The following is a 115343-nucleotide window of genomic DNA, read 5'->3' as shown; positions in this document are numbered from 1 at the left end:
GTGAGTTTTTCTAAGCGGAAACTTGGCATTCCATCATCGTCATAAGCCCAATTAATCCCTTCTGGACGCAAGGCATAACAAGCTCGCACTAAATCTAACAAATCCCAGCGTGAATTCCCGTTTTTCCAGCTGTATTCGTAAGGATCAATAAAATTACGATAAAACGTATAACGCGTCATTTCATCATCGTAGCGAATATTGTTATAGCCCATGACACAAGTATTGGGTTGGGAAAATTCTGCTAAGATATTTGCGGCGAATTCAGGCTCAGAAAGCCCCTTTTCATTACATTCTTGTGGTGTAATTCCTGTTACCATTACCGCTTCAGGAGCAGGTAAATAATCGTTGGTTTGTTTACAATAAAACATTATTGGTTCACCAATGATATTAAAATCAGCATCTGTACGAATACCCGCAAATTGTGCAGGACGATCTGTTGCTGGATTTACACCAAAACTTTCATAATCGTAAATAAAAAAGCTGAAATCTTTTGCCATGGGCACTCTCTTTTACGCGATAATTTTATCTAAATAATATAGGCAGAAAATGGCTGATAAACTAAAAATAATACCTAGCCAATTTAGCTTACTGATTTTTTCTTTAAAAGCTAACGCGCCAGTTATTGTACCTAAACAAATCACGCCAATGTTCATTCCCGCAAAAACAAGCGTCGGATTTCCAGCAAAACTTTGATGTGCCTTTATATAGAATAAAATATTAAAGAAATTAAATACACCTAAAACGATGCCACCAATTACACTTGATGATGTCCATTGGGCACGTTTTAAGAATAAATAGATAAAGATAACACAAGCTGCAAGCGAGAAAGAAATAAACAATGTTGCAGGGAATGCGCCGCCGCTTTTCGCCACTTGTTTGAATAAAATATCAATGATGCCGTAACCAAACCAGACGCCGATTAATCCTAAAACACCTTTAAAATTAACCGCACTTTGCCCTTGAGTTGGCTTAGTTAATACACAAAATAAACCAATAAAGGCTAATACAACACCAATGATTTTAGATTGGCTTAGTGTTTCATGAAAAATTAAAAATGCCGATAAAATAGGAAGAAACAACGAAAGACGTTGTGCTGCATCTGAACGTACAATTCCAGCAAACTCTACCGCTTTTGACATAATAATAAATACGCTAGGTAGCAATAAGCCCAGAGCTAAAAAAATAGGTGAATTTTCGCTTTGTACGATGTAATCAGTAAATTCTAAGCCTTTAAAATCAGGTTTAAGTAAGAAATAACTGAAAGTGATGGCTGTGATGTAGTTGAATGCAATAGCTTGTTCAATAATGATATTTTTTTTACGGGCTATTTTAAGCAAAACTGAAACAGCTACGCTACAAAGAATGGCAAGAATAAGATTGTGCATTTATTAATCCTTAATAGCTTGTTTAATTAAACTCATAATGTATTCAAGATATTGGGGACTTTTAACGGTAATTTCATAATCTCCATTCCCCAGTGACCAGTATTTGATACATTTTTATTGTTTCTGCTGCGACAACAGCTCTTTTTTTGATGTGAAAATTTTCATTATTATTCCTAACTAGTAAGTTAATTCCCTTTCCATTTTTACATATCATTCTTCCCAAGGAAGCTTCCAAACAAATAATTGTGGCAGGAGCACCAATAAGTTTTATATCAAATTTCAAGCTTGGTTCAATAATAGTAGAAGCATTATGTATTCTAAAACTAAATTGCCATCCTTTATCTAAATATAATTCAACCGTATTTTTACTATTTGGCTTAAAATCTATATTAATGACTCTAGTTGATAAATTAGCTATAGGTATAAAAATATTTGCCTTTCTTTTTTAGAGGGTTTATTTAGTGTTCCTCGCAAGTTAAATGATTGAATAAATGTTAGTTTCTTATTATCTTGGCTTATGATTTTATAGAAATCAAAATACCCTAGTAAATATTCAACCATTTTCTGTGGGACAATAGAATCATATTTATGATACTTTTCTTTAATTTCCGCTATAAATGATTTTAGTATTGGATAATAAATATCATCTTCTTTATTAGATAACTCTCTCCATTTTATTTTGTTTCTTTTATAAATTTCTAATTTCTCAAAAATAGGGAGTATATTATCCCAATAATTTTGAGAAGAAGGTAATTGGAACCATTTTTCTGAAAAGTCAATTTTATGTGATAAACGACTATGTTTCACAGCAAAATGATTATGTTTTAAACTTAAACCAATTTCCCAATTAATATTTTCTCTTTGAATTAAAATATCTCTAACATCGCCTAATTCACCTTTATTATCAGCTTGTATTTTTAAGTTTAATATACCATCACCATCTTCTATTATTGGCTCTAAGTTTGTTATAAGATTGATACCAGCAATTGCACTTTTTGTATATTTTTCTTTTTCAAGATCAGATAATGTATTCCAAGATTTCTCAACTACATAATAGCTAGAATTCTTTTCTATATTTATATTCTGATTTTGAGTTGCAATTCGTCCTAATTCAGTTATAAATGCAAACTCATATGCTCTGCCATTATCATTACTTTTATTTGACATATTTAATTACCTTTACAAATTTCCAATGCGGATTTTATTGTTTTAGCTATTTCATATGCTAAATTTACAGGCACTGCGTTACCGATCATTTTATAACCATCATTCAAACTTTCGTAATGAAAAATAAAATCATCAGGGAACCCTTGCACTCTTGCACATTCTCTAACAGTTAGTCTGCGATATAAATGTTCTTTTCCTTCAACAAATTTATTTAAATTTTTACTAACTTTTAACATTACAGGAGCTTGGGGGTGTAATTGACATTGCCGTCCAGATGCTTGAACTGTAAATGCTGGTTCATTCCATTGTCTAACACGATTTCGGCTCATAAAAATTGTTGAATATGATCCTATAAAATATTCGTGATTAGGATAAATACATTTATTACCATTTGTTTTATTTTTATCTAAAGCTGGAATTGAATTATCTTTTAAATCCCAAATAACATCCTTAAATGTTGGCTTTATCAAATGTGGAATGGGTGGAATATAATTAATATTTAGCTCTTTTCTAAAACCAATATAAAAAACACGTTTTCTATCTTGAGCTACGCCATAATCATTCGCATTAAGCAAAACAATATGAACATCATATCCAGCATTATCAAATTCTTGGATAAATTCTTGAACTGCCTTATTATGACGCTGAGCCATCATTCCTTTGACATTTTCGGCAAGGAAAAATATTGGTTTTTTTTCTTTTAAAATCCGAATATATTCATAAAACAATTTTCCCCTAGGATCATCAATTCCTCTAAGAGATCCACCCTCACTCCAAGATTGACAAGGCGGTCCCCCAATAATTCCATCACACTTAGGAAATTCATCTGAAGAAATTTTAGATATATCGCCTTTAATTAATTTAGCTGAATGATTACTTTCATATGTTTTCCATATTGATTTATCATATTCATTTGCGCAAATAATACGAAATCCTGCTTTTTGGAAGCCAAGATCTAATCCCCCTGCACCTGAAAAAAGACTAATTAAATTCATAAAAATTTCTAAAACAAAATTGATTTATAATAAGCGCGGTCAAAAATCTTAAAATTTTAACCGCACTTCCCTTCTATTTTTTATTCTGTCGCACCGAATCCGCGTAAACCAACAACATGTACATGCTCTTGGTTGCCTGCGATTTTACGCACGAGTTTATAGGTTGTACCTTTTTCTGGGCTAATGTTCTCTGGCGCAGCGATAAGTAACTGCATATCCAAACGTTCGCAAAGTTCGAATAAGGTAGAAATAGATTTACCGTCTAAACGCGCTGCTTCATCTAAGAACAACAAGCGACAAGGCACAATATCTTTACCACGAATTCGACGGCTTTCTTCTTCCCAACTTTGAACAACCATTAAGAGAATTGACATACCTGTACCGATAGCTTCACCAGTAGAAAGTGCACCACTTTCTGCACGTAACCAACCATCTGCGCCACGGAATACTTCTACTTCAAGTTCAAGATAATTACGGTAATCTAACAATTCTTCACCAATTGTTTGTGCTGTGCGTTGCCCCATATCAATATGTGGATTGATGCGTTGATAGAGCTTCGCCATAGCTTCAGAGAAGGTGATGCGATTATCGTTGAATAAATCTTGATATTCATCTTGCTGACCAGAAAGCGCATCTAACAACATGGCATGGGTATCACGAATATTCACTACTAAACGGACAGATTTCACCTGACCGAACGCAATGTTTTGTAAGCCTTGGTTGAGCATACGAATACGATTTTGTTCACGCTGAATCGTTTTACGCATAATATTTGCAACACTTTCAGAACTGATTGCCAATTTTTTCTCACGGCCAGTTAATTCAGCTGTTAAACGAGAAAGCTCAATTTCCATTTGTTCAATGGCATCAATTGGATCATCCGTTTTAATAATATCTTGGCGAATACGTTCACGTAGATGCTGATACACCGCAATAAAGAACCGCACTTTATTTTCAGGTTTGCGACTATCTTCAGACACTCTTAGGCTATCACGTAGATATTCATTATCCGCCACTGCTGTACGCAACGCACCTAATGCTTTATCCGACATTGAACGTAACTCATCTGCAGATAAATAAGCGAGCTCTCGACGATTGAGGCGTTTTTCCATATCGGAATTGCGTGATAAACGTAAAACCACACACCAACTCACTTTCGCTGCTACAACTAATTCACGTTGAGTTTTATAATCACGTTCGGTTTTACGAATAAGGCGATTTAAGTTGTCCGCTTCGCTTTCAATTAATGTCAGTTGTTTTTCTACATAAGAACGACGCTGACGGCTCGTTGAAAGTTGTTGATGTAATTCATCACGACGGATACGGGCTCGTTCTTCAGCACCGTCATCAGCTCTCACGCCAAGATCGCTAATTTCACCAATCAATTCATTTAAAAGCTGATATTTACTATCGTAAGAACTTTGTAATTGAATCAATACGCGATTATATTCTGCAAATTGGCTTTGTTTTTGACGAACTTGCTCACGTTGCGTATCTCGCTGTACCTGCATTTGTTCTAAACGTTGGCGAAGTTTTTCGTTGAGTTCAGAAGTTTCAGCCTGCCCAGCATCTTCATAACCAAAATGCGGTTTACGTTGTACAACATCAGCTAAAGCAAATACACGTTGTTGAACTTGTTTTTGACGCTCAATCGCTTGAGTTAATTCATTTTTTAAGCCTTCGTAATTTTCTGGATCACTTTGTAAACTATTTGCAATCGGCTCTAATTGTGACAACGTTACACCATATTGACGAATAAAATATTCATCTTGCTTTGCAATATCTAATTGCTCACGACATTCTTCAATACGATCAATTAAATCCTCATCAGCTAATACATTTAGTTGTGGAATCAACTTGTTGAGTAATTGCAGTTTTTCTTTTGCATTATCTAATTGAATGCGTAATTGTTGTTCGCCGCTATTAAATAGGTTTAATTCACGATCAATTTCATTGCGTTCGCGATTAATTTCAGACATTAACTCTTCTGGATTTGGCTGGAACGCAAGCGCCAAATGCAACCCAACAAATTGGCTGAAATGTTCGTGTAAACGTTGGCATTTTTGTACATCAAACGCAATTTGGGCATGTTGTTCTGCCAGTTCATCACGTTCAATTTGTAATTCTTCTAAACGTTTTTCACGTGCTGCACGCCCAAATAACGGGATTTCAGGGAATCTTGAATAGCGTAATTCACGATCTGAAACTTGCACTACAACACCTAGCTCAAGTTCTTGTGCGGATAATACGCTGTCATCAAATGCGGTAGGATCACCCTCAATTAAATACAAATCGTCCAGGCAATCTTCTAATTGCGCAAGTTGTTCACGCACTGCATTGAGATCACGCACAACAATAGCATGACGCGCAGGCCCGTAAAGTGCGGAGAAATAAGGCGCATCTTCAATGGTAACATCATCATAAAGCTCTGAAAGCAACACCCCACCAAAACGTTCTGCCAACATATTTAAACGAGGATCTTCTGAACCATCTGGCTGACTTAAACGAGAAATTTGTTCATCTAATTGCAAACGTTTTTGTTCAAGTTGATCACGTTGCATCGTGAGTTCACGTTCTTTCACAAGTTGTGATTGCATAAAATTCATCACATCTTGACTATGTTCAAACGTCTCGCCACTTTGTTGCTCTAAACGTTCTAATGCAGCTTGAGCTGTCAGCCATGCTGGCGCTTTACGCGCATTTTCATCATAAAGTGCGGTTAAATTTTCACGCTTTTGACGAAGCGTAGAACGATTTTCCACTTGTTCTGAAAGTTCAGCAGAAATATCTTCAATTAACGCTTCTTGCTCTGCGTGATAGTCCTCTAATTCTTCAGCCGTTTGTAAACTTAAATTGGCACGTTGATTAAAATCATTAAGTAATTTGACTGCACTTTGTTGTTGTGCGTAACGTTGCTCAAGTTCATGTAATTTTGTGCGAAGTTGTGGCGTTTGTTGTGCCTGCAATTTTTGGCTTGGATATTCACGTAATAATTCTTTGGCACTTTCCCACGCCGCAGAACGAGGCATTTCCCCCGCAATTTTGCATACTAATTGGTACGCTTTATCAAACTGAGATTTTGCTACTTCAGAAATAGACATTTTGTGCTCAAGCTCAAGTACGGTTTCCGTTAAACTTTCAGCATGTGCTTCAAATTCTGCGTGATAATCTTCTACATTTTTAACACTTAAATCCGCTAAACCGCATAATGTTTTCGCTTTTTCAAGAGCTGCAATGGCTTGTTGATATTGAAGTGCGCGAGTTTGTTGGGCATCTAATGCTTGTTGATAGTCTGCTAATTGGGCACGCACCGCATCAATTTCAATTTCAGTTTGCTCAAATTGGGCTTGGCTTTCTTCTAATGTATCATTCGCATCTTCAACCACCAGTTTTTGTTCTTCTAAACGCTCTGTGAGTTCTGCAATATCTTCTTGATAACGCGTAATTTTTTCTTGGTGACGCAAAGCGTTTAACACCAAGTTAAGATGATCAACCGCACTTTGATGATCAACTTCTAAAGTACGTTCACTTTCTGCTAATTCAGCCGCTTCTCTACTTAAATCAACTAAACGATGTTGAGATAAATTCTGCTCTGCTTTTGCTTTATACCACTCACGACGAGATTCTAATGCAGCCTCAATATTGCCACGGCGTTCATTTGCATTACGCATATAGTCCGAAGCAACATAGTTGGTTGTTTCAGTAATTAAATGTTTGAATAAATCGCGATCTGATTGCGTGACCTTAATCGCTTCTAAAGTCATACGGTTTTCACGCAATGCACTTTCCATATCTTGGAAAGCTTTGCGCACACCTAAATTTTCTGGCAATAAATAGTCACGTAAAGAACGTGTGATTGCACTGGAAATACCACCGTATAAAGACGCTTCAATAAGTTTATAGAATTTGCTTCGGTCTGATGCTGAACGTAAACGTTTTGGAATAATACCTAAATCGAACATCATGCCGTGATAATCAGTGATGGAATGATATTGTTTAAATTGCGCACCGATATTTTCAATTTTATCTTTGAGTTCGTTTAAATTAAGGACGCGTGCTTGACGTTCGCCCACAGTTTCAATGAAAAGTGCGGTCGGATTTTGAGATAATTCAACACCTTGAATTGAAAACGTTTTTAAATCAACTTTTTTATCACGACCCGCAATTTGTTGCAGACGCACACCAACAAGAATACGTTGATGACATGAGTTAATGGTATCTAATACCGCGTAACAAACACCTGGACGCAATTTACCATGTAAACCTTTATCGCGAGAACCACCTGTAGAACCAGCCTCTGTTGTATTACGGAAATGTAAAAGGGTCAAATCAGGAATTAATGCTGTCACAAATCCAGCCATTGTGGTTGATTTCCCCGCACCGTTACCACCAGAAAGCGTGGTAACTAATTCATCTAAATCGAAAGTACGCGCAAAAAAACCATTCCAGTTAATTAAGGTTAAAGAACGGAATTTACCACGCTCTACACCATTGTTTGCCATCATGCTAAAAGGCATAGGTGCGTCAACGATTTCTTCGACGTTTTCATTTTCCATAATGACTTCATCGCTCTCTAATTCGATTTCATTTTCTAATTCAAAAACATCAGACATTATTCTTGTTCTCCGTCAAATTCTTCGTCAATTTCATCCGCACTTTCCGTATCACTTTCCATTAATTGCGCTTGTTTTTCCAACGCTAAGGATTCTGGTGTTGCCGCTTCCCCATCACGAATGAGTCGAGCTTGTGCCTCTAATGGATCATCTCCGCTACGTACTTCCGCACCAAAACGAAATACAGATTCAGAAATCGTAAATTTCCCACTATTTTGTTCGCCAACGGTTTGAATCATACCTAAACGACGTAAACGACCAATTGCAGCCCGCACTTTTTCTGCCAATTTTTGTTTATCTAAATCGGAACCACTTGAACGCTGATTAGCTGCTTTTAATAATTTTCCTTCATCAGCAAGATTTAATAATTCATCATACACTTCTTGCGTGCTAAAAATACCTTGTTGGGCTAAACGTTCTGGGCTTAAATAAAGATAACAAAGCACTTTACCAACAAGCATTTCCAACTCAGAAAGTACTGAACGCGCAATTAATGTCGTTGCTTTCGGACGAAGATAGAAGAATCCTTCTGGAGCACGAATTAGTTCCACGTTATAGCGGCGATAAAATCCGTCTAATTCATTTTGGAAATCCATTAAAAATGCGTGATTATCTAAGTGCTCCGTGCTGATATGGCGACCTGAGCGCAATAGACTATCCACCTCTGGAAATATTGGATTTGCAATCGCCACAGCGAGTTTTGGGGAAATTACATCTTGAAGGTTGTCTGTCATAGGTTATTTCTCTATTAAAACTTTATTCAGTTACTTTCTTCGTTAATCATTATTGCCAAATCTCCCCTAGTCCTTCTTTGCTAAAAAGGGTTTGGGCATATTTAACAGAAGTAATTCCGTCGAAATTAGCTTTTAAATTATCTTAAAATCAATACTTATCAATCACATGCGCTTGCACTTCTGAGCCACGTTTATTAATTGCTTGCCAATCTGGATAAATACCCGATAAATCATCATTCGCCATACCAAGGCGCACAGCTTGATCAACAATGATTCGAGCCACATCAAAATGACGAGAAAGTGGATAATTTTCCAGTTGTTCTTTTAACACTAAACTCAAATCAATCGGACGGTTATTTTCACGATAAGCAATCAGTAAGCCTTGCATATGCTCTACAATTTGATCGTGTAAATCAGAAAGGGATTCGTATTGCAATTCTTCTGGTAATTCACCTAAAGCATCATCTTCACGCAACACCATTTCTTCATCGCGCAGATCAACTAAACGCTCAGCTTGCGCTGTCCATAAGAACCAAGGATGATCAAAATAATGATGAATAGAATTACGTAAACGTTGTGAAAACACGCGATTTTTATCCATATCAATGGCGGTACGGATAAATTTATGCACGTGACGGTCATAACCAATCCATAAATCGATAGCTTGTTGTCCCCAGCTAATAATACGGTCAAGTTTGGATTGTAAATCGGTAATTAATTGTTCAATAAAATACAGCTCATCGTGACCAATTACACAATCTTGAATACGTAATAATTGAGCCTGTAACTTATCACCTGCGGCATTTAAAGTATCTTGTAACTCACGTAAATTGCCTGAGGTTTCATCTAATAAACGTTCACAGCTAGAAATTGCCGCCTGCCAATCTTTGGTAAGTAAATTGGCAATTTCTTCTTTAATGCTTTGTTGATTTTCATCCATCACGCGTTGTGATAAATCAATACTATCGAAAATCTCTGCCACCGAATATTTTAACGGAGCGAAAACATTTCTGCGCCAAAAGTGTTCATTTTCCCCTTTTGCAGCACCTTCTTCTGCAGCATCGGATGCTCGCTGAATTTCATCGGCCACAATAGAAAGTTGTACGGAAAGACGCAACGCGGAAAATTCACGTTGACGAATATAATAATCTGATACGCCAACACCTAATGGAGTGAGACGATAAATGGAAAGGCCTTCAGTAAATTCGCTACTAAAACGGTTTAACAAACGTTGTTTCACTAATTCATTAATTGCATTATTCGCTCGTGTTGCAATGGCATCCATGGATTGCTCAAAAGCATTCATCGTGTGGCGGAAAATATCCACAAGATCGGCTTCTAACATTTCGCCGTCTAAACGTTCGTTGTTATAAATTGCAATCGCTAGCAGGAAAACCAAGCGTTCGGTAGGTAAATTCAAAGAAAACTCGCGATCTTTTGCCCAAGAGACGAGTTCAGGAATAGTTTGGGATGTTTCAATCATTGAATTGCAAAGCGTTAAAATTGAACAAAAAATTGGAAAGATTATACAGGATTTTTTACGGATCTTAAAAATCTTCTTTTGAATTGACCGCACTTTTCCTATTTTTCACGTATAATGTGCGTCTTTCATGAATAACTAAAGATAACAAAATGAGCGATTTAACCCAGTTAGCCCAACAAGAAAAAAAACAAACCTATAATTTCAATAAATTACAGAAACGCCTTCGCCGTAACGTAGGCAACGCTATTGCAGATTTTGGTATGATCGAAGATGGCGATAAAGTCATGGTGTGTTTATCCGGAGGCAAAGACAGTTATACGCTTCTCGATATTTTGTTGAATTTACAGCAAAGCGCGCCGATTAAATTTGATATTGTGGCAGTAAACCTCGATCAAAAACAACCAGGTTTCCCTGAGCACGTATTGCCTGAATATTTGGAAAGTATTGGCGTCGATTATAAAATTGTACAAGAAAATACTTACGAAATTGTGAAAGAAAAAATTCCAGAAGGAAAAACCACTTGTTCGCTCTGCTCTCGCCTACGCCGTGGAATTTTATATCGCACAGCCACAGAACTTGGTGCAACCAAAATCGCTTTAGGACACCACCGAGACGATATGTTAGCGACACTATTTTTAAATATGTTTTATGGCGGCAAAATGAAATCCATGCCACCTAAATTGATTTCTGATGATGGCAAACAAATTGTGATTCGTCCGCTTGCTTACTGCAAAGAAAAAGATATTGAGAAATATGCCATTGCAAAAGAATTTCCGATTATTCCTTGTAACCTATGTGGCTCACAACCAAATCTTCAACGCCAAGTGGTAAAAGAAATGCTTAATACTTGGGATCGCCAATATCCGGGACGCTTAGAAACCATGTTTAGCGCAATGCAAAACATTACATTGTCACATATGTGTGATCCGAAATTATTTGATTTCAAAGGCATCAAACATGGGCAACTAATTGATGGCATTGAAGGCGATACCGCATTTGATGAAGAACGAATCACGCCAATGCAATTTGAAGATGAAGATCAAACCGATTTTTCAAACAACGAAATGATTAACTTTAAAGAAGTAAATTAATATGTTGAATATCAATGGAATGGAAGTTGAAACTGACAAAGATGGTTATTTGCTTAATAGTCAGCAATGGAACGAAGATGTCGCTTGTGCTATTGCTCAGGTAGAAAGTATTGAATTAACTGATGCACATTGGGAAGTGATTTACTTTGTGCGAGACTTTTATCAAGAATATAACACCTCTCCAGCCATCCGCATGTTGGTAAAAGCTATGGCTGAAAAGCTTGGTGAGAATAAAGGTAATAGTCGTTATTTGCAACGTTTATTTCCTGAAGGTCCCGCAAAACAAGCCACAAAATTAGCAGGCTTGCCGAAACCTGCCAAATGCCTATAAAAGTGCGGTCAATTTTTTGAAAATTTTAAACGCTGGGTTTATTTACGACTTGCTTCTTGTAAGATAAAATCTAGGCTCTTTTAAACCCTAACTAACAAGGAAATGTTATGAAAATTAGTGCAAGAAACCAATTAAAAGGTAAAGTTGTTTCAATCGAAAACGGTTCAGTAAATGCGATCGTTCACATTGATATCGGTGGCGGTAATGTGCTTTCTTCTACTGTATCTTTAGCAGCAGTTAAAGAATTAAACTTAGAAGTTGGTAAAGAAGCGTACGCAATCATCAAAGCAACTTCTGTAATGGTTGGCGTGGAATAGTTTCTTCCATAAAAACAGAATTGAATATAACCGCACTTTTAAAGTGTGGTTTTTTTATACTTTCTCTTTCACTAGCACCTATTTTGAAGTATATCTTGCATTTAATAATGCATGAAAATACAATTATAATAGTTATCATTTATATCTTTAGTAAGGGAGTATATTATGCATCAAAAGAAACCGTTAATGTTGTTATTCTGCTCAACATTTGTTAGCCCATTTATTATGGGGCAAACTGTTGAAACAACCAACAAAAATATATTGCCCGAAATTGTTGTGTATGGTGACAACAATAAATCGCTTTCTTCCATTAAAACGCTCTCTTCTGCTGAGATAAGTAAAACGCCCACATCAAACGGTAATATCACTGATTACCTTCGTTCTAACCCCCATATTCGTTATGAAAATAGCGACCAAAATGGTTTTCAACGTGGTGAAATCAAACCTGAAAATATTTCAATTAACGGTGCCGATCCAAATCAAACCGCCTATTTTGTTGATAATGTCAATATAAATAATGATCTTGCTATTGATAACAGTATTTTTGACGGTTCTATGCAAGTTGTTCCAGGAATTAGTCACACTCAAGCTTATTTTTTTGATGCGACTATGCTTTCTAAAGTGGAAGTACAAGATAGTAATATTTCTGCTAGCTTGGGGGACTTTATGGGGGGTGCCGTTATCGCTAAAACGAAACAATATAGTGGCACTGATAGCATAAAACTTAAATATCGCACTACGCGTTCATCTTGGGCAAAAATGAAAGCAGATAGCGCAGCGCAAAAAATACTAAAGTTGGTACGTCCAGATGATGTAGGAGTGGCAGAGTTACAACCTAAATATGATAAACAAACATTCAGTGTTGTAGCCGAAAAAAGTCTAGGTGACAATATGGGGATGGTTTTAGGCTATAGTCGTAGAATATCGTCTATTGAACAAAATCGTTTGATTGGTTACAAAACAGCAACCACAGAAGCACAACTAGATAAGCAAAATCATCAACGACTTTCCGATAATCTTTTATTAAATTTCAATTGGACACCGCAAGAAAAAGAGCGTATTGAACTCGGTTTACGTTATTCAAATTATAAAGAATTGAAATATTTCAAGGAAAATATAGATAACAATGTAAGCGATTATCATCAAGCATTGGGGGCAACGCTTGCTTGGGTGTATTCATTTGACTCTGGCGTTTGGACAAATACCTTAGCATACGATCGTTTTAAGGATAAGCGTAAATCATCTACAGATTATGTAGAAATTATATCTGTGTTAGATGAAAATTATAATCAACTTTATGATTATGAAAAAGGCGGATATGGAAACAGTCAATTAATTCAAGATAATTTACATTTTTCTACTGAATATGCAATGGAACCTTTTCATTTAGGTTCTACCGAGCATTCTATTTCTATTGGAAGCATTTATCAGGCAACAAAATATCAATTCTATCGTCCAAAAGATGTTCATTCAAAAGTGGGGCAGGTAATTTTAGATGCAAATAGAAATAATCCAAGAGAAATGATATTGTCGGAGAGCACAACATCAAAAGGTCGTGTAAAAACCACCTATCAGAATATCGTGGCTTATACTGAAGATCTAATAAAATGGAATAAATTTGAATTGCGTCCTGGTATTCGTATTGAACGTGATGATTATTTAAAAAATAATAATATCGCCCCGCGCTTTGTTGCACGTTATCACCCTTGGGACGATACAGGATTTACACTGGGTTTAAATCGTTATTACGGTCGTTCTTTTGCTTCTTTAAAATTAGCCAATAGAATCTTAAAGATTAATGATGATTCAACACGTCAGCATCAGAACTTTTCATCCCTTAAAACACCTTATGCAGATGAATTAAGCTTAAGTTTTGATCAGAATATGGGTAATTTGGCACTCAAACTTGGTTATATTCATCGTGATAATAAGAATCGCATTATGTTGAAGAAAGAAGCGACAAAAAGTTTTTATATTAATGGTCATAACTTTGGTGTTGATGTTTATACTTTCCAACTTAACAATATTGAACCCTGGAAATTGGGTAAAATTTATTGGACAACATCACTCGGTTTTGATTGGCTAAATACAAAACGAGCAGATGTAAGTAATGAATTTGATCCAAATGAACCCGTCTATTTAGACGGAAAATTAATGACTCGTAGTCAAATGCTACAACAAGTTAATAGCAGTACAGAAGATTGGATTGCTCGTTTAGGTATTGATATGGAGATGCCAGATTACAATATCACTTGGTCTAATAAAGTGTATATGAAAGCCCCAATTCGTAGCTATGAGGAACTTGATAGCGATGATAATGGCATTTCACGCTTCCGTAGCTATCACTATGGCAGACATACACAATGGGATAGTAGCATTCGTTGGCAACCGACAATTCTAGGTAAACATAATGTCTATTTGCAAGTAGATATTTTAAATGTGCTCAATAAAACACGTAAAAATAAAGTCACTGCTATTTCCACCAGTGATGAATATGGTGTCTATACGCCTGGGCGTGAATTTTGGCTAGAAGTTGGCTATCAATTCTAATTTTCTTCAATGTATAGGGCTTGTGGGCTTTGAAACATCCGCGAGCCCTACTCTACACTCGTTTTACTTAGCGTAGAGTTTTCTTTTTTCTAGGTAAAAATAATGAAAAAAACAACCGCACTTTTTTTACTCATCTTTTCATTAATTGCTTGTCAATCACTGAATCCATCGCCCAATAGTGATTTACCTTTTGATCCAAATATTCACCACGGTAAACTATCAAATGGTCTACAATACTTTGTATTAAAAAATACTGAACCCAAAGAACGCGTTTATATTCGATTAGTGATCAATGCAGGGTCAATGCATGAAGATGACGATCAAAAAGGCATTGCTCATTTAGTTGAACATATGGCATTTAATGGCTCAAAGAAATACCCAGAAAATCAAATTATTAATGTGTTAGAAAAACTTGGAATGAAGTTTGCACGAGATATTAACGCTTTCACTGATTTTGAAAATACAGTCTATACTTTAAATTTAGATAACAACAATCAGCAAAAATTAGAATTGGCTTTTGATGTCATCAATGAATGGATGAATAATATTACTTTTTTACCTAAAGATGTAGATGGCGAACGTGGTGTAGTACAAGAAGAATGGCGAAGACGTTTAAGCCCAATGTTACGTATTGGCAATAAGAAAAGTGCTATTGAAATGGCGGGTTCTCGTTATGTGTTGCGTGATCCTATTGGAGATATGGATATTATTAAAACAATTTCAGCTAAACGCGTAGCTGATTTTTACCATAAATGGTATCGACCAGATAATATGTCAATAATTATTGTAGGCGATATTGATACAAAACAAGTAGTAAAATTATTAAAACAAAGCCTATCCCAAGAAAATCCAATTACTAAAACAACATTGGAAAAAATTGATTTTAATATTCCTCTTATCAACAAATGGCGACTAGATTCTATTTCTGAACAAGGCACAACAATTCCGAGTATTGAATTAAGTTTTTTTGAAAATACAATTGAAACCAATACATTAGCGAGTTATAAACAAGAATTAATTCAGCAAATAACTACTCGATTACTTAATTTACGTTTACAGCAATGGGAAAAGGAAACAGAAAATGGCGTAGATTCTGCGAATTTTTATCGTACTCATTTAGGTAAAGAAACGTTACAAAGCATTTTTTCTCTCCAGCTTATAGATACACAATATTCAAAAACGATAGATAAATTATTTGCCTTTATCGCCAGTATAAAACAACAAGGTTTTACCCAAAGTGAATTAAGCGGCGAGATTAAACGCTTAACTCAACTCAATGAAAAACAATTAAATATTCGTTCTGGTAGTTTAAAAATTGCCGATGATCTCATTACTTCTGTAGCAAATAAGCAAGTGGTATTGAGCGTAAATGATCGTTATGAACTCAATAAACGTTTTTTATCCCAAATTACATTAGCTGATTTACAACGCACGTTAAATCAAACCTTAGCATTAAAAGCAAAATTATTATTAATCACTCAACCTTTGCCACAAAAAGCCTTGCCTTTTGATGTTGCAGAAATAGAAACTCGTTGGAATAATGCAATGGAAATGCAACAACACCAATGGGATGAAAAAAAACAAATCGAAAAATTACCGCACTTAACATTTAACACAGGCTCACTTTCTCAAGAAAAATACTGGGATCGCGGCGATATTTATGAATTTCGTTTAAGTAATGGAAGTAAATTGATCTACCACTATAGTGACAAAACTCCAAATCAAGTACATTTTCGTGCTGTTACTCAAGGTGGTTTACGTTCTATCCCAGATAAGGACTATCACTTATTGCGTGCAGCCGTTAGTGTAGTTGATGAAACAGGTGTTGGAGAACTTTCTCTTTCTGCGGTTAATCAAATTTTTTCGCGCGATCCATTGGTGATTGCAACTGTGATTGATGATGATAAACAAGGTTTTACTGGTGTATCTAAACCTAAAGATTTGGAAAATTTACTGACATTGTTTCGCTTAAAATTACGTTCTTCTCCTATATCCGATCTTGCCTTAGAAAAATATCGACGTGAAACCCGTGATTATTTCAAACAGATTGATTTAGAAACACAATTTATGAAAGCCGTTTCAAAATTACGTTTTCCAAATATTGAAACTGTTTATACTCAAAAACAAGCACAGCAATTAGCATTTGATAAAAACCAATTAAGTAACGCTTATCAACGTTATATTTTAGATAAAACAGATTTTACCTATTTTATTATTGGCGATATTGAACTTAATCAAGTAAAGAAATTGGCAGAACGTTATTTAGCTTCTGTTGAATCAAAAACTCAGATACGTCACTTTGTCCCGACTATTATTCATACACCAACTCAATCATTTATTATGAATGGCTTGAAAGAACCGAGAGCTGATGTAGAAATATACCTTACCGCAGATAATACTTGGCGAGCGGAACAAAAATATTTATTCAATATTCTTGCAGATATTGTGCAAGAAGAATTACGCTTAACTCTACGTGAAAAAGTTTCTGGTATTTATTCTGTAAATAGTTGGTTTATGCAAGATGTTCATGCACCACAAATTGAGGGAAAAATTGAATTTAGTTGCTCTCCCCTCCGAGTAGAGGAACTTACACATCTTACAAATCAGGTACTAGATGATATTGTGAAAAATGGCATTGATGAAAACTTATTACGTAAAAAACTATCGGAACAACATACTCAGATTCGACGTGAATTTGATTCTTTAGTTTCAATTGCTTCAATTATTGAAGAAAGTTACTGGCAAAAAGGTAGTCCAGATGTCATTTATACCTATCAACATTTAGATCAGTTAGCGATAAAAGCCACAATAGACTCATTGGCGCAAAAAGCCCTAAAAAAATCAGGCAGATTTGTCAGCGTATTAAAAGCAACTACTGATTAGAAAATAAATGAAATCTCAATAGATCTGAAAGAGATAAAAATAACGGTGATCGATTAAACGATCACCGTTAAATTGAAACTACTGTTTAACCAGTAGATTATATTGGTTACTTTCGAAAAATATTACTCTTCATTCAATAACTTTAATTCACGACTTCTTACTTGATTTTTCAAGATTTCCGCAAATTCTTCCACAGTAAATGTACCTAAATCAGCACCTTTACGGGTACGTACTGCCACTTTACCTTCAGCGATTTCTTTATCACCACAAACAAGCATATAAGGCACTCGACGTAAAGTATGTTCACGAATTTTGAAGCCCACTTTTTCGTTACGTAAATCAGTTTTCACGCGTAAACCTACATCAGAAAGCTGTTTCGCAACTTTTTGTACATAGTCAGCTTGGCTATCAGTGATATTCATAACAACCGCTTGGGTTGGAGCTAACCATGCAGGGAAGAAACCTGCATATTCTTCGGTAATGATACCAATAAAGCGCTCAATAGAACCTAAAATCGCACGGTGAATCATGACTGGCGTTTTACGGCTATTGTCTTCTGCCACATAGGTTGCATCTAAACGACCTGGTAATGCGAAGTCTAATTGCACGGTACCACATTGCCATTCACGGCCAATGCTATCACGTAATGCAAATTCAATTTTCGGACCATAAAATGCGCCTTCACCTTCTTGAATTTCATATTCAAGACCGTTGTGCGCTAATGCAGCTGCAAGACCTGCTTCCGCACGATCCCACATTTCATCTGAACCGATACGATTTTCCGGGCGAGTAGAAAGTTTCACTGCGATATTAGTGAAACCAAAGGTGCTATAAATGTCGTACACCATTTTGATACAGCTAGTTACTTCGCTCTCAATTTGATCTTCAGTACAGAAAATGTGTGCATCATCTTGAGTAAAGCCACGAACACGCATTAAACCGTGTAAAGAACCTGATGGCTCATTACGATGGCAAGAACCAAATTCAGCCATACGGATTGGTAAATCACGGTAAGATTTTAAACCTTGATTAAAAATTTGAACGTGTCCTGGACAGTTCATCGGTTTAATTGCGTATTCACGGTTTTCAGATTGGGTTGTGAACATTAAATCTGCATAATTTTGCCAGTGACCTGTTTTTTCCCACAATACGCGATCCATCATAAATGGACCTTTTACTTCTTGATAATCGTATTGTTTTAATTTAGTACGCACGAACGTTTCAAGTTCACGGAAAATTGTCCAACCATCATTGTGCCAGAACACCATACCTGGAGCTTCTTCTTGCATATGATATAAATCTAATGCTTTACCAATTTTACGGTGGTCACGTTTTGCCGCTTCTTCTAAGCGTGTTAAGTATTCAGCAAGTTGTTTTTTATCCGCCCAAGCCGTACCATAAATACGTTGTAACATTTTATTTTTGCTGTCACCACGCCAGTACGCACCAGCAACTTTTTGTAATTTGAAATGCTGACAGAAACGCATATTTGGCACGTGTGGGCCACGGCACATATCAATATATTCTAAATGATGATATAACGCAGGCGTTGCAGTACGTTCAATGTTTTCATCTAAAATTGCCATTTTGTATGGCTCGCCGCGTTTTTCAAACGTATCACGCGCTTCTTGCCAAGTAACACGTTTTTTCACGACGTCATAATTGGTTTTTGCCAATTCCAACATACGTTTTTCGATTGCATCTAAATCTTCTTGCGTTAAAGAGCGGTCTAAATCAATGTCATAGTAGAAACCGTTTTCAATAGTTGGACCGATTGCCATTTTTACATCTGGGAATAATTGTTTAATGGCATGACCAAACAAGTGTGCACATGAGTGGCGAATAATTTCTAAACCATCTTCATCTTTAGCGGTAATGATTTCAAGCGTTGCATCTTGGTCGATAACATCGCATGCATCACGACGCTCACCATTTACACGGCCTGCGATAGTGGCTTTAGCAAGACCCGCACCAATATCTTGTGCGACTTCAAGAACAGAAACAGAATGATCGAATTGACGTTGGGAACCGTCAGGTAAAGTAATAATTGGCATTGTTTTTTCCTTATACAGTGGTCACCCATACGAAAGGTGACGTGTTCGTTTAAAATTCTATAAAAATTAACCGCACTTTTTGCCCTAGTTAGCTTCATTCCTACCATTGAACGAGCGAAATTAGGCAAAAAATGCGTGGCGAATTCTATCACTTTCTTAAGGTATTGTTAAATAAATGCACATATTTTACAGAAAGGAAATAATGTTTTTCTGACTAGGGGCTTTATATCCTAAAAATAAAGGCTAGAATAACCACACTTTTAAATACACTGTTAAGGAATAAAAATGAGCAACGTATTAGTATTAAAATCTAGCATTTCAGGAAATAACTCTCAGACTAATCAATTAGTTGATTATGCTGTCGAAAAACTACAAGGTAATAACATTATCGTACGCGATTTATCTCAACAACCGCTTCCATATTTTGATACTGCAGCTACAATTGCTGTGCGTGGGGAACCTAAAAACGATGAAGAAAAACAACTTCTTGCACTTTCCGATGAATTAGTCTCCGAATTAAAAAATGCAAAGACTCTGGTTATTGGTGCGCCAATGTATAATCTTGGCATCCCAACACAATTAAAAACTTATTTTGATTTTATCGCACGCCCACGCGTCACTTTTCAATATACGGCAGGCCCTGAAGAGTTATTAAAAGGTAAAAAAGCGATTGTGTTATGTGCATTTGGTGGGTTGTATGATGAAGAAAATTTAGTGACACAATATATGAAATCAATTTTAGGTTTTATTGGTATCACAGATGTGCAATTTGTTTATGCACAAGGCATTGGATTCGGACCAGAAGCAATTGAAAAAGCCCAAGCTTCTGCAAAAAATAAAATTAATGAAATTGTAGCCGCCCTTTAATCCTCAATAACCTACAAAACATAAGAAGATTTATTACAAAAAAAGTGCGGTGATTTACCGCACTTTTCTTCTTATTTTTTTCGTTCAACCCATTTTCCATTGGTGAAATCAACAATCCATTTCGTCGCTTTCCCATCTTTTTCAGAAGTCACATATTGTTTCTTCTCTTTACGACTAAAACGAACAATCGCTTCATTCCCCTCTGGGTCTTTTTGTGGTGCATCCGCTAAATAAGCCAATTTCTCAGGTAAACGCTCGCGATATTGCACTAGTTCTGCGATTTTAACTGGGCGCGTTTCGCGGGATTTCGGGAAGTTATGGGCGGACATAAATACACCACTCGCACCGTCACGCAATACAAAATATGCATCAGATTTTTCGCATTTTAACTCAGGGAAATGTACAGGCTCTTCTTTTGGAGGGGCAACTTCGCCATTTTTCAAAATTTTGCGCGTGTTATCACAATTTGTACATCCCATATACTTGCCAAAACGACCAAGTTTTAAATGCATATCCGCACCGCATTTATCACACTCAACAACAGGGCCATCATAACCTTTAATTTTGAATGAGCCTTCTTCAATCAAATATCCATCACAATTTGGATTATTACCACAAATATGGATCTTACGATGAGCATCAATTACATAGCTGTCCATTGCCGTTCCACATTTTGTACAACGTTTACGATCCATTAATGCTTTGGTTTCTGAAGATTCATCTAAAACATTCAATAATTCCGCTTCAGGAATTAAATTAATCGTTGTTTTGCACCGCTCTTTTGGCAGCAATGCATAACCTGTACATCCTAAAAATACCCCTGTACTTGCCGTACGAATTGCCATATTTCTGCCACAGGTTGGGCATTTAATATCTGTTTCCACAAGGCTATTTGGGCGCATACCGCCTTCAAGTTCATCCAATTCAGCTTTAGAAAGCTGACTAAAAAAATCCTTAAAGAATTGATTCAATTCAGTTTTCCAATTCACCGAACCAGAAGCAATTTTATCTAAGGTATCTTCCATATTCGCGGTGAAATCGTAATTCATTAATTCACCAAAAGACTCATTGAGGCGATCAGTCACAATCTCGCCCATCTTTTCGGCATAGAAACGACGATTTTCAGTACGAACATAACCACGTTCTTGAATGGTGGAAATAATTGCCGCATAAGTGGAAGGTCGGCCAATACCACGTTTTTCCAATTCTTTTACTAAGGCCGCTTCAGTAAAACGAGCAGGTGGTTTAGTAAAGTGTTGAGTGGGCTGCACTTCTTTTAAAGCAAGTTTTTCTGAAACAGCAACTAAAGGCAATTCTTGATCTTCAGGGTTTTTGCCTATCTGTGGTAATACTTTTGTCCAACCATCAAAACGTAAAATTCGGCCTTTTGCTTTCAAGGTATAATCGCCTGCGGAAACAGTCAATGTACTGCTATCATATTGTGCAGGCGGCATTTGACATGCTAAGAATTGACGCCAAATTAAATCATAAAGGCGTACCGCATCTTTTTCCATTCCCTCTAAAGATTCAGGCAATGCTCGAATGTCAGATGGACGAATAGCCTCATGCGCCTCTTGCGCATTTTCTTTACTAGAATAGAAATTTGGTTTTTCTGGTAAATATTGTGCACCAAAATGATTTTCAATATAGCTACGCGCCATATTCAGCGCATCTTGACTCAAATTAGTTGAATCCGTACGCATATAAGTAATGTAACCCGCTTCATATAAACGTTGGGCTAACATCATTGTTTTTTTAACGCCAAATCCCAAGCGAGTACTTGCAGTTTGTTGAAGTGTTGATGTAATAAATGGCGCTCGAGGGCGAGAACTTGTTGGCTTAGTTTCTAAATCTGTGACAACGTAATCTGAAACATTCAGAAAATCTACCGCACTTTGTGCTTCTTTTTGATTTTTTGGATCAAATTTCTTGCCTTTATAATCCGTGACATCCAAGCGTATAGCTTGCTTATTCTGATTATTCGTAAGGACGGCAACTTCCCAATATTCTTCAGGCTGGAACGCTTTAATTTCACGCTCGCGTTCTACTAATAATTTAACCGCAACCGATTGAACTCGACCAGCAGAAAGCCCGCGAGCGACTTTTTTCCAAAGTAGCGGAGATACCATAAAGCCCACTACTCTATCTAAAAAGCGACGAGTTTGTTGAGCATTGACACGATCCATATTTAATTGTTCAGGCTTTTCAAAAGCCTGTTTAATTGCATTTTTAGTGATTTCATTAAACACTACACGGCTAAATCGCTCATCATCGCCACCAATCACCTCACGTAAATGCCATGCAATCGCTTCCCCTTCTCTATCCAAGTCGGTTGCGAGATAAATATGATCTGCTTTTTTAGCAAGCGATTTTAATTCGGAAACCACTTTTTCTTTACCAGGCAAAATCTGATAATTTGCTTTCCAATCGTGATAAGGATCAATCCCCATACGTTTAACTAAGGCGTTACGTTCCTTCTCAGCCTTAATTTTTGCTTTTTCTTCGGCATCCATACCTTTGGTTGAAATTGGTTTAGCTTTTTCACCTGTACTAGAACCAATCGTCGGCAAATCACGAATATGTCCAACACTCGATTTCACCACATATTGGCTACCTAAATATTTATTGATGGTCTTTGCTTTTGCCGGCGACTCCACAATCACCAAGGATTTACTCATTTGATTACCTAATATCACTAGAATTTTGTAAAATTGGGGGTATAGTGCAAAGTTATGTAGGCAAAATCAAGCATTTTTTCAAAAAAGGTCTATAAATGGATAAACTCAACGCGATTTCTATTTTCTGCAAAGTCATTGAAACCCAAAGTTTTACATTGGCAGCAAAGCAACAAAATATTTCTGTGGCGATGGCAAGCAAATTAGTTTCACAGTTAGAAGAACATTTAAAAACACGATTGTTACAACGTACCACCAGAAAAATTATGCCTACTGAAGCGGGAATGATGTATTACCAACGCTGCCAAGGAATTTTGCTTGATTTAGATGAAGCAGATTCTAGCATCACTCACCTTACCAGTTCATTACAAGGAAATTTACTTATTTCTGTTCCTCGTGATTTCGGTTTGCTTTTCATCGTACCGAATTTACCGCTATTTATTGCTGAACATCCCAATCTACATGTCGAAATTGAGTTTAATGACAAAAAAATTGACCTTGTGGCAGAAGGCTATGATCTTGCATTACGTATCGGCCATATGGCGGACAGTTCTCTTGTATCACGCAAAATCAGCACAAATACGCTACACTTTGTGGCATCACCAAGCTATCTTGAAGCGAATGGTATTCCACAAACACCTGATGATTTAGAACATCACAATGGCTTACTTTATAAAAATGTAATGAATCAAGTGAATTGGGTTGGCTCACGCATAAATCAAACACAACGTTTCAAAATCCAATCCAAAGTGGTAAGCAATAGTGGTTTAGCCTTATTAGAAATGGCAAAAGCAGGACTAGGCATTGTGAATTTACCTAGATTTATTATAGGTCAATCTCTCGAAAAAGGTGAACTGATTGAAATATTACCAGAATATAAACAACAAAAATTAGAAATTCATGTGGTCTATCCAAACAGAAGACATTTACCAATGAAAGTGCGGGCATTTATTGAATTTTTATCTGGCTTAGGCTTGTGTTCAGAAATTTTGGAAAATCCTGAAAATAGTCACTAAACGCCATAAAAAAATACCGCACTTAGGCAACCCCAAGTGCGGTTATTTTTATGCGTGTTTTTTATAATGCTTTTAAGATATCTTCAACACGATCTTTTGCATCACCAAAGAGCATTTGCGTATTCTCTTTGAAGAATAATGGGTTTTGTACGCCAGCGTAACCCACTGCCATTGAACGTTTGAACACAATCACATTTTGTGCTTTCCATACTTCCAACACAGGCATTCCCGCGATTGGGCTATTTGGATCTTCCATCGCAGCTGGGTTTACCGTATCGTTCGCACCAATAACCAATACCACATCAGTATCAGCGAAATCATCATTGATTTCATCCATTTCAAGTACAACGTCGTAAGGCACTTTCGCTTCAGCTAAAAGCACGTTCATATGGCCTGGTAAACGTCCTGCAACAGGGTGAATACCAAAACGAACGTTCACACCACGTTCACGCAATTTTGCCGTAATATCAGCGACTGGATATTGTGCTTGTGCAACAGCCATACCATATCCCGGAGTAATAATTACAGAACTTGCATTTTTCAACAATTCAGCCACTTCTTCTGCCGTAGTTTCACGGTGTTCGCCTTGTTCTTCGCTTGAAGAAACTTGAACATCGTTACCAAAACCACCTGCAATTACGCTCACAAATGAACGGTTCATTGCTTTACACATAATGTAAGAAAGGATTGCACCAGAAGAACCAACAAGCGCACCTGTTACGATGAGCAAGTCATTATTCAACATAAAACCTGCTGCGGCCGCTGCCCAACCTGAATAAGAGTTAAGCATTGATACCACAACTGGCATATCTGCCCCACCGATTGAAGCGACTAAATGCCATCCAAATGCAAGTGCGATCGCTGTCATTAATAACACAGGAAAAATGCTTTCTGGATTATTCAAGAATGCAACCATCAATAATGCAGATACCACAAGTGCGGCTAAATTTAATTTATGGCGATGCGGTAACATTAATGCTTTTGAATTAATTTTTCCGCTTAATTTACCAAATGCGACAACAGAACCAGTGAAAGTTACGGCACCGATAAAAATACCTAAAAATACTTCCACATTATGAATATTCGTTAATACCGATTGTTCAGCTACAAATGCGGCTTGTGCTGCTGCATCTAATCCTTCTGGCATTAATGCCTCATGGTGTAAACCATAGCTATTAAAGCCTACGAGTACAGCCGCTAAACCAACGAAACTGTGAAGAATCGCCACAAGTTCTGGCATTTCAGTCATTTCTACTTTTAATGCACGTTGAACACCGATTGCACCACCAATGATCATCGCAATAATGATCCAAAATGTTCCTTCAGAATGAGGTCCAAAAATGGTTGCGATAAGGGCAATTGTCATACCAACAATACCGAACCAACAACCCGCTTTAGCAGTTTCATGTTTAGAAAGTCCTGCCAAGCTCATAATGAAAAGTAATGCTGCTAAAATATACGCAGCCTGTACTAAACCTTCAGACATTGTGCGCTCCTTAACCTTTTCTAAACATTGCTAACATACGTTGTGTGACACGAAAACCACCAAAAATATTGATGCTTGCCACCAAAATCGCCACAAAAGCTAACGCATCGATAAATAGATTGCCTGTTGGCTGACGAATTTGTAATAACGCCCCTACAATAATAATGCCTGAAATTGCATTTGTTACCGCCATTAATGGTGTGTGAAGTGCATGGCTAACATTCCAAACCACGTAATAACCCACCACACAAGCTAAAACAAATACAGTGAAATGTGATAAAAATGCAGCTGGCGCAACAGAAGCTAACCAAAGAAATAACACACCAACACCAGCCATCACCCCGTATTTCACACGAGGATCTGTTGGTTTAGATTCTTTTTTCTCTGCCACTGGTGCAGCTTTGGTTTCTTGTTTTGGTTGTGCAGACACTTGAATTTGTGCTGGTGGAATTTCTTCCCCATCACGAACAACAGTCACACCACGAAGAACCACATCTTCAAAATCAATATTGATATTGCCATCTTTCTCTTTGCACAAAAGTTTTAATAAATTGACTAAGTTTGTGCCATAAAGTTGAGAAGATTGCGTTGGTAAACGGCTTGGGAAATCTGTATAACCAATCACTTTCACTTGGTTTTCAGTTGTAACAACTTTCCCTGCTTGTGTATATTCACAGTTACCACCAGTTGCAGCGGCTAAATCCACAATCACCGAACCAGGTTTCATTGAATCTACCATTTCTTTGGTGATTAAACGAGGCGCTGGTTTACCCGGAATGGCTGCCGTAGTAATAATAATATCGACTTCTTTAGCTTGTTCTGCATAAAGCTCCATCGCACGACGGTTAAATTCTTCCGACATTACTTTCGCATAACCATCACCACTGCCGCCTTCTTCTTTAAAATCAATTTCTAAGAAGCTTGCCCCCATACTTTGAACTTGCTCTTTCACTTCAGGACGAGAGTCAAAAGCACGAACTATCGCCCCAAGGCTATTTGCCGCACCAATTGCCGCCAAACCAGCTACACCAGCACCAATCACCAACACTTTTGCTGGTGGAACTTTACCTGCAGCAGTAATTTGCCCGGTAAAGAAGCTACCGAATTCATGCGCAGCTTCAATGACAGCACGATAACCAGAAATATTCGCCATAGAAGAAAGCGCATCCAATGCTTGCGCACGAGAAATACGAGGCACCGCATCCATTGCTAACACATTAATTTTCTTCGCTGTGAGTTTTTTCATTAACTCAGGATTTTGCATACGCCAAATAAAGCTCACAAGCGTTGCGCCTTCCTTCATTTGAGCGATTTCTTCATCTGTCGGTGCATTTACTTTGAAGATAATATCCGATTGCCAAATTTCAGCCGACGTACCGATCTTCGCGCCTGCCTCTAAAAATGCTTGATCTTCAAAACTAGCTTTAAAACCTGCATCGTGTTCCACGATCACGTCAAAGCCCAATTTCAATATTTGCTGAACCGTTTTCGGCGTTGCCGCCACACGGCTCTCATTCTCAAGCAGCTCTCTAGGTACACCAATTAACATACTGTTTCCCTCTGATTGATGATTGGGTTGATGAGATTAATGAACAAACCTTCGCCTATTCATCGTTAAAATGACAAAAAGTCAAACGGATATAACTGTATCATTGATTGAATAAAAATAGGTAACGTTTTTAAGTGGTTTTACAAGATATTGTGATAGGGATCACGAAAAATATCATATAAAAAACATCTCAAAAATTTACCGCTCTCCAGCGGAATAGTTACTCAACACCTCTTTATTAAAACGACTCTAATTTACCACTTTGACTTAGTGCAAGATCTGTTGTGATATCGGTTTTAATCGCCGCAATTTCTTCTTTTCCCCATCTTCTCATCAAAGCCCACTGAAAGTGCGGTGAGATTCACGTTATTTTTTGTTTGAACAAGTGTGCTGCCATTGCCGTCGTTAATAATATCTGCACCTTTAGCGTTCAGATTATTTGATGAGAGTTGTAACTGGCCCTCTTCTCCTTTCACATGGAAAACCGCTTTACGACCAAGCGTGGTTTGCTGGCGTTGAAAACCAGATAACGCTATATTTTCCAGCAAACTTTATTCGTGAGCTTGCCTCGGGATTTTGCTAACTCCGGAACTATAATAGATTGTAATGGTACAAGCGTAGACGCTTGCACCATCAGGGTGGGTTTCAATGGAATCTTTTGTATCACTGCCGATTTCGTTTGACTGCTTTCGCCTTCCTGCTTGTTGCTTAAGGTGCTGAATACCTATTCCATAAAACATTTTCTAAATGCTAACTGCCATTTCAACAACTAAATCTATTACATCCCCAGTTTTAAGCTCTTCAAGAATATAAAATATTGATACCTTTTTTCCTATTTTAAATAGTTTAAAGTCAGATTCATCATTTACATAAATACCAGATGACCATTTATTACCATTATCTAACATTAATTCAAATGAATTAAATCCTCTAATATCATCTTGACCAGCTTTATATAATCTAATTATCTCTCCGTTAATAATCCTATTTGGCACCCCCCCTTTTTAATATTCCCCCACCATTCATCAGAATTATATAAACCATATTTTCCTTTCAAACCAAATGGTTTATTGTTATCTAATGTTAATAATTGAACATTTCTTACATGTTCTTTATTTTTTAAATTATTCTGTTTTAAATCAAAAACAAGAATCATTGAACTATTTAACGATAAAAACATTACTTATCCTTATTTATTCTTTCAAAATTAATGATGCTATTATTAAATTTCTTCAAGGCTTCTGAAGATCCCAATCCTGTATTAACCACACCATTACCATTATTTATTCCCACTCTCCTTCCTTCTAACTTAAATTGAGCCTGATTATTATCAGCCCATCCTTAACTGAATAAGCTATTTTCCCATTCGTTGAATTTTTATAATTCTCAGGAGCATCAAGTTCGTTCTTGACAGTATAATACATCTCTTCATCACGAGAATGTTTTTCAGAACGCCAACCTAGCCAGTTCTTGCTCTCTTCTGGCAAGGTATTCACTGCTTGCGATCTTTGTACATCCGTACCTGCAAAAGGGAAATGACCATAATCTCGTTTTGGTACAGGATCATTAATTAAATATTCTGATTTAAAACGATTCTTAGCATTAACTGGCGATGTTGGCGATGCCAATTTATAACCAGATGAGGTATTACCCGTAACAGTTTCTATATAATAACGATCTACATAGCTTAAAAATGCCTCTCTTTCCTTGCTATTTAAGGAATTTGGATCTTTTCTAAATTTATCCAAGAGAACGTCACTACGTTGATCTGATTCAATTAAATCTCTAAACTCCAATTTTTCTTTGTTTGTTAATTTTTCTCCACGATGATATTTTGTTTTTAACGCATTTAATCTCGCTCTTGATGCATCACTCAAGAAATTATTCTCCACTGCCCTTTTAGCCGTCTCTGCCCCAGAAGTCGCCGCAAGGAAATTACCCCCTTGTTCCGCTGTGGTGCCATTCGCTTTCGCCGTCAATGCTGCAGCCAATCCGCCCGCCAATTGACTTAACGTGCTAATGTTTTCCTTCTCATTTGCCGTTAATTCACTCACAGGTTTGCCGTAAGCTCTCGCGATGATTTCAGCGGTTGCTTCACCCGTCACCCCTGCCACAGCGCCCGTCAATGGGTCTTTGCCTATCACTTGGAACTCTACCGCGGAAAGCAGCGCATGCGCCATCAGATTCGTCGCTTTGTCTTTTGCTGTATCGCCTGCCGTCATCTCGTGGATGGTTTTGTTGAGGTAAGGCGAAGCAAGGGCAACAAGACTGCCTGCGGTATCGTTTTGTGCCGCCGCTTGTAATGCTGCTGTCACGGCACGAATTGCCATGCCTTTTTCACTACCTATGCCGTAAGTGCGGTCGATTTCACCTTGCGTTTTCGTGATGTCGGCTTGAACATTTGTCAGTTGTTGCTTAATGGCGGCAAGCTGTTGTTCATTACCCGCTTGTTCCTTCAACGATTTTGCTTGCTCTTCCAGCTTAAACTTCTCAAGTCCTAGCTTGTTAATTTTCTCACGCTCATTATACGTGGCAATGCTTATCGCGTTGTTGCTGATGTCGCCTATCACCTTAGCCATTTCTTGGCGTTCTTGCACTTTTTGTAAATCTTGCTTTTCAACACGTTGATTCGCATTTTGGGTGTCCCGTGAAAGTACGGTCAGTTTTTCCGGTGTTTCGGTGTCTATCTGAATGTTGTCGCTGATAGCTGATTGGGTGGTGCTACGCGCGCTTTCATTGGTGTTACCTAATAAACTGAGGGTGGAGCTGATAGCTTGCATCGGGTTAATGCCTCCCGTGCCAGCCCCCATGCTCGCACTTTCGGTTTTAATCTCGCTTCGATTTTCAATATCGGTATGTGTGAGCGATTTTGTTTTAAAGCGGTTTTTACTTGCATCAGCATCGCTTTCGATGATGGCACCATTCAGTTGGGTATGGTTGTGGATGTTGGCATTCATGCCATCTTCACCCACACGAATACCCGCTTGTTCATTCACTTGCGCATAATCCACTTTCGCTTTGTTATAGGAGGCACTCACCGAGGCGCCACCGCCCGAACCATACGCTACCGAGCCACTTGCACTCGCACTCGTTTGTTTGGATTCGTATTTTTCCGTATCTTGGCGGCTCGTGACAGTGAGATTTTGAATCTCCGCTTCCCAACGTTTCGCTTTAAGATTTGCTGCATCAAGGCTGAGGTTTCCTGCTTCGCTATTGGTAATGAGCTTATCCGCTTGCAAGTGACTGTTTTGCCAACGTTCGCTATCCGAGTTAGATTTGCCCTTAGCACCATTTACCGAACCCTCAATACCAATTCCATAACTATTACCATTGGTTCCAACAAAAACGCCTACACTTCCCCCTACTGATTTATTTTTGGTATGTTGGTGCTCCTCGTCTTTTACACCTTTTATCTCAATCCCTTTTTTACCTGATAATGCCATCAATTTCGCATTCGCATCCACGCCTTCAAAGGTGAGTTTTTCATCGCGGGCTTTTACATTAAACGTACCTGTGCTCACCGTTGATTTTTGATGACTAATACTCTGGCTTTCGCTACTTTGCGTTTGTTTTTGGCTGCCATAACCAAGACTAATCTTCACACTTGGGCTGGATGTCGTCCCCGTATTCTGCATATTACCAGCACGTAAGGCATCTAAGGTTTCCGCTACCTTACCCACATTTTGAGCTGCCATTGTCGCTTCTTCCGCGGCTTTCACTGCATAAAGTGCCTTGAGTTTTCCATTGGTGACTTGTTGGCTGCGTTTTACACTGTTATAAGCAGCTTGTGCCATATCGGTTAATTTCAGTTTGTTTATTTTTAGTTAGATACAAGCACGCATCAGGAGATCTGAGCTATTGAGTGTCTCATTTAATAAACAATGTTATTTGAGAAAGCTCCTTTAACTCATTAAATTCAAAATGAACATACTTATTATTAATACTATACCTAATCCAATTATCAGAATAAGCTTCAGGCTTTCCAAATTTCACAATTAGATCATTTTGAGTAAATTTATTATCTAACTCCAAAAAAAGCTGTTCTAAAAAAGGGTACTCATAATACTCATTGTTATATTTATTTACATAAAAAAATATAGATTCCAAAAACTCACTATCATTATTTTTAGAAAAAACAAAATCAACTCCTCTTTTAAAAAAGTGAAAATAAGTATGTTGAATATTATCGCATTCAAAATACTCCACTTCAAAATCCATAGCCACAATAGAAATAGCTTTTAATATTAAGTTGCTACCTTGTTTTTCACCCAAAGCATTTAAAAAAATATTTATATCACCCACAAATTTTTTCATTTAATTCCTCTACTTTTATTTCTTATAATAATTTCATTTATTGCCTCTTCAACCGCTAAAGAATCATAACCTTTATCTATTAAAGATTTTCTCATATGATTAATATCACACTCTTGTGCGTAGCATAAATTACTAGCATCATTAACTATTTGAGCTTTTGTATTTTTTCCTCCATATGTTCTACTATTAATATGTGTATCTTTCGGTACAGCTATTGCTGTAGCCTCATCTCTTAATGTTTTTTCCTCAATAGGTGATAATTTTCGCCCCAACTTATTCTCTTTTTCCTTCTTCAAAGCAGCAAATGATGGAATGTGATCTAAATCAAGATTATCTCCAACAATTGAGCGTTGCTTTAAATTTTTATAGCTATTAACATCAAGAGCTTTAACATTTTCAAATTGTTTAATAGCCTCTTTTTGATACTTAAGAACATCCGTCGCATTTCCTGCTTTTTCTGCAGCCCTAGCCATCTGGTTGACTTTCTTAAAAGATTTTAGTGGAGGAAACACCGCTCCCACTGTAGCTAAAGCATAATCTATAGCATCCTCTGCTTCAGCAAATGATTTCGCATCACCTAAAACAGGGGTAAAATCAGCTAGAAAAGAGACAACATCTCCCGTTGCTTTCAAGTTATTAATCAATTTAGGATGACTTTTTGCAAATTGTTCAATTGCTCTTTTTTCTGCTTCACTAATTTTTTCTTGTGCTTTCGCACTAGCTCCCCAATCCTCCTGTGGATTATTTATTACTGATTCTAAAGAAAAATTATTCTCCACCGCCCTTTTAGCCGTCTCTGCCCCAGAAGTCGCCGCAAGGAAATTACCCCCTTGCTCCGTTAGGGTGCCATTCGCTTTCGCCGTCAATGCTGCAGCCAATCCGCCCGCCAATTGACTTAACGTGCTAATGTTTTCCTTCTCATTTGCTGTAAGTTGATTTGGCGTTTTATTATAGATTGCCTGCGTAAGGATTTGTGCAGTCACTTCTCCTGTCACCCCAGCCACTGCACCCGTCAATGGGTCTTTGCCTGTTACTTGAAACTCTACCGCGGAAAGCAGCGCATGCGCCATAAGGTTAGTCGCTTTGTCTTTTGCGGTGTCACCTGCCGTCATCTCGTGGATGGTTTTGTTGAGATAAGGCGAAGCCAGTGCAACAAGACTGCCTGCGGTATCATTTTGTGCCGCCGCTTGCAATGCTGCTGTCACGGCGCGAATCGCCATGCCTTTTTCACTACCTATGCCGTAAGTGCGGTCGATTTCACCTTGCGTTTTCGTGATGTCGGCTTGAACATTTGTCAGTTGTTGCTTAATGGCGGCAAGCTGTTGTTCATTACCCGCTTGTCCCTTCAAGGCTTTTTCTTGCTCTTCCAGCTTAAACTTCTCAAGCCCTAGCTTGTTGATTTTCTCACGCTCATTATACGTGGCGATGCTTATCGCGTTGTTGCTGATATCACCTATCACCTTCGCCATTTCTTGGCGCTCTTGCACTTTTTGTAAATCTTGCTTTTCAACACGTTGATTCGCATTTTGGGTGTCACGTGAAAGTGCGGTCAGATTTTCCGGTGTTTCGGTGTCTATCTGAATGTTGTCGCTGATAGCTGATTGGGTGGTGCTGCGCGCGCTTTCATTGGTGTTACCTAATAAACTGAGGGTGGAGCTGATAGCTTGCATCGGGTTAATGCCTCCCGTGCCTGCCCCCATGCTCGCACTTTCGGTTTTAATCTCGCTTTTATTTTCAATATCGGTATGCGTGAGCGATTTTGTTTTGAAATGGTTTTTACTTGCCTCAGCATCGCTTTCAATGATGGCACCATTCAGTTGGGTATGGTTGTGGATGTTAGCATTCATGCCATCCTCACCCACACGAATACCCGCTTGTTCATTCACTTGCGCATAATCTACCTTAGCTTTGTTATAGGAGGCACTGACTGAAGCGCCACCTCCTGAACCCTGTGCCACCGAGCCACTTGTGCCTGCGCTCGTTTGTTTGGATTCGTATTTTTCCGTATCTTGACGGCTCGTGACAGTGAGATTTTGAATCTCCGCTTCCCAACGTTTCGCTTTAAGATTTGCTGCATCAAGGCTGAGGTTTCCTGCTTCGCTATTTGTGATGAGCTTATCCGCTTGCAAGTGACTGTTTTGCCAACGTTCGCTATCCGAGTTAGATTTGCCCTTAGCACCATTTACCGAACCCTCAATACCAATTCCATAACTATTACCATTGGTTCCAACAAAAACGCCTACACTTCCCCCTACTGATTTATTTTTGGTATGTTGGTGCTCCTCGTCTTTTACACCTTTTATCTCAATCCCTTTTTTACCTGATAATGCCATCAATTTCGCATTCGCATCCACGCCTTCAAAGGTGAGTTTTTCATCGCGGGCTTTTACATTAAACGTACCTGTGCTCACCGTTGATTTTTGATGACTAATACTCTGGCTTTCGCTACTTTGCGTTTGTTTTTGGCTGCCATAACCAAGACTAATCTTCACACTTGGGCTGGATGTCGTCCCCGTATTCTGCATATTACCAGCACGTAAGGCATCTAAGGTTTCCGCTACCTTACCCACATTTTGAGCTGCCATTGTCGCTTCTTCCGCTGCTTTCACTGCATAAAGTGCCTTGAGTTTTCCATTGGTGACTTGTTGGCTGCGTTTTACACTGTTATAAGCCGCTTGCGCCATATCGGTCACTGGGGTACTCAAAGCAATCGTCACGCCAGATTGTTTATACTCATGCCCCTCTTTACGTTCAATAATATCTTTTCCCGCTTCCACCTTAACACTTGCGCCTTCAATATCAATCTGATTTGTGCGTGGTGTTATCATATCCGTACCAAGAACATTTGTATGATTACCCACACTCACCCTGATATTGCCATTCATTGAACCCAGCGTGCTACGTGCATCTGATTGTGTCCAACCTTCTGTTTCATAATCATGTTTTTCTGATTTCGAGCCAAAGGTAATGCCAATACCACCGCCCGTGAATACCCCTGACGTTTTCTTGGTTTCCACGCGCTTATTTTTGAAATGATTGGTATCTGCTGCAATATCAACATCATGTCCAGCCTGAATATGGAGATTATCATCTGCAATAGCCTGAATGCCTTTCGCCTTTACATCATGACCTGCTGAAAGCACGACGTTTTTACCGCTCACCTGTGTGCCGACTTGAGTAACGGAGTGTTGTTGGTCTAGGCTGGTTTTGGTCGTTCTAGCAAGGCTGCCACTTTTCGTTTTGTGAAACTCTTCAAAATCACGGCTTTCTTTTGCGCCATTCAACACAAGGTCGTTCTCCGCAATAGCCATTAACTTCGCTTCGCTCTCCAGCTCTGCACCTTCGGATAAAATATTTTGACTTGTTTTCCGCTTGGTAGCGTTACTACGCGAAGTTGGATGTGAAATTATAAGATTTGCTTAAAGATAAACAGCTCTGAAAATACAAAAAGTGCGGTCAATTTTTGAGAGGTTTTAAAACCCTTTGAAAATTGTCCGCATTTGATTTTTCCTACCCGCTTGTAAATAATTAAAAACGAGCTTTTATATAACACACTGCTAAAATTATTCCCAAAGTAAATTCAATATACTCCTGGGAATAATTTTTGAAAATTCTACAACACCTTACAATTTTTTCAAATAAAAGATAAATACACAAAATATAAATACCAATGGAAACGAATTTAGTATATTTAAAACATCCACATTGTGAAAATCAAATCTATTCTTTATAAGAGCCATAGAATACATTCCTAAATCTATTAAAATAGAAATTTTAAGCATTTTAATAAAATCATTTAGATTCATCTTTTCCCCATTTTACTTTCATAATATCTATCACATGTATTAATAATGAATTCTCTTACTACAGGGCTAATCATATTAAATTTACTATTTTCTAAAGATTTATCTACTACATTGCCTAATACATTAGAAGAATAAGTTTTAGATATATCATACTTACCATTATCTTTATACCAATCAGTCACGACTCCTAAACCTGTAGCTGGGATTATTGGCATACCTGCCGTTGCTGATGATAAACCAACAGCATAACCACTATGAGTGATTGTTTTACTTTCACTCGTTTGGGTAGATTTGCTCGCCCCTACGCTAATCTAGTAACAACTTAAACCACTCTCATTAAAAAAGATCTTTACTAAATTTAATGCTTTTTCCTGATACCTATCCTTCCAAACATACCATTCTTGAGGTTTACCCGACATCTCCCATTCATCAAGAGCCAAGGCATTTAATATTTCCATATTAAGCCAGCTATCTAAATGACCATAATCCTTCTCCATTTTATGAACAAACTCATTATAGAGAAAAACATGACTTGTAATATTTAATTCATTATCTTTCATAGGTAACAGTAATAACCTTTCCTTTATCATTTGTAATAACTTTAACTCCATTAATATTATCTTTATGAATAGATACCCCCAACTCACTTGTTGTTTTACTTCCTGTTTTTATAGTATGTTCAACTACTGACGGCAAAATCCCTCGATCCTGCATTCTATCTAAAGCATGTCCAGAATATTCTCTTCCATTTATATAATCAGACTTATTTCTGACTGTTTGATAACTTGGATTTTTAGGCTGATTCATTTGATTATACCTACTTCCCATAGGAGAGGTATAATCTCTTCTCAACACCTCTGAGACATAAAAATTATCCACACTGGAATTAGAGTAATTTTGACCTTTACTTGAAACAAAAACTTTTGGTAATTTAGCAACATTACCAACTGAAGTCGCAATGAGAGGATTAGCAAATCCATACAAAAGCTCTGCTGAGCCTTGCTCCATACCGAAGGTCTTGGAAATAAAATCCCCTCCAACTGTTTGACTTGCTTTACCCGTCCAGATTGTTTTTACTCCAGCAAGAGTATGATCTAGTCCATATAAACCAGCAACAACTCCAAACCCACAAGTTGCAAGCCCCATACAACTAGTAACACCCCCACCTACAGCAGTACCTATACCATAAGCTGTTTGAGCCACCCCACCAGCCCTTGTCACTATCTGTGTATGAGCATCATCATAATCTTGCATTTTGTAAGCCAGATTATAATTAAATAGCGGATAACTCGCCCCTGCACCCCATGAATCTAGCGTATAAGTTTGTTTTTGTAATAAAGAGCGCTCATTGGCAAATTCCGCTGTATTACCCAATATTTCTTTTTGATATTCTGCTGCATAACGCGGATCATCCTCAGGAATCTGAGCTGAACAATGCACTAACGCACAAGCCGCAATTTCTAAACGACGTTCCTTTTCTTTATCGCCATTTGCAAGTAACTTAATGCGCTCTTTCTCATTTTGATGAAGCTGTCTGTTATACGTCTCCGCATTGTAAGATGCCAACGCCCCCTGTTTAATCGTTTCACTTGCCCCACCAGTTACAGCACCCGCTGCCGCACCTATCGCCAACGCCGTCATCTGCTGTGCCGCTTGTTTAAGTTTCTCCTTTTGTTCTGCATCTAACTTGAGGTCTTTCGCTTGTTCATTTAAGTAATCTGTAACATACGTGTTCAACCACTCGGAACCCGCTCCCGCGACCGCACCTGTTGCAACATTTCCTCTCGACATCTTCGCTGCCAATGCACCCGCAAGGGCGTGCATCGCAATCTTCTCTTTGCTCCCGTCTTCAAAGCCCAATTTTTTTGCAAGGTCGCCCGTTACTTTTGCAAACAACTCACCCGCCACTTGTGCCGCTTCTTGTTGCTCTTTGATTTCCTGTAAATCAAAGGCTTTTACTTTATGGTGTGCATTCTTCGTATCACGTGAAAGTGCGGTCAGATTTTTTGGGGTTTCTGTGTCAATTTGAATATTAGCCCCTATCGCTGATTGCGTTTGACTTGTAGCACTTTCATGTTTATTCCCTAAAGCACTCGCCGCGGCAGCCATTGCATTTTTAGCATTCTGTACCATATCCGTTGAAAGCCCCGCACTCACGCTTTTCACTTCAATCTCACTGCGGTTTTCAATATCAGTGTGAGTGAGCGATTTTGTTTTGAGGTGGTTCTTATCTTGGCCTGCTTCACTGTCAATCACAGAACCCGCAAGGTGCGTATTCCCTGCAACCTTAACATCCATTCCACCTTTGCCCACATGGAAGCCCGTTTGTTCTTCCACTTGGGCATAGTTCACTTTCGCTTTGTTTTGAGAATAGTTTGCTTGAGCACTTGAACCACTGCCATAAATTGCCACACTAAAGCCTACACCAGCTTGCGTTTGTTTGCTGTCGTAGTGATTGCTGTCTTGACGGCTTTCTAAATTAAGATTGCCTTTGATGTCTGCATCCAATTTATCAGTGTTAACTACCGCGCCCTTAAAGTTGGCATTTTTACCGGTTTTAATCACTGTTTCTTCAGCATTCAGATAACTATTACGCTGTGTCACGCTATCGCTATTTTCATGCCCTTTACCGACTTGAACAGAACCTTCTACACCAATGCCATAACTATTGGCATTGGCGCCTGCAAATACACCCACACTCCAACCTGTGTTTTTATTCTCACTTCGGTTATGGTAAGTATCTTGTACTGACCCCACGTTTAAGTTCTTAGCCACATCAAGTTCTAAACGTTTTGCATTTAACGTTGAGCCCAACACATCAACATCACCTTTTCGGCTGGTCAAATTCACCGTGCCAGCATTAAGCTCACTGCCACTATGAGTGATTGTTTTACTTTCACTCGTTTGAGTAGATTTGCTCGCCCCTACGCTAATAGAGACTTTAATACTCGGATTAGACACATTACCTGCCGTCATATTGCCTAAGCTAGAAACCGTGTTTGCAACATTTGCTGCATTTTGAGCTAATTCAATACTGTCATAAGCCGCTTTCATTTGATGAAGCTGTTTCAATTTTTCATTTTTAACTTCATGACTACGCTTTATACTGTGTCCCATCGATTGTGCTGTACTTACAACCGGTGATGTAACGGCTATCGTAAGTCCTGATTGTTTATACTCATGCCCCTCTTTACGTTCAATGATATCTTTTCCCGCTTCTACCTTAACAGCGGCACCTTCAATATCAATGCGATTCGTGTTTGGCGTAATCATATCCGTACCAAGAACATTTGTATGATTACCCACACTCACCCTGATATTGCCATTCATTGAACCCAGCGTGCTACGTGCATCTGATTGTGTCCAACCTTCTGTTTCATAATCATGTTTTTCTGATTTCGAGCCAAAGGTAATGCCAATACCACCGCCCGTGAATACCCCTGACGTTTTCTTGGTTTCCACGCGCTTATTTTTGAAATGATTGGTATCCGCTGCAATATCAACATCATGTCCAGCCTGAATATGGAGATTATCATCCGCAATAGCCTGAATGCCTTTCGCCTTTACATCATGACCTGCTGAAAGCACGACGTTTTTACCGCTCACCTGTGTGCCGACTTGAGTAACGGAGTGTTGTTGGTCTAGGCTGGTTTTGGTCGTTCTAGCAAGGCTGCCACTTTTCGTTTTGTGAAACTCCTCAAAATCACGGCTTTCTTTTGCGCCATTCAACACAAGGTCGTTCTCCGCAATAGCCATTAACTTCGCTTCGCTCTCCAGCTGTGCCCCTTCGGCTCGGAGATTTTTTGCCGTAAGCGTTACATCACCTTTGCCCTTGATTTGGCTGCTGATGGCTTGCTCAACTTTCTCATGACGGTAATGATTGCCTGCGCCCATTTTCTCATCAAAGCCCACCGAAAGTGCGGTGAGATTCATGTTATTTTTTGTTTGAACAAGCGTGCTGCCATTGCCATCGTTAATAATATCTGCCCCTTTAGCGTTCAGATTATTTGATGAAAGTTGTAATTGGCCCTCTTCTCCTTTCACATGGAAAAGTGCTTTACGAGCCAGTGTCGTTTCACTACGTTGAAAATGAGATAAATCTACCTTTGTTGTCATCGTGGTACTTTCGTGATTTAAATCACCGCCCACATCCACCAAGAGGGCGCGCTCGGCTTCCACTTTACCCCCGATATTATCGAAGTTATTTGTAGTTTTGATGCCTACTTTATCACCCGTAATGCTGCCTGCGTTGAATAAGCTTTCAGTATTTAATAACGTGAGCTTACGGCCTGCAATGGTGCCGCTATTGGTTAAACGGTTACTCCGCAAATCAATCACATCCGCTGAAATCAACGTGCCTTCACCATTTAAGTCACCTTTCTGCGCCATGGCATAGACACGAGGCGCCATCACTTTAACTTGTTTTCCGCTTGGTAGTGTTACCTCTTTTTCTTCAAACCAGACTATATCTGATGTAAGTTGTGCAACCTGTGCGGGGCTTAAAGCCACACCTGGGGTTAAGTTAAAGCGTTTCGCAAAGGTAATACCATTATCCATTAACCCTTTATATTGCGCTTCTAAATCTTGATAGCCCGTTAAGAACATACGTCCCGTCAACTGATTAACTTGATCTCGCACTAAACGTTGCTCGTAATAGCCATCCCCTAGGCATCTTAAGATATTTTGTGGATCACTGCGAAGTGCTTTAAACATATAGTCACCACTGAGCCATTGTTTACGATCGGTAAACTGTGGATCCGTTTCAATTAATGGGCGATTAGTGACCTCGGGATTGGTGTGATAAAGGCTTGAGGTAGGCAAAGAAACATCCGCACCAATCGTACGAATTTCACGCTGCCCAGCTTTTGCATTCGATTGATTCACACCATTGGCAACATGAATATTGTTGGCAAGTGCGAGCGTTTCCATCGAAAGATTGGCTTTTTCACCTTCAGGCATCACTGTTGTATAGGCTTCCGTACGAACTTGTTTTAAATCCAATGGTGTATCAGTGATTTTTTGGTAGTCATGACGGCCAGCCCACTCCCGCTGATGATATCGTCTAAATCCGCCTCGCCAACGCGAGTAAGTCCACTCTTGATTTCCATTATCAACAACTCGAGTAATCCCCATTTCGGGTACATTATTGACTTTTTCAGAAGGGTTATTCGGATTATAGATCTTTCCAGCTGCAATTATTTGGCTGCGGTTATTTTCCACATTACCATTAAATTCAACATCACCTTGACTTAAAATCTTACCTGGATGCGTTTCTTTCACCTTAGTTTCGCTGGTTATACGTTCTTGCACATAAATATCCCAAAAGCGATAAAATTCTTTGCCCAAGAGCTTTTTATTGTGTTCAAGAATAGCAGCATCTAACTGTTCAAATGCTTTTTCATTTACCTTCGCCCATTCAAAATAAGGTTTCATTTGAGCAGAAAACTCAACTAACTTAGCCTCATAATCAGCAACAGCTTTCCGGTACTCTCCCATTTTCAATTCATATTCTTTCATGAGGCGATCATAATCATGACGATTACGCCATGTTCGTTTAGGCTGTTTAGGCTCCTCTGGCGCTTGCTTTAACGTTTCATCCAAGCCACTCAGATCAGGTAATGTTGGAGAGGTAGGTGGAGGAGTAATATTAAATGCCGCCCATATAGGATCATTATTTAAATAAAGCGCTTGAGGTACAACAACACAACCTGAACGAGTTTGCTCGTTAGCACATACCTCCTCATTTGGCATTGGTAGAATATGACCTTCAATTTTGCCATTAGTAGGTCGCGTTACCTTATTTTGATTTTTATAAACCACTTTACCTGCTCGACTAAAGGATGCCCAACGAAGTTGATCGAAATTAATACGTTCAGCGCTCCCATCTTCAAGCAGATAATGTTCATTTACTTTTTCACGTTTGACTTCTTCTAACCTTGTATAAATACGGGCATTTTTGTTTAAAGTTTGATGCATACCAAGGACAACACCACGCCCTTCAATCAAACTACCGCTATTTAATAATTTATCGCCTAAATCTTTTGATTGATTGTTTTCATCTAAAGTGCGACCAAATACCACTTTCCCTTCAGAGGATAAGGTGCCGCCAATACCATTAAACGCCCAATTTTGAGTAAAGACCGTTTTACTGTTCTCAACGAAAGGCGCTGCAACATCTAGACGTTCTTTTGCCGCAACAACCGCTGATTTAATCGTTCCATCAGATTGTAATTCATCTGTATTCACTATTTTTTGACCAGCCTGTAAAGCAACATGACCACCATAAATACGACCAGTACCGACATTAGTTAATGTATCACCAGTCTTGATAACATTTTCTACTGCCCCTTTAATCAATCCTCGATTGGTTATATTCTGCTCACTTATAAGTGCAATTTGTTTTCCTTGAATTTCAGCAGTCTTTGTGTTTTCAATGTTCTTCGCATTGATTTGGGTATGGCCTTCAGAAAGTAACCCTGCTCGATTAATCAAATGGCCTTGAGTAGTTAAACTTAATGAAGAACGGCCAACTAAATCGCGTTGACTATCAAAATCTTGAACAAGTTGGATATTTGTATGGTTAGCCTCAATATCGCCATCACCAGAAAGTGCATTAACCTGAATATTCAGTTTTTCTGTAGCCTGAATTGAACCTTGACTATTTTTTATAGAAGCCCCTTTACCCTGAATACGAATATCCCCTGTAGAGAATAATTCACCTTGGTTATTGTCTAATTGATTAACAACATTCAATACCTGAGAAGAAACCGAATAAATCCCACCTTGTTTATTGTCCAATTGATGAGCATTCACCTCAGCCTTACCGGCAAGAATACCCTGTGTTGGTACTGATTGCGCATTCCCTTTAGTATTTTGGTTATTTAGATTAGTGGTATTAACCGTTAAATCACCTTGAGCTTGAATGAGTGAACCTGTATTGCCGACTTTTTGGTTATTAATGTCCCTTGCAATATTTAACGTTGAAGAACCGTCAGCAACAATCATTCCGGCTCGGTTATCCACGGATAATACGGTTAAAGTTAAGTATTTACCACTTAGCAATCGTCCTTCTCGATTATTTAAGAATTGATTTTGCTGGGTAAGACTCATATTTCCACCAGAAAGTATTAAGCCTTTTTCATTATTTAACCCTTGTTCTAGGTTTAATGAGAAGTCACGCACACCTTGGCTTGCCCATCGACCCTGTTGGTTTTCTACTCTTTGCGCGGTTGCATTAATCCAATCCGCTTTTAAATTAGCATGCTGTGTTAAAAGTTGAGAAGGTGTATGTAAATTGATTTCATTTTTTGCAATGAGCGTCGCTTGATTTGCATTCATTTCACCTTGATGAGCCACAATATGAACATCTTGGCCACTTGTCTGACTCTCGCTGACATCGACTGTTTGAGCTTGAACATCGACCTTACCAGAGGCAATATTTTTCCCTTTCGCCACAGTTGTTTTTGCTGTTTTTATTTCAAGGTTTTTAGTCTCACTAACCTCATCTATCTCGCGGGTTTTACCATTTTCCTCGATACCGGCAGCCAATACCGAAGATTTGCCCGCTTCGACTGAATCCGCTTGATAACGAATATGCCCACCTGAAATAGTCGCGCCTACCTGATTAATCTGATTTTTAGCATTAACTAGAACATCACCTCGTGCTGTTTCAACTTTACCTTTTTGAATCACATCAGACTTGGTTTTGATTTGGACATCTTGTTTACCGCTAATCTCCCCTTCATTAACAATACGCCCTTGACTATCAATTTTCACCTCACCCGCTGATGCACCAATATGCCCCGCATTGCGTACACCAAGACCTTGGCCGTTATCTACTAAATGGATTTTTTCAGCATACATCCCACCTAATTGGCTCACATCCACACTGTAGCTTTGGTTTTCGCCTTGGGTATCAGAAGTGCGGTCAGTGTTGTCGGTGTTGTCGGTGTTTTTATCTCCCACGTAAACCACTGAATCATTGGTGCGGTCAACGTTGTTTTTACCCGTGGTAACTTTAATGCCTTTTTTAGACCAAACCCCACCTTTGATTTCTGCTTTCTCAGCGATAATATCAGTGTAATCAGATTGACTGTTATCCATGCCTTTTTGGCCAACAGTCACTTTACCGCCTTTTACGCGATAGCCTTTCAACTCGCCATTTTCTACTTCTGCTTTACCTGTTGTCAGGGTTGTTCGCCCCGCATTAATCACACCACAGCCATCACACTGAATACCACTTGGGTTGGCAATCACGACATCCGCTTTTTTACCCGCAACCTCTACATAACCTTTTAAACGGCTTGGATTAGCGGAATTTACCTCGTTAAGAATGACTTTTGCTTCACCGCGAGCAAGATTCGGGTTACCTTGCACCCAGCCCGCCATTTGAGTTTGTGCTGCTTTACGGGCATTGTTTAGCACAGCGCCTTTTTCTGCCACATCAAATTGCGAATATTGGTTACGTGATACCCCACCTGCACTTGGGGTTTGAATATTCACTTGCGGTAAACCATTCGCTGTTTGAAGTACGGTGGGTTGTTGATTACCTGGTGCTGATTTATCAGCACGAATCGCCATATCTTCTGCATGAACAGAAGGCAAAAAGACAAAGCCTAATGCTAACATTAAGCTGAAATGAATGGAGTTGAGGGAGAAGGAAAGTGCGGTTGAAAATAATCCTGTTTTTTCTTGTTCTGGACTCACATTTTCACTTTGTGCTTTACCTTGAGATTTTGCCAACTCAGAGACCACCACTAGCTGATTTAATACACGGCTAAAAATTACTTTATAATGACGTTTATTCATTTTGTAATTTCCTTTAAGTTTTAATTCTGTTTGGTTTTAATCAATTTATTCATCTAAAAGCGTGAGCATTAAAAACGGTAGCTCACATTAAATCCGGTTGTCACATGACTGGTTCTAAATCCTTCCGGTTTTTTAATTGGAACACCTACGAAATAATCATAGTTAATGCCCCATAGTTTGCCGCGAAGTCCAATTGCGCCCCCCATTAAGCTATCACCAATTTGAAGCTCTTCTTGGCTGGAATGCACTTTACCTCGGTCAATCCCTAAATAAAGCTCATGTCCCTTATTGGCGATATTCCAACCTAGCTCATTTCGCCATAACCAACCTTTTTCACCGGAAAGCGATAACTCGCCATCAAATCCGCGTACAGTATAACGACCACCAATACTAAATTTATCTTGTTGTGTTAAAGGTGTGCCGTTCCATTGCCCATTCCAACTGGTGTTAAAGCGGAAAGGTTGATTGCCGATAGTAAAAGGATAGGTAAAATCAACGCCTGCAGTAAAAATCTACATGCGGGAAGTGCCTTCACCAAACGCCTCTTCCGGTGCAGGTAAGGATTTATTCCCACCCGTACCACGTTTGTAATTCGTACTAAGTTGTAACGTTGCATTACCAATATACTGAGTATGATTAAGTCCCACTTCCCAACCAGCAGTTCGACGACGTTGCACTTCAATTTCGGTGTCATTGATGTAGTTATGGGATTTTTTTGTCCATAACGCCGCATTCACATAAGTTTTGTGAAGACTTCCACGAGATAATAAGCGACTTAAATTCGCTTTCATTTGTTGGCTTTCGCCTGAATAGGTGTAAGACTCAAACGCGCCCGCTACCGTTTGGTGATAAGAATATTTTGAACCGGAAAGCGTTAAGAGATAGTTCTTCCAAGGAATAGAATAATAGAGACTAATATTTTTACTGCCATAATCGCCTTCAGCATCATCGCTATTACGTTTAAAGCTGCGTGTACCACTGATATAGAACATATCATTAAGTGTTAGCACGTTATCCCAAGAAAACGTGGCTGAGCCTTGTAAACGACCCGTAGCTTTACTCCCTGAATCATCTAACCCTAAGGTTAAATGAAAAGGTAAGCTTTGCTTATAAGCAATCACCACGTCTGTTTCACCTACTGTATCCGTTGGCATAAGCTCCATATTCGCATCAGCACTCGGTACACGTTTTAAGTTTTCTAAACCTTGTTCAATGTTGCGAATATTTAATATATCCCCCTGCGCCATTGGCATGGCAAACCATAAGGTACCATGGGTCGCAAACGGAATCGCACTTTGGTCTTGTAATTGAATACGGCCTACTTTACCCGGAATCACGGTGAGTACAAGCATGCCTGAACGCAAATCCTGCGGCTCCACCACCACGCGTGTAGTGACATAACCCAAATCAATTAAGCGATTTTGAATACGACGAAGTAATACATTAATCCCCTCCGAGCCAATACAAGCAGGCAGTGCAAAATCACGCCCAGCATAAACAGACTTTAATGCCCAAGAGAATCGGCTTGGTTGGATTAATTTAAGGGAAGAGTCTGATGAATTTTCTTCAGCTTGATAATCGGTCAGCACCAATTGATTGATAGGAAAACATTGCGCTTCATTTTGTGGAAAGCCACGAGAGGCTTCTTTTTCACCCTCCAAGCGCACATTCGCGGATTGCGTTTGCTGCGCTAAAATCGCTGCATCTTGTTCCGCTTGTTGCCTCTGTTGTTTAGCATCGATTTGTTTTTCTACTTTTTCATTTACTGAACTTGGTGCTGAAAAACCAAAAGGTGAAATAAATAATAAACTAGAAAGAAAAAAGTGTGAGGATTTTTTCATTGTTACCCTAAAGATAAAGTGATTAATAAATTATGGTTGATAAGATATCAAAATCTATTTAAAAAGACTATAAAGTTTACATCGGTAATTTCTGTTATTTTTCATTAGTTTAAATATAAAAAATCTGCATCAAACTCGGGCTTGATGCAGATAATTTATTTATTGGCTATTAATATAAAATTAATCACCTAATTGAACAGGCTCAACTTTCCAAATTCTCTCTGCGTACTCTTTAATCGTGCGGTCAGACGAGAAGAAGCCCATATTCACGATATTTTGGATGGTACTTTCAATCCATTGGTCGCGTTGTTTGTATTTCTCATCTACGGCTTTTTGAGTTTCTACATAACTACGGAAATCAGCGAAGGCTTGATAATAATCGTGGTATTGCAAGCCTTGTAATAGTTGATGATAACGTTGAGGATCTTCTGGTGAGAATTTACCTTCAATAATTTGATCTACGACTGTGCGTAATTGAGCATCATTTTGATAGTATTCAAATGATCGATACCCTTCTCGACGAAGTTGCTCAACTTGTTCCACCGTGTTGCCGAAAATAAAGATGTTATCTTCACCCACGTTTTCCAAGATCTCCACGTTCGCACCGTCAAGTGTACCGAGTGTCAATGCACCATTTAAGGCAAACTTCATATTACTGGTGCCAGAAGCCTCTGTGCCTGCAAGTGAAATTTGCTCTGAAATATCCGCTGCTGGAATAATTAACTGGGCAAGGCTTACGCTGTAATTTGGAATAAATACAACTTTTAAACGGCCTTTCAAACGCTCATCATTATTGATGACATTAGCAACATCATTAATTAAATGGATTGTTTGTTTCGCTGCATAATAAGCCGAAGCCGCTTTACCAGCTAAAATAAATACACGCGGTTGCCAATCTTTTTCAGGGTTGGCAAGCATTTCATTATAGCGAGCGATAATATGCAACACGTTCAACATTTGACGTTTATATTCGTGAATACGTTTTACTTGAACATCAAATAACGCATGTGGATCAAGTTCAACACCTAATTCAGATTTCACGTATTCCGCCAATTTCACTTTGTTCGCAAATTTAATATCCGCAATCGCTTCTTTAAATGCTTTTTTTTGCGTAAATGGTTTAAGTTTTTCGATTTGACTTAAATCACAACACCATTCTGAACCAATGTATTTATCGAATAAGTTTGCTAATTGTGGATTCGCAACGGCTAACCAACGACGCGGTGTGATACCGTTTGTTACATTGGTGAAACGTTCTGGGAAAATACGAGCAAAATCTGCAAAGGTTGAAGTCACCATTAAATCAGAATGAATTTCTGCCACACCGTTAATTTTATGTGAACCTACAACAGATAGCCATCCCATACGCACTTTGCGTTGGTAGCCTTCTTCGATAAGAGAAACACGACGGATAAAATCGTTGTCAGTCGTCACATAAGTGCGAACATATTCTAAGAAGTGATCGTTAATTTCAAAAATCATCTGTAAGTGACGTGGTAAGATTTTCGCCATCATTTCTACTGGCCAAGTTTCTAACGCTTCCGACATCAAAGTATGGCAGGTGTAAGAGAAAATGTTACGCGTCATCTCCCAAGCTTTTTTCCATTCAAAACCTTCATCATCCACTAAAATACGCATTAATTCAGGAATTGCTAACGCTGGGTGGGTATCGTTTAAGTGGATCGCCACTTTATCTGCCAAGTTTTCAAGGCTATCGTGGATGCGTTTGTGACGGCGTAAAATATCTTGAAGTGATGCAGAGACTAAGAAATACTCTTGACGTAAACGCAATTCGCGACCATTCCAAGTAGAATCATCCGGATAAAGTACACGTGATAAGTTTTTATTTGCTGAATGTTCTTCTAATGCCGCTAAGTGTTCACCGCGGTTAAAGTCTGCAAGATTAAATACTTCACCTGCATGAGCAGACCATAAGCGTAATGTTGCTGCAGAATTGTTTTGATAACCTGGAATCATTTGGTCGTAAGCAAGTGCGGTCACTTTTTCAGTATCTTGCCAAATACATTTTTTGCCTTCGAAATGAATGTTTCCACCAAATTCTACGGTAAAGCGTTTAGATGGACGAATGAACTCCCAAGGTGCACCTTTTTCAAGCCATGCATCTGGGCGCTCGACTTGCTGACCATTTTCGATTTTTTGGCGGAACATACCATATTCATAACGAATACCGTAACCCATACCAGGTAAACCAAGGGTCGCAATAGAATCCATAAAGCACGCAGCTAAACGACCTAAACCGCCATTACCCAAGCCAGGATCAACTTCTTTTTCCAACACTTCTTCTAAATCCACATTTAATTCAGACAAGGCTTCTTGTGCTAATCCATAAATACCTTCTGCGATCATGGCATTAGAAAGGGTACGTCCAATTAAGAATTCCATTGAAAGGTAGTAAACACGGCGAGAATCTTCTGCTCGAGTTTGGCGAGCTGTGGTAATCCACCCTTCTGTCACTAAATCTCGAGCAGCATGCAAAGTCGCATTTAACCAGTCACGTTGGCTCGCTTCACGCGGTGATCGACCAATTAAAAAAATAAGCTTATAAACAATTGATTTTTTGATTGCCTCAACAGTCATTTGTGGGCGATTGTATAGGAATGGAGAATCAAAATTATCCATTATCATAAGTAAAACCTCGGTTTGAATGTTAAAAAATTATCTATAATAAAAGAGATGTTGATTTAAAAATTCACGCACATTTCAAAAAATCAATCGAAATAGACCGCTCTTTGTATCCAAGAACCTTTATACCTCTAATAAATTCGTTCGAATTTTATGCTTATTTTGTCGAAAAACAAGCATAATCACAGAGCTTGCAACAATAATCTAGAAACAGATTGTTGCTCTTAACGTTTATAAATAAAACTACAAACGTTCATAAAGTGCACGATATTGTTCTGCTGCTTTACGCCAGCTGAAATCTTGTGCCATCGCATTCGCTCGCAATGCTGACCAAACTCTCGGTTTTTGCCAAATATCAAACGTTTGTTGGATACTTCTGCGTAAATCTTCAGCGGTAGCTTGCTCAAACACAAAACCCGTTGCCATGCGCTCTTTAATATTTTCTAGTGTGCTATCCACCACCGTATCGGCTAAACCACCCGTTTTACGAACAAGTGGAAGTGTGCCATATTGCAAACCATAAAGTTGTGTTAAGCCACAAGGCTCAAAACGGCTTGGGACTAAAATCACATCACCACCAGCCACTAATAAATGTGACAGTGTTTCATCGTAACCAATTTTGACTGCAACATTTTGTGGATAACGTTCAGCAAGCTCACGAATACTTTGTTCAAAGTGCGGTGCACCTGAGCCCAAAATCATCAGCTGGCCACCTTGTTTTACAATTTCATCCGCACTTGCAATCAATAAATCCACGCCTTTTTGTTCAGTTAAGCGGGTTACCATCACAAATGCCAATGCATTTTCATCTTGCGGTAAATAAAAATAAGCTTGCAGTTCAGCTTTATTCTGTTTTTTACCTGCCATATGTTTCAATTTGTAACGATGCTGAATATATTGATCGGCATTTGGATGCCAAATATTTTCATCTACCCCATTAAGAATCCCCACTAAACGCCCTTGAGATTTTAAACCAGAAAGTAAACCTTCTAAGCCATAGGCAAATTCAGGTGTTGTAATCTCTTTAGCATAAGTCGGGCTCACTGCAGTGCTGGCATCGGAGTAAAATAAACCTGCTTTTAAATAGGAAATCTGCCCAAATAACTCTAAACCATCAACATTAAACATGCCTGCTGGCAATCCAATTTCAAATAAATGCTGATAATGGAATTGCCCTTGATACGCTAAATTATGGATTGTAAATACGGATTTTGCTGGGCGACCTTTATTAAATAAGTAAGCGGCACATAAACCTGCATGCCAATCATGAGCATGAACCACATCTGCACGCCACCAGCTATCTAAGCCAGTAGATAATTCAGCGCCAACCCAACCAAGTAAGGCAAAGCGTTTATAGTTATCACCATAATCATTATAGTAACAATCGTGATATGGATTCCCCTCACGTGCATATAAATGTGGCGCATCGATTAAATAAACACCCACGCCATTATATTCGCCATAGCGCAACACAACGTGTCCCGCAAAATTATCAAATTCAGCAACAACTTGTGTATTAGAAATACCTGCAGAAATCGCTGGATAAGCTGGCAATAAAATGCGTGCATCAAGTCCTATTTGATTTTGGGCTTGTGGCAAAGCTCCTAAAACATCGGCTAAACCGCCTGTTTTAAGGAGAGGATAAAATTCAGAGCAAACGTGTAAAACTTTCATTTAATTTTTATTTTCCCTATAAAACATAAATAATGCTCGATCAACTCCCCCTCTTTAGAAAATAGGAGCAGGGGGCGATTTGATTACGATATTTGAAATTCCTATGAGACTGATTTCACTTCTGCCAAATCTCCTCACTCCCTCTTTGCTAAAGAGAGAGGCTAGAAAGTGCGGTCAAAATTCACCGCACTTTTCATCATTAATCTAAATGCTCTTCAGATACGACTTCTTCACCTTCTAATTTTTTCAGCATTTTCGGGGTAACTAGAATCACTTTACCAGTTGAACTGATACGGAAACGTTTTTTATCTTCTTCCATATTCACACCAATTTCCATGCCATTGGGAATTATACATTCACGGTCGAGAATACAGTTTTTCAATATACAATTCTTACCGATTTTAACTTGTGGCAATACCACACAATGATCCACTTTTGAGAAAGCATCAATTTTAACGCGATCGAATAGCACGGAATTACTGATAGACGCATCAGTAATAACACAACCACCGCCAATTAAAGAATTATCGACTGGATGAACCTTTGAATTTTTGTAGAAGAATTTTGACGGGTAAGCTTGAATTGGATTACCGCGAATTGGCCAACTTTGATCATAAATATCAAGCTGTGGATTTTCAGATACTAAATCGATATTAGATTGCCAGAAGCTATCTAATGTCCCCACATCACGCCAATAAATTTCACCTTCAGTATTACGTCCCATGCAAGAACGGCTGAAAGGATGCGCATAAAGGGTTTCTTCTGCTAAACATTTTGGTAATACATCTTTACCAAAATCGTGGCTAGTTTGTGGTGTATTGACCTCTCTATCCAACATTTTGTAAAGATAATCCGCATCAAACACATAAATCCCCATTGATGCGAGTGAAATATCAGGTTTACCTACCATTGCCGGTGGATCTTTTGGTTTTTCAACAAAGGCTTTGACTTTTAAATTTTCGTTTACCGCCATGACACCAAATTCATGTGCTTCAGAGCGTGGTACTTCAATACAACCCACCGTACATTTTGCACCGCTGTTCACATGGTCCATCAACATGACGCTATAGTCTTGTTTGTAAATATGGTCACCCGCCAAGATCAAAACATATTTAGGGCGATAGTGATCACGAATAATCGCCATATTTTGATAAACAGCATCCGCCGTACCGCGATACCAAGTTGAATCATCAATTTGTTGACGAGCAGGAAGCATATCAACAAACTCCCCTTTTTCTTGTGGTAAGAAAGACCAACCAGTTTGCAAATGACGAAGTAAAGAGTGTGCCGCGTATTGAGTCACTACCCCAATTCGGTTCAAACCAGAGTTAATACAATTAGAAAGTGCAAAATCAATAATACGACGGTTACCACCAAAATAAAGGGCGGGTTTTGCACGCTTATCCGTAAGTTCATGCAAGCGTGAACCACGTCCCCCCGCAAGAATAAGCACCAAAGTATTTTTAACTAAATCATATTTATTAAGGTCGCCAGCTTTCATAAGGATCTCCATAGTCTTATAGTTATTCGTCACTCAGCATACAAAAGCCCATTGAGCTAAGCTCTGCTTGTTGTGCATCGAGGGTTAAATTATGTGTGCCGATTTGAGGTTTCCATTTTCCATCAGGTAAGTGAAAGACCTGTCCTTCGGCTTTGGTATTAATCAATAAAAGACAATGCTTATCTAAAACTACTTGTAATGCTTTGGTTTGTTGATTTTGCCAATCGTCAACTGTCATCTGGTTACCGTGAATGTTAAGCCATTGCACATTGTCACCTGACCACCATTGATTCCGGTTTAAACTACCAATTTGCTTACGTGCTGCAATCGTTTGCTTGGTAAGTTCAAATAATTCCTTGTTAAAATTTGCCCATTTAAGCCAAGTAATCTCGTTATCTTGGCAATAGGCATTATTGTTACCATATTGAGTGTTGCCGAACTCATCGCCCGCCAAAAGCATAGGTGTACCATTTGCAAGCAATAAACTCATTAATAATCCGCTTTGTGCAAAAGTGCGGTTATTTTCCACCGCACTTTTTTGCGGCTCAGAAAGGGATTCAGTAGAACCTTCTACCCCATGGTTATAACTGTAATTTTCATTGCGGCCATCACGATTTTCTTCGCCATTCGCTTCGTTATGTTTTTGGTTATAACTCACTAAATCTTGCATGACGAAACCATCATGAGCGGTAATAAAATTAAGCGTTGTGTGTGGCAAGCGGTCATTTTTCTTAAATAAATCGCTAGAACCTGCAAAGCGTTCTGCAAATACGCCGATTTCGCCACTTTTCCATAGCCAGAAACGACATAAATCATCGCGGAAGTGGTCGTTCCATTCAGCAAAATAATTTGGGAAATTGCTGGCTTGATAACCGTAATGCCCAATATCCCAAGGCTCGGCAATCAATTTAATATTTTGTAAAATGGGCTCATTTTTAATATCTATAAAAAGCTGAGCTGACGAGTTAAAATCAGGTGTATCACGCCCCAAAACAGTGGCTAAATCAAAACGGAAACCATCAACGTGGCATTGCTCAACCCAATAACGCAGGCAATCAATGACCCATTTTCGCCCTACATCAGAGGATAAATTGAGCATATTGCCACAGCCTGTCCAATTGATATAACGCCCCTGATCGTTGCGCCAATAGTAAGTTTGATCATCAATACCGCGCTGGCAGAATGTTGGGTAAGTTTGCTCTGATTCTGCAGAATGGTTAAATACCACATCTAAAATAACTTCAATACCCGCTTTGTGAAACGCCTTCACCATCGATTTAAATTCAGCTAATGGATTATTTGTTGCCGCATATTTGGGTTCCACCGCAAACATGGCTAAGGGATTGTATCCCCAATAATTTTGTAAGCCTCGTGCCTGTAAGTGCGGTTCATTTATATGGAAATTTACAGGCAACAATTCCACTGCAGTTACGCCTAATTCTTTTAAATAAGCTAAATTGATAGGATGACTTAAGCCCGCATAGGTGCCCCGTAATTCAGCGGGAATCTTGTCGTTAAGTTGGCTAAAACCTTTAACGTGCAATTCATACACAATAGTTTCCGCCCAAGGCGTATTGAGTGCTGTATCATTTTCCCAATCAAAATCTTCTGAAATAATCACCGCTCTTGGCGCAATATAAGCATTATCGCGATGATCATTCATTAAAAACCAAGAACGACTTTCTTCAGTAGTTAAATCCGGTTTACCATTCACCGCTTTTGCATAAGGATCGAGCATTAATTTATTCGGATTGGCATGTTCACCGTGAATGCGGAATCCATATTCTGTCCCAACCTCAACGCCTGATACAGCTAAATGCCATACATTATTTGTGCGAACCATAGGAAAGCGCGTTTCTTTCTCGCCATCAAAAAGGCAAACTTCAACACCACTCGCCGCAGCAGAGAACAGGGAAAAATTAGTCACCTTTACACCATTCTCGGTGAATATTGAATAGCCCATTGGCGCTGATTTGCCGTTGTTATAAATCGTAAACATATCTTACAAATTGTATTTCAAATAAACTGTCGCCAATGGTGGAATAGAAATCGAAATAGAATTTTCTCGTCCATAGCTTTCAATTTCTTCACTTGTTACATAACCAAAATTGCCCACATTAGAGCCTTGATAATACATAGAATCAGTATTCAAAATTTCTTTATAAGTGCCTGCAACATTTACCCCAATACGGTAATTATGGCGTGGCTCAGGCGTGAAGTTACTGATGACAACAACGCGCTCACCATTTGAGCTACGACGCTCAAAAGCAAATACAGAATTTGCCGCATCATCAACGACAAGCCAATCAAAGCCTTCAGGTGAATAATCCAGTTCAAAGAGCGGTGAGTTTTCTCGGTAAATATGATTCAAATCTTTTACTAATTTCAATACGCCTTTATGCCAGCCACCACCTATATTTTCATCAAGCAAGAACCAGTCCAAACTTTCTTCGTAATTCCACTCACGACCTTGAGCAAATTCATTGCCCATAAAGAGCAATTTTTTACCCGGGTGCCCCCACATATAGCCGTAATAAGCACGTAAGTTCGCAAATTTTTGCCATGCGTCTCCCGGCATTTTATCGAGGAGAGAATATTTGCCATGTACCACTTCATCATGTGAAAGCGGTAGCACAAAATTTTCACCGTATTGATACATCATCCCAAAGGTCATTTTATTGTGATGATATTGGCGGTAAATTGGGTCAAGCTGCATATAGGCAAGCGTATCGTTCATCCAGCCCATATTCCATTTAAAGTTAAAGCCCAATCCACCATTTTCACTCGGGTGAGTCACACCAGCAAAAGAGGTTGATTCCTCCGCAATAGAAATCGCGCCCGCCATTTCGCTGTGGATTTTCCAGTTGGTATGTTTTAAAAATTCAATGGCTTCTAAATTTTCACGTCCGCCATATTGATTTGGAATCCATTCACCTTCCGCACGGCTATAATCACGGTAAATCATGGAAGTCACAGCATCCACGCGAATACCATCTACACCAAAACGTTCAAGCCAATACAGTGCATTACTGGATAAGAAATTTTTGACCTCATTACGCCCATAGTTATAAATCAAGGTATTCCAATCTTGATGATAGCCTTCGCGAGGATCTTCATGCTCATACAAAGCTGTACCATCAAACGTGACTAAACCATGCGTATCACTTGGGAAATGACCTGGCACCCAATCTAAAATCACATTAATTCCTGCTTCATGTGCACGTTTTACTAAACGACGAAATGCCTCAGGTGAGCCAAAACGACTGGTTGGCGAATAAAGCCCAAGTGGTTGATAGCCCCAAGAACCATCAAACGGAAATTCAGAAAGAGGTAAAAATTCTATATGGGTGAAGCCCATCTCTTTTACATAAGGAATTAATTCATCAGCAATTTGATCGTAATCTAGCCAAAAATTATTTTCTAAATTTCGACGCCAAGATCCTAAATGCACTTCATAAATGGAAATCGGTTGATTTGCTTGATTTGCTTGACGACGTTGTTCCGTCATTTCCACTACATTTGGTAATGCACTCACTTGCGATGCTGTATCAGGGCGAAGTTGCGAACTAAAGGCAAATGGATCGGCTTTCAAACGAAGATTGCTATGGCAATCAATTAATTCAAACTTATAGAGCTGTCCTAAGCTGGCTTTTGGTAAAAAGAGCTCCCAAACACCACTTTTTAGATGAAAATGCATAGGATGACGGCGACCATCCCAATAATTGAAATCACCCACAATAGAAACTCGTCTTGCATTAGGTGCCCATAAGCGGAAATTCACCCCGCTCACACCATCACATTCCATAAAATGCGCCCCAAGCACTTCATAGGGGCGAAGCATAGAACCTTCAGAAAGTAGCCATTGTTCTAAATCATCAATCATAGGATGAAAACGATAAGGATCTTCGACTATTTGCGATTCATTGTCCCAAAAAACCTGTAATTGATAAGCAAAAAAATGACGACAATTTGGAATAACACCAACAAAAAAGCCACGCTCATCGACACAATCAAGTTCCGTTATTTCTTTACCACTTTCACGTTCAATCACCACCACTCGATTGGCATCTGGCAACAACGTACGGATTTCAATTCCTCGCTCAGTTTCGTGCATGCCAAGCGTAGCAAAAGGATCGCCATTGCTTGCATCAAAAAAACCATCAATAATTGCCTGTGTTACTGCGGTTGTCATATTTACTCCTTATACATTTCGCCCTTGGTTAATTTGCACAAAGAACGTTTTCAAAGCTTTATTACTAAAAATAAACGCTAACGGTTGAGAAAGTTTCTTACACCAGTTTGGGTATTCATTTGAGGTGCCTGGTAAATTAAAACTGATTTCTTGGCTAAGTAAATTTTCTAATTGCACACCAATCAATCGGCTATTACTTTCCGCCAAATAATGATGAATCATTCGGTTTAAATGATCGTGCATCGCCATAGAAAGCGCATCGCCTTCATAATGCGGCGGTAAATAATTATCACGATGTAAACTATTTAATAATGCTTGTTTATCCATGACGCGTTGATCATATTTTTGCTTGAGCACTTCCCCATTCAGAATACCAAGTTGATTAAATAATTCTAAATCACGGCAATGCCAAAAACTTTGTAATGAGGGAACATCATGCGTGCCAACAGTGGCATAAGCATTTCTAGGATAATCAGATATACGAGGAAATTCGCCATTTCGTTGGGCGAAATACAATACAAAATAAGAGAAAATTTGAAACTCGTTTAATTTCCACCGCACTTCATCAGGCACCGTGCCGAGATCTTCACCGATAATCAAACATTCATTGCGTACACTTTCAATGGCAAGAATCGCCATTAATTCATCAAAAGGATAATGCACATAAGCACCGTCAGCCGCGTTTTTTCCTTCTGGAATCCACCACAAACGGAATAAGCCCATAACATGATCGATGCGTAGCACACCGAAATATTGCATATTGGCACGTAGCATATCGATAAATGGTGCAAAGCCACGTGCTTTTAGCACGGTTGGATTATAAGGTGGCAAATTCCAATTTTGTCCGACAGGGCCTAACGGATCAGGTGGCGCACCAATAGAGGCATTTACACAATATAAATCAGGATCGCTCCATACATCAGCACTGCCACGAGAACTATTTACGGCTAAATCACCATAAATCCCCAATTTCATACCAGACTGTTTACAAAGATTTTGTAATGTGGAAAGTTGTTCTTCCGTGAGCCATTGCAACCAAGCAAAAAATTGGATTTGCTCATGGTGTGTTTTTAATAGAGATTTTCTTTTTGCCGCACTTAAATGTTGCCATTCCTTACGCCAGCCAAGCCAACCGATGGTATTTTCTTCTGCTTGATGGTCTGCGTGTTCTTGTAAATCTAATACATTAAATAAGCCCTGTAACCACAAAGGTTCACCTTTGTTTTTTAAATAATCGGCAAAGATTTTTCGACGCGTCGCAATTTCAGCGCATTGACTACGTTGAAAGAAATCAAACAGGGACTCAAGTGCGGTTAATTTTAAAGCCAATATTGAAGAATAATCGACGCAATCACTTTCACGCAAAGCGCCTATTTTTGCTTGAATATCCTTACGCTTAAACCAATTTTGCACTGAGCGGCAACGATTAAATTCTGGTAAATCAGGAATCGCTAAATATAAAAAATTCAACCAACGACGAGAAGATGAACTATAAGGGCTAGCCCATTTTGGCTCGGCAGGATACGGCAAATGTAATGGATTTATTCCCACATAATCTGCGCCTTGTTTTGCACTTTGTTCAATCAAAGTGGCTAAATCACCAAAATCGCCAATGCCCCAATTTTGTTCTGAGCGTAAACTATAAAGTTGCACATTCACGCCCCACACTTTTTTATTTTTTAATACGGGGGGGTGAAAAACTGTTTTAGGAGAAATAAGTAAACGAACGCGGTACTCTTCAGTATCGGAAAAAATAGATAATTTATAATAGCCAAAAGGAAGTGGAGGCAAGGAAAGTGCGGATAAATTTGAAAGTGTTTTTTCTAACAGAATGACATTAGATTCATCAATCAGCTGATAACGATATTCCGCAGATAGTGGCAAATCTAGACGATTTAGTCGATAATCAATCGGTTCATTTTCAAACGCAGCCAGTACATCGTCAAACTGTCCTTTTGTTTTTGGCGGAGGTTGCAAAAGCTCAACAAAAGTTGAAACCGTCTTTTCATCTGCGAAAATAAGATGTCCATCAATATCATAATGAGAAAGCGCGATACCGCATTTTTCTGCTTTTTGCTTGAGAGAATCCGAGATTTGCATAGACACCACATGACAACCGTATAACTCTTGTTATGGATTATAACCAAGCTGAAAGTGATGACAACCGGCTTTATTTAAAAGTGTGATCTTCGTCAAAATAAAATGAAGCCTCTAATCAGTTAGGGAGAATCCAATTTTTAGAGGCTAAATATAAAACTATATTTTTCGTGAATAAAATCTTATTAAAATTTTAACGCTTTTACTTTTTCTAATAACACTTTACCCATAGGGCTAGGATCACCTTTAAAAAGGGTTTTCAAACCATTACTTTTTATAATATGGCGGCGAAGTTCAAGACGCTCTTTATGGTTTTCAGCAAGTCTTACTGAACAATCAATATATTCTTCTACACTTTGAGCGATAAGCCATTCTGATAAGCCTAAACGTTTGAATAACCCTTCATCAATATGTTCATGTACTTCATCCCCAGTCTTACAAACACCAACTAGACCAAGTGTTACCATATCAATAATTCCATTTGTATTACCAAATGGAAATGGATTCAGCATCATATCACATTGGTGTAAAATACTGAGATACTGATGATAAGGCGCATGAGCATGAGCCGTTGCACTATCGCCTAAATACTGCTCAATAAACCATTTTACATAAGGATGTGCAACACCAAAAGATTGACCCAGAGCAAAATGAAAATGTACTTTCACCTTAGCTGTATCTCGAATTATTCTCAAAGTTTCAAGAAATTTTGGATTCAATTTCATTGTTGTTGCGGCTATACCGATATTCACAACATCAGGCGCTTTTCTTAATAAATAATTTACTTTTTCAGGTGCTAGCGCTGATGGGACATAAGGCAATGCATCCTTTGGTAAACGAAGTAATTTCTCACTAAAACAATCTTCCGAACCCACATAGTCATCTTCTACAATTACATATTCAATGAAATCAGAATGAGTTGTTGCGGGATGTCCTAATGCTATCGCTTGAATTGGGGCTAAACGTGTATTACTTGCAAAAATTGTTGTTAAATCCATACCGATACTTGGCATATAAAAAACAGCTGCGCCATATTCTTCACATTTTCCACGAATAAATTCAAGACATTGGAACATTGTATCGCCTTCAAGTTGAAAAAACTCATCAAATACCTCGCGTCCAAGCTGATCCACTGCTTCTCCACCAATACCAACCAAATGGAATTTCTTACGTGCAGCAATCATTGATGTAGAATGAGTTCGATAAATAGAATGTGCGGAATGAAAATGCTCCAAAAGCACCACCATAACAGGTTTACGACGACGTTTACCTAATGAAGTTATTTCACGATCTTTCCACCCCTGAGCTAATAAATGTTTACGTATAACTTGATTTAGCGCACGTTTTACATCATGTTTATTTTTAGCAAAATCGTAACTGCAATGCATATACACATCATGAGAAATACTAGATGGCAATTTATCTAAATTTTCAAATTCAGCCAACTTTTTAGGAAACCATTGTAAAAGAATCGCTCTTTTATTAAACGAGGTACCAGTGCCAATAAAACGTGGTGATTGCAAAGCAAAGCAAAGAGATGCACAAAGCTCTTTATTTATTTCCCAAAGCGCATCCAAATTAATATTAATATTTGATTCAGATAAATATAAAATACAGAATTTCGCAAATGAAGAAAACTCGGTATTTAAGTGTACATCACCATCAGGATTTGGGTTAATATTGTAGGTTCTTAGAATATGATCTGCATTCACATAAGGTGAACTTGCAAAAATAAACGTTAACCAACGCTGAAGACCAATAAAACTCAGTGCTCCACTTTCTGAAATAATCAAATTAGGATCAGTAAATAACTCTGTTATAGCATTAGCTACGCGAGTACAAAAATATTGAGTACGCTTTTCTAATAAATCTGAAATTTGCTCAGGAAAATCAAATTCTATACCATCAATCCCACCAAAATTGTCATCAATTTTTCGTAAAATACTCAAAAGTTCTTGGCAAGCACCTTCATAATTTTTATTCGAAATTTCTTTTTCTAATCGGTTAACACTAGGTTGTAGCATTGTCATAATTCCTTCTATAATCAATTAAATATACGACACTTTAAAGCAGATAAAACTCTATAGGATTTCATAAGCTGTTATTACCAGTATGAAATTATAAATAATTACACAAATAACGCTAGTTTTTTATAAAAACTTAAATCACAAACTCAAACCAATCAATCACATCGCGTTCATGCACACCATTTTTGATTAAAACATCAGCCTTTTTCAAGGAATCCGCATGGCCAGAAATGAGTGGATGCCATTCTGGGAGTGTTTTTCCTTCATAAAGTAAACGATAGGCACAAGTATCAGGCAACCAATGAAAATCAGGTAAATTCTTTTTAGTGAGTTTGGTACAGTCGGTTTCAATTTTAAAACGCTCTGAATAATTACCGCACTTTCCAGTTTCCACATCTAAAAGGTTACAAGCAATTCGGGTGTAATAAAGTTTTTGGCGTTTACCTCGCCCTTGAATATATTTGCGATAACAGCATTTGCTGCAGCCATCACATAGGGCTTCCCATTCGGATTCGGTCATTTCAAGCAGGGATTTTGTTTGCCAAAAATTAGGTTCAAGTTGCATACTGGATTGCATAGTTGATACAAATAAAAAGTGCGGTCAAAATCGCATTTATTTTGACCGCACTTGGTTGATTAAAATTAGAAGCCTTCTTTTAAGTTTACTGTTAAGTTAAATACCAAATGTTCAGGGCGGCTATCTTTACTATCCGCACAGAAATAACCTTCACGTTCAAATTGATAACCTTTCTCTGCTTCTGCCGCAGCCAAGCTTTGTTCTACAAAACCATGTCTTACCACGAGAGAATATGGATTTAACACGCTTTCAATATCATCTTCAGCACCTGGATTTGGCACAGTAAATAAGCGATCATATAAACGGAATTCAGCTGGGTGATTATGTGCAGCAGATATCCAGTGAATGACACCTTTTACTTTACGACCATCTGCTGGGTTTTTACCTAAAGTTTCAGGATCATAAGTACAGAAGATCGTAGTAATTTCACCATTTGCATCTTTCTCTACACGTTCCGCTTTAATCACATAAGCATTACGTAAACGCACTTCTTTACCCAATACTAAGCGTTTATATTGTTTGTTTGCTTCTTCATGGAAGTCTGCACGATCAATATAAAGCTCTTTCGTAAACGGTAATTGACGCTCACCTAATTCAGGACGATTCGGGTGATTTGGTGCCGTTAAGGTTTCTTCGCCTTCAAAGTTTTCAATCACTACGCGAACAGGATCAATCACCGCCATTGCGCGTGGTACATTTTCATTTAAATCTTCACGAATACAAGCTTCAAGTGCAGAATATTCCACCACGTTATCTTGTTTAGTCACACCGATACGACGACAAAATTCACGTAACGAAGCTGGGGTATAACCGCGACGGCGTAAACCTGAAATCGTTGGCATACGCGGATCGTTCCAACCATCCACAATGCCTTCATTCACTAATTTCAATAATTTACGTTTAGACGTTAACGTACCTTCTAAATTTAAACGTGAGAATTCATATTGATGCGGTAATGGACGTTCAATACTAATATTGTCCAACACCCAGTCATATAAACGACGGTTATCTTGGAATTCTAATGTACAGATTGAATGAGTAATACGTTCGATTGCATCAGAAATACAGTGGGTGAAATCGTACATTGGATAAATGCACCATTTATCACTGGTTTGGTGATGGCTCGCAAATTTAATACGATAAATCACTGGATCACGCATGACCATAAATGGCGATGCCATATCAATTTTTGCACGTAAACTTGCTTTCCCCTCTGCAAACTCACCGTTCTTCATTTTTTCAAATAAAGCTAAGTTTTCTTCAATAGTGCGGTCACGATATGGGCTGTTTTTACCTGGCTCGGTTAAGGTACCGCGATATTCACGCATTTCTTCTGGAGAAAGCTCATCCACATACGCCAAGCCTTTTTTGATTAATTCAATCGCATAACCATAAAGCGCATCGAAGTAATCAGATGCATAACGCGGTTCGCCTTCCCATTTAAAACCTAACCATTCCACGTCAGCTTTGATGGAATCCACATATTCCACGTCTTCTTTTACGGGGTTAGTATCGTCAAAACGTAGGTTACATAAACCATTATATTCTTTTGCTAAGCCAAAGTTTAAACAAATCGATTTCGCATGACCGATATGTAAATAGCCGTTCGGCTCAGGCGGGAAACGAGTATGAACGCTTTTATGTTTACCCGAAGCTAAATCTTCATCAATAATTTGGGTAATAAAATTGTGAGTGCGAGTATTTTCTGCACTTTCTAGAATTTCTGTATTGCTCATAACTTTCTCATAAATAGAAAAAATAATTTGCTATTCTATACGAAAAGCAAGGCTTTGTGAATTTGATCGCTAAACTAACCGCACTTTGATTAAATTAATACTGAATCTTTTAGGATTTTTAGGTCTAACTTGAAGATTTTTCGTGCAAACTGAAAAGTTTACCTTTAGAATAAACCTTTGCTGAATAAACGTTCATTTTTTATTTAGAATAACAAAGTCTTTATGAAAAAACGCTTTTTTATTTTACTCGGATTACTCGTCGCTGCTGGTGCAGCTTATTATTTTTTCTCAAGCAATAACAAACAGGAAACCACCTATCTGATGGAATCCGTTACCCGTGGCAATGTGGAAAAAACCGTTGTCGCTTCTGGTTCAGTTGAAAGTGTGAATGAAGTTGATGTCGGCGCCCAGGCTTCGGGTAAAATCACCAAACTCTATGTCAAACTAGGGCAAGAAATCAAAAAAGGCGAAATGATCGCAGATATTGATTCCACAACTCAAATTAATGCCTTAAATACCAAAAAGGCCGCATTAGTCAGCTATCAAGCTCAATTAAAAGCGAAGAAAACCGCTTATGATGTAGCCCTTTCAAGCTATAACCGCTTATCAAAACTTTATATGCAAAAAGCGACGTCTTTAGATAGTGTGAATACGGCTAAAAGCACACTTGATAATGCGAAAGCTGAAATGGAAGCCATTGAAGCCAATATCAAACAAGCTGAAATTGAAGTGAATACCGCTGAAACCAATGTGAGCTATACCAAAATCACCGCTCCAATGGATGGTACTGTTATCTCTGTGCCTGTTTCAGAAGGCCAAACTGTTAATGCCAACCAAACGACTCCAACAATTGTGACCATTGCTGATTTAAGCAAAATGAAAATTAAGCCTGAAATTTCAGAAGGTGACATTACCAAAGTGAAAGCAGGTCAAGAAGTTAGCTTTACTATTTTATCGGATAGCCAAACCATGTATCACTCTGTCATTGATTCGGTTGATCCAGCCAATACCACGACAAGTGATAGTTCTTCAACATCATCTTCGACAAGTTCAAGTAGCAGCTCAACGACCAGTGCGATCTACTATTACGCCAATGTTTTGATTGATAACCCTGATCGTACTTTACGTATCGGAATGACGACAGAAAACAACATCAAAATTGCCAACGCTAAAGATGTGTTATTGGTTTCCAATATGGCTATTCAAAAACGTGATGGCAAAAACTTTGTCAATGTATTGAATGACAAAAATCAACCTGAACAGCGTGAAGTTGAAATTGGTGTACAAAATGATTTCCACACAGAAACCAAATCCGGCTTAAACGAAGGTGAAAAAGTTATCGTGTCACAAGTGGACAATGGTGAAAAAGTAGGCTCTATGCCTCGTGGTCCAAGAATGTTCTAAAAGTGCGGTTGAAAATTAATGAATATTATTGAAATTAAGGATCTCAACCGTTACTTCGGTGAAGGCGAAAATCGTGTTCATATTTTGAAGAATGTCTCTTTAAATATTGAAAAAGGCGATTTCGTCGCGATAATTGGGCAATCTGGTTCGGGTAAATCGACCTTGATGAACATCATCGGGTGCTTGGATACGGCAACCAGTGGTTCTTACAAAATCAATGGTAAAGAAACTATTGAATTAAGCAAAGATCAGCTTTCAGATTTACGTAGCCAAAAATTCGGCTTTATTTTCCAACGCTATAACTTATTGTCGAGCTTGATCGCAGCAGAAAATGTCGCCTTGCCTGCAATTTATGCGGGGATGTCGCAAGAAAAACGTCTTTCTCGTGCAAAACAACTTTTAGAAAAATTAGGCTTAGGTGATAAATGACAAAATAAACCAAGCCAGCTTTCTGGTGGTCAGCAACAATGTGTGAGTATTGCACGTGCGTTGATGAATGGCGGTGAAATTATTTTAGCCGATGAACCCACTGGTGCATTGGATTCTCAAAGCGGTCAAAATGTGATGGAAATTCTGCGTCAATTACACGCAGAAGGTCACACTATTATTATGGTAACCCACGACCGAGAAATTGCCGCCTGTGCGAATCGCGTAATTGAAATTAAAGACGGCGAAATCATTGGCGATACGCAAAAAAAGCAGTAAAAAGTGCGGTCGAAAATCCAACCAAATCTAAACCGCACTTTGGGTTCAGCAAAGATCAATTTGTTGAAGCCTTTCGTATGTCTGTAAGTGCGATTATTGCCCACAAAATGCGTTCTCTTTTAACCATGCTCGGGATTATTATCGGGATTACTTCTGTGGTTTCCGTCGTGGCATTGGGAAACGGTTCTCAACAAAAAATCTTGGCTAACATTAAAGGCATTGGTACAAGTACCATGACCATCTTTAATGGTACGGGCTTTGGTGATCGTCGTGCTGAACAGATGCAGAACCTTACAATTAATGATACCACTGCCTTAAACCAACAAAGTTATGTACAAAGCGTCACGCCAAATAGCTCATCAAGTGGCACATTAATTTATGGTAACCAGACTTTCTCCTCGACCAGTTTAAAAGGTGTGGGCGAACAATATTTTGATGTCGATGGCTTAAAACTAAAATCCGGTAATTTATTTTCTGCTCAAGATGTTGCTGATAACAATCAAGTAGCCTTAATCGATGAAAGTGCGAAAAAGTCGATTTTCCCGGATGAAAACCCTATCGGCAAAATCGTGATGTTTAATAAACGTCCATTACGTATTATTGGCGTGGAATCTGATAAACAAATGGGCGGGGCAAGCAGTTCACTTAATATCTATGCCCCTTACACCACTGTGATGAATCGTATTTCGGGTAGCAAAAAAATTGGCTCAATTACCGTAAAAATAGATGACTCCGTCAATACGACTGTTGCTGAAAAAGGAATTACTGAATTACTGACCATGCGTCATGGTAAAAAAGATTTCTTCATCATGAATAGCGATACTATTAAACAAACTATTGAAAGTACAACGGGCACGATGAAATTACTCATTTCCTCTATCGCCTTTATTTCATTGATCGTTGGGGGGATTGGAGTGATGAATATTATGTTGGTTTCCGTAACAGAACGAACTAAAGAGATTGGTGTGCGCATGGCTATTGGCGCGAGACAATTTAATATTCTGCAACAATTTTTAATTGAAGCCGTGCTGATTTGTTTAATTGGCGGTGTGACGGGTATTCTGCTTTCGGGTTTAATCGGTCTGCTATTTAACGTATTTATGACTGACTTTACGATGGCATTCTCAACTGGCTCAATTATTGCAGCGGTAGTCTTCTCTACCCTGATTGGTGTGATCTTCGGTTATATACCGGCAAAACGCGCAGCACAATTAGATCCAATTACAGCCCTTGCTCGAGAATAAAGAAATTTTGTAAAACACAAAAGTGCGGTTAAAATCATCCGCACTTTCCACTCATTTTCGTAAGAAGGAAAACTCAATGTTTAAAATGAAAAATATCACGCTTGCTTTGTTGATGTCTGGTACATTAGTGGGATGTGCCAATATTGGCGATTCTTATCAAGCTAGCCTTGAAGATTACAAGCAATATGAAGAAATTACCAAGCAATATAATGTAAAAGAAAATTGGTGGTCATTATATAACGATGCGCAATTAAATCGCGTAGTAGAACAAGCGTTAATAAACAACAAAGATTTAGCTAAAGCAGCCGTGGCTGTAAACCGTGCACTTTATAGTGCAAATTTAGTGGGGGCAAATTTAGTGCCTGCATTTAATGGTTCAACTTCATCAGCGGCACAACGTCGAGTTGACGCAAGTGCAAACTCTGCTATTTCACACAAAGGTTCTTTAAATGTGAGCTATACATTGGATCTTTGGCAACGTTTAGCCAATGTCGCTGATGCTGCAGAATGGTCGCACAAAGCAACCGCTGAAGACATGGAATCTGCTCGTTTATCATTAATCAATTCTGTGGTCACGACTTATTATCAAATTGCTTATTTAAATGATGCAATTAGCACAACCAACGAAACGATCAAATATTACACTGACATTGATAATATTATGCAAACGCGTTTAGCACAGGGTGTGGCTGATGCGGTCAGTGTTGATCAAGCACAACAAGCAGTATTAACAGCACGTAATAACAAATTAAATTTTGAAACCCAACGCAAAACGGCAGAACAAACGCTACGTAATCTTCTTAACCTAAAACCAAGTGATGCGTTAAATATCACATTCCCTCATATTATGAATGTGAAAACAGCTAGGGTGAACTTAAATGTACCAGTCTCTGTGATTGCAAATCGTCCTGATGTAAAAGCAGCACAATTCCGTTTAAGTAGTGCATTCAAAAATGCGAAAGCAACTCAAAAAAGTTGGTTCCCTGAGGTTAATTTAGGTGGAAGCCTATCTTCAACAGCAAGTACTGTTGGCACTGCGTTACACAATCCTGTGGCTGCAGGCACTGTAGGAATTAGCCTACCGTTCTTAAATTGGAATACCGTAAAATGGAACGTTAAAATTTCTGAAGCTGACTATGAAACCGCACGTTTAAATTACGAACAACGTATTACCACCGCTCTCAATAATGTAGATACCAACTATTTCGCATTTACCCAAGCGCAAAACACATTAAGTAATTTACAACAAACCCACAGTTACAATCAGCGTATCACGCAATATTATCGAAACCGCTATAATGCGGGCGTATCCGAATTGCGTGAATGGTTAGTTGCAGCCAATACGGAAAAATCGTCACAACTTGCAATTTTGAATACAAAATATCAAGTGTTGCAAAGTGAAAATGCGGTATATAGCTCAATGGCGGGATATTACTCTCGTTAATAAAACCAAACATAGGGCGTTTTTAAGCGCCCTTTTTAATATTACATTCCTCACTTAGGGTATAAACCTTACCAATAAATATTCCTAAAAATGAAAAAACAACTGACTTTTTATTTTATTCGTCACGGCCGCACTGTTTGGAACGAACAAGGATTAATGCAAGGCAGTGGGGATTCTCCATTAACAGAAGAAGGCATTAAAAGTGCGGCAAAAACTGGGCAAGCTTTACAAAATGTCGATTTTATTGCGGCCTATTCGAGCTGTTTACAACGTACTATTGACACGGCCCATTATATTATTGGCGATCGTGGCATTCCCTTATTCCAACATTGTGGATTAAATGAACATTATTTTGGTAGTTGGGAAGGAACAAATGTCGAACTGATTCGACCTTTGCCCGAATTCCAACAAATGATTAATGATCCTGCTAACTATAAAGCTGAATCGAATGGTGGAGAAACTTATGAACAACTAGCCAAACGAGCTATCGCAGCTTTACAAGATATTATTAAGATTCATCAAGAAGGGAATATTTTAGTGGTATCGCATGGCCATACCTTGCGTCTATTGATTGCTTTACTCAATGGCGCAACTTGGCAAAATCACCGAGATAAAGACAAATCAGTATCTTTATTAAATACTGCTATTAGCATCATGCATTATGACAGTAAAGAAGGCTTTAGCCTTGAAAAACTAAATGACACAACGCATTTACAATAGGTAAAAAAAAGCCCCTAAATCATTAGGGGCATCAAAAAGGAATTTATGAATAAAATCTCTAAAGTTTAGCTTTATCAAAGGAAGCTCGATAAAACAGGGTCATTATATTGACTAATCTAAAGAATAGCAAGAAAAATCTTTACATTTCTTTACAAATCTTTACATTTCAACATTTCGATAATTACTTGGACAGTCTTTTCCATGCCTTGTAAAGAAACCAACTCGTGTTTACTATGGAAATTATAGCCACCTGTAAAAATATTTGGGCATGCTAAACCTTTAGAGGCTAAAAATGCCCCATCTGTACCGCCTCGAATCGGCTTATGACTTGGTTTAACCCCTACTGCTTTCATTGCGCGATCAGCAAGTTCAATTGATTGAGGAACATTTTTTACCACATCATACATATTTTGGTAGTTATCTTGAATTTCTAACTCAATAGGCTTTTTTAAACCTTTCTTGGTATTAAATTTTTCTACCTGATTTTTAATAAAAGATTTTCTTTGTGCGAAATTATGCTCATCAAAATCACGAATCAAATAAGTGAGCTCTACTTGCTCAATATCGCCAGAAAAATCTTCTAAATGATAAAAGCCCGCTTTCCCATCCGTTTTTTCTGGGACTTCATCAACAGGAAAAACTTGCTGAAATTCACAAGCTAAAGTCAGTGCATTCACCATTTTTCCCTTTGCATAACCAGGATGAATACTCCGCCCGAAAAACCGCACTTTTGCCGTTGCAGCATTAAAGTTTTCGTATTCTAACTCCCCTACTTCTCCCCCATCAATGGTATATGCCCAATCACAGGAAAATTTTTCCATTGGGAAATAATGGATACCTAAACCAATTTCTTCATCAGGCGTAAAAGCAACACAAATATTGCAATGAGGAATATTCTCTTTCTGAAGAATGGAAAGTGCGGTCATAATTTCTGCAATTCCCGCTTTATTATCCGCCCCAAGCAAAGTGGTTCCATCTGCAACAATCAGAGTCTGCCCGACCAATTTTTGCATAAAAGAATAATAAACAGGACTAATAAACTCCTCGCCAATACCTAATGCAATATCTCCGCCACGATATTGCTCTATCACTTCAGGGCGTACATTTTTGCCACTACATTGCGGAGACGTATCAAGATGCGCAATTAAACCAATGGTTTTCGTTAAGTTAGGATCATTAGCGGGTAAGAATGCTGTTACCACCGTGTATTTACTTACTTCAACATTTTCTAAACCAAGTTGGATGAGTTCTTTTTGCAACTGCATGGCCAACTTCATTTGCCCGACTGAGCTGGGAGAATACTTAGCGTTAGGTTTTGATTGGGTGTCAAAAGACACATAATGTAAAAATCGTTCTAAAAGTTCTGTTTTATCTATTTGAGAAATCATATTCTCGCTCCTTTTAAAAATATCTTTTTTAGTTTAACGAGAGAAATAGAAAACATCTTGATATATAACAATATTTATAAAATTAACGAAGTAAAATTCATCGAAAGTGCGGTTAAATTTCTCGTTATTTTTATGAACGGCAGTTTTTTACTTTCTAAGGCATTAAGTCCTTTTAATTATTAACAATTCACTATATCATAGGCGTCTATTTTTATATGTCGCCCCTGCAGTCTTGCAGGTTTTATTTCTACTCAGTACCAAATCATTGGTGAAATTAGGGAGAAAACCAAAGCTAGTGGAAAATCAGCTTCAAAATAAGCCTATTATTGTGCTTCGTTCAATCAAAAAATCCTATGGTTCTAACACCATTATTAACGATTTCAATCTTACAATTAATAACGGTGAATTTGTCACTATTCTCGGCCCTTCAGGCTGTGGTAAGACCACAGTTTTGCGCTTACTTGCAGGCTTAGAAGAATTGGATTCAGGTAGCATTATTTTAGATGGTGAAGATATCACCAATGTGCCAGCGGAAAAACGTCATATTAATACGGTATTCCAAAGCTATGCGCTATTTCCACATATGACAATTTTTGAGAACGTAGCTTTTGGTTTGCGTATGCAAAAAGTACCAAACGACGAAATTAAACCGCGTGTTTTAGAAGCCTTGCGTATGGTACAGCTAGAAGAAATGGCAGATCGTAAGCCAACTCAACTTTCTGGCGGACAACAACAACGTATTGCCATCGCTCGCGCCGTAGTAAATAAACCAAAAGTGTTGTTACTTGATGAGTCTTTATCTGCATTGGATTACAAATTGCGTAAACAAATGCAAAATGAACTCAAAATGTTACAACGTCAGCTTGGCATTACCTTTATTTTCGTCACCCACGATCAAGAAGAAGCAATTACAATGTCTGATCGCATCGTGTTGTTGCGTAAAGGTAAAATCGCACAAGATGGTTCTCCACGTGAAATCTATGAAGATCCAGCTAACTTATTCGTTGCTCGTTTCATTGGCGAAATTAACGTATTTGAAGCGACTGTGATTGAACGTAAGTCAGAACAAGTTGTACTGGCTAATGTGGAAGGTCGCGTTTGTGATATTTACACAGACATGCCTGTTGAGAAAGATCAAAAACTTCAAGTACTCCTTCGCCCAGAAGATATTGTGATTGAAGAATTAGATGAAAATGAACATTCTAAAGCGATTATCGGCCACATTGTTGACCGCACTTACAAAGGAATGACATTAGAATCAACAGTAGAATTTGATCATAATGGCATGCGTGTACTTGTAAGTGAATTCTTTAACGAAGACGATCCACATATGGATCATAGCGTAGGTCAACGCGTAGGTATCACATGGCATGAAGGCTGGGAGGTTGTTCTCAACGATGAAGATAATCAATAATAAATTCCAGAAAATTACTGTTGCGATTATCTTCAGTTGGCTCATCTTCTTTGTGTTGATTCCAAACTTATTGGTATTCGCCGTAAGTTTTCTGACTAGAGACGGTAGCGACTTTTACGCTTTCCCAATCACCATTGAAAACTACACAAACTTGTTTAATCCGCTTTATGCACAAGTTGTGTGGAATTCATTGTATATGTCGGGCATAGCTACCATTATTTGCTTATTAGTTGGCTATCCATTTGCTTTCATGATGAGCAAAATTAATCCTAAATATCGACCGCTCTTATTGTTCCTTGTGGTTTTACCATTCTGGACAAACTCGTTGATCCGTATTTATGGAATGAAAGTATTTCTCGGTGTGAAAGGTGTACTTAACACTATGTTGATGGACATGGGAATTTTGAGTGAACCAATTCGTATTTTGAATACAGAAATTGCGGTGATCATTGGCTTAGTTTATTTGCTATTGCCATTTATGATTTTGCCGCTCTACTCTGCGATTGAAAAATTAGACGGTCGCTTATTAGAGGCTGCAAGAGATTTAGGTGCAAATGCATTCCAACGTTTCTTCCGTGTCATTTTACCACTAACCATGCCAGGCATTATCGCGGGGTGTTTATTAGTATTATTACCAGCAATGGGTATGTTCTACGTAGCCGACTTACTTGGCGGAGCAAAAGTATTGCTTGTGGGTAACGTCATTAAGAGCGAATTCTTAATTTCCCGTAACTGGCCATTTGGTTCTGCAATCAGTATTGGTTTAACTGTTCTAATGGCATTGTTGATTTTCGTGTACTATCGTGCGAACAAACTATTGAATAAGAAAGTGGAGTTAGAATAATGAGTCGTTTACTACGTAATGCATTTATGTTTGTGGTATACGCTTATTTGTATATCCCAATTATTATTTTAGTCACTAATTCCTTTAACGAAGATCGTTATGGTTTAAGCTGGAAAGGCTTTAGCTGGAACTGGTACGAGCGTTTATTTAATAACGACACCTTAATACAAGCAGCGATTCATTCGGTAACTATTGCATTTTTTGCGGCTACACTAGCGACTATTGTAGGTGGATTAACTGCAATCGCACTTTACCGCTATCGATTCCGCGGTAAACAAGCGGTAAGCGGCATGTTATTTATCGTTATGATGTCACCAGATATTGTAATGGCAGTATCTTTACTTGCGTTATTTATGGTTGTCGGTATTTCATTAGGTTTCTGGTCTTTATTACTGGCTCATGTGACTTTCTGTTTACCGTATGTGACCGTAACTATCTTCTCTCGCTTAAATGGCTTTGATTCCAGAATGTTAGAAGCAGCGAAAGACTTAGGTGCAAGCGAAGTTACTATTTTACGTAAAATTATCCTTCCTTTAGCATTACCAGCTGTTGTATCTGGTTGGTTGCTAAGTTTCACTATTTCATTAGATGATGTTGTGGTTTCATCATTCGTCAGCGGTGTAAGTTATGAAATCTTACCATTGAGAATATTCTCTCTAGTGAAAACTGGTGTAACACCTGAAGTTAATGCTTTAGCAACGATTATGATCGTGCTTTCACTGGCTCTTGTCGTTTTAAGCCAACTAATTACACGAAAAAATAACCATTAATAAACAAAAGGTTTCACAAACCTTTGAATTTAAAATAGAATACGCCTTGACGCACAATCAAGGCGTTTTTTTATGCCTGTCATTCGGCAGGTGGTTTTTTTACGACTCTTTACGGAGAACAAACAAAAATGAAAAAATTCGCAGGTTTAATTACTGCAGGCTTAGTAGCTGCAACTTTAACTGCTTGTAATGATAAAAATAGCAAAGCTGAAGCTGCAAAATCTCCGGCTACTGCCAATGACACCGTGTACCTCTACACATGGACTGAATATGTACCAGATGGTCTTTTAGATGAGTTTACTAAAGAAACTGGTATCAAAGTTATCGTTTCAAGCCTAGAATCAAACGAAACAATGTATGCAAAACTCAAAACTCAAGGTGCTGCTGGTGGCTATGATGTGATTGCACCATCTAACTACTTCGTCTCTAAAATGTCTAGAGAAGGCATGTTAATGGAGCTAGATCACAGCAAATTACCTGTTATTAAAGAATTAGATCCTGATTGGCTCAATAAACCTTATGATAAAGGCAACAAATACTCTCTTCCACAATTATTAGGTGCACCGGGTATTGCATTCAACACCAACACTTATAAAGGTGCTCAATTCACTTCTTGGGCTGACTTGTGGAAACCTGAATTTGCAAACAAAGTTCAGTTATTAGATGATGTGCGAGAAGTATTCAACATCGCTTTATTGAAAATTGGTCAAGATCCAAATACTCAAGATCCAACCATTATCAAACAAGCCTATGAAGAATTATTGAAACTACGTCCAAACGTACTTTCTTTCAATTCCGATAACCCAGCGAATTCTTTCATTTCGGGTGAAGTTGAAGTAGGTCAATTATGGAATGGTTCTGTACGTATTGCTAAAAAAGAAAAAGCACCTTTAGACATGGTATTCCCGAAAGAAGGCCCTGTACTTTGGGTTGATACTCTAGCAATTCCTAAAACTGCTAAAAACCCAGATGGTGCACATAAACTTATTAACTATATGTTAGGTGCTAAAGCTGCAGAAAAATTAACCTTAGCAATTGGCTATCCAACAGCTAACTTAGAAGCGAAAAAAGCATTACCAAAAGAAATCACTGAAGATCCAGCGATTTATCCATCAGCTGATGTATTAAAAAATAGCCACTGGCAAGATGACGTTGGTGATGCAATTCAATTCTATGAACAATATTATCAAGAATTAAAAGCAGCTAAATAATCTACAATCCCAAAGTGCGGATAAATTTCACCGCACTTTTCAATTCGAGATAAATATAAAAATAGCCGCACTGATATTAAAATGCGGCTATTTTATTAACTATTTTTACTTCTGAACTGTAGCTAAAAATTCTTTACGAGTATCTCTATCTTCTAAGAATACGCCACCATACGCAGATGTGACAGTATAACTATTCGTATCTCTAATACCACGCGCTTTCACACAGAAATGGGTCGCTTTCACATATACCGCGACATCATCTGTCTCAAGAATCGTTTGAAATGCTGTCAAAAGTTGTTCTGTTAAGCGTTCTTGAACCTGTGGACGTTGAGCAAAAAATGAAACGATTCGATTAATTTTAGAAAGACCAATCACCCAATCTTTTGGATAGTACGCCACACAAACTTTACCATCAATCGTAACAAAATGATGTTCACAAGTGCTTGTTAGCGTGATGTCATTCACTTGCACCATTTCGCTGACTTTCATTTGATTTTTGATTTTTGTCATTTTAGGAAAATTGGCATAATCCATTCCACTAAAAATCTCATCAATAAACATTTTAGCCAAACGATTGGGCGTTTCTTCCAAACTATCATCTCGCAAATCTAATCCAATCAGTTTCATCACTTCATGCATATGTTTTGCAATGCTGTCTCGACGTTCATCTTTAGCCTGTATTGGATCAATCATAGGTGTTTCAATACCTTTTTCAATCAAGGCATTTCTTACATTCAGTGCATCCAGTGAAATTTTGCTCATAATAGTCTTTCCTAAAAAAATAATCGGCTATTCTAGCAAAGGATAATAGGATGGTAAAATGAGAAAAATTGCAAATTTGAATGAATTAGGCTTTAGATATAGAATAGCTGACAAATTTTATCAAATAAGGATTTTCTATGCTTACATTGGATCAAGCTCGCTCGAAAATGCTCGAACAGATTCCCTTCCCGACTCAAACTGAATACCTAAATTTACAAGAAGCCGCCAATCGAATTTGTGCAGAAGATATTATTTCACCTATTAATGTTCCCTCTTTCGATAATTCAGCAATGGATGGCTATGCTATACGTTTATCTGATTTGCAACAATCTTTAACGCTTTCGGTAGCAGGAAAATCTTTTGCAGGTAATCCATTCCAAGGAGAATGTCCCTCAAAAAGTGCGGTCAGAATTATGACTGGCGCAATGATTCCTGGAGGCGCAGATGCCGTAATAATGCAAGAGCAAGTGATACTAAATGAAGACGGAACCATTACTTTTACTGGATTGCCTAAACCAAATCAAAACATCCGTCGTATTGGCGAAGATGTAAAAAAAGGTGATGTGGTATTAGAACAAGGCGCACCGCTCACCTCTGTTTCCTTGCCATTATTAGCCTCTCTAGGCATTGCAGAAGTAAAATGCTATCGCCAATTAAAAGTCGGCGTACTCTCAACTGGCGATGAACTTGTCGAAGTCGGCAAGCCATTGCAAAGCGGACAAATCTATGACACCAATCGTTTTACCGTAAAATTACTGCTAGAAAAACTAAACTGTGAAATCATTGATTTAGGACTATTACCTGATAACGAAGCTGAATTTGAAAAGGCATTTATTGCCGCACAAAGCCAAGCTGATTTAGTGATTACCAGTGGCGGTGTTTCCGTTGGTGAAGCGGATTTCACTAAAGCAGTATTGGAAAAAGTAGGCCAAATAAATTTCTGGAAAATTGCAATCAAACCTGGCAAACCATTCGCTTTTGGTAAATTAGAAAACGCTTGGTTCTGTGGTTTACCTGGTAATCCAGTTTCTGCATTAGTGACATTTTATCAACTCGTACAGCCACTTATTGCTAAACTGCAAGGCCAAAAACAATGGAAAAAGCCACCGCACTTTTCAGCTATTGCTACAATGAATTTGAAAAAAGCACCTGGACGTTTAGATTTCCAACGGGGCTTTTATCACATCAATGAACAAGGTCAAATTGAAGTGCAATCAGTGGGGTTCCAAGGATCTCATCTCTTTAGCGCTTTTGTAAAAAGCAATTGTTTTATTGTTTTAGAACAAGAACGTGGCAATGTCACTGCAGGTGAAACCGTGATAATTGAGCCTTTCAATCATTTATTAGGATAACAAATGATCGAACTTAGTCACGAAGAAGAATTACGTTATAACCGTCAAATTATTCTTAAAAGTGTAGATTTTGATGGGCAAGAAAAACTCAAAGCAAGCAAAATGCTGATTGTTGGCCTTGGAGGCTTAGGCTGCGCAGCGAGCCAATATCTCGCAGCGGCAGGCGTTGGAAATTTAACGCTGTTGGATTTCGACACAGTTTCTCTTTCGAATCTTCAACGCCAAGTCTTGCACTGCGATGCTCGCTTGAATATGCCCAAAGTAGAATCAGCCAAAATTGCACTCAAGCAAATCAATCCACATATAAACATCGAGACGATTAATGCGAAGTTAGACGAAGAAAAACTGGCTGAAATCATCCCGCACTTTGATATTGTTTTAGATTGCACAGACAATGTGGAAATCCGTAATCAATTGGATCGCCAATGTAATCATGCAAAAATTCCTCTGATTTCAGGTGCAGCGATTCGGATGGAAGGTCAGATTTCCATTTTCACTTATGAACCGAATACGCCTACTTATCGTGATCTCAGCAAATTATTCGGACAAAATGTATTAAGCTGTGTGGAAGCTGGCGTGCTTGCGCCAATCGTCGGCATTGTAGGCACGATTCAAGCCTTAGAAGCTATTAAAGTGCGGTTAAAAATCGGTAAGAATTTGTGTGGACGCTTATTAATGATTGACGGTTTTTCGATGAATATTCGAGAAATAAAACTTCCAACCAATATGGAATAAAACGCTTAAAAAGAGAAAAAAATTTAACCGCACTTTTTATTAACCATAACCTTTACTATAAAAACACTATGACAACAGAAATTAAAAAACTTGATCCAGATACAGCCATTGATATTGCTTACGATATTTTCTTAGAGATGGCTGGGGAAAATTTAGATCCCGCCGATATTCTTTTATTCAACCTACAATTTGAAGAACGCGGTGGTGTGGAATTTGTTGAAACCGCTGATAATTGGGAAGAAGAAATTGGTGTACTGATTGATCCTGAAGAATACGCTGAAGTGTGGGTGGGATTAGTCAATGAGCAAGATGAAATGGATGATGTATTTGCTAAATTCTTAATTTCTCACCGAGAAGAAGATCGCGAATTTCACGTTATTTGGAAAAAGTAACGATAAAGTAAAAATAAGGGAAATCGTCTGATTTCCCTTTTTCTTTTGTCTTAAAATTAACGATTTATCAAATTGGAAAACTCGAGAAAAAGACTAATAACAACGGCGGTAATAAATTTGTCACCATACCAAAAGAAATGGCGATAGGCGTTACTTCAATTCCGCCTGATTTTTGAATAATAGGCAATGTACAATCTAATGCCGTTGCGCCTGTAATTCCAATAGCCGTAGAGCGATAATGTTGCATAAACAATGGAATTAAAAATAAACTCAATATTTCACGCGATAAATCATTGAAAAAAGCAATACTGCCCTGCATCGGCCCCCAAGCATTTGTCAGCACAACACTAGATAAAGAATACCAACCAAATCCCGATGAAAAGGCTAAACCTTGAGTAATTGGCATACTTAGAAAAAATGCTGAAATAACACCACCAATTAAAGAACTTAGGGTAAAAATTGCCCCCATTATTAAACCTTGCTTGTTTAATAAGACTTCTTTCAAGGAAATGCCGTTATTACGAAGTTGAATTCCCACAAAAAAGATCAACGCAATAAGCACGTAGAGATTAGAACCATTTGGGAAATGCAACCAATCATTGCACAACCAACCTAAAACGATGCCAATAATTACCGCACTTAATAATTTAATTGAGTCTATTAACGAATGCCAACGAGATGGCAATTCTCCCTGTAAATAATTAACAGGCTTAGGCAAAGTGCGGTCATAAATAGCCAAGCCTAGGATATTACAAGTGAGAATGATGACGGATAATCCCAAAGCCGTCATACCAATAATTGGCAATTTTTGTTCTAAATTCTCTAATTGCCCGAGCATAAAACCCATCATAAATAAAATGATATAAAGCAATGACATCACAATTTTATTAATGAATGCCAAGGCATTTTGATTCTGTATTTTGACTAAATACCCCAAAATCATCGGCACAAGCACGATAAGCAATCCGTTAATAATTTCTTCCATTGTTTTCCTTTTTTATAGCTCACTGTACTTTATTTAACTTTCCAAGGTAATTTGAATAAATATTACAGTAAAAATAAAAAATTACTTATACAAGCAATAAAATCATACTGCTTATAATATATATTTTTTATCAATCTACCAAATGCTCAATGTTCAAATGCCAATCTTAGATACTTTGTCTCTTTGCTCTGTAAAAATGGGATATAAAAAGCGGCTTAAAAATAAGCCGCTTTTCATCATTATTTCCCTGCAAAAACTTTTATTTGCTCTGCACCTAAATGTCCCGGTACGGTTTTTTTCAGGTTTAAATCGCTATCTAAAAAGAGATTGAACGGATAGCCTCGCACTCTTGCTTTATCAATGATTTCGCCTTTTTCATCTAAAAGCACTGTGATATTTTTATATTCCAATCCTTTGTACCATTCAATAAAATCAGCTGTATCTTTTTCACCTTTGTGATCGGGCGAAACAATGGTAATTACTTCAAAATTGCGATCTTTTTCCGCACTTAAATCATCAATTTCAGCTAATCCTGCCAAACAAATCGGACACCAAGATGCCCACATTTTTACATACACAGGTTTGCCTTTATATTGGCTTAAAGTAACTGGCTGATTGTTTAAATCTTTGAGTTGCACATCCGCCAAATTAGTTTGTGCAAAAGCGTTTAGGCTGAATGCCATTAGAAATATTGATAGTAGTTTTTTCATTGCTTTTTTCCTTTTATAGATTTCTTTTGTTGAGGTTATGCCTTACGAAAAATTATTCGTAATCAATAAAATGCCCATCACGATAATTAAAATTCCGCCACCGATTTTAAATTTGTCTAAGTGTTTATTTAACCCTTTAGCACGTTTGAGCAAGCTGTCAGAGAAGAACGAAAACAGTACAAAAGGCGTTGCTAAACCAAGTACATAAACAAACATCATTGATGCACCGTAAAGTGCAGAGCCTTCATCGCCTGATAAAGCTAACACGGAAGCCAGAATCGGGCCAATACAAGGTGTCCAACCAAGACTAAAAGTTAAACCAAGCACAAATGCCTCAAGTGCGGTCGATTTTCCTGATGTTTTGATTTCCACCAATTTCGTGCGTTCCAACAAACCAATTTTGAAAATACCAAGTTGATGAATACCCAAAATAATCACGATAACGCCAGCGATAATGCGGGTGGTGTTACTAAATAAAATATTCCCTAAAAAGCCAAAACTAAAGCCTAAACTTACAAATGTAAGGGAAAGCCCTAAAATAAATAAAAAAGTATTTAAGACTTTTTTACCGCCTTTACTCAAAATACCGAAATAAATCGGGATAATCGGGAAAATACAAGGCGAAAGAAAAGAAGCAAGCCCCGCTAAAAATACAGTTCCAATAAGGAGTTGTTGATCTAACATCTTGCATCTCCTTATTTTTTAATGGATTGAATCAAATATCCGTATCCTGCCTTCTCCATTTCAGCTAACGGAATAAATTTAATTGATGCGCTGTTAATGCAATAACGCAAACCGCCTTTATCTTTCGGACCGTCATCAAAAACGTGACCCAAATGGGCATTGCCCGCACGACTTAACACCTCGGTACGTTGCATATTAAAACTATTATCTGTTTGATAATGCACTACCTCTTTTGCTATTGGTTTCGTAAAACTCGGCCAGCCACAACCCGATTCAAATTTATCATTAGAAGAAAATACCGGTTCGCCTGTTGTAATATCTACATAAATACCGGGTTGGAAATTATCCCAATATTCGTTACTAAAAGAGCGTTCAGTATGTTTATTTTGAGTAACTGAATATTGCAACGGTGTCAATTTCGCTTTAAGTTCTGCATCACTAGGTTTCGGATAATCTTTCTCGTCAATCATAGGCTCATCTGCTTTGGTAATATCAATATGGCAATAACCATTTGGATTTTTCTTCAAATAATCCTGATGATATTCTTCTGCTACGATGTAATTTTTAAGCGGTTGCACCTCAATTTGCACTGGTTTTTTATATTTAGTTTGAAGCTGAGCGAGTGCTTGTTCGATCACCGCTTTATCTGCCCCATCTTGATAATAAATCCCTGTGCGATATTGTCTGCCACGATCGTTACCTTGTTTGTTTACACTGGTTGGATCAATTACTTTAAAATAATATTTAAGCAATTTATCTAACGAAATTTGGTTTGCATCGTAAGTGACTTTTACCGTTTCTGCATGATCGGTTACGCCAATCATCTGATAACTGGTTTTGTCCGTATTACCATTGGCATAACCAGAAATCGCATCTTTCACACCGTGAATACGCTCCATATATGCTTCCATACCCCAAAAACAGCCACCAGCAAGATAAATTTCACGAATGTTTTGCATATTTTCCATTGCCATTTTTTGTTCTCCAGATGATGTTGAATTTTGTATTGCTAAAGTTGGTGTTGCACAGCAAAGTGCGGTAATAAATAGAAATGTTTTTGATAGTTTCATTGTTTTTCCTTATGATGTGAAAATTAACGTTACATAAGGTTAGACGGCAGACAATCCGATTTCTTACAGATTTTTGTAAAATTTTTAAAGAGATTGACTAAAATCCATTGTTATAACCAATAATAAAGCATTAAAACGCTAATTTTCTCCCTATTTTCTAAGGTAAAAAGGATATATATGCAATCACATTCCACCCCTTCGCTTTATCACAAAGCGATTAGTTTTATGGTGTCAGCGTACTTTTCCATTACCTTGATGAATGTATTTGTCAAAACCGCATCTAAAACAATCCCTGCAAGTGAAACATTATTTTCTCGCTTTTTAATCGGTTTGCTTTTCTTACTGCCTTTTGTAATTAAAGATCGCGATTTTAAAGTAGATACCCGTCAATGGAAATTTTTAATCCTGCGGAATGCCGCGGGTGTATCGAGCATGTTGATTAACTTTTATGTCGTGAAGTTCTTACCGCTTTCCATCGCTGTCTTATTGATGAATACCTCTGCTCTATTTATCCCGATTTTATTGCTCTTTTTCCATCAAAAAACACCGCTTAATGTACTTTTGTGTAGCTTAATCGGTTTTCTTGGCGTTTCCATTATTTTACTCACCAATCACAATGGCGATGTTGATCCTATTTATGTGCTGATTGGATTATCTGGTGCCATATTGGCAGGAATGGCATTTATTGGCTTACAAGAATTAAACAAATATAACACACCAAAAAATATCGTATTTTATTTTCATCTGATTGGGACACTCATGCTACCAATCTTCTTTATTCATCAATGGAAAATCCCTAATTTATACGAGCTTGGTTTATTGCTATTGGTGGGCGGATTTGGGTTGATTTTCCAATTATTGCTCACTCGAGTTTTCAGATACGCGCCAGCCAACGTTATTACCCCTTTTGCTTTCACTGGTGTCATTTTCTCTAGCGTTTTCGACTGGCTCTTTTGGCATCATACGCCTAACCTCTATTTTTGGTTCGGCGCAATTGTAATTGTGGGTGCAGTGAGTTTATTGGCGAAAATGAAGAAATAAACACTTTATTTATAAGAATATTAAATTTAGTACGATTAGGTTATAGCTGTCTCAATAAAGTGCGGTGAAAAGTAACGGTGTTTTTCACGCTGTCAAAATTCCTAATGTGAATCTTTAAACTTCTTCATCATCATACTTAAAGTTTTACAATTTCGTTGAAAACGACGGCAATGAGGGCAAGTTAACAAATGCATTTTTAAACCCATTTTTTCTTGCAATTCTAATGGTCGCTCATGAGAATCAGAAATTATTCGAGTGGCTTGAATACAACGCATAATTTTCTCCTAAAGTTTTTTTGATAGACAATTTTGCAACTGCAAACGGGTCCGATAAAGTGTGGTATGCAAGTTGGAGGTGGTAAGCTGAGTTTCTTGACAAATTTCATCCGATGACAATTCTAAAAACTCTCTCATCATAAAAATTTTGGCATGTTTAGCGGGTAAACAAGTCAGGCAAGTTTCGAAAATCAACCAAAACTCATCAGAATACACAGTTTCCTCTTCACCCTGTAATTCGCTCGGATAATATTCTATTTTCCAATGGCCTGTATCATCAAAAAATGTATTAGTTGACTGTTCATCTTCAATCTCACTTTCTAATACAAAGCGTCCTTTCTGGCGAAGATAATCAATAATTTTATTTTTTAGAATGGCAAAAACCCAAGTTTTAAAAGCAGACTGATGTTTAAAATTCGCGAGATTGTTAAATGCACTTAAAAATGCTTCTTGTACTAAATCCTCAGCAAGATCGGTATGGTGCAACTGTAACATTGCAAATTTCAACATCTGCGTACGAATTTGTTGGAGTTCCGTATCAGAAATGGCATTCATTTTAATTCCTTTAAAATTTTTGTAAGAAATGAAAGAGCGTTTCGTCTAATAGCATGAAGGAAAGAATTTCTTTCAATACTATTTTTACCACTTAAACAAGGAAATTTAAAATGAAAAATATTACATTGAAAAGCGCAATCTTAGGTATGGCTATGTTATTTGGTGCGACAACCGTTTATGCAGAAGAAATGAAATCTGATGCCATGCCAATGAAATCAGAACCGATGATGAATACCCCAATGAAAAAAATGATGAAATCAGATGACATGCAAATGCATTCTGACCATATGATGAAATCAGACAATATGATGAAGTCTGATGAAATGGACATGAAATCGGATAAAAAGATGAAATCAAATAAAAAAATGAAAATGACAAAAGAAAAAATGTAAAGAACAGTCTGTAAAAGTGCGGTAAAAAATCTCAAAAATGTTTCACCGCACTTTATTGAAATAGAGTTTACATTACAACCACATCAAACTGTTCTTGGTTATAAAACTGTTCTGTTTTTACTTTTACTCGTTTTCCAATAAACATTTCCACTTCTGGCAGCAAACCGTGAGATTCTTCGTTAATAAGATATTCGGAAACCGCTGGAGAGGCATAAACAACAAATTGTTCACTACTGAATAAATGATAAACCCGAATAATTTCACGCATAATTTCGTAACAAACTGTCTCAACAGTTTTCACACGACCGCGTCCATGGCATGTTGGACATTCATCACATAGCACATGCTCAAGGCTTTCACGAGTTCTCTTACGAGTCATTTCCACAAGACCTAATTGCGTAAAGCCATTCACATTGGTTTTCACACGATCTTTAGAAAGCGCATCACGTAAAGATTCTAGTACTCGATTGCGATGTTCATCTGTTTGCATATCAATAAAATCAATAATGATTATGCCACCAAGATTACGTAGTTGTAGTTGCTGAGCAATGGCTTTAGTTGCTTCAATATTGGTATTGAAGATGGTTTCTTCTAGATTACGATGCCCCACAAATGCGCCGGTATTAATATCAATGGTGGTCATGGCTTCCGTTTGCTCGATAATTAAATAACCACCCGATTTGAGATTAACACGTTTATCTAGCGCTGTTTGAATTGCATTTTCAATCCCATACACATCAAAGATAGGTTGATTGCCAGAATAAAGAACAAGTTTATCGCTTAATTCAGGCATAAATTCATCGGTAAACTCTTTCACTTCGCCAAAGCAAAGTTTAGAGTCAATACGAATTTTTTCTAAGTTTGTACCGATAAAATCACGCAAAATACGTTGTGGAAGCGCTGGCTCGCCGTAAATTTTTGATTTGGTTGGATACTTAGATTTACGCTCTAAGACTTTACGCCATAAGCGTTTTAAAAATTCAGCGTCTTGACGTAATTCTTCTTCGCTTGCCCCTTCTGTGGCGGTACGAATAATAAAACCGCCGAGTTCATCACAAAATGGCTCAACTAATGCTTTTAAACGGGCGCGTTCTTCTTCGCTTTCAATACGTTGTGAAACGCCTACGTGGCTATTTTCTGGCATAAAAACAAGATGACGCGATGGCAATGTGATGTCTGTTGTTAAACGTGCACCTTTTGTACCAAGGGGTTCTTTCACCACTTGTACAACAATATCCTGCCCTTCTCGTACTAATTCTGAAATGCTCTTAACTTTAAATTGCTTTTGTTCATTTTCATCTACACATTCCGTGTGAGATACAATATCAGCAGCATGTAAAAAAGCCGCTTTTTCCAAACCAATATCAACAAAAGCCGACTGCATTCCAGGTAGCACTCGAGTCACCCGACCTTTATAAATATTTCCGACAATTCCTCGTTTGGCTTGGCGTTCAATATGTACTTCGCACAACATTCCTGTTTCTACTAGCGCAATGCGTGTTTCGTTAGGCGTTACGTTCATCAATAACTCTACAGCATCCATTTTATATTCCTAATTTCTTAAATTTCATTAAATATTCAGTCTAAATAGAATAATAGCCCGAAATAAGGTAAAATGCACCCTTTCTGAAATTTTTAACCCATTTTGGACTTATTAAATGTTTGGATTCGACCCAACTCTTGTTACTTTTACTATTTATATTTTCGGGATGTTACTGATTGGCGTACTCGCCTATTATTACACGAATAATTTATCAGATTACATTCTCGGTGGACGTCGTTTAGGCAGCTTTGTCACCGCAATGTCTGCTGGTGCTTCGGATATGTCTGGTTGGCTTTTAATGGGCTTACCTGGTGCGGTATATTTATCAGGCTTAGTTGAAGGCTGGATTGCTATCGGATTAACGTTTGGCGCTTATTTTAACTGGCTTCTGGTGGCTGGTCGTTTGCGTGTTTATACTGAATTAAATAATAATGCCCTCACTCTTCCAGAATATTTCCACAACCGATTTGCCACATCACATAAATTATTAAAAATTGTTTCTGCCACGATTATTTTAGTGTTCTTTACCATTTATTGTGCTTCGGGTGTCGTGGCAGGTGCCAAATTATTCCAAAATTTATTTTCAGTCGAATATTCCACCGCACTTTGGTATGGAGCATTAGCTACTATTCTTTATACTTTTATCGGTGGTTTTTTAGCGGTAAGTTGGACAGATACCATTCAAGCAACCCTTATGATTTTTGCGCTGCTCTTAACGCCTATTTTTGTGTTATTAAGTATTGGTGATACCGCTCAATTTTCCGCGATATTAGCGCAAGCTGAAGCGGCTGCCAATAAAGATTTTACAGATTTATTTACTGCCACTACACCACTTGGTCTATTAAGCCTTGCTGCTTGGGGATTAGGATATTTTGGTCAGCCACATATTTTAGCGCGTTTTATGGCGGCTTATTCTGTTAAATCACTTATCAAAGCTCGCCGCATTAGCATGACATGGATGGTGCTTTGCTTAGGTGGTGCAATTGGTATTGGTTTCTTCGCAATTCCCTATTTCTTTGCCAATCCAAATATTGCAGGCACAGTCAATAACGAACCAGAGCAAGTGTTTATTGAACTAGCTAAACTTTTGTTTAATTCTTGGATCGCAGGCATATTACTTTCAGCTATTTTAGCTGCAGTAATGAGTACATTAAGTGCGCAATTGTTAATTTCTTCTAGCTCAATCACAGAAGATTTCTACAAAGGTTTCATTCGCCCTAACGCATCTGAAAAAGAGCTCGTATGGCTTGGAAGAATTATGGTGTTAGTTATTGCCGCACTTGCTATCTGGATCGCACAAGATGAAAACAGCAAAGTATTAAAACTTGTCGAATTCGCTTGGGCTGGTTTTGGTAGTGCATTTGGCCCTGTTGTACTTTTCTCTCTTTTCTGGAAACGAATGACATCATCAGGTGCGATGGCGGGTATGCTTGTAGGCGCAGTGACAGTATTTGCTTGGAAAGAAGTTGTTCCCGCTGATACCGATTGGTTTAAAGTATATGAAATGATTCCGGGGTTTGCTTTCGGTAGCCTTGCAATTATTGTTGTCTCATTGCTGTCTAGCAAACCAGAACAAAATGTTCTAGATACCTTTGACAAAGCAGAAAAGGCCTATAAGGAAGCAAAATGATCGACTTTCGCCCTTTTTATCAACAAATTGCGACCACAAATTTATCGGACTGGTTAGAGACCTTACCGCTCCAATTGAAAGAATGGGAAAATCAAACTCATGGCGATTATGCGAAATGGAGCAAAATTGTTGATTTTCTACCTGATTTACATGCTGATGAAATCGATCTAAAAAGTGCGGTAAAATCTGACCGCACTTCTTCCCTTTCAGAAGGTGAAAAACAACGAATTATCCATCATTTAAAACAATTAATGCCATGGCGAAAAGGGCCTTATCATCTTTTCGGCATTCATGTAGATTGTGAATGGCGTTCAGATTTTAAATGGGATCGTGTTCTTCCTCATTTAGCTCCACTGCAAGGTCGCACTATTTTAGATGTGGGTTGTGGCAGCGGTTATCATATGTGGAGAATGGTAGGCGAAGGCGCAAAAATGGTCGTCGGGATTGATCCTACCGAGCTTTTCCTTTGCCAATTTGAAGCCGTACGCAAGCTGCTTAATAATGATCGTCGAGCAAATCTTATCCCGCTTGGTATTGAGCAAATGCAGCCATTAGCAGCATTTGATACTGTATTTTCCATGGGCGTACTCTATCATCGTAAATCCCCATTAGATCACTTAAGCCAGTTGAAAAATCAATTGGTAAAAGGTGGTGAATTGGTATTAGAAACGTTAGTGGTGGATGGCGATGTAAATACTGTACTCGTACCGGCAGATCGCTATGCGAAAATGAAAAATGTTTATTTTATCCCATCTGTCGCTGCACTAATTAACTGGCTAGAAAAAGTTGGCTTTACCAATGTACGTTGTGTGGATGTTGCAACAACCACATTAGAAGAACAGCGTAAAACTGATTGGTTGGAAAATGAAAGCCTGATTGATTTTTTAGATCCAAATGATCACAGTAAAACCATTGAAGGTTATCAAGCACCAAAAAGAGCGGTAATTTTAGCAAACAAATAAAAAAGGGAAACTATTCCCTTTTTTGTTTTCCATCAAGAATCTTTCATACTTACAATGAATGGTACTCTAATTTCACCGATGTTAATGTAGAGAGTAGCGCTTCAGCCATCATTTTATGGCTTAGTTTTAATGCTTTTTCAGCCATGACAATTCGTTCAATATCACTCAATTTTTTATCATTTAAATACGCAAAATTAAGTGCAGTTTGCAACGCTGGCAAACTTGGATTAAACGCGGCGTTTTCTGCATAACGTCCTGTCACCACATCACCATTTTTAAATAAAATCGCAATGCCATGCGGACTATTTGAATAAGGACAATGAGATTGATTTGCCGCCAAAATAGCTTGATTAATCAAATCATCTTGATGCTCAGCCACTAAATCATGATTTTCTTCCGCTAAAAGATGCGCTGCAATATCGAGATCTTTCGGTCCAAAAGCATCAGGTAAATAAGAATGCAACGGATTATTTTGGCTATGTGGCAAATGAATTGAAATTTTTTCAGCACCCTGCAATTCATTCATAAATTGACGACAATGCCCGCACGGTGTATAATTAACCACCATGTCTGAAATACGACGTTCATTACGCAACCATGCGTGAGAAATTGCGCTTTGCTCTGCATGAATTGTTTGCTGAATGGCTGAATTAGAAAATTCTTGATTCGCACCAAAATAAAAATCACCCTGTTCACCAATAGCAATGGCCCCCACATTAAAATGAGAAATAGCGGTATGGCTATAACTCGCCGCAATCGGCAACAAATGCATAGCTAATTTCAGTGAAGTAAGTTCAAAATCACGACAAAGCTGCTCCACTTGGGAACAATTTAGAAAGCCAGCCCAATTTTGCAAACGAATTTCATCAACAATAGCTTGATTGAGTGCATCATCTTGTGGCAATGCGTGCTTAATAAGTTCTTGCATAAGACATCCTTAAAATATTAAAAATTATAACTGCACTTATTAAAGCAAAATTTACTGTTAGCCGCGACCCTTTACTAAAGTATTCCTTATAACTGTGATCCCGATCACTTATTTTGATAGTTTAAATTTATTACAATTTATTAACATATAGCCAAAGGCTATCAATTTTATTGAATAGAACAATTTCACAGCAAATTCTAGAAACGTATAATACCCATATCAAAGGCAGGGCATTAGCTCAATTATTTAACTAGAAAAAGGAAATTATTATGTCAAAAACATCTATCGGATTAGACAAAGTTCAATCAGCAGAATTAGCCAATAAACTTAACGAATTACTTGCAACCTACCAAGTATTCTATACTAATGTACGTGGTTACCACTGGAATATTAAAGGTGTTAATTTTTTTGCATTACACGCAAAATTCGAAGAAATTTACACAGATTTAATCACCAAAGTTGATGAAGTTGCAGAACGTATTTTAACTTTAGGTTACACACCAGATAACGCATATAGCCAATACTTAAAAGTATCTCGTATTAAAGAAGATATCGCAGTAAGTGGCGCACAAGAATGTTTATCAGGTACATTACAAGGTTTAAAAACATTACTTGAACAACAACGTGAAATTCTTGCTCTTGCAGGCGATGCTGATGACGAAGGTACCGCATCACAAATGAGTGACTACATTAAAGAACAAGAAAAATTGGTATGGATGTTCCAAGCAGCTTGCCAAACTTGCCATGCTTAAGTGGTACATTTCAGCTCTAACGAAAACTAACCTGCAATCTATCTAGCTCAACAAAGCTAGACATATTTAAGAACCAAGTTCTACCTTTCTAAGAACTTGGTTTTTTCATTTTAAATTTTAAATTGAATTTACAAAAAAAAGTGAAAAAAAATCTCATAAGTGCTATTATCCGCAGACTTTATGTTTATCGTTGCATACATTTAAGATCAAAAAAATTAAACGTATATTTGTGTTAATCAAAGGTTATTGTAAAAATGAAAGGGATCTATACTGATGAACCAACCAACCAACCAACCAACCAACCAACCAACCAACCAACCAACCAACCAACCAACCAACCAACCAACCAACCAACCAACCAAATAGTAAAAGTGTTGCGGTAGTGACGTCAACAATTGGTCGCCCAGAATTAGCGTTGGCTATTAAAAGCGTGCAAAATCAAACTTATCCATGTAAGCATTATGTATTTGTCGATGGCAATATTTTCTGGGATAAAACCAAATCTATATTGGAACAATTTCCTGATGTAATTCCTATTTACTTACCAATGAATACAGGAAAAAACGGAATCCTTAACGGAGCCATTAATGCTGCTGCAGCTTTTCTTGTTGAAGAAGACATTATTTGTTATTTAGATGATGACAATCAGTTACGAGAAGATCACGTGGAAAGCTTAGTAAAGGTGATTGAACAAGGTGCTGATTTTGCTTATTCCTTACGATCTTTTTACGATTCAAATCAACAATTTATCTGTCACGACGATTATGAATCTCTCGGTAACTGGACTACAAAAGAAAATATGGTCGTGGATGTTATCCTCGAAAAAGCTCAACAAACATTCGATATTACCCATAATACGCAAAACCTTGTTGATACAAATTGTTACGCTATACCCCGTGAAATTGCCCTAAAAGCTACACATGGCTGGTATACACCAAACATTTGTGATCGAGCCTTTTTCTCAAACTTGAAGAGTCTAGATTTTCAAGGACAAACCTCAGGAAAATATACTGTAAAATACACAGTTGATTTAGATAAAATAATCTCATTCCATAACTTTTTTCCTAGACTAATTTTATCAGATGAAATGAAAAACAAAATTTCTTTGGGTATATTAAAAGAAATGAATCAACAAAATATTGAATACTACGGAGGTCGTCCTTGGGCAAAGGAATAAAAATAAACATTTTTTATCAAAAAACATAAAAAATTAAAATTAGGCTTGACTTATCCTTATCGTACTAGTTTAATAGTACAAAATTTCTAAAAGGATTTCAGTATGCAAACTCAAGCCTTTATTGCGGTAACAGCTCAACCCGTTCCTTATTATGCTGACACGACTGCTATTTTTAATACACTTTGCCAACCTAATTCAAATTCTCTTCTACTCGACTCTGCGGAAATCGGGAGTAAAAACAGTTTACAAAGCCTTATCTTAGTCAATGCTGCGGTTAAAATAACTTGCTTAGCTCACAACGTCACATTCAAAGCTTTAAATGAGAATGGAAAACAAGTTTTAAAAGAAATTCATCCAAAATTAACCGCACTTGGAAAAGTAAGTGCGGTCAATTTTGAAGAAGAATTTTCTACACAATTTTCGCCACTTGATAATCAACTCGATGAAGATAGCAAATTACAATCTGCCACTATTTTTGACGGACTGCGTGTTATTTCTAGTCTTTATCAACATCGCCAAACGCCTATTTTCTTAGGTGGATTGTTTGCTTACGATCTCGTTGCAAATTTCATTCCAATGGATGGCATTACATTGCAAAATGATGGTATCAACTGCCCTGATTACAATTTCTATCTTGCCGAACACCTCATTACCATCGACCATCAAAATCAACAAGCGACACTCAAAAGTTTCTGTTTTGCTCAAGAAGAACAAGTCAATATTGCGAAAACCTCGCTTTCTATCGCGCAAAAACTAAAAAATATTGATAACGTTCTTTCTATTAAAGCGGCAAGTGATGAAGTTAAAACAAACTTTGAAGATCCTGAATTTACCGGCATTGTAAAAGCTTTAAAACACCATATTAACATTGGTGATGTTTTCCAAATTGTGCCCTCTCGTCGTTTCTCCCTTGCTTGCCCGAATACATTAGCTAGTTACGCCCAACTCAAACAAAATAATCCAAGCCCTTATATGTTCTATATGAATGATGAAAACTTTATTTTGTTTGGTGCATCGCCAGAAAGTGCCCTGAAATATGAACCTGAAAATCGTCAGTTAGAAATTTACCCAATCGCAGGTTCACGCCCTCGTGGTTTTGACGCTCATGGCAATATCGATCCTGAATTAGATGCACGTTTAGAACTAGAACTTCGTCTTGATCATAAAGAACAAGCGGAACATTTAATGTTGGTTGATTTAGCCCGTAACGATATTGCTCGAGTTTGCCAAAGCGGTACGCGTAAAGTCGCTGAATTAATGCAAGTGGATCGCTATTCTCACATCATGCATTTGGTCTCTCGCGTAGTGGGTAAATTACGCCCTGAGTTAGATGCACTTCACGCCTATCAAGCCTGTATGAATATGGGCACATTAACTGGTGCACCCAAAATTAAAGCAATGCAGCTTATTTATCAATTTGAGCAACAAAAACGCCATAGTTACGGTGGTGCTGTGGGTTATCTCACGTCCGATGGACATTTTGATACCTGTATCGTGATTCGTTCTGCTTTTGTACAAAATGGCATAGCTCATGTGCAAGCAGGTTGTGGCGAAGTATTGGATTCTGATCCACAAATGGAAGCCGATGAAACACGCCACAAAGCCGCGGCAGTCTTAAAAGCAATTCGTCAAGTTAATACACAAGCAAAATAAGGAAGAATTATTATGGCTAATATTTTATTTTTAGATAACTTCGATTCCTTTACTTACAATCTTGTGGATCAATTTCGTGTATTAGGTCACAACGTCACAATTTACCGCAATGATTGTGATTTAGAAAAACTGGTAGAAACGGCACTCAATACAACTGATACCATTCTTGCACTTTCTCCCGGGCCAGGAACACCATCAGAAGCGGGGATTTTGCTGCCATTAATCGAACGCTTAAAAAATCATGTTCCAATTATTGGTATTTGTTTAGGCCATCAAGCATTGATTCAAGCTTTTGGCGGGAAGGTTGTTCACGCTGGCGAAGTATTACATGGTAAAGTTTCTCGTATCACCCATGATAACGAAGCCATGTTTAAAGATCTTACTAATCCAATGCCAGTAGCGCGTTATCATTCTTTAATGGGACAAGATTTACCAAAAGAATTTATCGTCAATGCGGAATATAATGGCATTATCATGGCAATTCGTCATCGCGATTTACCTATTTGCGCATTCCAATTTCACCCTGAAAGTATTTTAACTGTGCAAGGTTCGCAATTATTACAACAATCCATTGAATGGTTGTTAAATAGATAAGACATCAAAAAGTGCGGTGATTTTTAACCGCACTTTAAAGGAGAAAAAATGATCACCGTATTCGGACTTAAATCCAAACTCGCACCACGTCGTGAACAACTGGCAGAAGTAATTTATAACAACCTCTACCTTGGCTTAGATATTCCAAAAGGCAAACATGCGATTCGCTTTTTGTGTTTAGAAAAAGAAGATTTTTACTACCCTTTTGACCGTAGCGATGATTACACGGTCATCGAAATTAACCTGATGTCTGGTCGTATGGAAGGCACGAAAAAACGCTTGATAAAAATGCTGTTTAGCGAATTGGAGTACAAGCTCGGCATCCGAGCTCACGATGTGGAGATTACGATTAAAGAACAGCCTGCGCATTGCTGGGGATTCCGTGGAATGACAGGCGATGAAGCGCGTGATTTAGATTACGACATTTATGTTTAATAAAATATAAAAAATTAACAAATCCACATACAAATAAAAACAGGAATAGACTATGCAACACAACCAATTATTAGAACAACTTTATAACGGACATTCACTTTCAACTTCAGAAAGTACCGCACTTTTTAATGCAGTCATCCAAGGTGAGCTTTCCAATGAACAAATTGCTGCAATGCTTATCGCTTTAAAAGTGCGGGGAGCAAATACTGAGGAAATTACGGGTGCGGTTGCCGCCTCATTACAAAATGCCAAAGCTTTTCCACATCCAAATTATTCTTTTGCGGATATTGTGGGAACGGGTGGCGATGGACAAAACACCATTAATATTTCCACCGCCAGTGCGATTGTGGCAGCATCAATGGGAGCCAAAGTAGCAAAACATGGCAATCGTAGCGTGTCGAGTAAATCGGGTGCTAGCGATGTGCTCACCGCACTTGGCGTTAATGTGAATGTCACACCAGAGCAAGCTCGACAAGCACTAGATGAAATTGGTGTCTGCTTTTTATTTGCTCAACAATATCATTCTGGCTTCCGCCATGTCGCGCCAGTTCGAGCAGCTTTAAAAACGCGCACTATCTTTAATATTTTAGGGCCGCTTATCAATCCTGCTCGCCCGACTTATCATTTACTTGGCGTATATGCGCCTGAATTAGTAAAAACCTATGCTGAAACCGCAGTTGCCTTAGAACATCAACATTCCTTTGTTGTACATGGTTCTGGCTTAGATGAAGTCGCATTGCACGGAGAAACACAAGTGGCAGAAATTAAAAATAGCAAAATTGAATATTTCACTTTAACACCTGAAGATTTTGGTTTAAAAACACAATCTTTAGAAAGTTTACGTGGTGGCGAACCGCAAGAAAACGCCCAATATCTGACCGCACTTTTACAAGGTAAAGGCAAAGCGGAACATACTAATGCGGTAGCCGCAAATGTAGCATTATTGTTGAAATTATTTGGTCATGATGACTTAAAACAAAATGTTCAAAATGTGTTGGCTCATCTTGCATCAGGCAAAGCGTTTGAGACATTAAAAAATTTAAGTTCATACTAGAAGCAGCATCGAAGAAAATGTTAACTAAAGTTCAATATACTTACATTATTCTTAAATAACTAAATTTATAATTCCTTTTTAACAAATGAGAGAAAAATATATCAATCATTCTAAAGAAAACAAATCTTACTCAATAAAAAACAAATATGTAAGATTGAGTATTATATTAGTGTTTCTAAGCTTTTTCTTGATAATGATGTTTTATTATGAAAAAAATAAGCTTATTTTTTTTACTGCAATATCTTTTTTGCTTTCTATGACTTTACCAGCTTTATCAAAGGTGACTGTATTCAAATTATTTAAAATTAATGATAAGAAAAGTGGAAAAGTTCTTTTAGCTATGCTTTATATTTTTGCTGCTATGCTCCAACTTCATCTTTCATTCAAATTTGATGAACATGACAAATATATACTAGCAGTAGTTATATCCATGCTATATGGGCCAATAATAGCCTATAACCTCTCTCCCATATTGGATATATTCGATGATGAATTAAAAGATTTAAAATAGGTACTTGAATATGATCACGCAAGATTTCACCAAACCAATTGACTCTGCGACGATGCTACAAAAAATCGTCTTAGACAAAGCACAATGGGTTAAAGCAAAGGAAGCTGAATTTCCGCTTTCACAATTTAAAGAAAACATTCAAAAATCTGACCGCTCTTTTTATGATGCGTTGGCTAAAGGCACACATCAAAAACCGGCTTATATTTTGGAATGTAAAAAAGCTTCCCCTTCTAAAGGATTAATTCGTAATGAATTTAATTTAGATGAAATCGCCAATGTGTATAAGCATTACGCCTCAGCTGTTTCGGTGCTAACGGATGAGAAATACTTCCAAGGTAAATTTGACTATTTGCCGCAAGTACGTGACGTTGTCTCACAACCTGTATTGTGCAAAGATTTTATGATCAGCGAATATCAGGTTTATCTTGCGCGCTACTATCAAGCTGATGCTATTTTATTGATGCTTTCAGTGGTGAATGATGAAACCTATCGCGTACTAGCTGATCTGGCGCATTCTCTTGGCATGGGCGTATTGACGGAAACCAGCAACGAAGAAGAGTTTGAGCGAGCCCTTGCATTAGGTGCAAAAATTATCGGCGTTAACAATCGTAATCTTCACGATCTTACCGTTGATTTAAACCGCGTAGTAGAACTTACACAAAAATATGCTGATCGCATTCCTGCTGATGCACGTATTATCAGCGAATCAGGGATTTATAATCACAGTCAAATTCGTGATTTGAAAAAAATGGCACATGGCTTTTTAATCGGCAGTAGCCTAATGGGCAGCGCAGATTTAAACAATGCTGTGCGTGAAGTGATTTTTGGAGAAAATAAAGTATGCGGTTTAACTCGCACGCAAGATGTCAAAGAGGTTTACGCAAATGGAGCATTATACGGTGGTTTAATTTTCGTCGAACATTCAAAACGCTGTGTGAGCCTACGTCAAGCCCAAGAATTAGTGACAGCATCACCACTTCGTTTTGTTGGAGTATTCCAGAATCAAGAAATTGATTTTATTGTAAAAATCGCTAAACAATTGCAGCTTTATGCCGTTCAGCTACACGGTTCAGAAACCGCTGAATTTATTACGGCACTTCGCCATCAACTACCTGAGGATACTCAAATTTGGAAAGCTATTTCAGTAGATACTGAAGCACAAAGTGCGGTTAATTTTACTGATGATTTAAATATCACTCGCTATATTTTCGATAGCCAATCTGCTAATCAACAAGGTGGCACAGGGAAAACTTTTGATTGGTCATTAATTCCTGAACATCTTAAGCACAAGATTATTTTAGCCGGAGGCATCTCACCAAATAATGTGGAACAAGCCATTCAACAAAATTGCTTAGGCTTGGATCTTAATTCTGGAGTAGAAAGTTCTGCGGGCGTAAAAGATCAAGAAAAAATGCGGTTAGTTTTTGAAAAAATTTGTTCTTAATCCAATCTAAGGCTGTGCTCTACAGCCTTTATTTTTGTTCTTTTTCAATCAAATAAGAACTCTTCTCAAATGTAATAACATTCCTTTCACAATTTGGACATATTCTTGCTATAAATTCTTCATTTCATGATTATGATCAAATTTTTTTTGAAGAAAACATTTATCATTGGTCAATTTCCACAATAAATGTGTGTCTTTGGAGTGATACTATGAATAATCTGGATGGCGTTTTTTCTGCATTGGCAGATGTTTCTCGCCGAGATTTTATGAAATTATGTACCGCACTTGCGGCTACGATGGGGCTAAATTCTAAAGCGGGCGCAGAAATGACGGCAGCAATGACCAGTCCAGCACGCCCACCAGTGCTTTGGATTGGTGCGCAAGAATGTACTGGCTGTACCGAATCTTTACTGCGTGCAACCCACCCAACTGTTGAAAATCTCGTGCTAGATTTAATTTCCCTCGAATATCATGAGGTACTTTCTGCCGCATTTGGTGAACAAGCGGAAGAAAATAAACATAATGCTATCCATAACTATTACGGCAAATATGTGCTTGTGGTGGATGGTTCCATTCCAATTAAAGACGGCGGTGTATACTGCATGGTGGCAGGTAAACCAATTGTGGAACATATTCGTGAAGCCGCAAAAGGTGCAGCAGCTATTATTGCAATTGGCTCATGCTCATCTTGGGGCGGTGTTCCATCTTGCGGTGGCAACCCAACAGGTGCGGTCAGTCTTTCTGAAGTTTTACCAAAAGGCACGCCAATTATTAACATTCCAGGCTGTCCTCCTAACCCACATAATTTCTTGGCAACCGTTGCCTATATCATCACTTATAAAAAATTACCTGCAATGGATAAATTAAATCGTCCATTGTTTGCTTATGACCGCCTAATCCATGAAAACTGTTATCGCCGACCGCACTTTGATGCTGGGCGTTTCGCGAAAGAATTTGGCGATTATGGTCATCGTCATGGCTGGTGTTTATACCATTTAGGTTGTAAAGGGCCCGAAACTTACGGCAACTGCTCTACACTAGAATTCTGTGATGTTGGTGGTAATAACTGGCCAGTGGGTATCGGACATCCTTGCTATGGCTGTAACGATCAAGGCATCGGCTTTACCAAAGGCATTTTCCAATTAGCGAACGTTGAAAATCCAACGCCACGCGTGGAAAAACCAGATGTAAACAATGTTGAAGGCGAAGGTGCCTCAATGACGGCGATTGGTCTATTAGGTGGTGCTGCAGCCATTTTAGCGGGCGTCAGCGTTGTAACATTGAAAGAATTGAGCAAACAACATAAAGCGAACAAAGCAGCAGACAAACAAGCCAATCAAGATCAAGGACACTAAAGATGGATAGACGAAATTTCCTAAAAGCAGGTCTGCTGGGAACAGTCACATCAGGTCTGCCCGTAGCAAAAGCTGAAGCGGTGGAAAATCTTCCACCAATTCCTGGCGCACTTGGGATGCTTTATGACTCCACACTTTGCGTTGGCTGTCAGGCTTGTGTCGCAGAATGTCAGCAAGTGAACAAAACTCCTGTCAATCCAAAAGGTGAGCAAACCTGGGCAAACAATGACAAACTCACTCCGTTCACACGCAACGTGATTCAAGTATGGAGCGATGGCGACGGCAAAAATAAAGATAAAACAGAAAACGGTTATGCTTACGTTAAAAAACAATGCATGCACTGTGTTGATCCAAACTGCGTTTCCGTTTGTCCAGTACAGGCTTTAACCAAAGATCCTAAAACAGGTATTGTTAAATACGATCCTGATATTTGTACTGGTTGCCGTTATTGTATGGTGGGCTGTCCATTTGATGTGCCAAAATATGATTACGACAATCCATTTGGTCAAATCAGCAAATGTGAACTTTGCAACCAAAAAGGCGTGGAACGCTTAGATAAAGGTGAATTACCAGGTTGTTGTCATGTTTGCCCAACTGGGGCAATTATTTTTGGTACCCGTGAAGAACTTTTAGCAGAAGCAAAACGTCGTTTAAGTTTATTACGTGGCACGGAATATGACTATCCTCGCCAACACGTAAACAGTAAAGACACTTATCGCGCAACTGTGCCAGCCTATCAATATCGTATTTACGGTGAAAAAGAAGGTGGCGGTACACAAGTATTAGTGTTAAGTGCGGTTCCACAAGAAAATTTAGGTTTCCCTGAGTTAGATGATATTGCTACAGGTGCACGCGCAGCGCATTTACAGCACTTCTTGTATCGAGGTTTGGCATTGCCGCTAGTAGCGTTAGCTGGTTTAACAATGATGACTTATAAGAATATGCACGGCGATAAGATTCGCGAACGAATTGAAGCGCAAAAAGAAGCAATGCGCCAAGCGCGTAAAGAAATGGAAGAAGCGGAGGATGAACATCATGGGTAATCCACGTCCAGTGGGCGGTCGATTAGTTTCCGCCAGTATTCTCTTTTTTGCACCTTTGGCCGTAATTTGTATCTTATTAATTATCAAACGTTTGTTCTTAGGTATCGGTTCCGTCACCGCACTTAACGGCGGTTATCCTTGGGGCTTATGGATTTCTTTTGACTTACTTGTAGGTACAGGTTTTGCCTGTGGTGGCTGGGCATTAGCTTGGACAGTATATATTTTCAACAAAGGGAAATATCACCCTCTTGTACGCCCCGCATTGCTTGCCAGCTTATTCGGCTATTCATTAGGTGGTCTTTCCATCACCATTGATATGGGGCGTTACTGGCACTTGCCTTACTTCTACATTCCTGGTCAATTCAATACAAACTCGGTGTTATTTGAAACCGCATTTTGTATGACGATTTACATCATTGTTGTTACCCTTGAATTTGCACCAGTTTGGCTCGGGTTCTTAGGATTGAAAAAATGGTTCAATAAGCTCAACAAAATTATGTTCTTTGTCATCGCACTTGGCGCACTATTGCCGATGATGCACCAATCATCTATGGGATCATTAATGATCGCAGCAGGTCATAAAGTTCATCAAGTATGGCAAAGCTATGAAGCATTACCAATCTTATCCTTGCTCACCGCATTTATTATGGGCTTTTCTATCGTCATTTTTGAAGGTTCTTTAGTGCGAGCAGGTTTAGCAGGAAAAACACCAGATGAACGCTCACTCTTTACTCAGCTTGCAAAAGTGACCGCGGGATTAATCACACTTTTCCTTGCAGTACGCTTTGGCGAGTTGATTTACCATGGCAAACTCCATTATGTATTCGGATTCGATAAACTTGGCAAATTTGAAGCTTGGATGTTTTGGATGGAAGTATGGTTAATGACATTACCATTACTCACTTTATTCCTTGGTGAAAAAAAATCTGATTCACGTTGGCTATTTATTTCAGCCTTGAGCATGTTACTCGGCGCAGCCCTATGGCGTTTAAATTATTCAATGATTATGTACGATCCAGGTAATGGCTATCGTTACTTCCCATCAGCAGAAGAATTGCTAATTTCTATTGGTTTCGTTTCCATCGAAATTTGCGCCTATATTTTAATAATTCGTCTATTCCCTGTCTTACCAGTGTTGAAAGAAAAACATCATGAAGACTCGGAACAAATTATTGCCGAAAAAGCACAATTCAGTAAAAAAATGAGCGGAGCAGAATAATGACTGAAAAAAAACGTATCTCAATCGACCCTATCACACGCATTGAAGGCCATTTGCGTATCGATTGCGAAATTGAAAATGGCGTAGTTACAAACGCTTGGTCATCAGGCACAATGTGGCGTGGTATGGAAAATATCGTGAAAGGTTCAGATCCGCGTGATGCTTGGATGATTATGCAACGTATTTGTGGCGTTTGTACAACTGTTCACGCCATTATGAGTGTGCGTGCAGTGGAAGATGCTCTAGGTGCCAAAGTGCCAGTGAATGCACAATATATCCGCAATATGATTCTTTCTGCTCATAGCATGCACGACCATATCGTTCATTTTTATCAACTTTCTGCGATGGACTGGGTGGATATCACTGCGGCACTGAACGCTGATCCCGATAAAGCTGCTGAAATGCTTAAAGGTGTTTCAACATGGGGACTAAATAGTGCAAATGAATTCCGCAACATCCAAAATAAAATCAAATCTTTAGTTGAAAGCGGTCAGCTTGGTATTTTTGCCAACGGTTATTTCGGCCACCCTGCCATGAAATTACCGCCAGAAGTAAACCTAATCGCGGTAGCTCACTACTTACAAGCACTTGAATGTCAGCGTGATTGTAACCGTATTGTGGCATTACTCGGCGGAAAAACTCCGCACATTCAAAACCTAGCAATTGGTGGCGTAGCAAATCCAATCAACTTAGACTCTCAATCAGTATTAAACTTAGAACGTTTAATGTTTGTAAAATCCTGTATTGATCGTTTAAATGACTTCGTGACCCAAGTTTATCGTGTTGATGCGGCTATCATTGCGGCTTATTACCCTGAATGGCTCAATCTTGGTAAAACATCAGGTAACTACCTTTCTGTACCTGAATATCCAATTGATGGTGATAATTCTAAATTTGTTCTAACGGGTGGCTATATTGAAAACTTTGATATTTCAACCTTCCGTCCAATTACGCAACAAAAAGATGAATTTGTTGTGAAAGGCATTAAAGAAAGTGGTAAACATGCTTGGTATGAAGACGATGAACCGCTTGAACCTTGGGCTGGTTTAACACGTCCGAAATATACAGGCTGGCAAGATGAAGGCAAATATTCATGGGTTAAAGCGCCAAGTTTCTACGGGAAAGTTGTTGAAGTGGGTCCGCTTGCCTATTTAATGTGTAACTTAGCCAATGAAAACAAAGATACATTACATCACTTTAACCATATTAAAGAGTTGTATGAAAAACTAAGCGGCAATACCTTATCTGTTGACCATTTACACTCAACCTTAGGGCGCATTATTGCTCGTACCGTACATTGTTGCGTGCTAAATAATATTCTTGAACAACAATGGAAACTACTTGTTGATAATATTGGCACTGGTGATACCGTTGCTTATCTCAAAACAGACATTCCACAAACAGGTGAGTTTAAAGGTGTTGGATTTGGTGAAGTACCTCGTGGCATGCTCTCTCACTGGGTTGTCGTTAAAAATGGCAAAATCGAAAATTATCAAGCCGTTGTGCCATCGACTTGGAATGCAGGCCCTCGTAATCAAAATGATGAAATGGGACCTTATGAGCTTTCCATCATCGGTACACCTGTCGCAGATCCGACAAAACCATTAGAAGTTGTACGCACCATCCACTCTTTCGACCCTTGCATGTCATGCGCAGTGCATGTTGTGAACACAGAAAATGGTGAAGTCACACAAGTGAAGGTGCTCTAATGAAGCCATTAATCTTAGGCGTCGGTAATATTTTACTCGGCGATGAAGGCGTGGGCGTACGAATCGCCCAAGCCCTAGAAAATCTCTCTGAAATTTTACCGCACTTTGATGTGGTTGACGGTGGCACTTGCGGCATGGAATTATTGGATGAAATGGCAAATCGTGAGCATATCATCATCATTGATGCTGTACTCGCCAATAAACAGCCAGGAGACATCATTGTGCTTCATGATGAGCAAGTGCCAGTATTTTTCTCGCGTAAAATTTCACCACACCAACTTGGTATTTGCGATGTGCTTTCTGCGTTAAAATTAACCGATGAATTCCCTAAAAACCTATGTTTAATTGGGATTCAACCAGAAACTTTTGAGCCGCATATTGCATTAAGTGAAACAATTCAAAAACAATTTCCAAAAATTTTTAAAACATTACAAAACGTTTTGAAAGAGTATGGATTTCATATTCAAATGTAGATGAAAAATAACAGATTTCACGTACTCAATATTTGCTCTTATGGTATGTGTGAATTGTTGAAATTCACCTCGCTGTAAATTTTAATAATTATGTATCGACACGAAAAAACACCAGAAAATACCACCGCACTTGAAGGTGTCATTCAAGGCTTCGCCGAAGATCCATCTTCAATCTTCCAAAACGAAATGCGAAAAGTTGCAGGAGAAATGAAAGATCTTCCTTTCTATCGAAAAGGTATCAACTGCTATTGCCCTAAATTTATACTTTTTGAAAACCAATGGATAGGTACAGTTGTGACACCTTGGATGTTGAGTATTGTCATTTTGCCAGGCAAAGATCAAGAATGGGAACCGCGCGAAATTGGCGATAAACTTTCAGTACAACTACCCTATAAAACTTTCACTTTCACAGTGAGTAGTTTAGAAAATATTCCACAATATCTTAGTTGCTCCCTTCATTCTCCGATTGATCCTGCCATGACAAATACTCAAGCAGCTCAACTCGCGCAAGATTGCCTCAGAATGATTTTATCTATGCCAACAAAAGCAACAACTTTTGATCCAAATCGACGTAACTTATTCCGCGCGATAGTAAAATAGACACAAATTTCAATAGGAGTGAAAGTATTATGTGTTTAGGTGTTCCAGGCCAAATTGTTAAGATTGGCGAAAGCGCTCTTCAACTTGCCACAGTAGATGTATGCGGCGTACAACGCGATGTGAATATTTCTCTAGTCTGCACTGGAGATCCTGCCGATTTACTTGGCAAATGGGTGCTCGTTCATGTAGGCTTTGCAATGAGTGTTATTGATGAAGATGAAGCGAAGAAAACTCAAGAAGCCCTACTCGCTATGAGTCAACTAGAGCACGAAGTTGGGGATTTTTTAGGGTTAAATCAAAAATAGTAAAATAGTCGTTCTAATTGAACGACTATTTTATTATAGCCATCCAAAAGTCTGGCTATAAAAACCATACGCTATGCGTATGGAGCCAAATAGCTTAAGCGATGAACAGAAAAAATCCTCGCTATATAATGAACAAAGCTGACAACCAAAATTCAACATATAGGAGGATTATCATGGTAAGTAAAACCAGTGACGATTCAAGTCTATCACACACAAAATGGAACTGTAAGTATCACATTGTATTTATCCCGAAGTATAGAAGAAAAGCAATTTATGGAAAGTTAAGAGCAGATATAGGTCAAATATTGAGGCAGTTATGTGACTATAAAAATGTGGAGATAATAGAAGCGCATGCAATGCCAGACCATATCCATATGCTCTTAAAAATCCCAGCTAAAATATCAGTATCAGGTTTTATGGGCTATCTGAAGGGGAAGTCAGCGCTGATGATTTTTGAAAGACACGCGAACTTAAAATATAGATATGGAAATAGGCATTTCTGGGCGAAAGGATTTTTTGTAAGCACAGTAGGGTTAAATACAAAAGTGGTAGAGGATTATATAAGAAACCAAGAAAAAGAAGATATGGTTCAAGATAATTTATCAACGAAAGAACATGTTGACCCCTTTAAGGGGTAATCAAGGAAATAATTAGACGCGGTTGTCAGTTCTCACAAGCCCCTTGAGGGGCTTGTGAAGTATAGGTCCTTATAGGGGAGCCTAAAAACCGCACGTTTTACGTGCGGATTGTTATTTATATGCTATTCCAATCTAAATTCTGATAAAAAATATAATTATCTTTATAAAATTTGGGGAAATCTTCATGATCTTCGTTTAACCAAGGTTTAAACTTTCCTGTGTAATGAATAATATTTGGCACAAAAGTAAAATGAGGACTTAAATCTATATCAGCCTCTCTCAATCTATCTTCTAACAAACCCACTTGAAAATTAAATCCAATAGGTAATAGTTTAATTAATTCCTTACTTAAGCTAAAATTAATTGTGTCTTGATCACCATATGCAAATTTCTTACCATATTTTAATGCGCCATCAATAAAATATTTATCAACATTTAATTCACGCCATTTATTTAAATTAATTAGCATCACACCAGAATTAATATACTGTTGTTTATCAAAATACTTATGGAACCAATGGAATTCCATACCATAATCAGTAACAGCACCCAATAAATAATTATCTATGTCAATATTCCAAAGTTCATCTATTGGCTTATTAATAATTACATCTACATCTAAATAAATAACTTTTTCTAGATTTTTTGGGAGTAAACGATGAACAAACAATCGAACTAAAGAAAACGCTCCAATATGATCTGGAGATCCTACTGTTGGAAATACAATTAACTTATTAACATCTTCAATATAAAAGTCATGCAGAGAGTTGCCTCGATGAGCTAAATGCTGCCCGACTCTCGTTAATTCAGCTCTTGAAATACCATCATGAATAATATAAATATTCACATTATGATGGTGATAGTGCACTGACTTCAGAGCCACTTCTAAATAACTAGAATAATTTTTATCTAGTACAAATACAATATTCATTAATTAAAAACCTTAATATAGAAAATAAAATCCTTTTTCCTTTCCAGTATATATTAGATTGCTATCAAGTTATTCTATACCCAATTTTTCTGGTTTATCAGAAAATACTTAACAAAACAAAGAAAAAAATAAAAACGTCAGATTAAACCGACGTTTTTATGATTGAAATTAAAGTGCTTCAATCGCTTTATACTGCTCTTGTATTTTTTCTAATCCTGATTGGTATTCCGCTTGTTTTTCACGTTCTTTGGCAATCACCGCTTCTGGTGCTTTAGCCACGAAAGCTTCATTGCTGAGTTTATTCTCGATACGTTTAACTTCATTTTGATATTTTTCAATCTCTTTAGTTAAACGAGCAAGCTCTGCTTCTTTATTGATAAAGCCAGCCATTGGTACGAGTAATTCAGCATTGCCAACGAGTTTCGCTACCGCAAGTGGTGCGGTTTCGTTTACCGCTAACACTTGAACGTTATCTAATTTCGCCATCGCTTTTAAAAGAGCGGTCTGTTTTTCAAGAATTTTTGCGTTTTCTGCACTTAAATTACGGAATAACAGATCTAAGCCTTTGCTTGGTGCGATATTACTTTCTGCTCGAATATTACGTACCGCAACGATCACTTCTTTTAACCACTCAATTTCAGCTTCTGCTTCTGGATCAAAGCCGTTCTCTTCCACTTGTGGGAAAGGTTGCAACATAATGCTGTCAGCCGTAATGCCGACAAAACCTTTCACTTTTTGCCAAATTTCTTCGGTAATAAATGGAATAAGCGGATGTGCTAAACGTAATAATTTTTCTAATACGTGAACCAAAGTTTGGCTTGCTGCACGAATTTGTGCTGCATTACCGTTTGCAAATACTGGTTTAGTCAATTCTAAATACCAGTCGCAGAATTGGTTCCAGGTAAATTCATAAATTGCATTCGCACAAAGATCGAAACGATATTGGCTTAATGAATTACGGAAAGTTTCCACTGTGCGATTAAATTCCGATTGAATCCAACGGTCTGCCACGGAAAATTCAATTTCGCCTTGACTTAAATCTAATTTGTCATTGGTAAGCACGAAACGGCTTGCATTCCATAATTTATTGCAGAAGTTACGGTAACCTTCTAAACGTTTCATATCCCAGTTGATATCACGACCATTTGAAGCCAACGCAGCTAATGTAAAACGCAATGCGTCTGTACCGTGAGCAGCAATGCCGTCCGCAAATTCTTTACGGGTTGCTTTGGCAATTTTCTCTGCTAATTGTGGCTGCATCATGTTGCCAGTGCGTTTTTCAAGTAAATCTTCAAGGCTGATACCGTCAATCATATCGATTGGGTCAAGTACGTTACCTTTTGATTTAGACATTTTTTGACCTTGCTCATCACGGATCAAGCCTGTTACATACACGGTTTTAAATGGTACTTGTGGTTTGCCATTTTCATCTTTCACAAAGTGCATCGTAAACATAATCATACGCGCAACCCAGAAGAAGATGATGTCGAAGCCAGTGATTAACACATCCGTTGGATGGAACATTTTGAGTTCTTTGGTTTGCTCTGGCCAACCCAAGGTAGAGAACGTCCACAAGCCTGATGAGAACCACGTGTCTAACACGTCTTCATCTTGTTTGAGTTCAACCGCAGAATCTAAGCTATATTTTGACCGCACTTCTTCTTCGTTACGCGCGACATACACGTTGCCCTCTGCGTCATACCACGCTGGAATACGGTGTCCCCACCAAAGTTGGCGCGAGATACACCAATCTTGAATATCACGCATCCAAGAGAAGTAAAGGTTTTCATATTGTTTCGGCACGAATTGGATTTCGCCGTCTTCCACCGCTTTAATCGCCACATCAGCAAGCGGTTTCACGCTCACATACCATTGGTCGGTTAGCATCGGCTCAATCGGCACACCGCCACGGTCACCATAAGGGACTTTCAAATCGTGTGGTTTAATTTCATCTAATAAACCGAGTGCTTCAAAATCTGCCACGATTTTCTTACGTGCAATAAAACGCTCTAAGCCACGGTAATCAGCTGGAATAATCGCTTCATAGCCAGTAAGTGGTTTGCCATCAGTACCGATAATTTCGGCTTCATCACGAATATCGGCATTTAAAGTTAACACATTAACCATCGGCAAGCTGTGACGTTTACCTACTTCGTAGTCGTTAAAGTCGTGCGCAGGGGTAATTTTCACCACACCTGTACCGAATTCACGATCGACGTATTCATCGGCAATAATCGGAATTTCACGGTTTGCTAAAGGTAGAACTACGGTTTTACCAATTAAAGATTGGTAACGTTCATCTTCTGGATGCACCGCTACCGCTGTATCGCCTAACATGGTTTCTGGACGGGTAGTTGCCACCACTAAATAATCTTTGCCATCCGCCGTTTTTGCACCGTTTGCTAACGGATAGCGGAAGTGCCAAAGGGAACCTTTGCTTTCTTTGTTTTCCACTTCTAAATCAGAAATCGCAGTGTGAAGTTTTGGATCCCAGTTTACTAAGCGTTTGCCGCGGTAAATCAAACCTTCCTCGTGCAAGCGAACGAACACTTCTTTTACCGCATTAGATAAACCATCGTCCATAGTGAAACGCTCACGTTCCCAGTCGATTGAGTTACCTAAACGACGCATTTGTTGGCTGATTGTGCCACCTGAATAGGCTTTCCAATCCCAGATTTTGTTGATGAACGCTTCACGACCATAATCGTGGCGAGTTTTGCTTTCTTCTGCGGCAATTTTACGTTCCACCACCATTTGGGTCGCAATCCCCGCGTGGTCTGTCCCCGCTTGCCATAAGGTGTTATGCCCTTCCATACGGTTAAAACGGATTAAAGTATCCATTAAGGTCTGTTGGAAAGCGTGCCCCATGTGTAGGGAACCCGTTACGTTCGGTGGCGGAATCGCTATGCAATAACTCGGCGCATGTTTATTTTCAGACGGTTTAAAATAACCGCTCTCTTCCCAATGTTGATAGATGGCTTGTTCTACCGTAGACGGATTAAAACGGTCTGCCATTTCGAATTTTTGTGTCATTGTTTTCTCTATTTTGTTAATTTCGAACCTAAATTTTTTAAATTATCCGCTATTTCATCAGACTTAACGAAAGCTGAATCTAAATATCGTTCCTTCATGATCTTCATTAAATCATAAATACTAATTTCTTTGATTAAAATATCTGGAGACTGTTTATCTTCTATTAGTCTCGTTTCCCCTTTAGTTATGATCCAAATTTGTTTATCTGCGTTGTCATTGAATGAAATAGTTTGCTTTACTATTTTTCCGCTATATGTAGAACCAAAATTATAATTAATATTTGTAGAACTTCTTATTATTTGAGCCTCATAATTATTAATTTGAGTCATTTTTTCTTGTTCCCACACAGATGTAGGTTTTAAAGTACAATCATAAATAACTTCTAATCTATGTCCATTTGTTGATACACTTGATACTTTAAATATACCATCGGCTCTTCCCCCTGAATTATTCCTTGGGACAGCATAAATCTCTGGAATTCCTAGAGATTTTAATATAAAGAAGGTAAAATCTTCGAAATCAGATCCTCTATAAATTTTTTCTAAACTTAATTCTAAATTAGTAAAAAATACCTCAGTTAGTATTTTTGTATCTAATTCTTCTTTTATTAAATTATCTTTAATCTCGTTTTTTTTAATCAATTTTAATTCGTTAGCAAAGCATTTATCATTAACAAATTTAGGAATAAAACTAACAGAATCTCCTTCTTTTAATCCGTTAACTTCATCTGCTAATAATGAATGTTTATACGAATCTTTCTTACAAAAGAAATCATTTTCTTGTTTCTCATTAACTTTATTAATTATAACGTCACCATTGTCTAGTATTTTCTTTATAGTTGATTCTAAGCGTTTCTCAGCAAGTTCTATATTATTAGCAAAAGCTCCTTTTTCTGTAATATTAGGTATAAATCTAACTAATGATCCTTCTGCTAAAGATTTTATTTCTTTCTCAAGTAGAGTTTCAGCATAGGAGGATTTTTTGCATAAAAAATCCCTTGATTGATTCTTATCTATTTTGTTAATAATAAGATCACCATTATCAAGAACTTGTTTTATTGTTGATTCAATTTTATTCATAACATATCCTTTCATCATGCCAAATTAAATTTGATTACATAAAATAGCTCCTCATTCGGATAAATCCCCCGAATCACTTCTTTCAATTCTTCCAACCCCATATTCTCCTGCTTCGCGTGCTGTTCCGTCAATTCATCCAAAGTAATCGGCGACACACTTAACACTTCAATCGTGCAGAAATATTGATTATCTTCAAATCGACCAACACGTAAAATATCACCTGCTTTAAAATAGCTTTCGGGTTTATCCCGAATGGTAATCGTTTTACGCCCTGCGAGAATATCGGCTTCGAAGCGTTGGTAAAAAGTGATGTCATTTGGTTGCATTTTGATCCTTAAAGAGCGGTTGGGTTTTAGAAAGTTTTTACAAATCCTAGATTTCTCAAATTATTCAATATTTTTTCACACCAACTTGGTAAAATTCACTAAATTGAGTAATGCAGTTATCTTTTAGTTGAAAAATCAATTCAGGCGCAATGCTAGAGTTAGCATAAATAAAAATTTCATCATAATATGGCAAAACACGAAATAAATTATCTAAACTAATTTGGTAACGATTTTTACAACATCTTCAGCAATAAAATGCCCGCCAGATTTAACTCTTGCCTTAACACGTGCAAGATTTATTTCAACGCTATTAACGCCAATATAATTTAAATGTACATAAAAGCCATTTTCTTTCGCCGTTTTCATTCTTTGAATAATTGAATTACCTGAAAATGTCGATTCCATGGAAAAATCAATATGTTAAACGAAATAGCCCTATCGCTTTTCTGCCTGCATCAATATCAGCAAGTCTTGGATTTTGAGGATTAATCTGCATTGCAATATGATCAGAATCAATCACAATTTGCACAGCATCTTGATTAAAAGAACGTAAAGTATTTTTTCCCGAACCATTTGTTCCACAATAAAAAATCGCTTTATTTTGCATAACCCACAATTTTTCCGAACCATCCGGATAATGCTCGACTATCTTGCCATCAGTTTTTTGAAAGGTAACCACCTCGTGATTCATTTTCTCTTTCATCCAAACTGAAAATAACGCTTTAAGTTGTTTCTGTTGTTGAATAATTTTCTCACGTTCAGTCATCAATTATCCCCTTTAGCTAATTTAACCAAATTCATTTTTAACTCACAGAATAACACTTAAATTTTAGAAAATTTTATAAAACTATCTCAATTCTTTCTTTAAACGATCAATTTCATTTAATAAGCGATACTCTTCTTGATGGCAAAAACTCTCAGAACCCAGTTTTTCCCCCTCGCTAGTACAACGAACTTGCTGATATTGTTGTTCTAGTATTTGTAATATTTTTCGTTTTTCTGTATTTGGATCATTCTTCTGCTTTATTTTAGCTGGAGCTGACGATACTTTAGATGAAACTTGAGCTTCTTGCGTTTTTTGTTGAGTAGTCATCTCTACTGTTTTTTCAGCTTCAACCATTTTTTCTTGTTCAACGACTTCAGATTTCTGATCTACTACAGAAGTTTTCTCTTTATTTTCCTCTAAAAGAATTGCTTCCTTTTTAACATCCTGTTTTGTGGCTTGTTGAGTTGCTTCAACTTTAGGGGTTGATTCAACTTTAGGTGTAGCTTCAACTTTATTTTCTTGTTTCTCACAAGCTGAAATCATCAATACAGCCGTTCCTAATAATAAACTTAAGCAAAATTTGGTTTTCTTCATAATTACTCCATTCTGTTATGCTATATTTTCTGTAGAAAGTACCCATCCCAAGGTTCTTAACTTTTTATAGCGTTCTCGAGCTTGTGTTTTTAAAGCATCATCTTTCGGTACAAAATCAATAATTTGGGTAAAACTATGACTAAAATCAGGGATTCCTTGTTGCAAATTAATTAACACATCACGGCGTTGTAAATTTCGTTTTCCAAGCCATGAAATCTCAATCGGTGTGGGATATTGTGTTGCCTCACCCGATAAATTATGTGGAACAAATTCATTGGGATCTCGTTGCCACAAACGCTCATCAATTTCTAGCGCTTGAGCCTCACTTTCACAGCTAATCAATACTTTTTTCCCTGAGCGCCATATTGATGAAGCTAGATTACAGGCTATTTCTTCGACAGTTAACGTACAATCTTCCGTAAGAATATAAAATTGCGCAGTTTTTGCCATTTTAGCCCCGTTATTTTCTCAATCTTGCCCTATATAAAAGGGGTGAAATTTTAACGAAAAAACCCTAAAAAATAAATAATTAAATATACATTATTACAAATGCGTGAAAATCCACCGCACTTTTATGATCTATGTCACAAAACTGATTTTTAACGTTTTTGTTACGTTCCACTCATAACTCGGAAGTGTTAAAATCAATCCAGTTTTAATTTTTATTCAATTCATAGGAGTACAGAATGGCATTTCGTATTGAAAAAGACACAATGGGTGAAGTTCAAGTTCCAGCAGATAAATACTGGGCTGCTCAAACTGAACGTTCACGCAATAACTTTAAAATTGGTCCTGTCGCATCAATGCCACATGAAATTATCGAAGCTTTTGGCTATTTGAAAAAAGCAGCCGCATTTGCTAATCATGATTTAGGTGTATTACCTCTTGAAAAACGTGATTTAATTGCACAGGCTTGTGATGAAATTTTAGCAAATAAATTAGATGATCAATTCCCACTCGTTATTTGGCAAACAGGTTCTGGTACACAATCCAATATGAATGTGAACGAAGTGGTTGCAAATCGTGCTCATGTATTAAACGGTGGCAAATTAGGTGAAAAATCCATCATTCACCCAAATGATGATGTGAACAAATCACAATCCTCAAACGATACTTTCCCAACGGCAATGCACATTGCGGCATATAAAAAAGTAGTTGAGCACACCATTCCTTGTGTTGAACGTTTACAAAAAACTTTTGCGGCAAAATCTGAAGCCTTCAAAAACGTAGTAAAAATTGGCCGCACTCACTTAATGGATGCAACACCACTCACATTAGGCCAAGAATTTTCGGCTTATGCGGCTCAATTAGATTTCGGCTTAAAAGCATTAAAAAATACTCTTCCGCATTTAAGTCAATTAGCATTAGGTGGCACAGCGGTTGGTACAGGTTTGAACACGCCGAAAGGCTATGATGTGAAAGTGGCAGATTACATTGCAAAATTCACCGCACTTCCATTTGTCACTGCAGATAATAAATTTGAAGTATTAGCGGCTCATGATGCGATTGTTGAAACTCACGGTGCATTACGTCAATTAGCAATGAGTTTATTTAAAATTGCGAACGATATTCGTCTATTAGCATCAGGCCCTCGTTCAGGAATTGGCGAAATTTTAATTCCTGAAAATGAACCGGGTTCATCAATCATGCCAGGTAAAGTAAACCCTACTCAATGCGAAGCGATGACAATGGTCTGCGCACAAGTATTTGGTAACGACACCACAATCGCATTTGTAGGCTCACAAGGTCACTTCCAATTAAATGTGTTCAACCCTGTGATGATTGCAAACTTCTTACAATCGGCTCAATTATTGGGTGATGCTTGCGTATCTTTCGATGAACACTGTGCAGTGGGTATTGAACCAAACTATCCTCGAATTAAACAACAACTTGAAAATTCATTGATGCTGGTGACCGCACTTAATACGCATATTGGCTATGAAAACGCAGCTAAAATTGCAAAAACAGCTCACAAAAATGGCACAACATTGCGTGAAGAAGCGATTAATTTAGGCTTAGTTTCTGCCGAAGATTTTGATAAATGGGTTCGCCCTGAAGATATGGTGGGTAGCCTAAAATAATTCATCGTATAAATTAACATTATAACGATCAAAGGCGAGTAAAATTACTCGCCTTTTTACTCGTTTCTCATTTGTTTTTTGATGCGGTTTGTTATAATCAACACAATTTTACTCACGGCAATTTATTATGAAAATGAAATCCCTTTTTGTGGCAATGATAACGTTTTTTTCTGCCGCGCCTTTTGCTCATTGGCAACCCATCGGAAATGCCGAATACACGTGGGGTCCGTTCCATGTTTATACCATTGGCTTATTTTCCGAAACGGGTACTTATCAAGAAAATGAACGCCCATTAATGCTCTCTTTCAAATATGAAAAACCCATTGAAGGAAAAAATTTTGCAATTACGCTTATTAAAGAAATCGAAACCTTAAAACTTAATGATGGCGATACTCAAAGTTGGCTTAAAGAAATGCAAGTGACCTTTCCTGATTTTTCCCCAAACGATATTTTGAACTATATTGCCTTACCAGATAGAGGCTACTTTGTATTAAATGATACTGTTTTGGAACATGATTTTGATGCTAAATTTAATCAAGCATTTATCGGCATCTGGCTTGCACCGAATAGCACTTTTGTAAAACTTCAGCCACAATTATTAGGCAAAACGAAAAGCAGTCATGAAGCGACAGAGTTTTATCTCAAACCTGAAATTGAATCCGTTGATGAACAAGATTCAATGCCTGAATTGCCGCCACATTATTTATTAGATAATCAGAAAAAATCCGAAGGATAAATTCAGTTTTTATATTTTGAACCATAAAAAATACCTGTTTCCAAATAAATTTTATTATCAAGGAAACAGGTATTTATTATTTTGAACATTATCTATCGGGCTAAAATTTTTCCCAAACTGGGATGATTCCATCAATTAAATCTAAATTTTTTCCTAACTCAATCCAACCGCAAGGGAAATGAAAATCGGAACCAACCGATCCCACCAGTTCAAATTCTTTTGCCCACCGAGCAAGCATTTGACGTTGATCTTTTGTCTGACCACAATCCGCCATTTCCATGCCATCACCACCCCAAGCCTTGAAATCGGTTATCAGCTTACGCACCCATTTCCCCGTCATGTTATAACGCAATGGATGCGCAATAATAGCTATACCGCGCGCGGCATGGATTGTCTCAATCGCTGTGGGAATATCAGCCCATTCAGCTTTGATAAATGCTGATTTCCCTTGCCCTAAATAGCGTTTAAAGGCTTGACCATCATTAGATACCTTACCAATCTGCACCAAATAACGTGCGTAATGAGCACGCGTAACTTCACCATCAGCTAAAGCTTTCGCACCTTCATAAGCATGAGAAATCCCTGCTTTTTCTAATTTATCGCCAATTTCCACCGCTCTTTTTTCGCGTAATGCTTTTTGGCTTTGCAAAAGTGCGGTCATTTGGGGATGAGTTTTATCGAAGTTTAATCCTACAATATGGATTCCTCGCCCTTCCCAATTTGTCGAAATTTCTACTCCAGTAATTAATTCAATGCCTACTTCTTTCGTTTCAATCTCAGCTTCATCAATACCCGCAATCGTATCGTGATCGCATAATGCTAACACGTTCACGCCTTGCGCATAAGCACGATGCACTAATTCAGTTGGGCTCAACACCCCATCTGATGCGGTGCTGTGACAATGTAAGTCGTATTTTTTTGTCATTATTTAATATTTTTTACTAATTCTTTTACTAATTTTGGACCGTGATAAATCAATCCTGAATAAACTTGCAACAACTCTGCGCCAGCCTCAATTCTCTCTTGCGCATTTTGCACCCCATCAATGCCGCCGCTACCAATAATCGGAATCTTACCTTTCAGTTCTTGATGTAATCGCTTAATAATCTCTGTGCTTTTATGCTGCAACGGCTTTCCACTTAATCCGCCTTGCTGTTCCGCATTTTTCATCCCCATAACCGTATCACGAGAAATTGTGGTATTCGTTGCAATAACGTCATCCATTTTATGACGAACCAACGTATCCGCAATTTGCACTAATTCACTTTCCGTTAAATCTGGTGCAATTTTTACCGCAATCGGCACATATTTATTGTATTGGTTTGCCAAAATAGCCTGACGATCCTTGATGCCTCGCAATAAGTCATCGAAATAGTCGCCATATTATAACTGACGCAAATCTGGTGTATTGGGTGATGAAATATTTACCGTAATGTAACCAGCGTAGTTATAGCCTTTGTTCAAACAGAAAATATAATCATCTTTGCCTTGTTCCAAAGGCGTAAATTTATTCTTACCAATATTGATGCCAATCACGCCTTGATAACGTGCGTTTTTCACATTTTCTATAAGATAGTCAATACCATTATTATTAAAACCATTACGGTTAATAATGCCTTCAGCTTCAATCAAGCGAAACTGACGTGGCTTTGTATTCCCATCTTGTGCAACGGGCGTGACAGTTCCTACTTCAAGAAAACCGAAACCCAATGCACCAAAACCATCAATCGCATCGCCATTTTTATCCGCCCCTGCTGCCAATCTAATAGGATTAGGAAAATTCACCCTCATTACCGTTTTCGGAAAGCCTTTGGGAGCATGAATAATAGATTTTAAGATCAGTTGAAATAAAGAATTACCAGCTAATTTCAAGCATTGAATCGTGAAATTATGAGCCTTTTCAGCATCCATTTGGAAAATGCCGTAACGGAATAATTGATACATACTCGTTTATCTCTCGGGATAGTTGACTGTAAGAAAAGTGCGGTCAATTTTCACCGCACTTTAAAGGGAAGACAGCCTGTATTCTACGAGGAACAAAGATGATGTGCAAATAATAAAAATCATCCTATTTTTCATTAATAGTTATCATAATACATAAAACTTTATATGTTTTTAATAAAAATTTAACGTTGATTTTTCTATTTGAAACGATTATATTTAAAAAATAAAACAGCTCAATCAATTGGAGAAAAAATGAAGTCTAGTTCAAAATTATTTATCATATTAGCCTACCCCCTAATTCTATTGATTAGTGAAATAATTTATCGAAATATATTTAATATTCCTCCACTTGGTCGTTATATTGAAACTTACAGCATTAACTTATTACTTATCATTTTTCTTCTTTTCTCAAAATATAAAATCACTAAATTCTTAGTTTGTTTATTTTTTGCATCCTCTGTTATTATTAACTCTGGACATTACGCAGTATATGATAATTGGATCAACGGCACAAATTACTTCCTGATGTTCAAAGAAATAGAGGAAGTCTCCCATGTTGGTATTACAATGTTGGATCGCGTTGTGCCACCTGTAATTTACTCCTTATTAGAGACTATTATTTTCATTTCTGCATTGTTTATATATCCTAAAAGAAAAGTAAGCAAGTATTATATATCTGATATTTTATTTATTTGCTTATTCCTCTATTTATTCAGTAGATCATTTTATTCCACGCAAGAATTAGGCATTACTTCAAACCCTGCTTATTCTAGAGTAAAAAGTAATTTCTTTTCTGTAGGTAATTTCATCGGAAAAGTTATTCCTTATGAAACATTCAACTTAAGTCAAGTAAAAGACTATTTACATCCAACGCCCCCAATTATATCCTCACCTGATGTAAAAAATATTATTTTTATTATGGGAGAAAGTTTAAGTTCAAAACACGTCGATTATTTCGGTTATGAACGAGAAACTATGCCTTTTATTCGACAATTAGCCAATGAAAATCCTAATGTTTTATTAAAAGAAGCGTATAGTGCTGGCTTAATGACCGCCATCTCTGTACCTGCACTTTTCAATGCAATTCCCTATCCAAATGGACTAAAACAAATAATGAAAGGCGATACGAATTTCTTCAAACTAGCAAAACTTCAAGGATTTGATACTCATTTTTATACTGCACAACCAGAACGTGCAATGATGATTATGAGTATTATGGGAAAAAGTTGGATGAATCACCAAATCACCCCAACACAGCTAGGTTTATCACCAGAGCAAGGAATGAATGATCATAAACTTTTTCCTCTATTACAGAAGAT

At 38.0% G+C, this 115343-nt stretch carries 85 protein-coding genes and 7 pseudogenes (2 of these 92 running past the window's edge); 42 read left to right on the top strand and 50 right to left on the bottom strand.

What is annotated here, in order from left to right:
- The 7 genes and pseudogenes from sbcB to mukF all read right to left on the bottom strand — a co-directional run.
- Positions 1 to 497 carry the beginning of an exodeoxyribonuclease I gene (sbcB, locus tag AC6H0A_RS02265; RefSeq protein WP_497512353.1) on the bottom strand. 925 nt of this gene lie to the left of the window's left edge, so 497 of the gene's 1422 nt are visible here — the first part of the coding sequence; it begins with the start codon at positions 495 to 497; its stop codon lies beyond the left edge, outside the window.
- 12 nt (positions 498 to 509) lie between these two features.
- Positions 510 to 1385, bottom strand: coding sequence for a DMT family transporter (locus tag AC6H0A_RS02260; RefSeq protein WP_044231912.1), 876 nt, complete (start codon positions 1383 to 1385; stop codon positions 510 to 512).
- A gap of 310 nt (positions 1386 to 1695) precedes the next feature.
- Positions 1696 to 2552: pseudogene (locus tag AC6H0A_RS02255) on the bottom strand (HaeIII family restriction endonuclease); the annotation flags it as partial.
- 2 nt (positions 2553 to 2554) lie between these two features.
- Complete coding sequence (locus AC6H0A_RS02250) at positions 2555 to 3547, bottom strand: DNA cytosine methyltransferase (RefSeq protein WP_070047055.1); 993 nt, start codon at positions 3545 to 3547, stop codon at positions 2555 to 2557.
- An 80-nt stretch (positions 3548 to 3627) separates the two neighbouring features.
- Positions 3628 to 8160, bottom strand: coding sequence for a chromosome partition protein MukB (mukB, locus tag AC6H0A_RS02245; RefSeq protein WP_005641928.1), 4533 nt, complete (start codon positions 8158 to 8160; stop codon positions 3628 to 3630).
- Positions 8160 to 8894: a chromosome partition protein MukE gene (mukE, locus tag AC6H0A_RS02240; RefSeq protein ID WP_005641926.1), complete on the bottom strand. Its 735-nt coding sequence runs from the start codon at positions 8892 to 8894 to the stop codon at positions 8160 to 8162. The genes mukB and mukE overlap by 1 nt, the downstream gene beginning before the upstream one ends.
- Before the next feature lie 148 nt (positions 8895 to 9042).
- On the bottom strand, positions 9043 to 10377 hold the full coding sequence (mukF, locus tag AC6H0A_RS02235) for a chromosome partition protein MukF (RefSeq protein ID WP_005641923.1): 1335 nt from the start codon (positions 10375 to 10377) through the stop codon (positions 9043 to 9045).
- A gap of 149 nt (positions 10378 to 10526) precedes the next feature.
- On the opposite strand from mukF, the gene ttcA reads away from it, so the two are divergent.
- From ttcA to AC6H0A_RS02210, 5 genes are all read left to right on the top strand, one after another.
- Complete coding sequence (gene ttcA, locus AC6H0A_RS02230) at positions 10527 to 11468, top strand: tRNA 2-thiocytidine(32) synthetase TtcA (protein WP_005641921.1); 942 nt, start codon at positions 10527 to 10529, stop codon at positions 11466 to 11468.
- Position 11469: 1 nt separating this feature from the next.
- Positions 11470 to 11799 carry a TusE/DsrC/DsvC family sulfur relay protein gene (locus tag AC6H0A_RS02225; RefSeq protein ID WP_005641918.1) on the top strand — a complete coding sequence of 110 codons (330 nt, stop codon included), beginning with the start codon at positions 11470 to 11472 and terminating at the stop codon, positions 11797 to 11799.
- A gap of 107 nt (positions 11800 to 11906) precedes the next feature.
- The gene (locus AC6H0A_RS02220) at positions 11907 to 12116 is read left to right on the top strand and encodes a TOBE domain-containing protein (protein ID WP_005631673.1); all 210 of its coding nucleotides are present in this window, start codon (positions 11907 to 11909) and stop codon (positions 12114 to 12116) included.
- A gap of 225 nt (positions 12117 to 12341) precedes the next feature.
- Positions 12342 to 14666: a TonB-dependent receptor plug domain-containing protein gene (locus AC6H0A_RS02215; RefSeq protein ID WP_253181217.1), complete on the top strand. Its 2325-nt coding sequence runs from the start codon at positions 12342 to 12344 to the stop codon at positions 14664 to 14666.
- Positions 14667 to 14768: 102 nt separating this feature from the next.
- On the top strand, positions 14769 to 17549 hold the full coding sequence (locus AC6H0A_RS02210; protein WP_005641913.1) for a M16 family metallopeptidase: 2781 nt from the start codon (positions 14769 to 14771) through the stop codon (positions 17547 to 17549).
- Positions 17550 to 17671: 122 nt separating this feature from the next.
- On the opposite strand, the gene thrS is transcribed toward AC6H0A_RS02210, so the two are convergent.
- Positions 17672 to 19603, bottom strand: coding sequence for a threonine--tRNA ligase (gene thrS, locus AC6H0A_RS02205; RefSeq protein WP_005641911.1), 1932 nt, complete (start codon positions 19601 to 19603; stop codon positions 17672 to 17674).
- A 285-nt stretch (positions 19604 to 19888) separates the two neighbouring features.
- On the opposite strand from thrS, the gene AC6H0A_RS02200 reads away from it, so the two are divergent.
- Positions 19889 to 20470, top strand: coding sequence for an FMN-dependent NADH-azoreductase (locus AC6H0A_RS02200; protein ID WP_005641909.1), 582 nt, complete (start codon positions 19889 to 19891; stop codon positions 20468 to 20470).
- 71 nt (positions 20471 to 20541) lie between these two features.
- Here AC6H0A_RS02200 and topA read toward each other — a convergent pair whose 3' ends face one another.
- Complete coding sequence (topA, locus tag AC6H0A_RS02195) at positions 20542 to 23148, bottom strand: type I DNA topoisomerase (protein WP_005641907.1); 2607 nt, start codon at positions 23146 to 23148, stop codon at positions 20542 to 20544.
- Positions 23149 to 23243: 95 nt separating this feature from the next.
- On the opposite strand from topA, the gene AC6H0A_RS02190 reads away from it, so the two are divergent.
- The gene (locus AC6H0A_RS02190; protein WP_005641905.1) at positions 23244 to 24161 is read left to right on the top strand and encodes a LysR family transcriptional regulator; all 918 of its coding nucleotides are present in this window, start codon (positions 23244 to 23246) and stop codon (positions 24159 to 24161) included.
- A 61-nt stretch (positions 24162 to 24222) separates the two neighbouring features.
- Here AC6H0A_RS02190 and pntB read toward each other — a convergent pair whose 3' ends face one another.
- The 21 genes and pseudogenes from pntB to glnS form a co-directional block, all read right to left on the bottom strand.
- On the bottom strand, positions 24223 to 25647 hold the full coding sequence (gene pntB, locus AC6H0A_RS02185) for a Re/Si-specific NAD(P)(+) transhydrogenase subunit beta (RefSeq protein ID WP_005641904.1): 1425 nt from the start codon (positions 25645 to 25647) through the stop codon (positions 24223 to 24225).
- A gap of 10 nt (positions 25648 to 25657) precedes the next feature.
- Entirely contained in the window at positions 25658 to 27196 is a 1539-nt protein-coding gene (gene pntA, locus AC6H0A_RS02180) for a Re/Si-specific NAD(P)(+) transhydrogenase subunit alpha (RefSeq protein ID WP_005631652.1), read from the bottom strand.
- Between the two features lie 296 nt (positions 27197 to 27492).
- Complete coding sequence (locus tag AC6H0A_RS02175; protein ID WP_044232899.1) at positions 27493 to 27744, bottom strand: hypothetical protein; 252 nt, start codon at positions 27742 to 27744, stop codon at positions 27493 to 27495.
- Positions 27745 to 27939: 195 nt separating this feature from the next.
- Positions 27940 to 28352, bottom strand: a pseudogene (locus AC6H0A_RS02170) (immunity protein RhsI2 family protein).
- Positions 28353 to 28375: 23 nt separating this feature from the next.
- A complete protein-coding gene (locus AC6H0A_RS02165) occupies positions 28376 to 28489 on the bottom strand; it encodes a hypothetical protein (protein ID WP_497512345.1) in 114 nt (37 codons plus the stop codon).
- A gap of 11 nt (positions 28490 to 28500) precedes the next feature.
- Positions 28501 to 30990, bottom strand: coding sequence for a hemagglutinin repeat-containing protein (locus AC6H0A_RS02160; protein ID WP_497512343.1), 2490 nt, complete (start codon positions 30988 to 30990; stop codon positions 28501 to 28503).
- Between the two features lie 73 nt (positions 30991 to 31063).
- A complete protein-coding gene (locus AC6H0A_RS02155; protein WP_497512341.1) occupies positions 31064 to 31510 on the bottom strand; it encodes a DUF6392 family protein in 447 nt (148 codons plus the stop codon).
- Positions 31507 to 34821 (bottom strand): hemagglutinin repeat-containing protein, encoded by a 3315-nt coding sequence (locus tag AC6H0A_RS02150; protein WP_497512339.1) that lies wholly within the window; start codon positions 34819 to 34821, stop codon positions 31507 to 31509. The genes AC6H0A_RS02155 and AC6H0A_RS02150 overlap by 4 nt, the downstream gene beginning before the upstream one ends.
- Positions 34822 to 35312: 491 nt before the next feature.
- Positions 35313 to 35531 carry a hypothetical protein gene (locus AC6H0A_RS02145; protein WP_179230883.1) on the bottom strand — a complete coding sequence of 73 codons (219 nt, stop codon included), beginning with the start codon at positions 35529 to 35531 and terminating at the stop codon, positions 35313 to 35315.
- A 96-nt stretch (positions 35532 to 35627) separates the two neighbouring features.
- On the bottom strand, positions 35628 to 35876 hold the full coding sequence (locus AC6H0A_RS02140; protein ID WP_118815644.1) for a hypothetical protein: 249 nt from the start codon (positions 35874 to 35876) through the stop codon (positions 35628 to 35630).
- Complete coding sequence (locus tag AC6H0A_RS02135; protein ID WP_497512336.1) at positions 35866 to 44124, bottom strand: two-partner secretion domain-containing protein; 8259 nt, start codon at positions 44122 to 44124, stop codon at positions 35866 to 35868. Before AC6H0A_RS02135 ends, AC6H0A_RS02140 begins: the two co-directional genes overlap by 11 nt.
- A 68-nt stretch (positions 44125 to 44192) precedes the next feature.
- Positions 44193 to 45965, bottom strand: a pseudogene (locus AC6H0A_RS02130) (ShlB/FhaC/HecB family hemolysin secretion/activation protein).
- 180 nt (positions 45966 to 46145) lie between these two features.
- On the bottom strand, positions 46146 to 48611 hold the full coding sequence (locus AC6H0A_RS02125; protein WP_005641895.1) for a glycogen/starch/alpha-glucan phosphorylase: 2466 nt from the start codon (positions 48609 to 48611) through the stop codon (positions 46146 to 46148).
- 240 nt (positions 48612 to 48851) lie between these two features.
- Positions 48852 to 50282 (bottom strand): glycogen synthase GlgA, encoded by a 1431-nt coding sequence (glgA, locus tag AC6H0A_RS02120; protein ID WP_005641893.1) that lies wholly within the window; start codon positions 50280 to 50282, stop codon positions 48852 to 48854.
- A gap of 199 nt (positions 50283 to 50481) precedes the next feature.
- Positions 50482 to 51783 (bottom strand): glucose-1-phosphate adenylyltransferase, encoded by a 1302-nt coding sequence (gene glgC, locus AC6H0A_RS02115; RefSeq protein WP_070047051.1) that lies wholly within the window; start codon positions 51781 to 51783, stop codon positions 50482 to 50484.
- A 22-nt stretch (positions 51784 to 51805) separates the two neighbouring features.
- Positions 51806 to 53782, bottom strand: coding sequence for a glycogen debranching protein GlgX (gene glgX, locus AC6H0A_RS02110; protein WP_497512333.1), 1977 nt, complete (start codon positions 53780 to 53782; stop codon positions 51806 to 51808).
- A 3-nt stretch (positions 53783 to 53785) separates the two neighbouring features.
- Complete coding sequence (gene glgB, locus AC6H0A_RS02105; protein WP_497512332.1) at positions 53786 to 55975, bottom strand: 1,4-alpha-glucan branching protein GlgB; 2190 nt, start codon at positions 55973 to 55975, stop codon at positions 53786 to 53788.
- Positions 55976 to 55984: 9 nt separating this feature from the next.
- Positions 55985 to 58075: a 4-alpha-glucanotransferase gene (gene malQ, locus AC6H0A_RS02100; protein WP_005641886.1), complete on the bottom strand. Its 2091-nt coding sequence runs from the start codon at positions 58073 to 58075 to the stop codon at positions 55985 to 55987.
- A gap of 182 nt (positions 58076 to 58257) precedes the next feature.
- Complete coding sequence (locus AC6H0A_RS02095; RefSeq protein WP_044232880.1) at positions 58258 to 60102, bottom strand: UDP-glucose:protein N-beta-glucosyltransferase; 1845 nt, start codon at positions 60100 to 60102, stop codon at positions 58258 to 58260.
- Between the two features lie 130 nt (positions 60103 to 60232).
- Entirely contained in the window at positions 60233 to 60664 is a 432-nt protein-coding gene (locus tag AC6H0A_RS02090; RefSeq protein ID WP_044232878.1) for a YcgN family cysteine cluster protein, read from the bottom strand.
- Positions 60665 to 60741: 77 nt separating this feature from the next.
- Positions 60742 to 62412 carry a glutamine--tRNA ligase gene (gene glnS / locus AC6H0A_RS02085; RefSeq protein WP_005641879.1) on the bottom strand — a complete coding sequence of 557 codons (1671 nt, stop codon included), beginning with the start codon at positions 62410 to 62412 and terminating at the stop codon, positions 60742 to 60744.
- Between the two features lie 222 nt (positions 62413 to 62634).
- On the opposite strand from glnS, the gene AC6H0A_RS02080 reads away from it, so the two are divergent.
- From AC6H0A_RS02080 to AC6H0A_RS02065, 4 genes and pseudogenes are all read left to right on the top strand, one after another.
- Positions 62635 to 63816: an efflux RND transporter periplasmic adaptor subunit gene (locus AC6H0A_RS02080; protein WP_005641877.1), complete on the top strand. Its 1182-nt coding sequence runs from the start codon at positions 62635 to 62637 to the stop codon at positions 63814 to 63816.
- Between the two features lie 18 nt (positions 63817 to 63834).
- Positions 63835 to 65765: pseudogene (locus tag AC6H0A_RS02075) on the top strand (MacB family efflux pump subunit).
- Positions 65766 to 65841: 76 nt separating this feature from the next.
- On the top strand, positions 65842 to 67209 hold the full coding sequence (gene tdeA, locus AC6H0A_RS02070) for a toxin/drug exporter TdeA (protein WP_044232876.1): 1368 nt from the start codon (positions 65842 to 65844) through the stop codon (positions 67207 to 67209).
- 90 nt (positions 67210 to 67299) lie between these two features.
- Positions 67300 to 67929, top strand: coding sequence for a histidine phosphatase family protein (locus tag AC6H0A_RS02065; RefSeq protein WP_179230879.1), 630 nt, complete (start codon positions 67300 to 67302; stop codon positions 67927 to 67929).
- A 149-nt stretch (positions 67930 to 68078) separates the two neighbouring features.
- Here the strand turns inward: AC6H0A_RS02065 and pepT are convergent, their stop codons facing one another.
- Positions 68079 to 69317 carry a peptidase T gene (gene pepT, locus AC6H0A_RS02060; RefSeq protein WP_497512328.1) on the bottom strand — a complete coding sequence of 413 codons (1239 nt, stop codon included), beginning with the start codon at positions 69315 to 69317 and terminating at the stop codon, positions 68079 to 68081.
- A 295-nt stretch (positions 69318 to 69612) separates the two neighbouring features.
- On the opposite strand from pepT, the gene potA reads away from it, so the two are divergent.
- The 4 genes from potA to AC6H0A_RS02040 all read left to right on the top strand — a co-directional run bounded on the left by potA (position 69613) and on the right by AC6H0A_RS02040 (position 73556).
- Positions 69613 to 70731 (top strand): spermidine/putrescine ABC transporter ATP-binding protein PotA, encoded by a 1119-nt coding sequence (gene potA, locus AC6H0A_RS02055; RefSeq protein WP_044232874.1) that lies wholly within the window; start codon positions 69613 to 69615, stop codon positions 70729 to 70731.
- Positions 70715 to 71575 carry a spermidine/putrescine ABC transporter permease PotB gene (potB, locus tag AC6H0A_RS02050; protein ID WP_005638601.1) on the top strand — a complete coding sequence of 287 codons (861 nt, stop codon included), beginning with the start codon at positions 70715 to 70717 and terminating at the stop codon, positions 71573 to 71575. Before potA ends, potB begins: the two co-directional genes overlap by 17 nt.
- A complete protein-coding gene (gene potC, locus AC6H0A_RS02045) occupies positions 71575 to 72345 on the top strand; it encodes a spermidine/putrescine ABC transporter permease PotC (protein WP_005628794.1) in 771 nt (256 codons plus the stop codon). Before potB ends, potC begins: the two co-directional genes overlap by 1 nt.
- A 128-nt stretch (positions 72346 to 72473) precedes the next feature.
- Positions 72474 to 73556: an extracellular solute-binding protein gene (locus AC6H0A_RS02040; RefSeq protein ID WP_005641863.1), complete on the top strand. Its 1083-nt coding sequence runs from the start codon at positions 72474 to 72476 to the stop codon at positions 73554 to 73556.
- Positions 73557 to 73661: 105 nt separating this feature from the next.
- Here the strand turns inward: AC6H0A_RS02040 and folE are convergent, their stop codons facing one another.
- Entirely contained in the window at positions 73662 to 74318 is a 657-nt protein-coding gene (folE, locus tag AC6H0A_RS02035) for a GTP cyclohydrolase I FolE (RefSeq protein ID WP_005641861.1), read from the bottom strand.
- Between the two features lie 137 nt (positions 74319 to 74455).
- On the opposite strand from folE, the gene moeA reads away from it, so the two are divergent.
- From moeA to AC6H0A_RS02020, 3 genes are all read left to right on the top strand, one after another.
- On the top strand, positions 74456 to 75670 hold the full coding sequence (gene moeA, locus AC6H0A_RS02030; protein WP_005641859.1) for a molybdopterin molybdotransferase MoeA: 1215 nt from the start codon (positions 74456 to 74458) through the stop codon (positions 75668 to 75670).
- A 3-nt stretch (positions 75671 to 75673) separates the two neighbouring features.
- Complete coding sequence (gene moeB / locus AC6H0A_RS02025; protein ID WP_005641857.1) at positions 75674 to 76405, top strand: molybdopterin-synthase adenylyltransferase MoeB; 732 nt, start codon at positions 75674 to 75676, stop codon at positions 76403 to 76405.
- 68 nt (positions 76406 to 76473) lie between these two features.
- Positions 76474 to 76797 (top strand): HI1450 family dsDNA-mimic protein, encoded by a 324-nt coding sequence (locus tag AC6H0A_RS02020; protein WP_005641855.1) that lies wholly within the window; start codon positions 76474 to 76476, stop codon positions 76795 to 76797.
- A gap of 67 nt (positions 76798 to 76864) precedes the next feature.
- Here AC6H0A_RS02020 and AC6H0A_RS02015 read toward each other — a convergent pair whose 3' ends face one another.
- The 4 genes from AC6H0A_RS02015 to msrAB form a co-directional block, all read right to left on the bottom strand.
- On the bottom strand, positions 76865 to 77782 hold the full coding sequence (locus tag AC6H0A_RS02015) for a LysO family transporter (RefSeq protein ID WP_005641853.1): 918 nt from the start codon (positions 77780 to 77782) through the stop codon (positions 76865 to 76867).
- Between the two features lie 239 nt (positions 77783 to 78021).
- Positions 78022 to 78492, bottom strand: coding sequence for a redoxin domain-containing protein (locus AC6H0A_RS02010; protein WP_005631815.1), 471 nt, complete (start codon positions 78490 to 78492; stop codon positions 78022 to 78024).
- Positions 78493 to 78534: 42 nt separating this feature from the next.
- Positions 78535 to 79176, bottom strand: coding sequence for a cytochrome c biogenesis protein CcdA (locus AC6H0A_RS02005; protein WP_005628783.1), 642 nt, complete (start codon positions 79174 to 79176; stop codon positions 78535 to 78537).
- A gap of 11 nt (positions 79177 to 79187) precedes the next feature.
- Complete coding sequence (gene msrAB / locus AC6H0A_RS02000) at positions 79188 to 80246, bottom strand: bifunctional peptide-methionine (S)-S-oxide reductase MsrA/peptide-methionine (R)-S-oxide reductase MsrB (protein WP_005641851.1); 1059 nt, start codon at positions 80244 to 80246, stop codon at positions 79188 to 79190.
- A 177-nt stretch (positions 80247 to 80423) separates the two neighbouring features.
- On the opposite strand from msrAB, the gene AC6H0A_RS01995 reads away from it, so the two are divergent.
- The gene (locus AC6H0A_RS01995) at positions 80424 to 81287 is read left to right on the top strand and encodes a DMT family transporter (protein WP_179230876.1); all 864 of its coding nucleotides are present in this window, start codon (positions 80424 to 80426) and stop codon (positions 81285 to 81287) included.
- 101 nt (positions 81288 to 81388) lie between these two features.
- On the opposite strand, the gene AC6H0A_RS01990 is transcribed toward AC6H0A_RS01995, so the two are convergent.
- Both AC6H0A_RS01990 and AC6H0A_RS01985 read right to left on the bottom strand, forming a co-directional pair.
- Positions 81389 to 81562: a zf-HC2 domain-containing protein gene (locus tag AC6H0A_RS01990; RefSeq protein WP_005636028.1), complete on the bottom strand. Its 174-nt coding sequence runs from the start codon at positions 81560 to 81562 to the stop codon at positions 81389 to 81391.
- 9 nt (positions 81563 to 81571) lie between these two features.
- Positions 81572 to 82117, bottom strand: a complete 546-nt coding sequence (locus tag AC6H0A_RS01985) for a sigma-70 family RNA polymerase sigma factor (protein WP_005641846.1) — start codon at positions 82115 to 82117, stop codon at positions 81572 to 81574.
- Positions 82118 to 82227: 110 nt separating this feature from the next.
- Here AC6H0A_RS01985 and AC6H0A_RS01980 point away from each other — a divergent pair, with 110 nt between their 5' ends.
- Positions 82228 to 82509, top strand: coding sequence for a hypothetical protein (locus tag AC6H0A_RS01980; RefSeq protein ID WP_044232869.1), 282 nt, complete (start codon positions 82228 to 82230; stop codon positions 82507 to 82509).
- Between the two features lie 67 nt (positions 82510 to 82576).
- Here the strand turns inward: AC6H0A_RS01980 and rng are convergent, their stop codons facing one another.
- Positions 82577 to 84052 carry a ribonuclease G gene (gene rng, locus AC6H0A_RS01975; RefSeq protein WP_179230875.1) on the bottom strand — a complete coding sequence of 492 codons (1476 nt, stop codon included), beginning with the start codon at positions 84050 to 84052 and terminating at the stop codon, positions 82577 to 82579.
- Between the two features lie 115 nt (positions 84053 to 84167).
- Between rng and putP the strand changes: the two genes are divergently transcribed.
- Entirely contained in the window at positions 84168 to 85682 is a 1515-nt protein-coding gene (putP, locus tag AC6H0A_RS01970; RefSeq protein WP_005641842.1) for a sodium/proline symporter PutP, read from the top strand.
- A complete protein-coding gene (cmoB, locus tag AC6H0A_RS01965) occupies positions 85679 to 86644 on the top strand; it encodes a tRNA 5-methoxyuridine(34)/uridine 5-oxyacetic acid(34) synthase CmoB (RefSeq protein WP_005641840.1) in 966 nt (321 codons plus the stop codon). The genes putP and cmoB overlap by 4 nt, the downstream gene beginning before the upstream one ends.
- Positions 86645 to 86693: 49 nt before the next feature.
- On the opposite strand, the gene cdd is transcribed toward cmoB, so the two are convergent.
- Complete coding sequence (cdd, locus tag AC6H0A_RS01960) at positions 86694 to 87572, bottom strand: cytidine deaminase (protein ID WP_005641838.1); 879 nt, start codon at positions 87570 to 87572, stop codon at positions 86694 to 86696.
- Between the two features lie 269 nt (positions 87573 to 87841).
- Between cdd and AC6H0A_RS01955 the strand changes: the two genes are divergently transcribed.
- From AC6H0A_RS01955 to tnpA, 17 genes are all read left to right on the top strand, one after another.
- Positions 87842 to 88324, top strand: coding sequence for a Dps family protein (locus AC6H0A_RS01955; protein WP_005641835.1), 483 nt, complete (start codon positions 87842 to 87844; stop codon positions 88322 to 88324).
- Positions 88325 to 88578: 254 nt separating this feature from the next.
- Positions 88579 to 88707 (top strand): PT domain-containing protein, encoded by a 129-nt coding sequence (locus AC6H0A_RS01950; protein WP_497512318.1) that lies wholly within the window; start codon positions 88579 to 88581, stop codon positions 88705 to 88707.
- Complete coding sequence (locus AC6H0A_RS01945; RefSeq protein WP_179230874.1) at positions 88707 to 89501, top strand: glycosyltransferase family 2 protein; 795 nt, start codon at positions 88707 to 88709, stop codon at positions 89499 to 89501. Before AC6H0A_RS01950 ends, AC6H0A_RS01945 begins: the two co-directional genes overlap by 1 nt.
- A gap of 102 nt (positions 89502 to 89603) precedes the next feature.
- Positions 89604 to 91154, top strand: coding sequence for an anthranilate synthase component I (trpE, locus tag AC6H0A_RS01940; protein ID WP_005641832.1), 1551 nt, complete (start codon positions 89604 to 89606; stop codon positions 91152 to 91154).
- A 12-nt stretch (positions 91155 to 91166) separates the two neighbouring features.
- A complete protein-coding gene (locus AC6H0A_RS01935; protein WP_005641831.1) occupies positions 91167 to 91748 on the top strand; it encodes an aminodeoxychorismate/anthranilate synthase component II in 582 nt (193 codons plus the stop codon).
- A gap of 48 nt (positions 91749 to 91796) precedes the next feature.
- Positions 91797 to 92183 carry a tautomerase family protein gene (locus AC6H0A_RS01930; RefSeq protein ID WP_005641829.1) on the top strand — a complete coding sequence of 129 codons (387 nt, stop codon included), beginning with the start codon at positions 91797 to 91799 and terminating at the stop codon, positions 92181 to 92183.
- A 52-nt stretch (positions 92184 to 92235) separates the two neighbouring features.
- Entirely contained in the window at positions 92236 to 93237 is a 1002-nt protein-coding gene (gene trpD / locus AC6H0A_RS01925) for an anthranilate phosphoribosyltransferase (protein WP_005641827.1), read from the top strand.
- Positions 93238 to 93430: 193 nt separating this feature from the next.
- Entirely contained in the window at positions 93431 to 93748 is a 318-nt protein-coding gene (locus AC6H0A_RS01920) for a hypothetical protein (protein ID WP_044232866.1), read from the top strand.
- A 10-nt stretch (positions 93749 to 93758) separates the two neighbouring features.
- A complete protein-coding gene (gene trpCF, locus AC6H0A_RS01915) occupies positions 93759 to 95192 on the top strand; it encodes a bifunctional indole-3-glycerol-phosphate synthase TrpC/phosphoribosylanthranilate isomerase TrpF (protein ID WP_005641825.1) in 1434 nt (477 codons plus the stop codon).
- Between the two features lie 209 nt (positions 95193 to 95401).
- Positions 95402 to 96547 (top strand): hydrogenase 2 small subunit, encoded by a 1146-nt coding sequence (gene hybO, locus AC6H0A_RS01910; protein ID WP_005641824.1) that lies wholly within the window; start codon positions 95402 to 95404, stop codon positions 96545 to 96547.
- A gap of 2 nt (positions 96548 to 96549) precedes the next feature.
- Positions 96550 to 97590 (top strand): hydrogenase 2 operon protein HybA, encoded by a 1041-nt coding sequence (gene hybA, locus AC6H0A_RS01905; protein WP_005636015.1) that lies wholly within the window; start codon positions 96550 to 96552, stop codon positions 97588 to 97590.
- Positions 97583 to 98809, top strand: coding sequence for a Ni/Fe-hydrogenase cytochrome b subunit (gene hybB, locus AC6H0A_RS01900; RefSeq protein WP_005641821.1), 1227 nt, complete (start codon positions 97583 to 97585; stop codon positions 98807 to 98809). Before hybA ends, hybB begins: the two co-directional genes overlap by 8 nt.
- Positions 98809 to 100518: a hydrogenase 2 large subunit gene (hybC, locus tag AC6H0A_RS01895; protein ID WP_179231039.1), complete on the top strand. Its 1710-nt coding sequence runs from the start codon at positions 98809 to 98811 to the stop codon at positions 100516 to 100518. Before hybB ends, hybC begins: the two co-directional genes overlap by 1 nt.
- On the top strand, positions 100518 to 100991 hold the full coding sequence (locus AC6H0A_RS01890) for a HyaD/HybD family hydrogenase maturation endopeptidase (protein WP_005641816.1): 474 nt from the start codon (positions 100518 to 100520) through the stop codon (positions 100989 to 100991). The genes hybC and AC6H0A_RS01890 overlap by 1 nt, the downstream gene beginning before the upstream one ends.
- A 90-nt stretch (positions 100992 to 101081) precedes the next feature.
- A complete protein-coding gene (hybE, locus tag AC6H0A_RS01885; RefSeq protein WP_005641814.1) occupies positions 101082 to 101591 on the top strand; it encodes a hydrogenase-2 assembly chaperone in 510 nt (169 codons plus the stop codon).
- A 29-nt stretch (positions 101592 to 101620) separates the two neighbouring features.
- Positions 101621 to 101896, top strand: coding sequence for a hydrogenase maturation factor HybG (gene hybG, locus AC6H0A_RS01880; protein WP_005626486.1), 276 nt, complete (start codon positions 101621 to 101623; stop codon positions 101894 to 101896).
- A 173-nt stretch (positions 101897 to 102069) separates the two neighbouring features.
- A complete protein-coding gene (gene tnpA, locus AC6H0A_RS01875) occupies positions 102070 to 102534 on the top strand; it encodes an IS200/IS605 family transposase (RefSeq protein ID WP_005639541.1) in 465 nt (154 codons plus the stop codon).
- 115 nt (positions 102535 to 102649) lie between these two features.
- Here tnpA and AC6H0A_RS01870 read toward each other — a convergent pair whose 3' ends face one another.
- From AC6H0A_RS01870 to AC6H0A_RS01835, 8 genes and pseudogenes are all read right to left on the bottom strand, one after another.
- Positions 102650 to 103465, bottom strand: a complete 816-nt coding sequence (locus tag AC6H0A_RS01870) for a glycosyltransferase family 8 protein (protein ID WP_070047033.1) — start codon at positions 103463 to 103465, stop codon at positions 102650 to 102652.
- Between the two features lie 168 nt (positions 103466 to 103633).
- The gene (gene valS / locus AC6H0A_RS01865; RefSeq protein WP_005642355.1) at positions 103634 to 106498 is read right to left on the bottom strand and encodes a valine--tRNA ligase; all 2865 of its coding nucleotides are present in this window, start codon (positions 106496 to 106498) and stop codon (positions 103634 to 103636) included.
- 8 nt (positions 106499 to 106506) lie between these two features.
- Positions 106507 to 107577 (bottom strand): hypothetical protein, encoded by a 1071-nt coding sequence (locus AC6H0A_RS01860; RefSeq protein ID WP_148128120.1) that lies wholly within the window; start codon positions 107575 to 107577, stop codon positions 106507 to 106509.
- 14 nt (positions 107578 to 107591) lie between these two features.
- A complete protein-coding gene (gene yqfB / locus AC6H0A_RS01855) occupies positions 107592 to 107903 on the bottom strand; it encodes a N(4)-acetylcytidine aminohydrolase (RefSeq protein WP_005642357.1) in 312 nt (103 codons plus the stop codon).
- 231 nt (positions 107904 to 108134) lie between these two features.
- Positions 108135 to 108510: pseudogene (locus tag AC6H0A_RS01850) on the bottom strand (hypothetical protein); the annotation flags it as partial.
- Positions 108500 to 108669, bottom strand: a pseudogene (locus tag AC6H0A_RS01845) (hypothetical protein). The pseudogenes AC6H0A_RS01850 and AC6H0A_RS01845, both read right to left, overlap by 11 nt.
- An 81-nt stretch (positions 108670 to 108750) precedes the next feature.
- Positions 108751 to 109263 carry a hypothetical protein gene (locus AC6H0A_RS01840; RefSeq protein ID WP_005642359.1) on the bottom strand — a complete coding sequence of 171 codons (513 nt, stop codon included), beginning with the start codon at positions 109261 to 109263 and terminating at the stop codon, positions 108751 to 108753.
- A gap of 15 nt (positions 109264 to 109278) precedes the next feature.
- Positions 109279 to 109713 (bottom strand): DNA polymerase III subunit chi, encoded by a 435-nt coding sequence (locus AC6H0A_RS01835; protein ID WP_005642360.1) that lies wholly within the window; start codon positions 109711 to 109713, stop codon positions 109279 to 109281.
- Between the two features lie 236 nt (positions 109714 to 109949).
- On the opposite strand from AC6H0A_RS01835, the gene fumC reads away from it, so the two are divergent.
- Both fumC and AC6H0A_RS01825 read left to right on the top strand, forming a co-directional pair.
- Complete coding sequence (fumC, locus tag AC6H0A_RS01830) at positions 109950 to 111344, top strand: class II fumarate hydratase (RefSeq protein ID WP_005642361.1); 1395 nt, start codon at positions 109950 to 109952, stop codon at positions 111342 to 111344.
- 127 nt (positions 111345 to 111471) lie between these two features.
- Positions 111472 to 112080 (top strand): chalcone isomerase family protein, encoded by a 609-nt coding sequence (locus AC6H0A_RS01825; protein ID WP_005642362.1) that lies wholly within the window; start codon positions 111472 to 111474, stop codon positions 112078 to 112080.
- A gap of 100 nt (positions 112081 to 112180) precedes the next feature.
- Here the strand turns inward: AC6H0A_RS01825 and AC6H0A_RS01820 are convergent, their stop codons facing one another.
- Together AC6H0A_RS01820 and pyrD are read right to left on the bottom strand one after the other, a co-directional pair.
- On the bottom strand, positions 112181 to 113005 hold the full coding sequence (locus AC6H0A_RS01820) for a PHP domain-containing protein (RefSeq protein WP_005642363.1): 825 nt from the start codon (positions 113003 to 113005) through the stop codon (positions 112181 to 112183).
- Positions 113005 to 114024, bottom strand: a pseudogene (pyrD, locus tag AC6H0A_RS01815) (quinone-dependent dihydroorotate dehydrogenase). Before pyrD ends, AC6H0A_RS01820 begins: the two are co-directional and overlap by 1 nt.
- A gap of 252 nt (positions 114025 to 114276) precedes the next feature.
- Here pyrD and AC6H0A_RS01810 point away from each other — a divergent pair.
- Positions 114277 to 115343 carry the 5' portion of a phosphoethanolamine transferase gene (locus tag AC6H0A_RS01810; protein ID WP_005642366.1) on the top strand. It continues 526 nt past the right edge of the window, so only the first 1067 of its 1593 coding nucleotides appear in the window; it begins with the start codon at positions 114277 to 114279; its stop codon lies off the right edge, out of view.

It is taken from the genome of Haemophilus sp. THUN1692 (genome assembly GCF_059704395.1).
The sequence above is the reverse complement of the archived record's forward strand: the minus strand, read 5'-3'. Positions and strand labels throughout refer to the sequence as shown.

Coding starts and splice junctions, on each gene's coding strand:
- msrAB (WP_005641851.1), bottom strand. CDS start 80,246: ATGAAACTATCAAAAACATTTCTATTTATTACCGCACTTTGCTGTGCA.
- AC6H0A_RS02160 (WP_497512343.1), bottom strand. CDS start 30,990: ATGGCACAAGCTGCTTATAACAGTGTAAAACGCAGCCAACAAGTCACC.
- hybG (WP_005626486.1), top strand. CDS start 101,621: ATGTGTTTAGGTGTTCCAGGCCAAATTGTTAAGATTGGCGAAAGCGCT.
- AC6H0A_RS02095 (WP_044232880.1), bottom strand. CDS start 60,102: ATGACAATGCTACAACCTAGTGTTAACCGATTAGAAAAAGAAATTTCG.
- AC6H0A_RS02065 (WP_179230879.1), top strand. CDS start 67,300: ATGAAAAAACAACTGACTTTTTATTTTATTCGTCACGGCCGCACTGTT.
- AC6H0A_RS02215 (WP_253181217.1), top strand. CDS start 12,342: ATGGGGCAAACTGTTGAAACAACCAACAAAAATATATTGCCCGAAATT.
- AC6H0A_RS02020 (WP_005641855.1), top strand. CDS start 76,474: ATGACAACAGAAATTAAAAAACTTGATCCAGATACAGCCATTGATATT.
- AC6H0A_RS01820 (WP_005642363.1), bottom strand. CDS start 113,005: ATGACAAAAAAATACGACTTACATTGTCACAGCACCGCATCAGATGGG.
- tnpA (WP_005639541.1), top strand. CDS start 102,070: ATGGTAAGTAAAACCAGTGACGATTCAAGTCTATCACACACAAAATGG.
- folE (WP_005641861.1), bottom strand. CDS start 74,318: ATGAGCAAAATTTCACTGGATGCACTGAATGTAAGAAATGCCTTGATT.
- AC6H0A_RS02225 (WP_005641918.1), top strand. CDS start 11,470: ATGTTGAATATCAATGGAATGGAAGTTGAAACTGACAAAGATGGTTAT.
- pepT (WP_497512328.1), bottom strand. CDS start 69,317: ATGATTTCTCAAATAGATAAAACAGAACTTTTAGAACGATTTTTACAT.
- AC6H0A_RS02150 (WP_497512339.1), bottom strand. CDS start 34,821: ATGGCTATTGCGGAGAACGACCTTGTGTTGAATGGCGCAAAAGAAAGC.
- AC6H0A_RS01860 (WP_148128120.1), bottom strand. CDS start 107,577: ATGAATAAAATTGAATCAACAATAAAACAAGTTCTTGATAATGGTGAT.
- trpE (WP_005641832.1), top strand. CDS start 89,604: ATGCAAACTCAAGCCTTTATTGCGGTAACAGCTCAACCCGTTCCTTAT.
- hybC (WP_179231039.1), top strand. CDS start 98,809: ATGACTGAAAAAAAACGTATCTCAATCGACCCTATCACACGCATTGAA.
- pntA (WP_005631652.1), bottom strand. CDS start 27,196: ATGTTAATTGGTGTACCTAGAGAGCTGCTTGAGAATGAGAGCCGTGTG.
- AC6H0A_RS01930 (WP_005641829.1), top strand. CDS start 91,797: ATGATCACCGTATTCGGACTTAAATCCAAACTCGCACCACGTCGTGAA.
- glgB (WP_497512332.1), bottom strand. CDS start 55,975: ATGACAACCGCAGTAACACAGGCAATTATTGATGGTTTTTTTGATGCA.
- AC6H0A_RS02145 (WP_179230883.1), bottom strand. CDS start 35,531: ATGCCAATAATCCCAGCTACAGGTTTAGGAGTCGTGACTGATTGGTAT.
- hybO (WP_005641824.1), top strand. CDS start 95,402: ATGAATAATCTGGATGGCGTTTTTTCTGCATTGGCAGATGTTTCTCGC.
- AC6H0A_RS01950 (WP_497512318.1), top strand. CDS start 88,579: ATGAAAGGGATCTATACTGATGAACCAACCAACCAACCAACCAACCAA.
- potC (WP_005628794.1), top strand. CDS start 71,575: ATGAGTCGTTTACTACGTAATGCATTTATGTTTGTGGTATACGCTTAT.
- valS (WP_005642355.1), bottom strand. CDS start 106,498: ATGACACAAAAATTCGAAATGGCAGACCGTTTTAATCCGTCTACGGTA.
- AC6H0A_RS01980 (WP_044232869.1), top strand. CDS start 82,228: ATGAAAAATATTACATTGAAAAGCGCAATCTTAGGTATGGCTATGTTA.
- putP (WP_005641842.1), top strand. CDS start 84,168: ATGTTTGGATTCGACCCAACTCTTGTTACTTTTACTATTTATATTTTC.
- AC6H0A_RS01955 (WP_005641835.1), top strand. CDS start 87,842: ATGTCAAAAACATCTATCGGATTAGACAAAGTTCAATCAGCAGAATTA.
- AC6H0A_RS01920 (WP_044232866.1), top strand. CDS start 93,431: ATGATGTTTTATTATGAAAAAAATAAGCTTATTTTTTTTACTGCAATA.
- yqfB (WP_005642357.1), bottom strand. CDS start 107,903: ATGCAACCAAATGACATCACTTTTTACCAACGCTTCGAAGCCGATATT.
- AC6H0A_RS02090 (WP_044232878.1), bottom strand. CDS start 60,664: ATGCAACTTGAACCTAATTTTTGGCAAACAAAATCCCTGCTTGAAATG.
- hybE (WP_005641814.1), top strand. CDS start 101,082: ATGTATCGACACGAAAAAACACCAGAAAATACCACCGCACTTGAAGGT.
- AC6H0A_RS02005 (WP_005628783.1), bottom strand. CDS start 79,176: ATGTTAGATCAACAACTCCTTATTGGAACTGTATTTTTAGCGGGGCTT.
- AC6H0A_RS01890 (WP_005641816.1), top strand. CDS start 100,518: ATGAAGCCATTAATCTTAGGCGTCGGTAATATTTTACTCGGCGATGAA.
- AC6H0A_RS01825 (WP_005642362.1), top strand. CDS start 111,472: ATGAAAATGAAATCCCTTTTTGTGGCAATGATAACGTTTTTTTCTGCC.
- hybA (WP_005636015.1), top strand. CDS start 96,550: ATGGATAGACGAAATTTCCTAAAAGCAGGTCTGCTGGGAACAGTCACA.
- trpCF (WP_005641825.1), top strand. CDS start 93,759: ATGATCACGCAAGATTTCACCAAACCAATTGACTCTGCGACGATGCTA.
- hybB (WP_005641821.1), top strand. CDS start 97,583: ATGGGTAATCCACGTCCAGTGGGCGGTCGATTAGTTTCCGCCAGTATT.
- thrS (WP_005641911.1), bottom strand. CDS start 19,603: ATGCCAATTATTACTTTACCTGACGGTTCCCAACGTCAATTCGATCAT.
- mukB (WP_005641928.1), bottom strand. CDS start 8,160: ATGTCTGATGTTTTTGAATTAGAAAATGAAATCGAATTAGAGAGCGAT.
- AC6H0A_RS02260 (WP_044231912.1), bottom strand. CDS start 1,385: ATGCACAATCTTATTCTTGCCATTCTTTGTAGCGTAGCTGTTTCAGTT.
- AC6H0A_RS01935 (WP_005641831.1), top strand. CDS start 91,167: ATGGCTAATATTTTATTTTTAGATAACTTCGATTCCTTTACTTACAAT.
- AC6H0A_RS02210 (WP_005641913.1), top strand. CDS start 14,769: ATGAAAAAAACAACCGCACTTTTTTTACTCATCTTTTCATTAATTGCT.
- cdd (WP_005641838.1), bottom strand. CDS start 87,572: ATGCAAGAACTTATTAAGCACGCATTGCCACAAGATGATGCACTCAAT.
- AC6H0A_RS02125 (WP_005641895.1), bottom strand. CDS start 48,611: ATGATAATGGATAATTTTGATTCTCCATTCCTATACAATCGCCCACAA.
- glgX (WP_497512333.1), bottom strand. CDS start 53,782: ATGTTTACGATTTATAACAACGGCAAATCAGCGCCAATGGGCTATTCA.
- AC6H0A_RS02080 (WP_005641877.1), top strand. CDS start 62,635: ATGAAAAAACGCTTTTTTATTTTACTCGGATTACTCGTCGCTGCTGGT.
- ttcA (WP_005641921.1), top strand. CDS start 10,527: ATGAGCGATTTAACCCAGTTAGCCCAACAAGAAAAAAAACAAACCTAT.
- AC6H0A_RS01985 (WP_005641846.1), bottom strand. CDS start 82,117: ATGAATGCCATTTCTGATACGGAACTCCAACAAATTCGTACGCAGATG.
- AC6H0A_RS02010 (WP_005631815.1), bottom strand. CDS start 78,492: ATGAAAAAACTACTATCAATATTTCTAATGGCATTCAGCCTAAACGCT.
- glnS (WP_005641879.1), bottom strand. CDS start 62,412: ATGAGCAATACAGAAATTCTAGAAAGTGCAGAAAATACTCGCACTCAC.
- trpD (WP_005641827.1), top strand. CDS start 92,236: ATGCAACACAACCAATTATTAGAACAACTTTATAACGGACATTCACTT.
- fumC (WP_005642361.1), top strand. CDS start 109,950: ATGGCATTTCGTATTGAAAAAGACACAATGGGTGAAGTTCAAGTTCCA.
- AC6H0A_RS01835 (WP_005642360.1), bottom strand. CDS start 109,713: ATGGCAAAAACTGCGCAATTTTATATTCTTACGGAAGATTGTACGTTA.
- AC6H0A_RS02140 (WP_118815644.1), bottom strand. CDS start 35,876: ATGAAAGATAATGAATTAAATATTACAAGTCATGTTTTTCTCTATAAT.
- AC6H0A_RS02040 (WP_005641863.1), top strand. CDS start 72,474: ATGAAAAAATTCGCAGGTTTAATTACTGCAGGCTTAGTAGCTGCAACT.
- AC6H0A_RS01840 (WP_005642359.1), bottom strand. CDS start 109,263: ATGAAGAAAACCAAATTTTGCTTAAGTTTATTATTAGGAACGGCTGTA.
- AC6H0A_RS02015 (WP_005641853.1), bottom strand. CDS start 77,782: ATGGAAGAAATTATTAACGGATTGCTTATCGTGCTTGTGCCGATGATT.
- AC6H0A_RS02135 (WP_497512336.1), bottom strand. CDS start 44,124: ATGAATAAACGTCATTATAAAGTAATTTTTAGCCGTGTATTAAATCAG.
- malQ (WP_005641886.1), bottom strand. CDS start 58,075: ATGCAAATCTCGGATTCTCTCAAGCAAAAAGCAGAAAAATGCGGTATC.
- pntB (WP_005641904.1), bottom strand. CDS start 25,647: ATGTCTGAAGGTTTAGTACAGGCTGCGTATATTTTAGCAGCATTACTT.
- AC6H0A_RS02220 (WP_005631673.1), top strand. CDS start 11,907: ATGAAAATTAGTGCAAGAAACCAATTAAAAGGTAAAGTTGTTTCAATC.
- rng (WP_179230875.1), bottom strand. CDS start 84,052: ATGGATGCTGTAGAGTTATTGATGAACGTAACGCCTAACGAAACACGC.
- mukF (WP_005641923.1), bottom strand. CDS start 10,377: ATGATTGAAACATCCCAAACTATTCCTGAACTCGTCTCTTGGGCAAAA.
- AC6H0A_RS02190 (WP_005641905.1), top strand. CDS start 23,244: ATGGATAAACTCAACGCGATTTCTATTTTCTGCAAAGTCATTGAAACC.
- cmoB (WP_005641840.1), top strand. CDS start 85,679: ATGATCGACTTTCGCCCTTTTTATCAACAAATTGCGACCACAAATTTA.
- moeA (WP_005641859.1), top strand. CDS start 74,456: ATGCTTACATTGGATCAAGCTCGCTCGAAAATGCTCGAACAGATTCCC.
- AC6H0A_RS01995 (WP_179230876.1), top strand. CDS start 80,424: ATGCAATCACATTCCACCCCTTCGCTTTATCACAAAGCGATTAGTTTT.
- AC6H0A_RS02155 (WP_497512341.1), bottom strand. CDS start 31,510: ATGAAAAAATTTGTGGGTGATATAAATATTTTTTTAAATGCTTTGGGT.
- glgA (WP_005641893.1), bottom strand. CDS start 50,282: ATGAAAGTTTTACACGTTTGCTCTGAATTTTATCCTCTCCTTAAAACA.
- moeB (WP_005641857.1), top strand. CDS start 75,674: ATGATCGAACTTAGTCACGAAGAAGAATTACGTTATAACCGTCAAATT.
- AC6H0A_RS01870 (WP_070047033.1), bottom strand. CDS start 103,465: ATGAATATTGTATTTGTACTAGATAAAAATTATTCTAGTTATTTAGAA.
- tdeA (WP_044232876.1), top strand. CDS start 65,842: ATGTTTAAAATGAAAAATATCACGCTTGCTTTGTTGATGTCTGGTACA.
- topA (WP_005641907.1), bottom strand. CDS start 23,148: ATGAGTAAATCCTTGGTGATTGTGGAGTCGCCGGCAAAAGCAAAGACC.
- AC6H0A_RS02250 (WP_070047055.1), bottom strand. CDS start 3,547: ATGAATTTAATTAGTCTTTTTTCAGGTGCAGGGGGATTAGATCTTGGC.
- AC6H0A_RS01990 (WP_005636028.1), bottom strand. CDS start 81,562: ATGCGTTGTATTCAAGCCACTCGAATAATTTCTGATTCTCATGAGCGA.
- potB (WP_005638601.1), top strand. CDS start 70,715: ATGAAGATAATCAATAATAAATTCCAGAAAATTACTGTTGCGATTATC.
- AC6H0A_RS02200 (WP_005641909.1), top strand. CDS start 19,889: ATGAGCAACGTATTAGTATTAAAATCTAGCATTTCAGGAAATAACTCT.
- glgC (WP_070047051.1), bottom strand. CDS start 51,783: ATGAAAGCTGGCGACCTTAATAAATATGATTTAGTTAAAAATACTTTG.
- mukE (WP_005641926.1), bottom strand. CDS start 8,894: ATGACAGACAACCTTCAAGATGTAATTTCCCCAAAACTCGCTGTGGCG.